General features: G+C 36.6%; 104 protein-coding genes, 1 tRNA gene, 6 pseudogenes and 1 riboswitch (2 of these 112 cut by a window edge). Of the genes and pseudogenes, 32 read left to right on the forward strand and 79 right to left on the reverse strand.

Annotation, left to right across the window (positions count from 1 at the left end):
- A protein-coding gene (locus PYW32_RS10385; protein ID WP_016174360.1) for a C1 family peptidase crosses the window boundary here: on the reverse strand, window positions 1-111 show its beginning. It extends 1,218 nt beyond the left edge of the window; only the first 111 of its 1,329 coding nucleotides appear in the window; the start codon lies at window positions 109-111; the stop codon falls past the left edge of the window.
- A gap of 62 nt (window positions 112-173) precedes the next feature.
- Window positions 174-1,184: an acyltransferase family protein gene (locus tag PYW32_RS10390; RefSeq protein WP_016174359.1), complete on the reverse strand. Its 1,011-nt coding sequence runs from the start codon at window positions 1,182-1,184 to the stop codon at window positions 174-176.
- A 165-nt stretch (window positions 1,185-1,349) separates the two neighbouring features.
- Between PYW32_RS10390 and PYW32_RS10395 the strand changes: the two genes are divergently transcribed.
- On the forward strand, window positions 1,350-1,739 hold the full coding sequence (locus PYW32_RS10395) for a GntR family transcriptional regulator (protein ID WP_016174358.1): 390 nt from the start codon (window positions 1,350-1,352) through the stop codon (window positions 1,737-1,739).
- Window positions 1,736-3,109: a PH domain-containing protein gene (locus tag PYW32_RS10400; RefSeq protein WP_016174357.1), complete on the forward strand. Its 1,374-nt coding sequence runs from the start codon at window positions 1,736-1,738 to the stop codon at window positions 3,107-3,109. Before PYW32_RS10395 ends, PYW32_RS10400 begins: the two co-directional genes overlap by 4 nt.
- A gap of 40 nt (window positions 3,110-3,149) precedes the next feature.
- Here PYW32_RS10400 and PYW32_RS10405 read toward each other — a convergent pair.
- Window positions 3,150-3,223, reverse strand: a tRNA-Asn gene (locus PYW32_RS10405).
- A 187-nt stretch (window positions 3,224-3,410) separates the two neighbouring features.
- Between PYW32_RS10405 and PYW32_RS10410 the strand changes: the two genes are divergently transcribed.
- Window positions 3,411-3,896, forward strand: coding sequence for a GNAT family N-acetyltransferase (locus tag PYW32_RS10410; protein WP_016174356.1), 486 nt, complete (start codon window positions 3,411-3,413; stop codon window positions 3,894-3,896).
- A gap of 74 nt (window positions 3,897-3,970) precedes the next feature.
- On the opposite strand, the gene PYW32_RS10415 is transcribed toward PYW32_RS10410, so the two are convergent.
- Window positions 3,971-5,329: a TrkH family potassium uptake protein gene (locus PYW32_RS10415; protein ID WP_016174355.1), complete on the reverse strand. Its 1,359-nt coding sequence runs from the start codon at window positions 5,327-5,329 to the stop codon at window positions 3,971-3,973.
- A gap of 181 nt (window positions 5,330-5,510) precedes the next feature.
- Here PYW32_RS10415 and PYW32_RS10420 point away from each other — a divergent pair, with 181 nt between their 5' ends.
- Window positions 5,511-6,656 carry a cation:proton antiporter gene (locus tag PYW32_RS10420; protein WP_016174354.1) on the forward strand — a complete coding sequence of 382 codons (1,146 nt, stop codon included), beginning with the start codon at window positions 5,511-5,513 and terminating at the stop codon, window positions 6,654-6,656.
- Between the two features lie 167 nt (window positions 6,657-6,823).
- Entirely contained in the window at window positions 6,824-7,972 is a 1,149-nt protein-coding gene (locus tag PYW32_RS10425) for a cation:proton antiporter (RefSeq protein ID WP_016174353.1), read from the forward strand.
- Between the two features lie 43 nt (window positions 7,973-8,015).
- On the opposite strand, the gene pepF is transcribed toward PYW32_RS10425, so the two are convergent.
- From pepF to licT, 14 genes and pseudogenes are all read right to left on the reverse strand, one after another.
- The gene (gene pepF, locus PYW32_RS10430; RefSeq protein WP_016174352.1) at window positions 8,016-9,833 is read right to left on the reverse strand and encodes an oligoendopeptidase F; all 1,818 of its coding nucleotides are present in this window, start codon (window positions 9,831-9,833) and stop codon (window positions 8,016-8,018) included.
- Window positions 9,834-9,895: 62 nt separating this feature from the next.
- Complete coding sequence (locus tag PYW32_RS10435; protein ID WP_016174351.1) at window positions 9,896-10,867, reverse strand: competence protein CoiA; 972 nt, start codon at window positions 10,865-10,867, stop codon at window positions 9,896-9,898.
- Between the two features lie 121 nt (window positions 10,868-10,988).
- On the reverse strand, window positions 10,989-11,702 hold the full coding sequence (locus PYW32_RS10440) for an adaptor protein MecA (RefSeq protein WP_016174350.1): 714 nt from the start codon (window positions 11,700-11,702) through the stop codon (window positions 10,989-10,991).
- 153 nt (window positions 11,703-11,855) lie between these two features.
- Window positions 11,856-12,254 (reverse strand): transcriptional regulator SpxA, encoded by a 399-nt coding sequence (gene spxA / locus PYW32_RS10445; RefSeq protein ID WP_016174349.1) that lies wholly within the window; start codon window positions 12,252-12,254, stop codon window positions 11,856-11,858.
- A gap of 611 nt (window positions 12,255-12,865) precedes the next feature.
- Window positions 12,866-14,581 carry an ABC transporter ATP-binding protein gene (locus tag PYW32_RS10450; RefSeq protein ID WP_016174348.1) on the reverse strand — a complete coding sequence of 572 codons (1,716 nt, stop codon included), beginning with the start codon at window positions 14,579-14,581 and terminating at the stop codon, window positions 12,866-12,868.
- Between the two features lie 332 nt (window positions 14,582-14,913).
- The gene (locus tag PYW32_RS10455; protein ID WP_016174347.1) at window positions 14,914-15,612 is read right to left on the reverse strand and encodes a TIGR00266 family protein; all 699 of its coding nucleotides are present in this window, start codon (window positions 15,610-15,612) and stop codon (window positions 14,914-14,916) included.
- 96 nt (window positions 15,613-15,708) lie between these two features.
- On the reverse strand, window positions 15,709-18,876 hold the full coding sequence (locus PYW32_RS10460) for a DEAD/DEAH box helicase (RefSeq protein WP_016174346.1): 3,168 nt from the start codon (window positions 18,874-18,876) through the stop codon (window positions 15,709-15,711).
- A gap of 18 nt (window positions 18,877-18,894) precedes the next feature.
- A pseudogene (locus tag PYW32_RS13420) lies at window positions 18,895-19,440 on the reverse strand (SbcC/MukB-like Walker B domain-containing protein); the annotation flags it as partial.
- A gap of 975 nt (window positions 19,441-20,415) precedes the next feature.
- Window positions 20,416-21,984: pseudogene (locus PYW32_RS13425) on the reverse strand (AAA family ATPase); the annotation flags it as partial.
- Between the two features lies 1 nt (window position 21,985).
- The gene (locus PYW32_RS10470; protein ID WP_016174344.1) at window positions 21,986-23,110 is read right to left on the reverse strand and encodes an exonuclease SbcCD subunit D; all 1,125 of its coding nucleotides are present in this window, start codon (window positions 23,108-23,110) and stop codon (window positions 21,986-21,988) included.
- 103 nt (window positions 23,111-23,213) lie between these two features.
- The gene (locus PYW32_RS10475) at window positions 23,214-23,834 is read right to left on the reverse strand and encodes a lysophospholipid acyltransferase family protein (protein ID WP_016174343.1); all 621 of its coding nucleotides are present in this window, start codon (window positions 23,832-23,834) and stop codon (window positions 23,214-23,216) included.
- A 66-nt stretch (window positions 23,835-23,900) separates the two neighbouring features.
- Window positions 23,901-24,215, reverse strand: a complete 315-nt coding sequence (locus tag PYW32_RS10480; protein ID WP_016174342.1) for a histidine phosphatase family protein — start codon at window positions 24,213-24,215, stop codon at window positions 23,901-23,903.
- A gap of 86 nt (window positions 24,216-24,301) precedes the next feature.
- Complete coding sequence (locus tag PYW32_RS10485) at window positions 24,302-26,173, reverse strand: beta-glucoside-specific PTS transporter subunit IIABC (protein WP_016174341.1); 1,872 nt, start codon at window positions 26,171-26,173, stop codon at window positions 24,302-24,304.
- A 142-nt stretch (window positions 26,174-26,315) separates the two neighbouring features.
- Window positions 26,316-27,155: pseudogene (licT, locus tag PYW32_RS10490) on the reverse strand (BglG family transcription antiterminator LicT).
- Between the two features lie 227 nt (window positions 27,156-27,382).
- On the opposite strand from licT, the gene PYW32_RS10495 reads away from it, so the two are divergent.
- Both PYW32_RS10495 and PYW32_RS10500 read left to right on the forward strand, forming a co-directional pair.
- Complete coding sequence (locus PYW32_RS10495; RefSeq protein WP_016174338.1) at window positions 27,383-28,120, forward strand: tRNA1(Val) (adenine(37)-N6)-methyltransferase; 738 nt, start codon at window positions 27,383-27,385, stop codon at window positions 28,118-28,120.
- Window positions 28,110-28,403, forward strand: coding sequence for a GIY-YIG nuclease family protein (locus tag PYW32_RS10500; protein ID WP_016174337.1), 294 nt, complete (start codon window positions 28,110-28,112; stop codon window positions 28,401-28,403). The genes PYW32_RS10495 and PYW32_RS10500 overlap by 11 nt, the downstream gene beginning before the upstream one ends.
- A gap of 121 nt (window positions 28,404-28,524) precedes the next feature.
- On the opposite strand, the gene PYW32_RS10505 is transcribed toward PYW32_RS10500, so the two are convergent.
- From PYW32_RS10505 to PYW32_RS10615, 23 genes are all read right to left on the reverse strand, one after another.
- A complete protein-coding gene (locus tag PYW32_RS10505) occupies window positions 28,525-28,884 on the reverse strand; it encodes a hypothetical protein (protein ID WP_016174336.1) in 360 nt (119 codons plus the stop codon).
- Between the two features lie 11 nt (window positions 28,885-28,895).
- Complete coding sequence (locus PYW32_RS10510; RefSeq protein ID WP_016174335.1) at window positions 28,896-29,822, reverse strand: phosphodiester glycosidase family protein; 927 nt, start codon at window positions 29,820-29,822, stop codon at window positions 28,896-28,898.
- A 13-nt stretch (window positions 29,823-29,835) separates the two neighbouring features.
- Complete coding sequence (locus PYW32_RS10515) at window positions 29,836-30,870, reverse strand: bifunctional glycosyltransferase family 2/GtrA family protein (RefSeq protein WP_016174334.1); 1,035 nt, start codon at window positions 30,868-30,870, stop codon at window positions 29,836-29,838.
- A 107-nt stretch (window positions 30,871-30,977) separates the two neighbouring features.
- Entirely contained in the window at window positions 30,978-32,171 is a 1,194-nt protein-coding gene (locus tag PYW32_RS10520) for a chloride channel protein (protein ID WP_016174333.1), read from the reverse strand.
- A 58-nt stretch (window positions 32,172-32,229) separates the two neighbouring features.
- Window positions 32,230-32,793 (reverse strand): elongation factor P, encoded by a 564-nt coding sequence (efp, locus tag PYW32_RS10525; protein WP_016174332.1) that lies wholly within the window; start codon window positions 32,791-32,793, stop codon window positions 32,230-32,232.
- Between the two features lie 125 nt (window positions 32,794-32,918).
- A complete protein-coding gene (locus PYW32_RS10530) occupies window positions 32,919-34,736 on the reverse strand; it encodes a sulfatase-like hydrolase/transferase (protein ID WP_016174331.1) in 1,818 nt (605 codons plus the stop codon).
- Window positions 34,737-34,953: 217 nt separating this feature from the next.
- Window positions 34,954-35,883, reverse strand: a complete 930-nt coding sequence (locus tag PYW32_RS10535; protein ID WP_016174330.1) for a 3-oxoacyl-ACP synthase — start codon at window positions 35,881-35,883, stop codon at window positions 34,954-34,956.
- A gap of 13 nt (window positions 35,884-35,896) precedes the next feature.
- Complete coding sequence (locus PYW32_RS10540) at window positions 35,897-37,165, reverse strand: F390 synthetase-related protein (protein ID WP_016174329.1); 1,269 nt, start codon at window positions 37,163-37,165, stop codon at window positions 35,897-35,899.
- On the reverse strand, window positions 37,162-37,962 hold the full coding sequence (locus PYW32_RS10545) for an MBL fold metallo-hydrolase (RefSeq protein ID WP_016174328.1): 801 nt from the start codon (window positions 37,960-37,962) through the stop codon (window positions 37,162-37,164). The genes PYW32_RS10540 and PYW32_RS10545 overlap by 4 nt, the downstream gene beginning before the upstream one ends.
- On the reverse strand, window positions 37,937-38,914 hold the full coding sequence (locus PYW32_RS10550) for an NAD-dependent epimerase/dehydratase family protein (protein WP_016174327.1): 978 nt from the start codon (window positions 38,912-38,914) through the stop codon (window positions 37,937-37,939). The genes PYW32_RS10545 and PYW32_RS10550 overlap by 26 nt, the downstream gene beginning before the upstream one ends.
- On the reverse strand, window positions 38,911-40,158 hold the full coding sequence (locus PYW32_RS10555; protein WP_016174326.1) for a glycosyltransferase: 1,248 nt from the start codon (window positions 40,156-40,158) through the stop codon (window positions 38,911-38,913). The genes PYW32_RS10550 and PYW32_RS10555 overlap by 4 nt, the downstream gene beginning before the upstream one ends.
- Window positions 40,139-40,759 (reverse strand): hypothetical protein, encoded by a 621-nt coding sequence (locus tag PYW32_RS10560; protein WP_016174325.1) that lies wholly within the window; start codon window positions 40,757-40,759, stop codon window positions 40,139-40,141. The genes PYW32_RS10555 and PYW32_RS10560 overlap by 20 nt, the downstream gene beginning before the upstream one ends.
- Window positions 40,752-41,891, reverse strand: a complete 1,140-nt coding sequence (locus PYW32_RS10565; RefSeq protein WP_016174324.1) for a glycosyltransferase — start codon at window positions 41,889-41,891, stop codon at window positions 40,752-40,754. Before PYW32_RS10565 ends, PYW32_RS10560 begins: the two co-directional genes overlap by 8 nt.
- Complete coding sequence (locus tag PYW32_RS10570) at window positions 41,891-42,643, reverse strand: SDR family NAD(P)-dependent oxidoreductase (protein WP_016174323.1); 753 nt, start codon at window positions 42,641-42,643, stop codon at window positions 41,891-41,893. Before PYW32_RS10570 ends, PYW32_RS10565 begins: the two co-directional genes overlap by 1 nt.
- Before the next feature lie 125 nt (window positions 42,644-42,768).
- Window positions 42,769-43,602, reverse strand: coding sequence for a MetQ/NlpA family ABC transporter substrate-binding protein (locus PYW32_RS10575; RefSeq protein WP_016174322.1), 834 nt, complete (start codon window positions 43,600-43,602; stop codon window positions 42,769-42,771).
- An 8-nt stretch (window positions 43,603-43,610) separates the two neighbouring features.
- Window positions 43,611-44,282, reverse strand: coding sequence for a metal ABC transporter permease EmtB (gene emtB / locus PYW32_RS10580; protein WP_016174321.1), 672 nt, complete (start codon window positions 44,280-44,282; stop codon window positions 43,611-43,613).
- Complete coding sequence (locus PYW32_RS10585) at window positions 44,279-45,001, reverse strand: ATP-binding cassette domain-containing protein (RefSeq protein ID WP_016174320.1); 723 nt, start codon at window positions 44,999-45,001, stop codon at window positions 44,279-44,281. Before PYW32_RS10585 ends, emtB begins: the two co-directional genes overlap by 4 nt.
- Before the next feature lie 10 nt (window positions 45,002-45,011).
- Window positions 45,012-46,028 carry a lipoate--protein ligase gene (locus tag PYW32_RS10590; protein WP_016174319.1) on the reverse strand — a complete coding sequence of 339 codons (1,017 nt, stop codon included), beginning with the start codon at window positions 46,026-46,028 and terminating at the stop codon, window positions 45,012-45,014.
- Window positions 46,029-46,171: 143 nt separating this feature from the next.
- The gene (locus tag PYW32_RS10595; RefSeq protein WP_245558511.1) at window positions 46,172-46,744 is read right to left on the reverse strand and encodes a DUF1361 domain-containing protein; all 573 of its coding nucleotides are present in this window, start codon (window positions 46,742-46,744) and stop codon (window positions 46,172-46,174) included.
- 180 nt (window positions 46,745-46,924) lie between these two features.
- Entirely contained in the window at window positions 46,925-47,764 is an 840-nt protein-coding gene (locus tag PYW32_RS10600) for a glycoside hydrolase family 25 protein (RefSeq protein ID WP_016174317.1), read from the reverse strand.
- A 51-nt stretch (window positions 47,765-47,815) separates the two neighbouring features.
- Complete coding sequence (locus PYW32_RS10605) at window positions 47,816-48,028, reverse strand: DUF2922 domain-containing protein (protein WP_016174316.1); 213 nt, start codon at window positions 48,026-48,028, stop codon at window positions 47,816-47,818.
- Window positions 48,029-48,045: 17 nt separating this feature from the next.
- On the reverse strand, window positions 48,046-48,252 hold the full coding sequence (locus PYW32_RS10610; RefSeq protein ID WP_016174315.1) for a DUF1659 domain-containing protein: 207 nt from the start codon (window positions 48,250-48,252) through the stop codon (window positions 48,046-48,048).
- 78 nt (window positions 48,253-48,330) lie between these two features.
- Entirely contained in the window at window positions 48,331-48,810 is a 480-nt protein-coding gene (locus tag PYW32_RS10615; protein WP_016174314.1) for an RNA polymerase sigma factor, read from the reverse strand.
- A gap of 180 nt (window positions 48,811-48,990) precedes the next feature.
- On the opposite strand from PYW32_RS10615, the gene PYW32_RS10620 reads away from it, so the two are divergent.
- Window positions 48,991-49,803: a hypothetical protein gene (locus PYW32_RS10620; RefSeq protein ID WP_016174313.1), complete on the forward strand. Its 813-nt coding sequence runs from the start codon at window positions 48,991-48,993 to the stop codon at window positions 49,801-49,803.
- A 112-nt stretch (window positions 49,804-49,915) separates the two neighbouring features.
- On the forward strand, window positions 49,916-51,025 hold the full coding sequence (locus PYW32_RS10625) for a GGDEF domain-containing protein (protein ID WP_016174312.1): 1,110 nt from the start codon (window positions 49,916-49,918) through the stop codon (window positions 51,023-51,025).
- Window positions 51,026-51,055: 30 nt separating this feature from the next.
- Here the strand turns inward: PYW32_RS10625 and PYW32_RS10630 are convergent, their stop codons facing one another.
- From PYW32_RS10630 to PYW32_RS10650, 5 genes are all read right to left on the reverse strand, one after another.
- Window positions 51,056-51,634: a VanZ family protein gene (locus PYW32_RS10630; RefSeq protein ID WP_016174311.1), complete on the reverse strand. Its 579-nt coding sequence runs from the start codon at window positions 51,632-51,634 to the stop codon at window positions 51,056-51,058.
- A 229-nt stretch (window positions 51,635-51,863) separates the two neighbouring features.
- Window positions 51,864-52,862, reverse strand: a complete 999-nt coding sequence (gene rfbB / locus PYW32_RS10635) for a dTDP-glucose 4,6-dehydratase (protein ID WP_016174310.1) — start codon at window positions 52,860-52,862, stop codon at window positions 51,864-51,866.
- A 14-nt stretch (window positions 52,863-52,876) separates the two neighbouring features.
- Entirely contained in the window at window positions 52,877-53,725 is an 849-nt protein-coding gene (locus PYW32_RS10640) for a MurR/RpiR family transcriptional regulator (RefSeq protein ID WP_016174309.1), read from the reverse strand.
- 215 nt (window positions 53,726-53,940) lie between these two features.
- The gene (locus tag PYW32_RS10645; RefSeq protein WP_016174308.1) at window positions 53,941-54,771 is read right to left on the reverse strand and encodes an endonuclease/exonuclease/phosphatase family protein; all 831 of its coding nucleotides are present in this window, start codon (window positions 54,769-54,771) and stop codon (window positions 53,941-53,943) included.
- A 36-nt stretch (window positions 54,772-54,807) separates the two neighbouring features.
- Complete coding sequence (locus tag PYW32_RS10650; RefSeq protein ID WP_016174307.1) at window positions 54,808-56,976, reverse strand: PTS transporter subunit IIBC; 2,169 nt, start codon at window positions 56,974-56,976, stop codon at window positions 54,808-54,810.
- A 291-nt stretch (window positions 56,977-57,267) separates the two neighbouring features.
- On the opposite strand from PYW32_RS10650, the gene PYW32_RS10655 reads away from it, so the two are divergent.
- From PYW32_RS10655 to PYW32_RS10690, 8 genes and pseudogenes are all read left to right on the forward strand, one after another.
- Entirely contained in the window at window positions 57,268-59,562 is a 2,295-nt protein-coding gene (locus tag PYW32_RS10655) for a glycoside hydrolase family 65 protein (RefSeq protein ID WP_016174306.1), read from the forward strand.
- Complete coding sequence (gene pgmB / locus PYW32_RS10660; RefSeq protein WP_016174305.1) at window positions 59,555-60,220, forward strand: beta-phosphoglucomutase; 666 nt, start codon at window positions 59,555-59,557, stop codon at window positions 60,218-60,220. The genes PYW32_RS10655 and pgmB overlap by 8 nt, the downstream gene beginning before the upstream one ends.
- On the forward strand, window positions 60,213-61,220 hold the full coding sequence (locus PYW32_RS10665; RefSeq protein ID WP_016174304.1) for an aldose epimerase family protein: 1,008 nt from the start codon (window positions 60,213-60,215) through the stop codon (window positions 61,218-61,220). Before pgmB ends, PYW32_RS10665 begins: the two co-directional genes overlap by 8 nt.
- A gap of 24 nt (window positions 61,221-61,244) precedes the next feature.
- Window positions 61,245-61,943, forward strand: a pseudogene (locus PYW32_RS10670) (LacI family DNA-binding transcriptional regulator); the annotation flags it as partial.
- Window positions 61,944-62,098: 155 nt separating this feature from the next.
- A pseudogene (locus PYW32_RS10675) lies at window positions 62,099-63,640 on the forward strand (IS1182 family transposase); the annotation flags it as partial.
- A gap of 232 nt (window positions 63,641-63,872) precedes the next feature.
- Window positions 63,873-64,277, forward strand: a complete 405-nt coding sequence (tnpA, locus tag PYW32_RS10680; protein ID WP_016252691.1) for an IS200/IS605 family transposase — start codon at window positions 63,873-63,875, stop codon at window positions 64,275-64,277.
- A gap of 16 nt (window positions 64,278-64,293) precedes the next feature.
- Window positions 64,294-65,436, forward strand: a complete 1,143-nt coding sequence (tnpB, locus tag PYW32_RS10685; RefSeq protein WP_016174271.1) for an IS200/IS605 family element RNA-guided endonuclease TnpB — start codon at window positions 64,294-64,296, stop codon at window positions 65,434-65,436.
- Between the two features lie 170 nt (window positions 65,437-65,606).
- A pseudogene (locus PYW32_RS10690) lies at window positions 65,607-65,954 on the forward strand (substrate-binding domain-containing protein); the annotation flags it as partial.
- A 258-nt stretch (window positions 65,955-66,212) separates the two neighbouring features.
- Here the strand turns inward: PYW32_RS10690 and tnpA (PYW32_RS10695) are convergent.
- Window positions 66,213-66,686, reverse strand: coding sequence for an IS200/IS605 family transposase (tnpA, locus tag PYW32_RS10695; RefSeq protein ID WP_016174131.1), 474 nt, complete (start codon window positions 66,684-66,686; stop codon window positions 66,213-66,215).
- 246 nt (window positions 66,687-66,932) lie between these two features.
- On the opposite strand from tnpA (PYW32_RS10695), the gene galE reads away from it, so the two are divergent.
- Entirely contained in the window at window positions 66,933-67,922 is a 990-nt protein-coding gene (gene galE, locus PYW32_RS10700; protein ID WP_016174301.1) for a UDP-glucose 4-epimerase GalE, read from the forward strand.
- A gap of 49 nt (window positions 67,923-67,971) precedes the next feature.
- Here galE and galU read toward each other — a convergent pair whose 3' ends face one another.
- From galU to PYW32_RS10795, 19 genes are all read right to left on the reverse strand, one after another.
- Complete coding sequence (gene galU / locus PYW32_RS10705) at window positions 67,972-68,844, reverse strand: UTP--glucose-1-phosphate uridylyltransferase GalU (RefSeq protein ID WP_016174300.1); 873 nt, start codon at window positions 68,842-68,844, stop codon at window positions 67,972-67,974.
- A gap of 20 nt (window positions 68,845-68,864) precedes the next feature.
- Window positions 68,865-70,031, reverse strand: coding sequence for a nucleotide sugar dehydrogenase (locus PYW32_RS10710; RefSeq protein WP_016174299.1), 1,167 nt, complete (start codon window positions 70,029-70,031; stop codon window positions 68,865-68,867).
- A 6-nt stretch (window positions 70,032-70,037) separates the two neighbouring features.
- Window positions 70,038-71,444 carry an oligosaccharide flippase family protein gene (locus PYW32_RS10715; RefSeq protein WP_016174298.1) on the reverse strand — a complete coding sequence of 469 codons (1,407 nt, stop codon included), beginning with the start codon at window positions 71,442-71,444 and terminating at the stop codon, window positions 70,038-70,040.
- The gene (locus PYW32_RS10720; protein ID WP_016174297.1) at window positions 71,441-72,001 is read right to left on the reverse strand and encodes a serine acetyltransferase; all 561 of its coding nucleotides are present in this window, start codon (window positions 71,999-72,001) and stop codon (window positions 71,441-71,443) included. Before PYW32_RS10720 ends, PYW32_RS10715 begins: the two co-directional genes overlap by 4 nt.
- Before the next feature lie 16 nt (window positions 72,002-72,017).
- Window positions 72,018-73,073 (reverse strand): polysaccharide pyruvyl transferase family protein, encoded by a 1,056-nt coding sequence (locus tag PYW32_RS10725; RefSeq protein WP_016174296.1) that lies wholly within the window; start codon window positions 73,071-73,073, stop codon window positions 72,018-72,020.
- Between the two features lie 8 nt (window positions 73,074-73,081).
- The gene (locus PYW32_RS10730) at window positions 73,082-74,008 is read right to left on the reverse strand and encodes a glycosyltransferase (protein WP_016174295.1); all 927 of its coding nucleotides are present in this window, start codon (window positions 74,006-74,008) and stop codon (window positions 73,082-73,084) included.
- Between the two features lie 12 nt (window positions 74,009-74,020).
- Window positions 74,021-75,169, reverse strand: a complete 1,149-nt coding sequence (locus PYW32_RS10735) for an EpsG family protein (RefSeq protein ID WP_016174294.1) — start codon at window positions 75,167-75,169, stop codon at window positions 74,021-74,023.
- A 14-nt stretch (window positions 75,170-75,183) separates the two neighbouring features.
- The gene (locus PYW32_RS10740; protein ID WP_016174293.1) at window positions 75,184-75,732 is read right to left on the reverse strand and encodes an acyltransferase; all 549 of its coding nucleotides are present in this window, start codon (window positions 75,730-75,732) and stop codon (window positions 75,184-75,186) included.
- Window positions 75,733-75,750: 18 nt separating this feature from the next.
- Window positions 75,751-76,440 (reverse strand): acyltransferase, encoded by a 690-nt coding sequence (locus PYW32_RS10745; RefSeq protein WP_016174292.1) that lies wholly within the window; start codon window positions 76,438-76,440, stop codon window positions 75,751-75,753.
- A 60-nt stretch (window positions 76,441-76,500) separates the two neighbouring features.
- Window positions 76,501-77,409 (reverse strand): glycosyltransferase family 2 protein, encoded by a 909-nt coding sequence (locus PYW32_RS10750; RefSeq protein WP_016174291.1) that lies wholly within the window; start codon window positions 77,407-77,409, stop codon window positions 76,501-76,503.
- A 33-nt stretch (window positions 77,410-77,442) separates the two neighbouring features.
- A complete protein-coding gene (locus PYW32_RS10755) occupies window positions 77,443-77,931 on the reverse strand; it encodes a glycosyltransferase (protein WP_016174290.1) in 489 nt (162 codons plus the stop codon).
- Window positions 77,932-78,381, reverse strand: a complete 450-nt coding sequence (pssD, locus tag PYW32_RS10760; protein WP_016174289.1) for a PssD/Cps14F family polysaccharide biosynthesis glycosyltransferase — start codon at window positions 78,379-78,381, stop codon at window positions 77,932-77,934.
- Between the two features lie 19 nt (window positions 78,382-78,400).
- On the reverse strand, window positions 78,401-79,054 hold the full coding sequence (locus PYW32_RS10765) for a sugar transferase (protein WP_275066198.1): 654 nt from the start codon (window positions 79,052-79,054) through the stop codon (window positions 78,401-78,403).
- 56 nt (window positions 79,055-79,110) lie between these two features.
- Window positions 79,111-79,875: a tyrosine-protein phosphatase gene (locus PYW32_RS10770; RefSeq protein ID WP_016174287.1), complete on the reverse strand. Its 765-nt coding sequence runs from the start codon at window positions 79,873-79,875 to the stop codon at window positions 79,111-79,113.
- A 21-nt stretch (window positions 79,876-79,896) separates the two neighbouring features.
- Window positions 79,897-80,595 carry a CpsD/CapB family tyrosine-protein kinase gene (locus PYW32_RS10775; RefSeq protein ID WP_016174286.1) on the reverse strand — a complete coding sequence of 233 codons (699 nt, stop codon included), beginning with the start codon at window positions 80,593-80,595 and terminating at the stop codon, window positions 79,897-79,899.
- 9 nt (window positions 80,596-80,604) lie between these two features.
- Window positions 80,605-81,390 (reverse strand): YveK family protein, encoded by a 786-nt coding sequence (locus tag PYW32_RS10780; RefSeq protein WP_016174285.1) that lies wholly within the window; start codon window positions 81,388-81,390, stop codon window positions 80,605-80,607.
- Window positions 81,391-81,411: 21 nt separating this feature from the next.
- Entirely contained in the window at window positions 81,412-82,362 is a 951-nt protein-coding gene (locus PYW32_RS10785) for an LCP family glycopolymer transferase (RefSeq protein WP_016174284.1), read from the reverse strand.
- Window positions 82,363-82,379: 17 nt separating this feature from the next.
- Window positions 82,380-83,486: a hypothetical protein gene (locus tag PYW32_RS10790; RefSeq protein ID WP_016174283.1), complete on the reverse strand. Its 1,107-nt coding sequence runs from the start codon at window positions 83,484-83,486 to the stop codon at window positions 82,380-82,382.
- A gap of 292 nt (window positions 83,487-83,778) precedes the next feature.
- The gene (locus PYW32_RS10795) at window positions 83,779-85,026 is read right to left on the reverse strand and encodes a 3D domain-containing protein (protein ID WP_016174282.1); all 1,248 of its coding nucleotides are present in this window, start codon (window positions 85,024-85,026) and stop codon (window positions 83,779-83,781) included.
- A 303-nt stretch (window positions 85,027-85,329) separates the two neighbouring features.
- On the opposite strand from PYW32_RS10795, the gene PYW32_RS10800 reads away from it, so the two are divergent.
- The 3 genes from PYW32_RS10800 (at window position 85,330) to PYW32_RS13400 (ending at window position 89,224) form a co-directional block, all read left to right on the forward strand.
- A complete protein-coding gene (locus PYW32_RS10800) occupies window positions 85,330-87,042 on the forward strand; it encodes an ABC transporter ATP-binding protein (RefSeq protein ID WP_016174281.1) in 1,713 nt (570 codons plus the stop codon).
- Window positions 87,039-88,790, forward strand: a complete 1,752-nt coding sequence (locus PYW32_RS10805; RefSeq protein WP_016174280.1) for an ABC transporter ATP-binding protein — start codon at window positions 87,039-87,041, stop codon at window positions 88,788-88,790. The genes PYW32_RS10800 and PYW32_RS10805 overlap by 4 nt, the downstream gene beginning before the upstream one ends.
- A gap of 164 nt (window positions 88,791-88,954) precedes the next feature.
- The gene (locus PYW32_RS13400) at window positions 88,955-89,224 is read left to right on the forward strand and encodes a glycosyltransferase family A protein (protein ID WP_420828464.1); all 270 of its coding nucleotides are present in this window, start codon (window positions 88,955-88,957) and stop codon (window positions 89,222-89,224) included.
- Between the two features lie 302 nt (window positions 89,225-89,526).
- Here the strand turns inward: PYW32_RS13400 and PYW32_RS10810 are convergent, their stop codons facing one another.
- The 4 genes from PYW32_RS10810 to PYW32_RS10825 all read right to left on the reverse strand — a co-directional run bounded on the left by PYW32_RS10810 (window position 89,527) and on the right by PYW32_RS10825 (window position 94,190).
- Window positions 89,527-90,933 (reverse strand): aldehyde dehydrogenase family protein, encoded by a 1,407-nt coding sequence (locus PYW32_RS10810; protein WP_016174279.1) that lies wholly within the window; start codon window positions 90,931-90,933, stop codon window positions 89,527-89,529.
- A gap of 108 nt (window positions 90,934-91,041) precedes the next feature.
- Entirely contained in the window at window positions 91,042-92,196 is a 1,155-nt protein-coding gene (locus PYW32_RS10815; RefSeq protein WP_016174278.1) for a glycoside hydrolase family 3 N-terminal domain-containing protein, read from the reverse strand.
- A gap of 21 nt (window positions 92,197-92,217) precedes the next feature.
- A complete protein-coding gene (locus PYW32_RS10820; RefSeq protein WP_016174277.1) occupies window positions 92,218-93,513 on the reverse strand; it encodes a sensor histidine kinase in 1,296 nt (431 codons plus the stop codon).
- Window positions 93,510-94,190: a response regulator transcription factor gene (locus tag PYW32_RS10825; RefSeq protein WP_016174276.1), complete on the reverse strand. Its 681-nt coding sequence runs from the start codon at window positions 94,188-94,190 to the stop codon at window positions 93,510-93,512. The genes PYW32_RS10820 and PYW32_RS10825 overlap by 4 nt, the downstream gene beginning before the upstream one ends.
- A 126-nt stretch (window positions 94,191-94,316) precedes the next feature.
- On the opposite strand from PYW32_RS10825, the gene PYW32_RS10830 reads away from it, so the two are divergent.
- From PYW32_RS10830 to PYW32_RS10855, 6 genes are all read left to right on the forward strand, one after another.
- Entirely contained in the window at window positions 94,317-95,033 is a 717-nt protein-coding gene (locus PYW32_RS10830) for a polyphosphate polymerase domain-containing protein (RefSeq protein ID WP_016174275.1), read from the forward strand.
- A complete protein-coding gene (locus tag PYW32_RS10835) occupies window positions 95,023-95,697 on the forward strand; it encodes a DUF4956 domain-containing protein (protein WP_016174274.1) in 675 nt (224 codons plus the stop codon). The genes PYW32_RS10830 and PYW32_RS10835 overlap by 11 nt, the downstream gene beginning before the upstream one ends.
- An 18-nt stretch (window positions 95,698-95,715) precedes the next feature.
- Window positions 95,716-96,153 carry a carbohydrate-binding domain-containing protein gene (locus PYW32_RS10840; protein WP_016174273.1) on the forward strand — a complete coding sequence of 146 codons (438 nt, stop codon included), beginning with the start codon at window positions 95,716-95,718 and terminating at the stop codon, window positions 96,151-96,153.
- A gap of 121 nt (window positions 96,154-96,274) precedes the next feature.
- Window positions 96,275-96,679 carry an IS200/IS605 family transposase gene (gene tnpA / locus PYW32_RS10845; protein WP_016174272.1) on the forward strand — a complete coding sequence of 135 codons (405 nt, stop codon included), beginning with the start codon at window positions 96,275-96,277 and terminating at the stop codon, window positions 96,677-96,679.
- Between the two features lie 16 nt (window positions 96,680-96,695).
- Window positions 96,696-97,838, forward strand: a complete 1,143-nt coding sequence (gene tnpB, locus PYW32_RS10850) for an IS200/IS605 family element RNA-guided endonuclease TnpB (protein WP_016174271.1) — start codon at window positions 96,696-96,698, stop codon at window positions 97,836-97,838.
- Window positions 97,839-97,979: 141 nt separating this feature from the next.
- On the forward strand, window positions 97,980-99,470 hold the full coding sequence (locus PYW32_RS10855) for a carbohydrate-binding domain-containing protein (RefSeq protein ID WP_016174270.1): 1,491 nt from the start codon (window positions 97,980-97,982) through the stop codon (window positions 99,468-99,470).
- 65 nt (window positions 99,471-99,535) lie between these two features.
- Here PYW32_RS10855 and PYW32_RS10860 read toward each other — a convergent pair whose 3' ends face one another.
- The 5 genes from PYW32_RS10860 to PYW32_RS10880 all read right to left on the reverse strand — a co-directional run bounded on the left by PYW32_RS10860 (window position 99,536) and on the right by PYW32_RS10880 (window position 103,338).
- Window positions 99,536-100,075: a folate family ECF transporter S component gene (locus PYW32_RS10860; protein ID WP_211210772.1), complete on the reverse strand. Its 540-nt coding sequence runs from the start codon at window positions 100,073-100,075 to the stop codon at window positions 99,536-99,538.
- Window positions 100,076-100,105: 30 nt separating this feature from the next.
- Window positions 100,106-100,202, reverse strand: a riboswitch (THF riboswitch).
- A 109-nt stretch (window positions 100,203-100,311) separates the two neighbouring features.
- Complete coding sequence (locus PYW32_RS10865; RefSeq protein ID WP_016174268.1) at window positions 100,312-100,881, reverse strand: hypothetical protein; 570 nt, start codon at window positions 100,879-100,881, stop codon at window positions 100,312-100,314.
- A gap of 233 nt (window positions 100,882-101,114) precedes the next feature.
- Window positions 101,115-102,011 (reverse strand): 16S rRNA (adenine(1518)-N(6)/adenine(1519)-N(6))-dimethyltransferase RsmA, encoded by an 897-nt coding sequence (gene rsmA / locus PYW32_RS10870; protein WP_016174267.1) that lies wholly within the window; start codon window positions 102,009-102,011, stop codon window positions 101,115-101,117.
- Entirely contained in the window at window positions 102,008-102,571 is a 564-nt protein-coding gene (gene rnmV, locus PYW32_RS10875; protein WP_016174266.1) for a ribonuclease M5, read from the reverse strand. The genes rsmA and rnmV overlap by 4 nt, the downstream gene beginning before the upstream one ends.
- Window positions 102,568-103,338 carry a TatD family hydrolase gene (locus PYW32_RS10880; protein ID WP_016174265.1) on the reverse strand — a complete coding sequence of 257 codons (771 nt, stop codon included), beginning with the start codon at window positions 103,336-103,338 and terminating at the stop codon, window positions 102,568-102,570. Before PYW32_RS10880 ends, rnmV begins: the two co-directional genes overlap by 4 nt.
- Before the next feature lie 157 nt (window positions 103,339-103,495).
- On the opposite strand from PYW32_RS10880, the gene PYW32_RS10885 reads away from it, so the two are divergent.
- Window positions 103,496-104,134 (forward strand): hypothetical protein, encoded by a 639-nt coding sequence (locus PYW32_RS10885; protein WP_016174264.1) that lies wholly within the window; start codon window positions 103,496-103,498, stop codon window positions 104,132-104,134.
- Between the two features lie 151 nt (window positions 104,135-104,285).
- On the forward strand, window positions 104,286-105,152 hold the full coding sequence (locus PYW32_RS10890) for a metallophosphoesterase (RefSeq protein ID WP_016174263.1): 867 nt from the start codon (window positions 104,286-104,288) through the stop codon (window positions 105,150-105,152).
- A gap of 16 nt (window positions 105,153-105,168) precedes the next feature.
- Here PYW32_RS10890 and PYW32_RS10895 read toward each other — a convergent pair whose 3' ends face one another.
- The 4 genes from PYW32_RS10895 to PYW32_RS10910 all read right to left on the reverse strand — a co-directional run bounded on the left by PYW32_RS10895 (window position 105,169) and on the right by PYW32_RS10910 (window position 109,351).
- Window positions 105,169-106,923 (reverse strand): metal ABC transporter substrate-binding lipoprotein, encoded by a 1,755-nt coding sequence (locus tag PYW32_RS10895; protein WP_016174262.1) that lies wholly within the window; start codon window positions 106,921-106,923, stop codon window positions 105,169-105,171.
- Window positions 106,916-107,647, reverse strand: a complete 732-nt coding sequence (locus tag PYW32_RS10900) for a metal ABC transporter ATP-binding protein (RefSeq protein WP_016174261.1) — start codon at window positions 107,645-107,647, stop codon at window positions 106,916-106,918. The genes PYW32_RS10895 and PYW32_RS10900 overlap by 8 nt, the downstream gene beginning before the upstream one ends.
- Window positions 107,648-107,799: 152 nt before the next feature.
- The gene (locus PYW32_RS10905) at window positions 107,800-109,125 is read right to left on the reverse strand and encodes a DUF438 domain-containing protein (protein WP_016174260.1); all 1,326 of its coding nucleotides are present in this window, start codon (window positions 109,123-109,125) and stop codon (window positions 107,800-107,802) included.
- A 1-nt stretch (window position 109,126) separates the two neighbouring features.
- On the reverse strand, window positions 109,127-109,351 hold the full coding sequence (locus tag PYW32_RS10910; protein ID WP_016174259.1) for a DUF1858 domain-containing protein: 225 nt from the start codon (window positions 109,349-109,351) through the stop codon (window positions 109,127-109,129).
- 224 nt (window positions 109,352-109,575) lie between these two features.
- Between PYW32_RS10910 and PYW32_RS10915 the strand changes: the two genes are divergently transcribed.
- The 3 genes from PYW32_RS10915 to PYW32_RS10925 form a co-directional block, all read left to right on the forward strand.
- On the forward strand, window positions 109,576-111,099 hold the full coding sequence (locus PYW32_RS10915; protein WP_016174258.1) for a flavocytochrome c: 1,524 nt from the start codon (window positions 109,576-109,578) through the stop codon (window positions 111,097-111,099).
- A gap of 304 nt (window positions 111,100-111,403) precedes the next feature.
- Entirely contained in the window at window positions 111,404-113,458 is a 2,055-nt protein-coding gene (locus PYW32_RS10920) for a methyl-accepting chemotaxis protein (protein ID WP_016174257.1), read from the forward strand.
- Between the two features lie 118 nt (window positions 113,459-113,576).
- On the forward strand, window positions 113,577-115,343 hold the 5' portion of the coding sequence (locus PYW32_RS10925) for a methyl-accepting chemotaxis protein (RefSeq protein ID WP_016174256.1). It continues 276 nt past the right edge of the window; the window shows 1,767 of its 2,043 coding nt (coding positions 1-1,767); its start codon is at window positions 113,577-113,579; its stop codon lies beyond the right edge, outside the window.

The raw sequence follows: 115,343 nt of genomic DNA on the forward strand, positions 1-115,343 counted from the left end.
AGACGCACGAATTCCATTTTTGACTACCCCACGTTGTAAGGCATTTTGTTTATTATTGTCTTTGAAGTCTGACGCAAATTTTTGCGTCAATTCTTTCGTAATTTCAGACATAGTAACATCTCCTTTACTCTACTGTTTATTCTACTCCTCTTATTTTAGAAAAACAACTGATGTCATTTGTCTGCTTTTTTACGATGCGTGCCTAATAACCATTGTTCGATTCCTGCATAAGCTTCTCCGACTGCTTTACTCGCTAGTAGATAGGTTAAAGCAATACTCACTAGGAAAATCAGGACTAAGGTCAAGCCATTTAATGGAATCACATCACCTGAGATACCACGGACACCTTTGACAATGAAACCATGTAACAGATAAGCGACCATCGTATATTTTCCACACGAGGTATAAAATTTTTCTTTTGTCGGAACACATGCAAAAAAGGCTAATATGCCGACACATCCTAAAATCAACGTCACAATTCGCACCATTGCCCCCCATTCAGGAAAGTTTAAAAAATCTTCATAGGGTTTAGAACCAAAGAAAATATACTTGTTGACGGGACCAATCCAATGAATTAATCCATAGATAGCCGCAAAGATGACCATCAACCATTGACGATTTTTCATGTTTTCAAAACGTTCGACACTTTCTTTTTGCAAGTAATACCCCATCACGAAAAATGGTAGAAAGACGACGGTTCGTTGTAAGGTCAATTCTCTACCAATAAAAGGTAAATATCCCACCAATAGACTAAGTAACACACTCACTGTAATTCCCATTTTAGGGGAGACTTTTTGGAAAAAATACAACGAAATTTGCCAAAAAAAGGAACTAACTAAAAACCATAAAGACCAATTGGGTACATGCAATTGAAACGAAAACGAATCATTGGTACCAATCAACCAATAAAATAAAGAATAGAGCCATTGAAAAATAATGTACGGCAAAATAAATTTTTGAAAACTAATGCGAATCTGTTGTCCCTTTTTGTAATCAAATGATTTCGCAAAGTATCCTGAGATAAAAATAAATGCCGGCATATGAAATGTATAAATCGTAAAATACAAATCATTGCTCCATTTTGCTTCAGCGATAAACGGTTGTAATAAATGACCGAATACCACTAAAATCATTAATAAAAATTTAGCATTGTCAAAAAAAGGATCTCTTCTTTTTATTTGCACACATGCCACCTACCTTTACAAAAAACCTTTCCTTTTCTCTAGTATACAGGATAAATGTTGCAACTTTATTGCAATTGTTCAAAAGAACATAACAATTTTTGCAAGGAAGATTCATTGCTTTTATATCATTTGTATTATATCATGTAATACAAAGAGGTGAAGAAAATGATTTTAGAAATCGATCCATTAGGCGAAGAACCCATTTACAAACAATTGCGTGATCAAATTATTTTAGGCATTGCTCAGCACCAATTGAAGGCTGGTGATTTATTGCCTTCTGTCCGCATGTTAGCCGATGAATTAGGGGTTAACCCGATGACTGTCTCTAAAGCGTATAACTTGTTAAAAGAAGAAGGGTATTTAATTACTGATCGTCGGAACGGGACAATTGTCACCCAACGTAGTGAGTTTGATACATCCGCTAAAAAAACCTATGACCATCGCTTAGCATTGTTGTTAGCAGAAGGCTTTCTCCACCAGCAATCCAAAGAAACCATTTTACAAGATGTCGAAACCTATCTCAATACTTATTCCAAAGGACGTGAAGAATCGTGAATTATCTATTTATTGGTATCTTAGTCTTAATCAATGTGATACAAGCATGTACCCTCCGTTTATCTGGGACTCCACATAAACAAGTCATTTTAGAAAATACCATGACAACAGAACACTTGCAAGCGCCGCAAGTGCAAGCGTTAGCTCAAGAATACAAAAAGCGATTGCTACAAATTGCAGCGATTTTTAGTTTATTGAGTCTTGGGTTGCTAGTTATAACATATGAATCGATTTTATTAACCTTTTTCTGGATTCTTTTATTTGGTAGTATGATTGCCATGTTTTTTTGTAAAGTGCACTATGTACGCACAATGCAAGAATTATTGGTTAAGAATGATTGGTTAATGCCGGTCAAACCAATTTTAGTGGATACACAATTGATCCTTACAAAAAATCAAAAAATGGTCTCAGCTTGGTGGTTAGTCCCACCGCTCATTATTTGGGGATTAGGAAGTATTTACAGCGTGATGTCTCATGTAGGCGAGGCATGGTTAATGATTAGTCTGAGTGGGTTGTTATGGTTATTCTCTTTGGGGAGTTGGTTTGTTGTAGGAAAATTACCTGTTCGTGCATTGACAGATAATCAAACCATTAATCAACAATACAATGACCTCACGAAACATCATTGGTCTTTAATGATGGTCTCCATTAGTTGGATACTCGTTCCTTTATTGCTTATTCCCATGATTAGTTTAACCGTCTCTTCGTTTTGGGAACTTATTTTATTCAGTTGCTTTTTCTTGTTGCTGATTAGTTGGACGATTTTCTCGTTTTGGTATTTGTATTCTTTACGAAAAAAACAAGATCAATTACTTGCTCAAGTACCCAGCTATCGTTATTTAGGGGACGATCAATACTGGCGTTTTGGTGTGTATTATAATCCCCATGATCCACGATTGTTTCTACCGGATCGAATGGGTATGAATATGGGCATCAATCTAGGACGTCCGTTAGGAAAAGTCTTGATGGGTCTTACTGGTGTCATCATTAGTGTCGCCTTCGTTGTAACCTTAGTTCCAGCGTATTTGTACGATTTTACAGCAGATCCCTTCCAATACGAACAAAACACGACACGTGTCGAATTACGAGCTCCTTTTGTGACGACATCCGATATTCCCTTAGAAACGATTGAGAAAGTCGAGTTACTCACTAAATTACCTGAAAAACGAATAAAAGTTTATGGAAGCGCGACGGATAATTACGCAACTGGCAAATTTACGGTGAATGGTAAAGCAGCTACCCTTTACGTTGACCATCATTCAAAACAAATCTTGCATATTGTCACGCCTGAAAGAGATTATTACTATACCAATAAAGAACCACAAAAAACGATGATTGCCTATCAACAATTACAAAATAAAATACAATAAAAAAAGAACAAAAGTCGAAATGACTTTTGTTCTTTTTAGACTCCGGCAGTAGGACTCGAACCTACGACATCATGATTAACAGTCATGCGCTACTACCAACTGAGCTATGCCGGAATGACTATGAATGTATAATAGCAAGTTTTTTTAAATTAATCAACCCCTCTTTTACATTTTGTTTAAAAAACTATCGATTATTAAATAACTTGTAAAATTTAAAAAAGAATTTACAATAAAATAAAGCGCTCTACCAATTATCCAGAACACGAATAAAACTAAAAAATAACAATTAAGGAGAGAATTTATGACTATTTTTGTACGAGCTTACCAATACGGTGATATTGAAGCGATGCAGCAAATTTGGAATGAGGTTGTTCACGAGGGAATAGCTTTTCCACAAAAACAACCTTTGTCATTGGACGAAGCAAAAACGTTTTTTAAGGAACAAACCTATACAGGGGTCGCTGTCGAAGGAGAAACAGTGGTCGGACTCTATATTTTACATCCTAATAATATTGGACGCTGTCAGCATATTGGCAATACTTCTTACGCGGTTTCCAACCAGCATCGCGGGAAAAAAATTGGTGAAACATTAGTGAAAGACTCCATTATTCAAGCTGCTGCGCATCATTTCCGGATTCTTCAATTTAATGCTGTCGTTGCGACAAACCATAGCGCCATTCATTTATACAAAAAACTTGGCTTTACTCAATTAGGAACCATTCCCGGTGGTTTTCGCTTACCCGACGGAACGTATGCCGATATTCATCCCTTTTATATTGAAGTTTAAAAAAGGGGACTTATGTCACAGCCCCATTTTTTTTATCGAGGACGTAACTAACTTATGTCACGGCCCCTTTTTATTTAACCAATGATTACAGATTCTTCAGGATATTTAAAGTTTGCTTCGTTTTTATTTGCTCGGAAAATGAATGAAAAGAAGACCGTCATCACGCCAACTCTTCCTAAAAACATCAACGATAAAATAATTACTTTTCCAATACTTGTTAAATCTGGCGTAAGCCCCATCGTTAATCCAACTGTTCCTAAAGCAGAAATCACTTCAAACACAATATATTCTAGACCTAATTGATCGACATTAGGAATGGTTTCAGTCACCGAAAGAATCATTGTACTAATGATAATCACTGTTAAAAAAGCAAAAAATAGCGTTAATGCTCTAGAAATTGTGTCTTCTTTTATTGTGCGTCCTCTAAATTCTGCACGACTGCGACCTTTAAAAATACTACGAATTTTAATTAATAAAACCCCAAATGTCGTTGTTTTAAATCCCCCAGCTGTAGATCCAGAAGTCCCCCCAATAAACATTAACACCATTGTTAGAACCAAACCTGCATGTGACATTGAAAAATAATCAATTGAAAAAAAGCCAGCCGTACGTGGTGTAACAGCCATAAATATTGTGTTAAAGAAACGTTGCCAACGGTTTCCCTCGGCAAGTAATCCGCTGTTTTGTTCTGTAAAAAAAAAGCCAATCACACCAAAAACCAACAATCCCGCTGTCACTAACAGCGCAATTTGGCTGTGCAAACTTAACCGTTTATTTTTTCGTATTTCTAATAAATCATGCCAAACAAAAAAACCTAATCCTCCTGAGATAATTAATAAGCTAATGATTGATAATACCCACGGGTCTTTTTGGAAACCAACCAAACTATCTCCAAACAAATCAAAACCAGCATTACAAAAACTAGAAATCGCATGAAAAACGCTATACCACAACCCTTTTCCCCAACCAAATTGAGGAACAAAGCGCACGGCTAACAACAAACTACCCACTCCTTGAATCAACAAGGCAATTTTTAATACATACAGCAATAAATGAATTTCTCCTGACATCCTTTGCGAATTAAAGGCTTCTCGTAAAAACATGCGTGTACTTAATGTAATTTTTTTCTTCATTAACACAAAAAAGAAAACTGGAATAGTCATGAAGCCTAGTCCGCCTAATTCTATTAATACCAAAATGACACTTTGTCCAAATAAACTCCAATGTTCATTTGTCATTAATGTCGTTAAACCGGTAACACACGTGGCAGAAGTTGCCGTAAATAACGCATCTAAAAAATTGGTGCTCTCACCGTTTTTTGTTGCTAGCGGTGTCATTAACAATAGAGCCCCCATCAAAATCAAGATTCCAAATCCCAACGTAATTAGTTGTGAAACGGTCAAATGGAATGGCGATTGTCGTTTTCGTCGCATTGTTTTTTTACCTTCTTTGTTTTATATTTTCAAACTTGATTATCAATATAACATACCTCGGCAAAAAATCTAGCTTTTCCTTTTCTAAAAATGACTGATTGAAAGTTTTAACTTGCTATGCGGATTTTCAGTAAAGTGCTATACTTGTACCATTACTTTAAATTTAGAAAGGTTGAAATGTATGGCTTTTATTGGCACGCTCTGTCTCATTTTAGTAACAACGACTTTAGCTTCACATTTTTCTAGAAGAATCGGTATCCCTGCTGTCATTGGGCAACTCTTAGTCGGGGTTGTCTTGGGTAGCGCAGGATTAAACCTTATACATTCTACTGAATTAGTTCATGAATTTTCCGAAATCGGTGTTATTTTGTTGATGTTTTTAGCGGGGTTAGAAAGTGATTTAGCCTTGTTGAGAAAGTATTTTAAACCAGGATTATTGGTAGCCATTTTTGGGGTCATTCTGCCCCTTATCCTAGGACTAGGAACAGGCGAAGTTTTCCAAGTTAGCTTTAAAGAATCAGTTTTCTTTGGCATCATTTTAGCGGCAACTTCGGTGAGTATCTCCGTTGAAGTGTTAAAAGAATTAAATGTAGTGAATACAAAAGAAGGTTCCACTATTTTAGGTGCTTCCGTTGTTGATGACATTTTAGCAGTTTTAGTGTTAAGTTTAAGTATCCCTTTGTTTACAGGAGGAGCAACTAGCGAGACACCTTTGTCTCTATTACTCATCGAGCAAGTCCTTTATTTCGTACTTATCTTCGCATTAGTTAAATGGATTGCCCCTTATTTGATTTATTTAGCAGAAAAATTGTTTGCGAATGCTGCAATCATTATCATGTCATTAGTCATTTGCTTAGGAATGTCTTATCTTGCTGACTTCGTTGGTTTGAGTTCAGTTATCGGGGCTTTCTTTGCAGGAATTGCTGTCAGTCAAACAAAAGTAAAAAAAGAAGTGATGCATAATGTGGAAGCGTTAGGTTATGCTATATTTATCCCTGTTTTCTTTGTTAGTATCGGTTTGGATGTCTCCTTTGCCAACTTTGGAGAACAACTATTATTTATTGTTGCTTTCACGATTGTAGCAATTGTTTCTAAACTATTTGGTGGTTTTCTGGGATCAAAAATGGCTGGGTTTGATAATAATAGTTCCTTGATGGTTGGTGCAGGTATGATTTCTCGAGGCGAAATGGCTTTAGTCATTTTACAAATCGGACATCAATCAAAGATGATTGAACCGCAGTATTACTCACCTTTAGTTATCATTATTCTGTTAAGTACCTTGCTTTCCCCATTAATTTTGAAATATTTTACTAAAAAAGTATATTGATAAAAGATAGATAGAGGATTGCCTCTATCTACTTTTTTTTATGAAAAAACACTCACTTTTTCCCTACGAAACGAAAAAAAGTTAGGAATCCCAAACTTTTTTTGTGCACACTCTTTCCTGAAATGGTACAATTATTTTGTTACTTTAAATATGAAAGGTCGGATGTTATGGAATTTATTGGTATTCTCTGCCTCATCCTTGTGTCGACGACGATCGCGTCACATTTATCGAGGCGAATTGGCATACCAGCTGTTGTTGGGCAACTATTAGTTGGGGTGCTATTAGGTAGTGCAGGACTGAATTGGGTACAGTCTAGTGAACTCGTACACGAGTTTTCAGAAATTGGCGTTATTTTGTTAATGTTTTTAGCTGGGTTAGAAAGCGATCTTGCTTTATTAAGGAAATATTTAAAGCCTAGTCTTCTTGTCGCAACATTTGGTGTGGCATTCCCCCTAGTTCTTGGTGCAATTTCAGGAACTGCATTTCAAATTGACTTTCAAGAATCTTTCTTCTTCGGAATCATTTTATCAGCAACTGCAGTAAGTATTACTGTTGAAGTATTAAAAGAAATGAATGTAATGAACACAAAAGAAGGATCTACAACTTTAGGCGCATCGGTTATGGATGATGTGTTAGTTGTATTAGTACTAAGTCTAAGTATCCCAATCTTAACAGGTACTTCATCTAATGGTGTTTCTTTACCCATCCTCTTATTAGAACAAATTGCTTATTTTGGTCTAATTTTTATGTTAGTAAAATGGATTGCTCCGTATTTAGTTGAGTTAGCCGAAAAGTTATTTGCGAATTCTGCTGTAATTATTGTCTCACTCGTTATTTGTTTAGCAATGGCTTACCTTGCTGATTTTGTCGGCTTGAGTGCTGTTATTGGTGCTTTCTTTGCTGGTGTCGCTGTTAGCCAAACAAAAGTCCAACATGAAGTGATGCACAATGTCGAAGCACTAGGTTACTCTGTCTTTGTTCCAATCTTCTTTGTTAGCATTGGATTAGATGTTTCATTCGAAAACTTCAAATCACAAATGCTCTTCATTATCGTCTTCACACTAATAGCTGTTATCTCTAAATTATTAGGTGGTTTTACTGGTTCAAAAATCGCTGGATTTAGTACCAACAGTTCATGGATGGTCGGTGCCGGAATGGTTGCTCGTGGCGAGATGGCCTTAATCGTTTTACAGATTGGTTATCAAGCAGGATTAATTGATCCTAGTTACTATTCACCGTTTGTAATCATTATTTTATTAAGTACAGTGATTGCACCATTAATCTTAGAATTCTTCACAAAAAAAGTGTACCCATAGAAAAAGAAGCTTTGAGCACACATTCGCTCAAAGCTTCTTTTGTTTAGTTCTCTAATTCTTCGACTAATGCTTCTAATTCATTCAAACGTTGTTCAAACATCTTCATCGCGTCTTCAATATAGTCTGCTTGTGTCATATCAACACCGGCTTTTTTCATGACTTCGATTGGATAATCGCTATTTCCAGCTTTTAGATAGTTTAAGTAACGCTCTAATGCAGCTGGTCCTTCTGAAAGAATTTTTCCGGCTAAAGCAGATGCAGCAGAAAATCCTGTTGAATATTGGAAAACATAATAATTGTAATAGAAATGAGGAATACGTGACCATTCTAAACGAATTTCCGGATCATCAGCTAGTGCTTCGCCATAATATTTTTTATTTAAAGCGCCATAACTTTCACTTAAAAATTCGCTTGTTAATGGTGTACCTTTTGCATCTTCAACATGCATAAAATGTTCAAATTCCGCAAATTGTGTTTGACGGAAGACTGTTCCTTTAAAACCATCTAAATAATGATTTAACACATATGCGCGAACACGTGGATCAGTTTCAGTTTCTAACAAATGTTCAGTTAAAATATTTTCATTGGTAGTTGAAGCAATTTCTGCTAAGAAAATCGAATAATCTCCATACACATAAGGTTGATTGCTACGAGTAAAGTAACTATGAACACTATGTCCCATTTCATGAACCAACGTAAATAATTGATCCAAAGTATCATGCCAATTCATTAAAATATATGGCAAGGTATCATATGCTCCTGAAGAATACGCACCACTACGTTTTCCTTTATTCTCAACCACATCAATCCAACGATTATTAAAGGCTTCTTTCACAACAGTTAGATACTCTTCACCCATTGGCTCTAGCGCTTGAATCGCTTTTTCTACCGCTTGGTCATACGTATAACTAATTGGTGCTTCACCTAATAAAGGCGTATATACATCGTACATGTGCAAATCATCGAGATTTAACAAACGTTTGCGCAGTTCCATGTAACGATGTAACAATGGTAGATTTTGATTCACTACATCCACTAATGTATCATAAACACTTTCAGGAATATGGTTACTACTTAATGCCGCTTCACGTGCAGAAGCAAATTTGCGTACTTTTGCTTTGTAATTGTGTGCTTTCACATTCGCACTTAAAGTAGAAGCAAAGGTGTTCCGGAATTGCTCGTAAACACTGTATAAACCTTTAAATGCTTCTTCACGTACACGACGGTCAGTACTTTCTAATAATTGACCATAAATACCATGTGATAATTGAATTTTTTCTCCGTCTTCGCCTTCAATGGTTGGGAAAACTAAATCGGCATTATTTAAGACTGAGAAAGTATTGCTTGGTGAGCCAAAAATTTCTCCTGCTGCAGCTAGCAATGCTTCTTGTTCCGCCGGTAACACATGTGCACGATTGTCTACCGTTTGTTTCACAAAATGACGATACCCTTCTAATTTTGGTTCTTCGTCAAAATAGCTCCAAATTGTTTCATCACTTAGTGTCAACAATTCTGGTTCTAACCAAGAGATAGCTTCACTCGTTTGTGCTAATAAACTACTTGCACGAGCATAAAGCGCTTGGTATGTTGTATTTGCCGTATCTTGATCATTTTTTAAATGACTGTAAACATACAATGTTTCTAATTTACGTGAGACATCTAAGACATATTCTAATGCTGCTAAAAAGGCAGCACCACCCTTGTTCAAGGTTCCTTTGTAAGATGATGCTTGTTTTAATTCTGCTTGTAATTCTTTAAATGCAACTTCGAAAGCTGCATCATCCACAAAAATTTTCGTTAAATCCCATGTTGACGCTTCTGCGACTTCTTCACGTGTTGGTAATTGTTTTGTTTCTGACATGCTTTCTCCTCCTCTTAAATAAGACCAGTGTATCATATTTTGTCTAATCTGCCACAAGGAAACTATTTGGAAAATACAGGTGTTATCTCTAATTGTTGACATTCGCGATAAATCAACTGTAGAACTTCCTTTTGAGAAATGCAGGGATAATGCCAATCCATTACTAATTGTTTTAATTGCTGTAACCATTCCCGAAAATTAGTGGTTTGGATATAACAATAACGCAAGAATAAAAGCCAATCTCCAAAGAAAAAATGATAGAAGCTTGCTTGATAACACCAACTAGGTAACGTTTGTAAATTTCCACCAAGTACATAGATTTTTTGCTGTAATTGATGAATTTGGGGATTATCTTGAAATAATTTCCGTTGCAGATAATAGCGATATTCTGCTGCATTCCAGCTAAAAACACAGGATTCAGCCGCAACAAATGCTCGAATTTGTTCCAGAGATTGTTCTTGAAAAGCCCATTTCTTCAAGCGATAAAAATAACCTAACCGAAAATGCCAACGTACAGCATACAATAACCAAATTTCTTTTTGCTGCGCTTTGATGCCCCAAATATGAATCCCTTTTTCTTTTGTATAATAACAAAAAGCCTTTTGCAATTTTCCCCACCGTTGACGAGGTAGTAGTTTTTCTCCTAGTAACCACCATGGTTGGTACCCATGGTGGTGGTAATTTTGTGTCCGTTCAAGATATCGCTCAAAAGATAATGGCGAGCACTGGACTTCAATAGCTAATGATTCCAGCAAAATATCTGGACGCTGTTTAAGTTGTGGTAAGTAGGCTTCCAATTGCCCCCCACTCCATTGCTGCATGAAGGCTTTACTGGCTAAATGTTCACTAGTCTCTCCTTCACTAAAACTAGTACATTCGGCATAAGCAGTATGGGCGAAATGCGGAATTTTGATACGTCCTTTCTTTAAAATCACTGCTTCTTTGCAACTAGGACAAATAAAAGATTTCGTTGCGCATTGTTGCAACTCGCTAGCAATGACACTTTTTCCATCCAACGTTTCAGCAACTAACATTTATTTCACCTCTTCGATACTAGATACGAAAAAAAGACGAGAAAAATTTTTCTCGTCTGTCTATTTTCCAATCAAAAACTGGTTGTCAGAAACAATACTGTTTCTAGCAACCAGTTTTTGATTAATTAAGGAAATACCGTTTTGTCATCCCTATTGCATCCATCTCCATGATTTTTTCACCGTGTTCGATTAAATAATCAGGTGTTACTGTACTTTTACGAGCAAATTCAGAAAGGAGTGCTGTGTGATTTTCAATCTGTTTATCTATTAATGTATCTTCTAAGAAAAATACATCCAAATAATACATACTATTCATTAAATAAAGATTGGTCACAACATCTTCCAATTCTATTTCGGTAGCTAGTTGAATCATTGCTTCAAATGATCCAATTTCAAATACCAACTCACGAGTAACAGGTGTGGATTCTTTTTCATCTTTTTCTTTTTTAGCAGGTAATTGATTTTTAAACCAATCCATCATTTCTTCTTGAGAAAATCCTTCATAGGATTCTGGATCTTCATTTTTTAACCAGTCTGTGATCTCTTCTGGTGAATAATAATCTCCATATACCTCATAAGGATCCATGTTTTCAAGAGAAGCATTTTTGCTGATAAACAATTCTAAGCCATCGCCTTTTGGTAATACTTGAAAAGTAACTGCTTCGCTTCCTTTGAATTCATCATTCACGTCTACTTCTTCTAAAATACTATAAAAGAAATTTTCGATTTCCTTGTGATTTCCCAGTAAGTCTAAAAAAGTGATTCCTCTAGCAGCTAAATCTTCGCTTTTGATCAACACACGAATTGTGTTTTCATTAATATGTTCCATTTCCATATTAGCTACACCTCACTTATCCTTCATATAAGTCCATTGTAACGGATGGGCTAGAAATGTAAAGAGAAAAACATTACAAAGTCCAAATAGACAAGCATTCTTAAACAAAAAAATAAGACAAAAATCATTTTACGATTTTTGTCTTATTACCTTTTATAATCCTGCCATTAGTTGCGCTTGTCTTAATTCTAATTGACGAACATCACGTGGTAAGAAACGACGAATTTCATCTTCGTTAAAACCAACTTGTAATCTTTTTTCATCAATCATAATTGGACGACGTAACAAACCTGGGTTTTCTTGGACAAGAGTTAATAATTCTTTAAGTGGCAATTCATCAAGATCCATATTTAGCTTTTGGAACACCTTTGAACGAGTCGAAATGATTTCTTCGGTACCATCTTCTGTCATTTGCAGAATTGATTTTAATTCTGAAATGTTCAATGGCTCAGAGAAAATATTTCGCTCAACGAAAGGAATTTCGTGCTCTTGTAACCAAGCACGAGCTTTTCGGCATGAGGTACAACTTGGGGAAGTATATAGTGTCAACAACGTGCATCACTCCTTTTTAAATTAAAAACAGAAGAATCATTTGTTTCACTTCTGTTTTCATTATAACGCACACTTTTGATAATTACTAGTGTTTTTCGCAAGTTTGCAAATAAAAAAAATTGTTATTTAATAAAAATAAACCTTGAAACTATCGGCTTTTTATCAAGCTTTTTTCCATTTTCGAAGAATTTTAGTCTTTTTTCTCATTTTTTTATTATTATGTAACAGACACTAAAAACTGTTATATATTTTGTCATTCGATTACAAAATTAAACAACAACTAGCTTTTAATTTCTCACAAAAACAACTGCTTTCTTATAAAAAATAAAATAGCTTCAAGACAACAGACACAAGGTCTTCGTCACTATTTCATCTTGTATTTGACTTATTTGTTTTTTTATTGATTTATAAAATGTTATTTGACAATCCAGCGATTTTTTGTTCAGTTGTGTTACTGTTTTTTTTTATAAAAAATAAATTCTCATTTCTAAGTTAAAAACTTTTATGAGTATTTGCTTTATTTTTTTCAGAAAATGTGAAAAAAATAAAAAAAATGAAAAAGATGCGAAGATTCGTCACTTTGAACGAATTTTCGCACCTCTGTTTTGTTATTAATTGTGAAATTGTGCTTCGTAAAGTTTACGATAATGCCCATTTTTAGCCATTAATTGCTCATGGGTTCCTTCTTCAAGAATGCCATTTTCACTCATAACAATAATTCTCGTTGCATGTTTAATTGTTGCTAAACGATGCGCGATGATTAAAGTTGTTCTTCCTTCTGCCAAAGAATTCAATGATTCTTGAATGACTTGTTCCGTCTCGGTATCCAAAGCAGAAGTTGCTTCATCTAAAATTAAAATAGGTGGATTTTTCAAGAACATACGCGCGATTGCCACGCGTTGACGTTGCCCTCCTGACAATTTAACTCCGCGTTCACCAATTAGTGTGTCTAATCCGTGGCTCATTTGTGCAACCACACCTTCTAAATGAGCCAACTTCACTGCTCGTAAAATGTCTTCTTCGGTGGCATCTAAATCACCATATGCGATATTTTCACGAATCGTTCCTGGGAATAAGAAAACATCTTGTTGCACCGTACCAATTTGATGACGTAAAGATGCTAAAGTCATGTCTTGAATATCGATGCCGTCAATAGTAATTTTACCTCCAGTTACATCATAAAAACGTGGCAATAAATTACACAATGTCGTTTTACCAGAACCACTTTGACCAACAAAAGCGACCGTTTCTCCCGCTTGAATATCTAATGAAATATTATTTAAAACTTTAGTATCATCTGCATAGGCAAAAGAAACATCTTTATAAGAAATATTTCCTGTTAAATGGCCGACTGATTTTGCACCAGGCTTATCTTTAATCAATGGTTCTTTATCCAATTCTTCCGTTAAACGTTTGAAACCAGCAATTCCTTTTGGATAGCTTTCAATCATGATATTGACTTTTTCAATTGGACGTACAAATACGTTTGCTAATAAGATAAATCCAACAAATTGTCCATTCGTCAATTCTCCTTGAATCGTATAATAAGCGCCAAAAATCAAGGCAAATAAATTAATTAAACGAATCATGAAATAATTATAGGCTGAACTAACACCCATCACTTTGTAAAACACAATTTTTGAACGACGGTATAATTCACTTAATCTGTTGAACCGTGCTGCTTCGTAATCTTCTTTCGCAAAAGATTGTGTGACACGAATCCCACTTACTGCTGCTTCGACACCTGAATTAAATTCCCCTAAATTGTCATAAATATCAGTGTTTACCTTCGTCATTTTCTTATTGAAAAAGACTAAAGCAATCGTAATTAACGGAATTAAGGCAAAAGTAGCAACTGCTAAGCCTACGTGCATCCGTAACATCAAAATAAATGATCCAACAAGTGTCATCACGGTGATGAACACATCTTCTGGACCATGGTGTGCCACTTCTGAAATTTCAAATAAATCCGTCGTTAGACGACTAATGACTTTCCCTGTTTTTTGATTGTCATAATATTCAAATGACTGCTTTTGCAAATGCCCAAATAAGTCACGGCGCATATCCGTTTCAATATTGACACCTAGCTTATGTCCATAATAAACAACAATATATTGCAAAATCGTGTTAATCACATAAAAAAGTAATAACCCTAAACACGCCAATAAGACATAACGGAAATTATTTTGAGGCATGATTTTATCAATCACCTGATTCACAGCAACTGGAAAAGCTAATTCAAGCAAACCTGCAAGAACGGCACAACAAAAATCCAATAAAAATAACGACTTGTAAGGTCGGTAATAGCTAAAAAATCGTTTTAACATGTAATTCCTCCTTTCACATAGCATTTATTATAGAGAAACCCACTCAGAAAAGCAAAAAACCAAATTTAAACAAAAACAAGTATTTGGAAACATTTCAGCATGAAATCTCTCCAAACACCCGTTTATACTAAGCATCATTGTTCAATTTTTTGCGACAAAATATTTTGACTCATCCAAAATTTTTAAGAGGCATTTTTTAAATTTTATCCAGCAATTCAAATGTCAAATAACCGCTTTCAGATAGTTCATCTGTTTTAATTTCAGTAAACCACTGTAACATAAAAAATCACTAATAATGCAGAATCTACATTTCATCCTTGCAACATCCTGAATTATTTGCCTCCTGTTGGCAAGTAAGATTGCAACGATTCTGCTAAATTGCGGACATTACGTGTTTGAACGTACACTGTTCCCCTACCATTAAATTCATTGACAATGCCTTCGCCGGAGGTAAAACCAAACATTCCAGAAGCAATGCGAATATGATAATCTAAGTCAGCTGACCATGCCAGTACATGTTCATTATCAACGGTTAGTGGTTGTTCCGGTTCAACGGTCAATTCGACAATATCACCAAAACTTGAAATTAACAAATCTCCATTTCCTGATGTCTCCATGACAAACAATCCACCAGTTCCCGCAAAAATAGCTTTCCCAACATCTTGGCGAACCATATTGTACCGTACAGAAGCATCTGAAGCGAGATAAGCACCAGTATTTAACCGATATTGTTCGAAACCGATACTTAATTTTTGAATTTTCCCGATATTACTTGGTGCAACTGCTAATTCTGCTTGATTATCCGTGGCAGTTGCTTCCGTAATAAACATCGATTCACCCGACGTAATCGAACGACCAATCGCAGACATTAAACCGCCTAATCCTGACCGATTGTTACTATTCATCCGGCCTTTAATTTCAACATTGCGTGAATAGGCCATCGCACCACGTTCAATATTAATGACATCGCCCCGATTCATTTGAATGACTGCCATTGGATAGGCCGTCCCACCTGTTAACTCAAAATTCATTTTAACTCCTCCTTTTACTTGACTACATTTATTATATCACGGAACGGATAACGGATAGAAAAAAGCACCCAGACAACACGGTCTCGGTGCTTGTTCTTATTCTTCTCCAAGGCTTAAAATTAAGCGAATATCATCTTCCGTCATTTGTTGTAATTGTGTTTCATTTCCTTGGATGACACGTTGGAACAATTCACGTTTTTCTTGTTGCAATGAATTCATGCGTTCCTCAATCGTTCCTTCAGCAATCATTCGCCACACTTCAACGACTCGTTTTTGACCAATACGATGGGCACGCCCAGCAGCTTGTTCTTCCACAGCTGGATTCCACCATAAGTCATACAAGATAACGGTATCAGCACCGGTTAAGTTGAGCCCTGTTCCACCTGCTTTAAGCGAAATCAAGAACACATCTTTTTCACCAGCATTAAACGCATCTACCATTTCAATGCGTTCTTTCGGTGGTGTACTTCCTCTTAGATAGAAGGTTTCTAACCCTAACTCGTTTAATTCTTCTTCAATAATCGATAACATACTCGTAAATTGAGAGAACAATAAGACACGTCGGTTGTTTTCTTTCGCGGCTTGAATCAAGTCTTTTACTTGCTCAAGCTTACCAGAACCACCGACATAATCTTCAATAAATAATTTCGGATCGCAACAAATTTGGCGCAAACGTGTTAAACCGGCTAGAATACTAATCCGATTTTTCTTGAAGGTAGCAGAATCCATACTAGAAATCTCTTCACGCATTTGGCGCAAATAAGCTAAATAGACAGTTTTTTGTTCTTCCGTTAACGCACTATAATAATTCGTTTCGATTTTTTCCGGTAAATCTTTGAGAACGGTTCGCTTGTCGCGACGCAAGATAAACGGTTGAATCATCCCGGCAATTTGTTCAGTAGATAATTCTCGATAACGCTGTTTACTTGGGAAAAAGCCCGGCATAATCATTTGGAATAAAGCCCATAATTCTTCCAAATTGTTCTCAATCGGCGTACCACTTAAAGCAAAACGATGGTCAACTTTTAACGAACGCAACGCTTGGGCTGTTTTGGTACTGCTATTTTTCACCATCTGCGCTTCATCCAAAATTAAATAGCCAATTTCACGTTCACGGTAAGTGTCAACGTCTTGACGTAAACTAGCATAAGATGTAATCAAAATATCAGCTTGTTCTGCCATAATATGTTCCCGTTCATCTTTGTTGCCACTAACCACAATCGCTCGTAATGTTGGCGCAAATTTTTTGATTTCTTGGTGCCAGTTATAAGTCAGACTGGCAGGGGCTACGATCAATACTTGAATCGTTTCGTGTTCTTCTTTTTCTGATAACAAATAACTAATTGTTTGTAAGGTTTTTCCTAGACCCATTTCATCGGCCAAAATACCACCAAATTGATAGTGACTCAACATTTTTAACCAACGAAAACCTGCGACTTGGTATTCTCGTAATTCTGCTTGCAGATTTTGTGGCAACTGCGCATCATAGGCTTCCGGATGCGTTAAATCCGTAACCATTTTATCAAAACCTGCACTGAAATGGGCGCGATCTGCTAACTGTTGTTGCAACTGCAACCCTTGATTCAAAGGAATTTTTGCGATACCTTTTTCTGTTTGAATATTTTCACGTAATTGCGCTAAAATACGACTCGTTTCTTGGAAATCTTCTGAATCCAACGACAAGACTTGCCCGTTTTCCATCGTATAAAATTGATCGTTGCGCAATAAACTTTGTAAGACTTCATCAATCTCATTTTGCGCAATGCCTGAAATATCAAAACTAACATCTAACCAAGAACCTGCTTCTCGTACTTCAATCGTTGGTTGGAACTTACGGCCGTCTAAATAACGTTCTCGTAATTTTTTCCCCATACGAATCTCTCCTAATTGACGTAGAAAAGACAGCTCGCGTGTAAAGAAATGATACAGCGCCTCGCCTTCAGGTAATGGTTTTTGCCAACCAGTTTGGGTCCGTTCAAAATCTAAACTTTTCGCCAATAATTCAATCCGTTGTTCTTGTTTGTAGTCACGTAGAACTTCCGCGTGATTTTCTGGGATGACTTGATGTGCTTCATCGGTGGAATAAATCACGTCGCCATATACATAATCGGCACGCATATCAATATTGCCTTGACGTTTTTTCAAATAGAAAATCACTTGCAACTTCTCATCACTAATATAGTTGTACACTTCTTCAGAAATTTGTACCTCACCAATTTTGCGTAAAAATGGCAAGACTTGTTTAAAGAGAATCGACAACTCATGCTTCGGATACGCAATCACTGGTTCTTCCAATCGTTTTAAGAGTTGTTCCATCGTCAAATAAATATCGAAGTCTTTGACACTTAATGCATAGACTGTCTCGTCCACAATTCCCCAGCCATAATATTTGTAGACTAGATCGAAATCTTTTTCGATGCGTAATTCAAAGTGCTCTTCTACTCTAGCTAATGAAAAACGTAAGGGCTGCTTTTGATTGGTAAACTGCAACCCACGGCGTTTTTCGTGCTCTGTTTGCAATAAAAATGGAAATTGTGTCATTTGTTCAATGATTTCTTGTGCGGATTCAACAGGTAATAGCAAATATTTTTTATCCAATTTGCCTTTCACTTGAATTCCTGTTTGGCCCATTAATTGTTGCGTTTGGGCCAAATGAGACAGACGGGTTAATAAAGCATTGGTTGTTTCATCAAATGCTTGATGAGCCAGTGAAAAATTATTTTGTTTGTTGGCAACATATAATTTCTCTTCATCGTACACTTGTAAAAATTTATAAATATTTTTGACCACATAACTACGGCCATGACGTTCACCGACTTTTAACGAAATCCCTAACACATCTAATTCATAACGATAAGGATTTGTCGGTAGACTATCTAATTGACATTCAATAACCAGCGGCGTAGCTTTTCTTTCCGGTTCATTGGCTAAACGATGAAAGCCATTCGAAAACATGACCGATGGTGAAAAAGCGTCCACTTTTTGAACCTCACTTTTAGGAATCATGCGCGTCTTGCCTTCTTTACGTAGATAAAGTTCCACTGCCACCGTATGCTTACAATAATGATGTTCTTCCCAATAAGGACATTGACAATAATCTTCTTCTTTGGCGCTTGTATCTAAATCGATACGATACAATTCACTCCCCAAGACTTCTGCATGCCATACTTGATTTTCTGGATCAGGAGTTACCGATAACACCCGCCCATCATTAAGATAGGTTCTTGCTTTTTCGATGATTTTTTCTGGAATACTCCATTTCATATCATTTATTCCTCCCCACTACACCACTTGACTCTTAATATGGCTTTGACCGCTACCATTTGTTTGGACAATTAATTGCTGCTGGATACGGTCTTTTAATTCTCGGACGTGACTGATAATTCCAATCATCCGTCCTTCATTTTCAATGATTTCTAAGGCTTCCATCGCCATCTCTAATGATTCTTCATCTAATGATCCAAAACCTTCATCAATAAAGAGTGCTTCGATCGCAATGCCACCTGCACGATTTTGAATGACATCAGCTAACGATAAAGCTAATGCAAGTGCGGCAATAAAACTTTCGCCACCAGATAACGTGTGCGCACGCCGACTCATCCCGGCATTATCATCATAAATATTAATTTCTAAACCGGTTGAACTGCGGTAGCTGCCTTTTTTATCTGCTAATAAAAATTGATAACGACCTCGTGTTAATTTATTGAGTCGTTGATTTGCAACCGCTAATATCTCTGCTAAGAATGATTGTAACACATATCGTTCAATACTCATTTTTTCAGGATTATCCCCATTTAACGTCTGTGATAGCTGTTGAAGTTGCATCATTTCAGTTAATTGCGCTGACGATTGTTGTGCTAAATTCTCTAGCTCCTCCAACAATTGACGATTGCTTTGAATGACTTCTGCTTGCTGAATCACTTGTTTTTGCAAATCGGTCACCTGTTCTTCTGCGAGGTCATATTGCGCTTGCAACTGAGTAATATTAGGCACTGGTTCAACAATCAATTGCGCCAAATCTTGCAGTCTTCGCTCGATGACCGTTCGTTCTTGGTTGTATGTAGTCACCTGTTCTTGCAAACTTGGTAACGAATCGATTTCTTGACTGGCGCTACGCATTTCTTCTTCAGACGCAAAGTCACTCACCTGTAACGCTTGCTGTAAGTTGGTCGCTTGTTCTTGTTCTTTCGCAATCACGGCCTGTAGTTGTTGTGTTTGTTGCTGCTGGCGTTCATTGAGACTAATGAATGTCCGATTAAGTTCCTCTCCCAGATGTTGAAACTCAGTGAGCCGTTTTTGATGCTGACTGACTTGTTGTTGTAAGTCGGTCTGTTCATTTAACAAGTCTTCATAGGTCCGATTCTCTAATTGCTTTTGTAATGTTTTTATTTCTAATGTAATAGGTTGTACGAGTCGTTCCATTTCTTGGTATTCTTGTTGAACTGTTTGATACGCTGTTAGCACTTGTTGCAAGTCTGCTTCCAGTTTTTCCTGTTCGTTTATTTTTTGCGTCAACTGATCTTTTTGCTGGGCTAGCGTTGTGGTAAATGCCTGTAAGTAGTCGGTTGGTTGCGCAATTGGTTCATCTAAAAGATTTTCCATCTCTTGACGAAGCGTCGTGCCTTGACTGACAAGTTGTGTTTGTTGTTTCAGTAAGTCATTTTGTGTTGCTTGCAAGGTTTGTTGTTGGTAACGTACCTGTTGTTGCTCGTCTTCTTTTGCGCGTAATTGTTGCGTTACTTCTTCAAAAAGACGTTCCCGCAACACAATGTCCTCTTCTGAAACTGGTAGCACGTCATGGCTATGTTCCGTCGCACCACAAACTGGACATGGTTCACCGTCGACCAATAATAACTGCAGACGAGCAATTTGTAATTTCGCATAATCGCTTTGCCGTTGTTGACATTCCTTACCTAGCGTATCAATGGTGGTTACCAATTCAGCTAAAGTCTGATGACTCATCGCTAACTCTGTTTCATTTGCCTGAATTTGTTGTTGAATTGTTGCCAATTGCGCTTGTCCTTCTTGCCATCGTTCCACTTGTGCGGTTAATTGCACATATTGTAATTCTTTGACTTGCAGGTTTTCTTTTTGACTAGCAATCGTTGTATCACGGGCAGCTTCAAATATCGCTTGTTGTGCTTGATAGTCCGTCACTTTCGCTTGCAATTGATTTAAAGTCACTTGGTAGTCTGCTTCCGTTTTTTGTAATTCTTGGACTTTTTGTGCGATAGGCACTAAATGTTCCATTTGCTGACTCTTTTTTTCTTGCTCAGCTATTTGCTCTTGCAACTGATTCATCGCTGGTTTTTCTGCTTCCCAATTTGCGAGTGCTACTTTGTTTTCATGCAGGGAAGCTGTTAACTCTTGTAATACTTCATCAATTGCCCGGTGTTCCTTACGACAATCGTCCAAATGCGTCAATACATGCAGATTCTTTTCCACCCAAGACAAACGTTTGACAGTTTGTTGTATGGTTTGCATTTCTGATTCTTGCGCACACAAAGTGGTGTACTTTTCCGTTAGTTCTGCTTGTTCTGTACATAAGGTCAATTGTTCTTTGCCTTTATATAAAGCTGTTTCTGTTTGCTTTTTCTGTTCTTTTGCTTTATCAAACATTGTCGTTAATTGGAAGTGTTGTTCCTTTAGTTGCTCAAGGTCTGCTTGCCAAGCAAGCAATGTTTCTTGAACCGACACAAACGGCTTTTCTGCGACCCATTGAAACCGTGGCAATAAAGCATCCATTTGTTGTTGTTTGTTGCTTAACGACTGATCCATATCTTTTTGTTTTTGACGGAACCATTCATTTAAGCGTTGATACAACTCAGTACCAAATAAATTGCGTAACAGTTTTTCTTTCTCACTACTCGGTGCAATTAGAAAGTTACGGAATTCTCCTTGCGGTAATAAAATGATTTGGAAAAATTGTTTCGCATCCACATTCAACAAATCTTTGATGAACTGGTCCACTTCTGTTCGCTTGGTGTATTGCTTTTGCTCTTCCATTTGGCCGTTATAAATGGTTAGACGAACTTTTGCGGTTTGTTTTTTTGTTCCTTCGCCGCGCTTTTTCTTGACTTCTTGTTCTGGAGAACGTTCAATTTCATAAAAAAATCCTTGATGTTCAAAACGAAAAGTCACTGCTGTTTCTTCTTCTGGCGTCGCAAACATCGAACGCATTTCTTTGCCAGAACGCAACTGTCCTGACGTTTCACCAAATAAGGCAAACGTCATACCATCGAAAATTGTCGTTTTTCCTGCACCCGTTTTTCCACTAATTAAAAAAAGACCTGCCTCTTGAAAATCGCCAAAATCCACTGATTCATGGATAAACGGGCCAAAATTTTTCATTGTTAATGTTCTCGGCTGCATCTTAGTCCCTCTTTTCTGTATCTAACGCAGATTGTAATCCTTCTGATAACCAAGCGAATTGCTTCTCTGTGAGTGTTTCGCCAGTAATTTCTTCAAAAAACGTCGACACGACTTGTTGCGGATTCTGTTCACGCGGTCGTTCTTGCTGTGGTTGTGATGCTTCTCGTCCATTCAACCGCTCCACACTTAAAATATAGGGGTATACTTCACGTAATTGATTCATCATATTGGGAATCACTGCACGATCCGTTAACACAATTTGCCAAAACGTTTCGCGATTTAACGTTTGATAAAATGTTGGTTGGCGTAATTTCTCAAAGGATGCCTCTAGTTTTTCCATCTCACGTAAAGGTGTCAATGGATGAAAAACAGGTTGCATCTGCTCTGTATCAATAATCCAAACACCTTTTTCATCATTGATTTCGGATAATGAAAATTTTAACGGCGACCCGCTATAACGTGCTTTGCCTTTTTTCAACGCATTTTTCGAATGCAAATGTCCTAAAGCGACATAATCAAACACGTCTAATAAATCTGCTGGTACACTGTTTAATCCTCCGACTTCTATCGGCGTTTCAGAATCAGTTCGTAGGCCACCTGCAATGAAAAAGTGTGTCACTAAGACTTGTTTTTTCGTCTCATCAAATAACGAAACCATCTCCGCAATCACCCGTTTCATGGCAGCTTGAATTGTTGTTAAGGTCTCATCTTCAAAATACAACCGTGCCGCGATGGGTTCAAAATAAGGTAAAAGGAAAAACTGCGTGTCCGCCATTTCAATCGGAACAAACGCTTCTTTTAACTGTGTGTGTAAATGAAAATTTGTTTGTTTAAACCACGGTGTGCCTGTCGCTAAACGTCCACTAGAATCATGGTTACCGGAAATAGCGAGAATCGGCAAGGCCTTTTCCAAATTGATTTCAATTAATTTTTGATTGAGCATTTCCACCGCTTCGACACTTGGCACAGAGCGATCGTACAAATCGCCGGCAATCACGATAGCATCAACCGCTTCTGTTTGTGCCAGATGAATGATTTTTTCAATGCTATCTTTTTGATCTGCTAATAAATCATAGCCATGGAGTTTTTTGCCAATATGCCAATCGGCTGTATGTAAAAATCGCACATCCTTCACCTCTTAAAAATGTTCTTCTCATTATTATAACACTTTCTGTCCTTTGTCTCTAAAGAAAAAAGGCATCTTAGCAAAAGCTAAGATACCTCATGAATTATTTTTCGGGATTATAATGAAACTCTGGATTCACTTCTTGATCTAATTGGTCAAATGCCCCTTGAATACGGCGTTCCACTTCAGCTAAACCTTCGTCATTCATCTTTTTAATGTCACTTAAATCAATCGGTTCACCAAAGCGAACAGTGACACGTTTGCGTTTAAACAAATCTTTTAGCGTCAATGGTCCTTGATACACAGAAGGAACCACACGGACTTTGGCCATTTTCGCAATCACCGCCATCCCACCTTTTAAAGCAGTGGAATGTCTCGTGCCACTTGGAAACATGATTAAGCTTAAATCCGTATCTTTTAAAATTTTGACCGGTGTTTTTATGGCACTTGGTCCTGGTTTATCACGTTTTACTGGAAAAGCATTGGCTTTCACCAAAATGAAACGTAAAATTGGATTTTTAAATAATTCTTCTTTTGCCATAAAAGCAAATTTTTTCGGACGTGCTGCAACCGCTAGATACAACGGGTCCCACCATGTTCGGTGTGGTGCAACTAAAATATAATTCTCATCTTTGGGTAGTAACTCTCTTTGCTCATAGCGAGCATTCCCATTTACGACAAATAAAATGACGCGTACAATGCCACGCATAAATGTAAAAAACATACGCTCGTTCCTTTCATACTCGATAAATGTAGTATGCAGAAAAAAAGCGTCGTTGACAAGTTTTTTCTACTCTTTGATGTAAGAAGTGTCATTTACTGATGCCACCGTATATTTTCTATCCTTATATACAACTTTTGAAATACTAGCATTTTCAATCATCGTTGGATTAGATGTAGAATCTAATGCATACAATAATTTTATAATGCTATTTCCATGAAAGACCACAAGAATATCTGTGTCCCCATTCTTTTGTGCCTCTTTAATAATCTCATCGGCACCCGCCACTAGACGATCAACGACTTCTTTGCTACTTTCAGCCGGCCATCCCATTAACCCCAAACCAACAACACCTAAAACAAAACCAAACAACCATTTTTTCATCCTATACTCCCCCTTTGAAGTAAGCGTTTTACATTATGTTTAAAAAAATAATTTCAGACAATTGTTGCCTGAAATTATTTTATTGTTTAATTGGGAACGATTGTTAAGAAATCTTCACCTGGTAACACATCTGTTTGTTCCATATCTAACACATCTAAATATTCGTTCGTATTCGTTACAACAACTGGTGTAATCACTGGTAAACCAGCCGCTTTGATTTTTTCAATATCAAATGAAACCAATAAATCACCTTTTTTAACCGTATCGCCTTGTTTAATGGCAGCTTCAAATCCTTCGCCATCCAGACTAACTGTATCCATACCAATATGCATTAAAATTTCTGCACCGTCTGTTGTTGTTAAACCGACCGCATGACCTGTCGGGAATAATGTTGTAATCGTTCCATCTGCTGGCGCAAATAATTTACCTACACTTGGTTCAACTGCTACACCTTTACCTAATGCACCTGAAGCAAATACTTGATCTGGAACTTCAGCTAATGGAACAACTTTTCCTTCTAAAGGACTAACTAATACCATACGTTCTTTCGTTTTGGTTGCAATTGGTGCTTCTGGTTTCACAATAGCCGTTTCTTCTACTGGATCATCAAAACGAAGGATATATGTTAGGATAAATGCTAAAATGAACGCTCCACCCATACCAATAGCAGCAGCAATCATACCTGACATATCTTTGGTATCTTGTGGAATAAATCCTGGCAAACTCAAGACACTTACTAAACCAAAAGTATAATTTGCAACATTGCTAAAGCCAATAAATGCCCCACCAATCGCACCTGAAATACATGCTGCGATAAATGGTTTTTTCAATGGTAACGTCACCCCATACACAGTTGGTTCAGTAATACCGAAAATAGCAGTAATTGTAGAAGAAATCGCCAATCCTTTTAGTTTCACACTCTTTGTAAGGAAGAAAACAGCTAATGCTGCACCACCTTGGGCTAAAACAGCAGGTAACAACATTGGTACCATTGTATCGTAACCAACTTGACCTAAGTTTAACATGATGATTGGTACAAAGCCCCAATGCATCCCGAACATTACAAATATTTGCCATAAACCACCCATCACAGCACCAGCAACAATTGGACTAAAGTTATAAATCCCATTATAAGCAGAACCTAACCAGTCACCGATAATCGTACCTAATGGACCAACGACAACAAATGTCAAAGGCGCCATAATTAGGAAAACTAATAACGGTACTGCAATAATTTGCAAGAAACTAGGAACAATTTTCTTGAAGAAACGTTCCACATGACTTTGAATATACACTGCCAAGATAATTGGAATAACTGATGATGTATAACCACTTAAACCTAAAATAACTGGAATGCCAAAGAATGAAATACTTTCACCAGCACCTGCCAAAGCTGTAATAGACGGATGAACCAACGCCATTGCTAATGACACCGCTAAAAACGGACTAGTTTTAAATTTATTGGCTGCCGTGAATGCTAGCAACACTGGTAAGTACGTAAACAAACCGTCTGCAATTGAGAATAAGATAACGTAAACACCAGATTCAGGGGCAATCCAATTTAATGTAACTGCTAATGTCAAGAATCCTTTTAAGACCCCTGCACCTGCCATTGCACCTAAGAATGGTGTAAAGATAGAAGAAATAATATCGACAAATTGATTAAAAATGTTTCCTTTTTTCTCATTAGATGCAGCGTCACCGCCACCAAAATTAGCCATCGCAGTTAATTCTTGATACACATCGCTCACGTGACTCCCAATAACCACTTGATACTGTCCACCACTTTGAACAACTTGAATGACATCATTGTCTTGTTGCAAGCGCGCAGTATCCGCTTTTCCTTCATCGTTTAATACAAAACGTAGACGTGTCGCACAATGAACAACACTTTTTACATTTTCTTTACCGCCCACGGCATCTAGGACGCGTGCAGCAATTTCACTATTTTTACTCATTTTTTTCGCTCCTTTTTATTTTTTTATGCAAAAAAAACCTAGACTGAAAAAAGAGTACGAAAAAAGTAGCGACTTCTTTCCTGCTCTATTTTCAATCTAGGTTTTGCCTGTTTGTCAGTAACAATCCTATGATGATTGAATGTCATTTTTTATCTAAAACAACTCGTTCAATATGAATCGTCAGATAAATCATTTCTGATTGACCCAATGGTTTCCCATAAGTCTTGATTAAATACTCATTGATGCGTTGAACCGTTTGAAAAGATTTTGGGTATTTCGATTGCACTAAGGCAAACAAAAATTCATCTTGTTCATCTGACAACTCATCTGTTAGATACCGTTGGGCAAAATATTGTAAATGCGTCACAATCCGTTGATAATTCAACGTTTGTGTATCCAATGTTTTACCAAAATAACGACTAATAATCTATAAAATATCGCGGACAATTTCGGTCATTTGCATGGTTGTCTGCATGTTGTCATTTCCTTGACTACTATTGACAATATGAAAAGCAATAAAGCCCGCTTCAGTCTCGGGTAATGTGACACCTAAATCTTTTTCGATGAATAGTAATGCTCGTTGCGCAGCCGCAAATTCTTTTGGATAAAATTTTTGCGTTTCCAGTAAAAGAGGATTCGGCATTTCAATGCCTTCTTTGGCGCGCACTAGTGCATAATGGATATGGTCTGTTAAAGTAATGTAGATATTAGTAGAAAGCTCTACATTTAAGTCCTCTTCAATCATGTCAACGATTTTCTTGACCGTATCGATTTCGTCACTCGGAATATCAGAGAACAATTGTTGCATTTGTCGTCCAGTGAAAGAATTTTTTAACACAAATTCTTTTTGAACAAATGCTGGGTCAAGTTCATCGCCCACTTTTTTCTTAAAAGCTAATCCGCGACCCATTAAAATAATTTCTTCTCCAGCATCATTGCTAGAAAGAACAACATTATTATTCAAAATTTTATTAATAATCATGGCGACCTCTCTTTATGCAACAAAAAAAACCTAGAATCCCCCTAATAACTAACGTTTGGTTCGTTCTGGTTTTGCCTGCTGTGCAGTAACAATCCGTATCACAAAAATGATATTACCATAAGATTCAGAGAATTACAAATACAAATGCAACCCTTTTCAATATATTTTTTTATTCCATAAAGTAGCGTATAATAAATTCATCTATTCTTTTTAAAGGAGTCACACACATGTATTTAAACGAAGGCGAACGAATTGATCAATTGTACGCAGACGATATTCAAATTATTCAAAGTACCAATGTCTTTTCTTTTTCACTAGATGCGGTCATGTTAGCGAATTTCCCTGCCATTCCTAAACGAGGAAAAATAGTCGATTTATGTGCCGGCAATGGTGCTGTCGGGTTATTTGTCAGTCGCAAAACCAAGGCACCTATTTACCAAGTCGAATTACAAGAAAAATTAGCCGATATGGCAAAACGTAGCATTCAATTAAATCATTTGGATGAGCAAATGACTGTCTACACTATGGATTTAAAAGATTCATTGACAAAAATTAAAGGCGATTCCGTTGATTTGTTGTTATGTAATCCACCGTATTTTAAAACCAGCGAAACTGGCATTAAAAACCCAAATCCTCATTTGGCGATTGCTCGTCATGAAATTCATACCAATTTGGATGAAGTGATTCATACTTCCAGTAAATTATTGAAGACAAATGGACGAATCGCGATGGTTCATCGCCCCGATCGTTTCTTAGATATTATCGAGAGCATGCGTCGGCATCGTATTGCGCCCAAACGAATTCAATTTGTGTATCCCAAAGCTGGCAAAGAAGCCAATATTCTCTTAATTGAAGGGATTAAAGACGGCAAATTAGATGGATTTAAAGTCTCGCCTCCCCTCATCACGTATGACCAAGAGGGCAATTATAATCCTGAAACAAGGAAGATGTTGTATGGCGAATAATCATTATTTTTACGTATTAGAATGCAAAGACCACACATTTTACGGGGGATACACCACTGATTTAACCCGGCGTTTAGCAGAACACAACACTGGTACGGGTGCCAAATACACTCGCTTAGCCAGCCGTCGCCCCCTGCAAATGATTCATGCCGAAGTCTTTGAAACACGTAGTGCAGCAACCAAAGCTGAAGCTGCCTTCAAAAAACTTTCCCGCAAACAAAAAGAAAAGTATCTGCAAACCAATCAGCTGCACTCGGTCTTATCAAGCAACCATCCGAACTAGAGAGAGAATCTCGTTCGGATGGTTATTTTTATAAAAATCTAGCGCTTAATTTTAGCTTTCACGGTTCTTTTGGGTAACAACATCCAAAACAAACCGCTGATAAATAAAGTGACAAATAACATTAGACATTCCCTCTTTCTGATTTTTTAGTGAACACTGATAGAAATCCAACAAGGATACATAAAAAGCTAACAATGAAATAAAACAACAAATAAGGTGAATCACTTCCAGCAATAGCCAAAATGCCTTGTAAAATCAGCCCATTAATGAGGATAATAATGCCCGCATGGTATAAAAAAGGCAACTTCACATATTTTACTGTTGCGACAATCCACCAAATAATCAAGCCTACAATCGGCACCAACCAGACATAACGTAGTTCAGGGGAACTGACGCCATGACTAAATTGATGATAGATTACTTGAAAAATAAACAAGAAAACACTACTTACAACATATCGAATCACTGTTTTTGGTATCATTTACTTTCCTCCTATTCATACCCAAAATAGACAATGTCACTAACTGAACGTTCCGAACTGCCTTGTCCACCCACTGGCGTATTTATCACGTTGCCATTGAAATATAACGTACTTGAACCGCCACCATCTAAGTTATATGCCGTCTTTGCTCCTGCTTGTTGTAAAACTTCGGCCAATTGATACAAACTCAAGCCTACACTTTCATCGGTTCGTCCATCAGAAACGACCATCACATAATGATTTTCAGCAACTTGACCAATAGCAGTTCGTGGATTACTGCTCATCGATTGTCCGACTTCTGCTGAAGTATCTACGACAATCTCACCATTTTCAACTAACGTAGGGCCAAAAGATAAGACTTGTTGTACGCCACTATCTAATAATTCTTGGGCAGAAACATCATATTCATCAACAATCGAGAAATCGCCATTTTCATCAATGACTAAATCTTCTTGACCTTCTTCACCTGATTGTCGGTACAAATTCCCATTACGAATCACATAACCACTACTTCTAAATCCATAAAAATCACCATTAATGGCTAAAATCGCTTGATTGTCTTTTGCAATGGTGGATGTCGCTTCTTTAATATTGCGACCATAAGTATTTTGTGCCAAGGCTGTCTTTAAATAACTTGCATCAGAAACCTGAATATCTACCACATAAACTGTCGTATCATTCACCACTTGCTCATCAATGGCAATCTGGATATTTTCATCTGTATAACTAGTAGCTGTAATTACTGGTTCTGAGCTAGTGGTTTCGGTTGTATTGCTTGATTCAACCGTTGTTGTGTCGCTAGCCACTTGATTCGTCGCAATCACAGCTTCTGCCTGTGGCAACACAAAGGCCTTTAATAATACATAACTATCAGCACTGAGTAATAGAGAAATAAAAACACTCAACCATACTATTTTTTTCTTGATCCATCGACGCATCTTCTCTCCTCCTTTAATTGGCAAAAACCATTCGACGTTGAATGATAAAACTAGCTACAAATAAACAACTATCAACGATTATTTTGCTAATCAAAACCGATGGTAACAGACGCGCAAACCAAGATACACCTAACCAACTAAGCAATAGTTGCGCTATAAATAAGACGCCATATTTCCAAAAAGAGTGGCGTATGCTTGTTTGCGAGTGAAAGACCATTGTTCGATTCATTTGATAGTTATACAAACCCGATAAGACTCGCGCCAAGGTCGTCGCAAATAACAATGCACCGGAAGATTCACCTAAGACTAAACTCAATAGAAAGAAAAGTGTTACATCAATCAACGAAGACGACAGTGACGCAACTAAGAAGGTCAGCAGTGGTCGATACACCAAATATGAATCTCGAATCAGTTGGAAATGGGAACCTTGATTCTTTTCTTCATATACGGTCGTAATCGGCAATGTTGAAAAATGGTACCCTTTAGTAGGTAATACCAACAATTGATTCATCTCGTACTCAAAGCGATCCCCAGAAATTTCGAGTAGTTCGGGGACATCGTGACAAGCAAATTTACGTAGTCCAGTTTGTGTATCTGACAACCAAAGACCTGTTGATACATAATAAATCAGCGTGGTCAGTCGATTGCCTAGCCAACTACGTAACGGTGTTTGTTGAAAATAAAATTGACGGACACCTAACAATAGTTCACCGGAAATGGGTAGATAGGTCGCAATCATTTGTTGAATATCTGGTAATGTATGCTGTCCATCGCTATCGGCGGTCACAAGCCAACTAGCTTCTGGATAATGCGCCACAATATAACGCATCCCTTGTTTGAGAGCATAGCCTTTGCCTTTATTTTCTGCATAAGATAAAACGGTGATACCGTATGTTTCCATTTCTTCAAAAAGGCTGCGTGAATGTTCGCCGCTACCATCATCCACAACGACGATTGGAACAGTGATAGCATTTGTCAAAACTTTAAGAAAGGCGAGTGTTTCTTCATTCGGTTGATAACTTGGAATTAATAATACCGTTTCGTTCATCAGTAACTCCTCCATTCAAGGTTGTGATACCTTTGATTATACGGAGTTACCTTAAACTCACCTTAAAATAAAAAGGCCTTTTGAAATAAATTCAAAAGACCTTCATTTTAACCTATTTTTTGATTCCCATAAATGCTTCGATTGCCATTACAGATAAAAGCAATCCCACAAACAATTAAGAAATAAGGCAAATAATTAAAACCAAATACTTCGCCCCCAATTAACATGGGTGCCAGCAAGGTATTTGTTGCGCTGCCAAAAACACTTGCATAACCTAAGGCAGCTGCTAAGACAACCGGTATCCCCAAAACAGGAGCTAAAATAACTCCCAACGATGCCCCAATTGCAAAAAGTGGGGTCACTTCGCCTCCTTGAAAACCAGCACTCACCGTAATGACCGTGAATAGTAATTTCAAGGCCCAATCATACATTTCAATCGTTCCTCCATTAAAACTAAAACTGATTAAGTTTGTACCCAAACCTGAATAACGTCCTTGGAAGAAAAGCATCAATAAAATACTTAAGGCGACACCCACGATACCAATACGGCGAACGGCATTAGGGATATATGTTGCTAGAGCATTTTTTGCCCATTTTAAACTGCCTGAAAATGCCCAACCAGCCAAACCAAATGCCATTCCTAGCACTACCAATTTTAAGGCAAACCAGACATCAAAGGTGACGGGAATATCCAATGCTACAGAAAATTTTTCTAAACCTAAAGAAGCCGACGTATTACTTGCGACAAAAGCAGCAATTAAGGTTGGCAATAACGCATCGTAACGTAATTTCCCAATTACTAAAACTTCCATCGCAAAAAAACTAGCCGCAACAGGCGTTTGAAATAGCCCCGCAAACCCTGCCGCCATGCCGATGACAATAAATTGACTAGCATCGACCCCTTTGACGATTTTTCCAACCCAATGTGAGACCGTAGCACCGACTTGAACGGCGACACCTTCTCGTCCTGCACTTCCACCAAACAAATGCGTCAACCAGGTACCGAGAATGACAAATGGCGTTAAGCGCTTAGGAATCATAGCTTCTTCATTATGTCCCACGCGAAAAATCAACCCCATGCCTTGCGAACTATTTTTCCCATAATTCAAAAAGAGATAAACAAATAACATACCTACCGGCGCTAAAAAGGGAATCAAATACAAAAAATGCGCCTCACGAAATTCTGTTAGAGCAATCAATACTCTGCCAAACAACGTATCTACAGCACCAACAATTAAACCAATAAAAATACTTAATACACTAATAATTGCTACTTCTTGTTTTTTGCCAGTAATTTCCATCGTTTTCCTCCTCAAAAAGAAAACGTTAAGCAGCTTCTGCTACTTAACGTTTGTTTGATTATTTACCAGCACGTTTGACGTAAGTACCTTCTGCTGTATTGATTTCTAATAATTCGCCTGCTTCGATGAAATCTGGTACGTTGACAACTAAGCCAGTTTCCATTGTTGCTGGTTTACCAGAACCTGTAACAGTTGCACCTTTAATTGATGGTTGTGTTTCTTCCACACGTAAAACAACTGTTGTTGGTAATTGAATACCGATTACTTCTGAACCAAAGAATTGAATTTTTACTTCCATGTTTTCTAGGATATATTTCATTTCTTCTTCCACAGTATCAACTGGTAGTTCATATTGGTCATATGTTTCTAAATCCATGAAAAATGCTGTGTCGTCCATTGTGTATAAATATTGTACACCTTTTGTATCGATATGCGCTTTTTCAAATTTTTCATCTGGACGGAAAGTCGTATCGTATGTTGCACCAGTACGTACATCTCTTAGCTTCATACGCATAACAGTGTTTCCTTTACCAGGTTTGTGATGACTTGCATCTAAAACTTTAATTAATTTACCGTCTTGTACAAAAGTATTACCAGCTCTTAAATCGCTTGCTGAAATCATGTTTTAACGTCTCCTTTGTTCTTAAAATCGTCCTTTTCCATTTTAGCAGAAGCCTATCAAATAAGCTAGTATTGTTGACTAAATAACAAAAAAAACTCTTCTTGTTTCTCACAAGAAGAGTCGTGCTATTCTGATTCAGTTGTGGGGTTATTCATAATTAATTTTTCATCATAGAATTTCGAACGTTTCATCAATTCCGACTCAAACGTATCATACCCTAATTTTTCAATAATCGTTGGTTCTTTAGAAAAAAGATTGGTTCCTAAGCCCAAACGATTCCCAGAAATTTTCACGCCCAGTGCCGATAAAGTAGTTGGAAACATGTCCATCGCACTGAATTGACGATTTTGATTATTCACCGTTTTTTTGTTGGTATTTAAGAATAAATTAAAGACACTTCGCTGATATTCTGGATCTAACTCATCAAAGAAATCACTATCCATCGTTAGATGATCGCCACATAGAATGACAGTCGTATTTTCGTAAAATGGTTGTTCTTTCATCCATGATAAAAACGCCATTAGTTGACGATCTGACTCATGAATCACATTGCTGTATTGATCGCCGAACAAATCGGGGGTTTCTTCAGTTGCATAGCCATCTTCAAAATGCGTGTCTGCGGTCAACATCGTAAAGTTAAACGGTTCGTCTTTGGCAGATAATTCATTCAATGTATCTTTCGCAAAATCAAACAACTTATTGTCTTCATAGCCCCACCAAACGTAATAATCTTCTGGAATCAAGCCTTGTTCAATCGCCCAGTGGTAGTCACGAATTTCATAATTTCCATGCTGTTGGAAATATTTATCACGACCAGCGAATTCCGCTTTTGAACCAATTAATAGGGTTTGGTTATAGCCTTCTTTATCTAAAATTTCCCCTAACGAATACGCACCTGGGAAATACTCTGCACTATTGGCTCCTGAACCATCCGACAAACCAAAACTCGCAGATGGACGCAAAGGTACGCCAGAAGTTTGTGCAACCATCGAACTTGCCGTTTGATTAGCACCCGGAACTTGTAACATCCCACCACCAACTTGGCTCGTATTTGAAAAATGAATGCCTTCTGTTTGTGATAATTTCGATAGATTTGGTAATAAATTCTGTTTTTGACTCCCACCTAATTCGGTCGACATATAGCTACTTTCCATGGATTCTAAGAAAATATACACCAAATTACGTTTCTCTTTCGGGAATTTCAATTCCACATTCTTTGGATCAACATAATTGTTTTCGTAAATTTCGGTATTCTCAAAATAATACGCTTTGATATCTGCATACCCAATTTCTTTGGCACTCATTGAAATCCCAAAAACTAAGCCAAATAGACCTAACATCCATACCAAACGGGTCGATAACACCCGACGACGAATGGACTTACGACCCAATTGAACACTACAAGTCATAAAGAGATACATCAAAGAAATTAAAGGCGTGCTCCATAACACAGCTTCCAATAATGGTTGTAAAATAAAGGCTTGAATCTGACCTGGGTCACTACCTTTTAACGGTTGCGTCATCGCAAAAACAATTTGGTCAAAACGCATATTGCCAATACCATTCATCGCCCAGCAACTACTCGAATATGCCAATGCTCCACTAAAAATTAAAACGGCTGACAATAAAAAAGCCACCCAATTTCGACGCGTTAACGCATACACTTTGGTAATCCGTCTAGACTGAACTAGCTGAAAAAAATACCCCATCACAGCCATGATGCAAAGTGTACTTACTCCGACAATCAGGGCACTTGCTGGTAACCCTGTCAAAGGGAGAAAGACATTGCCCCAATCCCAAGAAATACTCGCTTGATTATAGAAGAAAAAAATTGATGACAGATAAATAAATGCTATATAGAGACCGCTTAAACGACGTGCTTTTTTTGTTGAAGGAGCATATTTTACGACAAATCCGAATAAAATAATCAATCCAATCAGCATGTGACATCCTCCTTTGATTATTCTGTTATCTTTCATTATAACATAGGCATTGAGATAGTTTCTCCTACGTAATCAAATCTTAACCTTATCGAAACGAATTTTAGCACGTTCTTGTTCTTTCGTCTAACAAGAATGTGAAAATATAACATTCTTAATCAATTATTAAGACACAAAAAACATTGCGAGGTCATCAATCACGCAACGTTTTTTTACACAACTATATTTTCAAAGCCAACATATTGGTTGTCAATCCGGCAGCTGTGCCTAACAATACAACGGTATCGCCTGACTGCACGCGCCCTTCATCGAAGGCTTTACATAACGCAAACGGGATAGATACAGAAACCATATTTCCATAATCATCGACTAAATCCATATATTGATTTAGCTGGATGCCCAATTTCTTCATTAATAAAGGCATCGCTCGACTGGCTTGATGCGGAATCACTTGATCAATGTCTGCGAGCGTTAAGGCACTACTTGCTAAAAATTCTTGAAACATGGCGGGTAACTTTTTAATCGTCAATGACAAAATTTTAGGCCCTTGCATATCAAACATATATTCTTCTTTTGTTGATTCGTGATAAAATTTCGGATGAAAATTCGTTAAACCACCACGAATCTCAGTCGCATGCGCACCTTCTGACCATGTTCGTTGCAAGCTATAAATCACGCCTTTTTCTTCCTTAGTACGACTGATGACCATCGCTGCCGCCCCATCACTAAATAATTCATAACTTTCTTTTTGTTGAGGATTCAAGCCTAATGAACCAGTTTCACTAGCGACAATCAAAACCGTTTGATAACGACCGGCCTCGATTAAATAGGAAACCATATCCAATGCAGTCACAAAACTTGTACATGTCGTATTAATATCCATCGCTGGAATATCTAACCCCTGTGCCAATTGCTCATGAATCAATGCAGCCGTACAAGGAATTGGTTGAATACCCACCGCACTTGCGGCAACGATACAGTCTACGTCATTGATTGTACAGTTTGCTTTTTGTAAAGCTTGTTCACTGGCTGCTACTGCTAAACGTAACTGTGTCTCTTCACCAGAAACACGATAACGCGTTTGTCCTTCAAATTGGACCGTTTGTTTTGGTAAGCTGGTGCCATACCCTTTAATTTCTACATGATTCATCTCTTCACCTCATTTAAAAATTACGTGCCACTCGCTTTAATTTGATGCGTGGGTTCCATTCATAGACACTAAAGGTCAGTTGCGGGCAAGTAAATTTTAAGTCTTCTGCTAAATTTTGAAACTCTTCTTGGATTTGTTGCTTTTGTTGTTCGGTTAATTGATCAACAGCAATCTCCACTAACCTCGGACTGTGTTGCGTCACTTGATACGTACGAATATCTGGAACAAATAACAAACAACGACGGATAAAATCAGGAAAGACTGACACAGTCGTCTCATTTTTCCCTTCAAACAAAAATATATCGTCAGCACGTCCTTCAATTTTTTCAATGCGTTGAAAAACGGAACCACACGGACAAGGTTCATTGGCAGCAACTAAAATATCATTTAAGCGATAGCGAATAATCGGCTGTGACGTTCGTTTAAAATCCGTCACAATCGGATAGAATCGACGCTCATCAATGAATTCTTTTTCAATGTACACAATATCTTCATTCAAATGCAAGTTGCCATGGGAACAGGTGCAACCTAAAAAACCTTCTGTACATTGATAGATTTGATGAATCATTGGCAAGTCAAACATAGCTGCTAAATAGTCACGATCCGTTTCTTCCAACACTTCGGCTACCGAAATCACTTGTTGCACGTGGAGAGCTAAATTTTTTTCTTCGATTTGTTGGGCTAAGGCCACCAACATTGATGCTGGTGCAATTAGAATCGTTGGTTGATACTTATTCAGACGAGCGACATGTTCCGCCAATGGATGATAGGTATCAAAATAGGCCAATTCAATCACTGGAGAATTAATACTTTGATAGAGTTGATTATCTGCTCGTAGAAAGAATGCCAACTTATGGCCCAAAAGGTTGCCTTTAGGAAGCATTTTACCTAATACCGTCCCTGCCCATAGTGCTTGTTCGGCTTCTGTTGTGATAAAAATTCCCCGATGTCCAGAAGTCCCTGAAGATAACCCAATCGAAAGACCTTGATAATCTTGATTAAATTCACGTGTTTTCTCGCTAGCTAACGCAAAAGCAAGCGCCTCTTCTTTTTTGATTCCTTGGGTATTTAATTCATCAAAATGTGTCATCATAAATTGTTTATCCATAAAGGGAAAAGATTCATCCTTAGGCAATTGCCGATAATACGGCGAGTGCGTTCGCATATACGCATATTGCTTTTCGAGCGCTTTTTGTTGATAACGTGCGAGTGCTTGCCGAGAAGAAAAACGACGAAACCAACGCGCTTGGATAAACGGAAGAACCATTTTCAATTTATTCATGCCAACACTTCCTTGATACACTCTTCACTGTCATGACTGACCACAACCGCAATTCCGTCCGCTTGTATTTGCTGCAAAACGGCACAACTTTGACGATACGCGTGCATATTATCTTGAATCAAACGAGGTATCGGCTTTAAATCGTTGGTTTTTGCTAATAAATCCATTCCCCAACAAATATCCGCTGCTAAAAACAAGTTCTTTTCAGGTAAAAACACACAACCTTGACCTAACGCATGTCCATCAAAAGCTGACAGTAACAAACTATTATCTGCAAATAAATCAGCAACGGGCTGATACGGAAATGCGCTTCGTTGCTGATTAGGTTCAATCGCAATCGTACGCTCTTCAAAATCAGTTGGTAAGAATTCTTTGAAAATCAACACTTTCAAACTCGCTTGCTTTAACTGCTGAAAGGCTGATTTAGTCATAATAAAGGTCGCGTTAGGGAAATAGTTCAGCCGTCCAATATGGTCAGGATGCAAATGCGAAACAATCAACCAACGAATGTCTTCTGGTTGAATTCCGCGCTGACGTAATTGGTGGTCAATCAGTTGATCAGTTGTCACTTGAATCGGATTGATTTGACGATACAAGCGATATTTCCAACGATTTTGATATAACGCTGTCGAATAACCCGTATCATAAAGAATATATCCTTGCGTGCGATGCTTGATTAAAAAAACACCTGCTGGAAAAGTTCGCGTTTCTTTTGGTGCTCCTTTAAACATCCAATGCAAGTGATTCGTACAAGAACCACAAGCAAAATAACTAATTTCTTCGATAATGGGCTGCATATTTTCGAATCCCCTCACTAATTGTCATTTTTGGTCGATACCCTAATTCACGTTGTGCGCGTTCAATCGAAAGTGTCTGACTATAACGCAACAAGAAAATCGTATACTTCGTAAACAAGGGTTCTTTCGTAATTCCCAACCATTGATATATTTTTTCAAAACTAGCAGACAAACCAAGCATCAGTGGAAAATTGAGTGCTACATATTTTTGTTCTAACTTTAACTCGGCTAATAATTCATCCAAAATAGCTTTAAATGCTCGTGGTTCACCATTGGTAATATTATACACTTGACCCGTTGCCAACGGGTTTTCTAAACTTAAACGAATAGCCAACGCCACGTTTTCGACACACGTCACATCGACCAATTGTTGTCCGTCATTAAACAACGGCATGCCAATTTTGCGATGCACACGTAACAAACGCGGAATAATGCTCGTATCTCCTACACCAAACAAGCCTCGTGGACGTAAAACGACACTCGGTACGCTGCGATACTGTTTGATTTTGGCTTCTGCCAATAATTTACTTTTAATATAGAAATTCAAATTATTGGTGTGAGGTGCATCCTCTTCACGTAAATCCAATTGGTCTTTTTCAGCAGCATAAATGCTTGGAGAAGAAATAAAGACAACTTTTTGGATTTGATGTTGCTCACAAGCTTTTAGGACATGCTCGGTACCAACCACGTTTGTCTCATAAAAATCTTGCCACTTACCCCAAACTGTCGATAAGGCACCCGCGTGAACTACCGCATCCACGCCTCGAAGCGCCTGCTCAATCTCATCAAACTGAACAAAATCTCCTTTTATAAAAGTCACGTGTGGCCCTTCCAAACCTTGTCCAATGGTTTCATTGCGACCAAAAGCAATGACCTCATAGCGATGATTGACCAGCTCTTCAATCACATATTTTCCTAAAAAACCGGTTGCTCCGGTTACTAATACTTTCATTTATCTTCACCTTCTTTTAGGCGCTGAATTTCCTTGATTAAACATTGACTCGGTTGATACGTCGACCATTGTTGGCTCAGTTTCGCTAATGCAGACCATTCACGGGTCACCAAGTGCTGAAATTTAGCTTCGATTTCTTGAAAATTTTGACGGTTAGCAACTTCCGCTACGCCTGCTAATTCTGCTCGCACAGCATAATCAAACTGATCGTAGTCATGCGGTAAAATTAATGCAGGTCGTTGATACTTAATGCAATTATACAAAATCCCTGCTCCTCCATGATGAATGACATATTGCACTTGTGGTAAGACTTGTTCATAAGGTAAGTAACTATATGCCGAGACGTTTTCTCGTAATCTTTGGATTTCCTCTTGTTGATCATCGCCGTATGAAATCAGAAAATGAAACTGCGGATATTTTTGCGCCAACTGACAAACAACATTGGTTAGCGTTTCTTTGCCCCACAATAAATGGGTACCATTAGTCACTAACACATACGCTTTTTTGTCTAAAGAAATGTCGCTTGTTTCCAACGAAGAACAACAAGGTCCCGCCCATTGAAACTGCGCTGGAAAGTCATCACGAAACTCTAACTCCTTCATGCCCAAACCTAAAATAGCATACGGGGAATAAATCGTTTCTTCTTTCTGACGGTACAAGTGAAAATCATACGGACGCAGTTGTTTTCGCAAGAGCCAAACAACCGAACGCTTAAAGGAACGCACCATTTTACGACCAAACCAATCACGGATTTTACCAAGTGTGCTTTTAGGTGGATACCACCCACCTAAATAACTTGGCGTCGTCTGTTGACTTTCAATGGCAAACGGGGTAGGAATCGTCGTAATCCAAGGAATCCCTAATTGATTACAGACAATTCCAGCAGGGACTGCAACAAAATCGGCCACAACAATATCTGTTTGATGCGCTTGAAAATCTTCCTTCAAAAAATCAATCACTTCTGGAATAAGCGTCAAATTTTGTTTTAATTGTTGATACATCCCATACGCATTCACTTGATTTTCAGTATTGGCAATCCGTTCCATCTTATCAGGGTCATCAGGAAAGAATGGGATAACGGTAAAGCCCAATTTTTCGGCCAGCGCGACTTTATTCACTCCTGTAAACACACGCACTTCATACCGATTATCTTGCAAAAGTGGTAAGGCAATTTCTAACAACGGATACAAATGACCACTAAAGGGCACAGCGACTAAATCTACTTTAATTTTTGATAATGTCATCAAGCACCTCCTTTACTGCGGGTGACACCAAATAATCGTGATGCCCACAGGCAACGATATGCGTGGGCGTATGGCAATCAAGGATGCGCGAATAATAATCTTTCTGCCCTTTAATAATCCAATGATTGGGTGCAGGAACCATTTCTTTGGTAGCAACGGGACCAAGCGCAATAAGTTTCAAGGTAGGATTATTCGGCATTTGGCTCATTATTTGAGTGAACATATTTAGCCCTGAACTTTGCGTGACTAATACGATATTCTCTAAGGCAAACAAAGGACGTAAATGCCGACACAGTTCTTTTTGAAACGCCGTATTCCACAAAGTGTGTCGATAATACGCGATATTACTGACACTCGCTTGCAAAAGCGATGGAAATTGAGTTTGTTGGTGATCAAACTGACGATTGTAAGGAAAATTAGATGGAATAATGTGATAACCCGCCGGTTGGACAACCTGCAAAAATTGTTGTTGTTCCTGACTTAGTGAGGCATGGGCATAGTGACTGCTACCGCTTAATAAAACCACTGATTGAGGCATCACTAATGACTCTAAGACATCTAATTGTTGCAAAGTTGTCAAATAACGTTTGAAATCAAACATAACGAATTTTCCCATCAGTCACTTTGATTTTTTTATTGCGCCATTGGATAATTGGTGGCGTAACCAGCGTATAGAGAAATAAAAATGGCAACCAACTATCGTTCAACACTTCGTAACCAATAGCTGAAATCCGTTCATTGACACCAAAGAATTGATTGCGATACCCACGCAAGAGCAACGCTTTTACCCCAAATAATCCCACTGTTCCTAAAAGATACTGCCAACCTAGAAAACAGCTGACAAACAGTAATAATCCCGGTAAAAAAGCAGGCAAGACGACGAGGAAAAATAGTGCTAGCGATGGAAAAGTCTTCATATAGATTGAAGCAAACAGCAACCAACGCTTCATTAACAAAACATATTTTTGTGGTTGGACGACAGTATTGCGTACATTACAGGGTATTTGACTTTGAATAATTTGCACCTTATGTTTCGTTAAAAAGGCCGCGACCGCTAAATCGTCACATAATTCGTATTGAATAGTTTCAAATACTGCTAAACGCTGAAACAATTCTGTTCGACTAATATAAAACATGCCATTGATTGTGCGATTCGCATGAACATACGCCATCGGAAAATACGTCAGCAAGGAATTACTGTTGACAAAGGCCGCTACGAGTTTCGACCACATACCAGTTTGCCCGAAATTATAGGGAATGCCGGTCACGATAAAGTCTTCGGTCAATGCTTCATATTGTTTCATTTCATTCAAACGAGCCCGATTAAACACAGAATCATCATCTAAGACAATAAAATATGGTGTCGTGATTTGTGTCATCACTTGTTTTAATTTATAGACTTTCGGGTTGACTTCTTGAGGAACGTCATCTAATAAAACGACTTTGACACGTGCTGCATATGTCGCTTCTTTGAGAATGGTTTGTGTCACTGTTTGAGCAACGGAATCACTTTTATCGACTAACCATAGAAACAACATCTCTGTCGTTTGTTCTAAGTTCCCACGTAAATCTTCTTCTAAACGCGGATCACCAGACAAAATCGGTTGTAGTACAGTGTATTGACGTTCATTGATGTCTCCAGTAATTTTTTTGGTCGTATAACGTGTCGCAAACCACCAACGTAAACCAAAAAAGAAGAAAAAACACAGACTTAAACCTAAAAATAGTTCCATTACACTCGCCCCTTTTTGATATAGTTCCCGACAATTTTTAGCCGTACATTTCTTGGCAACCAGAATAAGAGTTGGGTTAGCCACCAGTTACGGTAACCAATAATTTGATAATTCTTTTTTGAAGACAATCTTTTTTCAATTGTTTGTGCGACTTTTTCAGCAGTCATTTGAAAGCTACTTTCTTGAATCGTCGCCCGCATTTTTTCTTGAAAAAATGCCGTCTTGGTCGGACCCGGGCAAATTGTAACCACGCGAATATCTGGATACGCGCGGAGCTCTTCGGTTAAACCTAAAGAATAATGCCACAACGCTGCCTTACTTGCCCCGTAATTCGTTAAATAAGGATGCGGATAAAGCGACGCCGTTGAGCAAACATTGACAATCGTTCCTTGTCCACTTTTGACAAACTGTTGCGCATAGCCCTTCGCAAGAATCATTGGCGCTAAAAAATTCGTGGCGATTTCTGCTAATTCATCACTCAAATCTAACTCTTGAAAATCCCCCACTTCACCGACACCAGCACAGTTAATCAAACAATTGATTTTATAACACAACGGAATTTTCTTCACCGCCTCTAAATCTGTTAAGTCTAACAAAATGAGTTGGGTGGAACACGAAATATTCTTTGCAAGCTGCTGCAATTTCTCATGATTACGCCCCACGAGTAATAGCTTTACGTCATGAGAAGCAAGCTGTTCTACTACTGCTCGCCCAATCCCTGAAGAGGCACCGGTAATCAAAATGGTTTGCACATCCTCGCCTCCTTTTCGATAACTTCTATTATAATTATCGCAAAAAAAGAGAACGCATTCAAATATAGCGAATAAAAAAACAAAAAAACAGCTCCTCACCAAGGTAAGGAACTGCATTACTTTCATTAAAATGCTGGTACTAATGTATCGCTATGATCGTTTTCTAAGAATGAACGTACTTTATCGCTAGTCATCGCTTTTTTCAACGCTTGAATTTTTTCTGAATCTTTGTTGTCTTCACGTGCAACTAATTGAATCGAGAAACGTTGATCAATTGTTTGTTCTAAGAACAACGCATCCGCTGGTTTCAAACCAATTTTAGCAATGTAGGTTGGGTAGTTATATACCAATGAAACATTTGGTTCGCTGTATGCTTCTGCTAAGTTTAATAAATCTACTTGTAACCATTCAAAGTTTTTCGGATTTTCTACTACATCTTTGACTGTGCCGTTCACACCAACACCATCTTTTAATTTAATTAGTCCTTGTTCTTCTAAAATCGCTAACGCACGACCTTCATTTGATACATCGTTTGGAATAGCAACTTTGGTACCTGCAGGAATTTCTTCCACTGTTTTGTAATCTTTTGAATAAAAACCAACTTTAGCATCGTAAATTGGTTGAATAGCTACTAAATCAGTGCCTTTTTCACTGTTGTATTTTTCCATAAATGGTTTGTGTTGCGCAAAACTAGCATCGGCTTCCTTGCTGCTCACCATATCGTTGTAGGCAACGTTATCGTTCACTTGCACAAGTTCAACTTCCCAACCGTCTTCTTTTGCCACTTCTGCTGCTACTTTCACCACATCTGTCATTGGAGGAGCTTGAGAAGCTACCTTAATCACTTTGTCTGTTTTATCCGCACTGCTACTGCTTTTTGTTTCCCCGTTTGATGATCCACAAGCAGCTAACGTAAGAACCGCTACTAATGATAAAGCTCCGATGTAAATTTTTTTCATTTCTTCTCCTACTTTCTTTTATCTAATTTGCGAGCAATAAAATTACCCGTCATTTGAATAATAAATACAAAGACAACCATCACGACGATTGCAAAGTACATAATTCCGGTTTGATAACTTTGGTACCCATAACGAATCGCAAAATCACCGACACCACCACCGCCAACAATCCCCATCACAGTTGAATAAGAAACCATGCTGACTGCTGCCGTTGTATACGCAAGAACAATCCCACTTCTTGCTTCGACTAATAAAAAGTGCCAAATGTATTGCCATTTTGACGTGCCAAGCGAATCCGCCAACAAACGAATTTCTTCAGGCACATCCAATAACACTTGCTCAACTAAGCGAGCAAAAATCGCCACCGCAACGATACTAAGTGGTAACGATGCTGGAACTGGACCAAACGCCCGCCCAATAATAAATCGAGTCACTGGAATCAACGTAATAACAAATAATAAAAAAGGAAACGAACGCACGAGTGTAATTAAAAAGTTCAAGGCCCAATAACTCACGGGCTGACTTCCTTTGATATTCGGATTAGATAAGAACAAAGCCACACCTAAAGGTAAGCCAAACAATAAACAAGCGGTCATCGAAATGCCCATCATGGTTCCTGTTTGTTTCAATGAAAGAATAAATTCTGGAAAATAATATTGAATGTTTTCCATTAAGGTCATTCCGCTAACCTCCTTTTGACTTTTTCCAAATAAGGAGTGTCGCTTTTACTTAAATAGGTTGGTTGATTGTCCACCACACCTAACAAGCGGCTATCTTCCATCACTAACACGCGTTCACATAATTTTTTGACTGTATCCAATTCATGACTGACAAAGAAAATCGTTACCGGAAATTCTTCATGAATTCGTTGCAACAAACGAATCACATCGTCAGTGTTTTCTTCATCTAATGAACTTGTTGCTTCATCGCACAACAAGACGTCTGGATTACGGGTTAAGGCACGTGCTAAAGCAACCCGCTGTTTCTCTCCTCCAGAAAGTTGCGCTGGATAACTGTCTTGTTTGTGATTCATGCCGACAAAACTTAGCAGTTCCATCACATTTGCTTCGTCTTTTTTACCCATCAGTTTCAATGGCAATGCCACATTTTCTTTAACGGTGAGATTATTCAGTAAATTGTACTGCTGAAAAACCATACCAATTTTTTGTTTTTGTTGTTGAATCGCTTTTTTGGATAGTTTATTGATTTCTTTGTTTGCTAAAAATAATTGCCCCTTACTAGGCGTTTCCAATAAATTCAATAAACGGAGTAAAGTGGATTTCCCCGATCCACTTTTGCCAACAATCCCGACAATTTCCCCTTTTTCAACGGAAAACGAGATATCTTGCAAGGCTGTTGTCTCCTGATATACCTTAGATACATGTTCTAATCTATACATGCACAGCCTCCTAACCCACTAACAGTTGTAATAAATCATCGTTGGTAAAGTTTAAAATATATTCAGCTACCTCAACGGATGCCAATGTCTTGGCTAACTCTTCATATTTAAACACGGTTCCTAATAAAAGTTGTTCCAAGTCAGTCGTGTCTTTCGTTCCGAAATAATCACCAAAAAATTGGATAGCAGAAATGCGTCCTTTTTCAGTTGATAAATGAATGTCGACAATCCCGACGCCCGGAATTCTTGTGCGTCGATTAAATTCAAACTTTGGTGCTTCCCCATAAATCCACTCATCATTAGCATAACGTTCCTCAAACAATTGTTGAATCGCAACTTTATCGTCATCGCTTAACACCAATTGTTGTGCTTGAATCGCTGCTACAGACGATACATCATAAATATGACACAGCAAGGCATCACGAAATTCAGCAGTCGTCAGTTGTTGGTATTGTTCGTCTAAGAAAGGTTTGACATTGGTCACACTCTTACGCACAGATTTGGTTGCTTTAGAGGCAATCTTTTCCTTTGAAACAGTCAAAATTTTATCTAATACAGACAAATCCACATCATACATTAACGTGCCGTGCGAATACGTTCGTCCATGACGAGTGTACATCGCATTGCCGGAGAACTTCATACTATCAATATACAAATCGTTCCGACCACCCACTGTCGCATGTGTCGCTCCCATCGCTTGAAGCGCATGCAAAATTGGCGTCGTTACGCCACGATAATCACCAAAAGTCGTATCATCTTTTTTGGTCACAAAACTAAAACTCATATTTCCTAAATCGTCGTACACGGCACCACCACCAGAAATACGACGTGTTAACGTAATGTCATGTTCACGTAAATAATTAAAATCAATCTCTTCGTACGCATTTTGATTTCGCCCGATTATAACACAAGGTTTTTGTATATATAACAGAAGGAGTGGTTCTGTTACATCTGCTGTATTCATTAAGTGTTCTTCAGTTGCCAAATTCCAACGAATATCGTCACTCTCCATGATGTAATAACGCATAAGCAAGACACCTTTACTTTCTCATGATTTTATTTCACACTCTATAATCCCTTGTAAATTAAAAATAAGCAAGAATTATGCTCATAATTTTCTGTATCTATTTTATAAAAATACTGTATCAATCAACAAAAAAACGAAGCGGTTTATTTCGCTTCGTTTTTTCGTTCTTGCTGTCTGCCATTCGTTATCCACAACACGCCAATAATGCCAACATGTAATAAGAAAAACAAACAAATAAATTCAAATTTTTTCATCGTCCAATGAGCAAAAATCACTTCTAACACATACATCGGATTAGTAAAGAAATGTACCGAATGCAAGCGTGGCGCAAATCTCCCAGCATACATTGCCATGGAAGACAACCAACAAATGATTGGCACCACTGCCCCAATTACCCATTGCGAGACGTGTAACTTTGCTTTTGCTACGGCCATTAATGCAAAAAATTCCATAAATCCCCAATAAATATAGGCAAAAATCACCAGAAATAAAATGAGGATTAACCCCCAACCACGAATGGTTTCTAAACTCATTCCTGTTAGATTATTGTATAAGCCCAACAAATCCGCATGGACAATGTCAGTCACAAGATAAGGAATATTTGGGAAAAATAATAACCAGATAAAACCAAAAGCAAGTTGAACATACCCATTTTTGGCCCGTTGGACTTGAAACGCACATTCAATCGGCACGTAGGCCAAGAAAGTATTTAACACTAAAAAATCAAAGTGGGTTTCCCACGTGATGATGAGCGTGCCTAAAGTAATCAGACGGATTAACCAAGCATAAATAAGTCATCCCTCCTTTATTTTCCTTCTATTTTAATATAGTTTTTCCCAAATCAAAAAGCAGATTCGCTGTTTTTAAAGAAATTTTAGGGAAATGTCCGGTATTTGCTAAATATATTTCCCATACGGAATCATCTCACCTAATGCCAAATAGCCAAAATGACCATCTTTTCTCTTTTGTTGCCCCCAAACATAGCCTTCTGCGATCTGAATACTTTCAACTTGCACACGCTCACCTTTTTTCAATAAAGCAATCGCAACTGCTTTCTCACTAGCTGCTTGACGTAAATAAACCGCCGTTGATAATTCAAATTGGTTGCTGCTCTTACTCTGTGCTGTTTTACCAAAGAAAAAAGCCCATTCGCCTTTTGCTAAACGATTTAAATCCAAATGACCATTGTATCCTAGCAATTTTCCGGAAGACGTGTATTGGTGAATATGATAAGCCGTTGTTGCGGTCGGATTTGCGCCAGTATATTGCCCGTTGTTTTGGCCATATGTCGGCACCCATAATCCATCAAATTTCGTCACATCCAAATTGAAACGACCATACAAATGATTCGCGACATAAACACCCACTTTTTTCGCACCTAATTGTTTTAACTTTGCGCGATAACGTTCACAACCGCCACGCATATCTGACATCGATTGTTCCTCTACATCCAACCACCAAAAGACCGGTTGAAAGGCTTTCGCTCGCGTATAAAAGTCCAACGCCTCTTGTTCCATATCATGATAACTTGTGCCACGAACCCAAGCATAAACAGCCGTTGGTACCCCACGCTTTTGAAATTCACGTATATGTGTTTGATAGTAGTTATCGACATAATTAGAACCATATTGCACACGAACAATCACGCCATTTATTTGTTTTGCTAATTGATCATAATTGATTTGGTTTGGCACTTGCCATTCACTAATGTCTAAAATCACTGGTTTTGGTATCATTATACCCCTCCTTTACAAAAAGCGAGGAACTTCCGCTCCTCGCTTACTTTTTTAGAACAATACTGTTTCGATTGTTTCGACATATTTGGCACTTGCTACTTCTTGATACAATGCCACCCCATCTTTTTCAAATAAATCAAGGGCTGTAAATTGTTGCATCGTACCTTTCACTTGTTCCTCTGTTAAATTTTCTGCTGCGACAGTTGGAATCAATTTGTGGCTATTTCCTTCACCATTCTTAAATGTTAAATGTAATTTTTTCATCTGTGGTTCCTCCTCAATTATTTATTGTACTCGTAGGCAACTGTTTCAATCACTGTGTCTAAGGTCACCGTTTCTGGGGCAAGACTGGCAACTACATCCCCTAAAGCTAAAATTTGTGCTTCTGTTGGTTCGGCAACGACATTGGCAAAATGTTGCTTGATTGCTTGGTCCTCTCCTTCTTTAGTGAATTGAACAGTTAATGTTGTTTGACTGTGTGTTTTCATAAAAACATCCTCCTTGAATTTGTTGTGTAGTAAGTCGTACGCCTTACACTTCTATAAACGGAAATCCAAGAAAAGATGTCATACTTTTTTGGAGAAAAATTGAAATTTATCACGAAAGTATTTGCGATAGCGACTACGTTTTTGACGAGTGATGTCATGATTCGTTAATAGTGCTACGACTTTTTGTTGGTCTTTGGGTTTGAGTTGACGGTAAAAAGTTTCGAATTCGGCTAACTCTGCAATCGTTTCATAATCCGTTTCATCGACTTGGATCTCTAAAAGAAACTCATCTTGCACCTGTGTTACTGCTTTTTGTTCTTTTCGCTTTTCATCGATGACATACCATAACAGATAGCGAAACAAGTAACTAATGTTGTTTTCTACTTCAAACTGCTCTCTTGTTGCGTATTTCTTCGCTCGTAAAAAGAAGAGAATCCGCAACTCTTGTAGATAATCTTCAAAATCATTTTGTCCTGGAAAAATACTGCATCGGCGCAATACTTTATAAAATAAACGTTGGTAATCATCGACTAATTGTTCTAATTCATGTTGGTTCATCCTTGTTCTTTCCTTTGTTGTTTGAATTCCTCGAGGTAGTTCGAGTATAAAAGAACAAATTAAAAAACGTTAATTCTCTTATTTGTATTTTTTTACAAATAATGCTTAACAAACCGCCGTTTTATTGTATAATACTTTCAATAAATCCTGTTCAAAAAATAATTATGAGGAGTTGATTAAATGGCGCATTCGAAACGTGTTGATACGAAACAGAAAAAGAAAATTCCGATTTTTTCCAGTGAATATCGACCAAAACTAGAGAATTTGCCAGCATTTTCAACTGTTTCTGACCAAACGCCCATTGATATTTATCAATTAATTGAACATATTTCTTTGAGTCCGAAAGCAGATTATTTTGAAGAAATTTATGCGATTATTCCCGTTCATCGGCCATTATGGGGAGCATCTTGTGTCATATACAGAGAAAATGTACTTTTAGTAGACGACCATCCGTTTCATATTGTCTGTAAATTGTTACAACATCTTGAACATGTGGACTATCCGATTTATCGCCAAGTATTAGGACATATGATGAATAAAAAGGAACGACTTACACCAGTCGCTAGCCAAAACTATAGTTTGTTTCCTACCGCAAAAGTAGACGATAGTGACACGATGTGGTTAAATCCTGGACGTATTCATTCTTTAATTACGCAAAATCGACAAACCATTGTGTGTTTTGAAAATTTATTTGCTTTAGCAACACCGAAAAAAATTGATAGTTTAAAAAAAGGGATGAAAAAAGCCTTTTTTGCACACGCGATTATCAAACGTGAACATGATTGCCGCGGTACCCGTAGCACCACCAGTTTATTAGAATTTTTGAATGTCACGTCCTCTGTTGAAACACGAGAAATTTTAAAAAATATCGAATTTCAACATATCCCAGGCTATCAGCACGACTTTTTCCGAAACTACCCTAAGTTTCAAGATGCTCATAGCCAAAATAAAGCCAAACGAGAACTTCATCGCCGGTATTCCATCGAACTTTGACGTCGTGCTATTTCTTCCATTGACATTTTTTCAAAAGTATTGCTAAATTGAGATATACAACCGTTTTTGTCAATGATTAAACGTTTGAATCTAATAAGGAGTGGTGCGCTCTATGGAGAAATACACACTCATTTTGTTTATTATGCCGATTATTCTTTTAAGTGTCGTTATTGCGTTAGCTTTTATCACGCAGCGATTGACGAGTATCGTGAAAACACCGATACCACGAGCAATTACTGTATTTATTCTATACATGGTTTACGCATATAGCACCTTACAATTTTCGTATAGTTTACTCGGTTTTTATAGTTATACTTTTGTCATTGAAACAGCGATGGCGTATTATTTTTTCCCAAAATATGGGCATTGGGTGTTTTTAGCCACACCAAGCTTAACGGCGCTTTATTATTATGCGACAAACTACTCCTTGGGTTATGAAGAAATCCAAATTGCCATTTTAGGTGCATGTTTGTTTGTTTTCGCCTTGGTTATCAAACGCTTTTCTCAACTAGAAACGGTTGTGAAAGTTTGTTTCAGCTTTACCTTTAAATGGTTAATCATTGCGATTTTTCCAAGTATTTTCAGTGATACCTATTCAACCGTATTAGATAGCACCTTGATTTATTTCGGTAGTTTATTGATTGCCCTCATTCTTTGGGGATTTTACCGGATTCATCTCACCGAACAAGCGGAAATAAAAAAAGTCATTCAACAAGGACAAACAGATGCCCTCACAGGTGTTTATAATTTTCAAAAATTAGGGACGGATTTACAGAACTACGAAACCAGTAAACAAGCCTACGCGCTGGCGATGATTGATCTAGATTATTTTAAACAATTAAACGATACGTTTGGCCATCATGCAGGCAACGATATACTAAAAGAATTTGCTGCACTCTTAACGACTAGTTTAGAGACCTATATTGGCATCGAAAACTTTAGCATCTACCGCTTTGGTGGTGAAGAGTTTTGCGTCTTGTTCTTTGATTGTTCGACAGAGCAAGCGAGTAAGCATTTGACTTTTTTCAAAAATGTCTATGAAACCAGACACCGCTTATTGCGAGAAGCCAATTATGCAGTGACATTTTCCGTTGGGATTGAATCGAACGAAAATCATCAGTATAACGGGATGGAAACCATGCAATATGCAGATGAAGCCCTTTATGAAGCCAAGCATGCTGGTAGAAATCAAATTCATATGTATCAAAAAAAACATCAATGATTCGTCTTACTGCGAGTCATTGATGTTTTTTTATACCACTGTAAATTTTCTCAAACCTAAACAAATACTATAACCAAGTAAACAACCAATAAAGTTGAGTAAAATATCACTCAACGCAAATGTTCCAATATAAAAGACATACTGAATCGTCTCAATTCCCAAAATCGTCAGCAACGCGATGACACCAAACTCCCACCACTTCGCTTTTAAGCCATACAAACCACCTAAAGGAACAAAATACAAGACATTTAAAATCGCTTCTAAAATCGTCTTCTTATCCTTCACAAGAAAATCAAATAAATCCCAACTAAACGTATGGTACTGCGGGGCTTTCGTAAATAGCACCACAAATAATAAAAACAAATAGACACTGTACACCAAATACAAATAAATAGCTGAAAAACGTTTAAATAATAATTGCAGATAAAACAACCAGCAACTTAATATCAAAAACAACGTCAACGTTTCTTTCGTATACGAAAAACGATCCATCACATGCACAAAACGTTCATACTGCAAAAGCGTAGGATAGGCAATATATTGAATGACCCCCACTCCTACGAGGCATGAGACCAATAATGCCAAAATACTTTTTATCCATCGTGTCATCCACAGCCCTCCTTGAAAGTAGTTGGTAATTATTGTAGCAGAGAAGCGAGCATTTTCCATTGAAAAAGCGGTATTTTAGTAAAAACTTGAAAGATTATTTCACCCAAACGAACATTTTTTCAATAAATATTAAAAAATAGCTGCATTTGGATTAATTAAATGATTAGTTTTTATGAAGAAAAGACGATGATTTACTAAAAAAGTGAGAGACCAAATAGTTAGTAGCCTCTCACTTTTTTCTATTCATATATTCTCTTTCCACAGCCTCTTTTTCTCTCAACCACCATTGTTGATTCTCTCGATACCACATAATCGTTTCAAAAAGCCCTTTTCGAAAATCAGTAAATTTTGGTTGCCAACCTAACTCTTGTTCGAGTTTTGTCGCATCAATCGCATAACGTAAATCATGTCCCAAACGATCAGTCACATATTCATACGCATCATTTGGTTGATTCATTAATTCTAAAATCAAATCTATTACGGCTTTATTATCTTTTTCTCCATTCGCGCCAATCAAATAGGTCTCCCCTATTTTGCCTTGAGTCAGAATGAGCCAAACAGCACTAGAATGATCGTCAACATGAATCCAATCACGAACATTTTTTCCATTACCGTAAAGTTTTGGCTTCGTTCCACATAAGATATTGGTAATTTGTCGCGGGATAAATTTTTCAATATGTTGATAAGGGCCATAATTATTTGAACAATTCGAAATCGTTGCATGTAAACCAAAGGAACGTACCCAAGCTTTCACTAATAAATCTGATCCTGCTTTAGTGGCTGCATATGGACTAGATGGATTATATGGAGATTCTGGCGTAAATTTTTTGGGATCATCCAGTGCTAACTCACCGTATACTTCATCAGTAGAAACATGATGATAACGAGTGTTGAATTTACGGCAAGCTTCAATTAATGTATATGTGCCAATAATATTGGTTTGGACGAATAGAGAAGGATTATCTAAAGATTGGTCATTATGAGACTCTGCCGCAAAATGAATCACTGCGTCGTTAACTGGAACCAACTTTTCTACGAGAGACACATCACAAATATCACCAATGACTAATTCTACATTTTGCGTTAAATTTGCTAAATTTTCTCGATTCCCTGCGTACGTCAGTTTATCCAAAACAGTTATATAAATATCAGGCTCTATCGTAGTCACATAGCGTACAAAATTTGATCCAATAAAACCTGCACCACCTGTTACTAACAAACGTTTCATTCGCATTTTCCCCCTTACTTATACCGCTCCAACACCTCAATCGCTTGTTTGGTCGTTTCCAACTGACGAATCGTCAAATCATAATGTCTGGACGCATATGCCGCAAATAAAACATCCACGGTGTACAATTGTACCAACAATGAATTCGTCGCCGAACTACGCAACGGTACTTCTCCTCCGTCAGCAATATGAAGGACAATATTCGATAATTTCGCTAAGGTCGATTTTTTTTGACTAGTCATACTTACTACAGCAATTCCCTGTTGTTTAGCTAAATGGGCTAAACTACATACTTCACGCTTCTCTCCTGAATTTGAAACTAAAAAAAGAAACGCTGGCTTTTGATTCGTGACCATCGCTGTTGCTAATAAATGCGCATCTTGTCGAAAAATCACTTGGCGTCCAATTCGTAAAAATTTCTGGCAAAAATCATCTGCAACTGCTCCTGATGCGCCAATTCCGTAAGTATAGGTCAAATCCGTATGCTCTAACAATTGAACGACTTCATCAATCGCTTGATTTTCCAATAACTCACAATTTTTTTCAATGCCATCAATCACGCGCAATTTGATTTTGTGTTTAATCGTCTCAACGTTTTCATCTGGAGTAATATCTGAATATAATTCTTTGTTGATTTGAGGTAAGGTTGCCGAAAGTTTTAATTTTAAATCAGGAAATCCATCTAGGCCCAATGAATAACATAAACGTACAACTGTCGAAGGACTCGCGCCTGCCGCTTCAGATAACGCTTTGGCACTCATATGAATCACTTCTGACGAGTGTCCCAAAATCCACTCAGCAAGTTTTTTCTCTGTTTTAGATAACGTCTCTAATTGATTTTGAATCGTAAATAAAATGTTCATCTCGTATTCCTCCTACGCCCATCATACAATAAAAAAGAAAGAGCATACAGTCCGTATGCTCTACCTATCCATATATTTCAAAATATCACAGACCGAATGAATACACTTCGTCGCCTGAGGATCATCATTGTTTAGCGCTAATACATCTAAATTTGCGCCAACCGCGGCAGCAATGCCAATCGATGAATCTTTTACTACTAAGCATTCTTCAGTCTTTAAAATTTAGTAATTTCTATTTCAACACCAAAATGATCACTAACAACTGGCCCATTTTTACCATCAAATACGACTTGGTATGCGTCAACAATACTAGTTGCCGGAACAAAAATATAATCAATTCTTAGTTTCCGAGTATTTTCTTTCCAACCATCAATGGCTTGCTCTACCGTTGCTTCACCGCTCTTTACTTTTGCTATAGAATAGCTATCTCTTAGAGCAAGTGGACTTTTTTCAACGAGTGAGTAGCCTGCTTCTTGCGCTGGATTATTAAAATCACCAAGTAAGAAAAGGGGGTTAGTTTCTGTTAATAATCGTTTTTCTAACTGATGCCATTCGAAAGCAAAGCCAGAATTTTCATCCTGCCACCAAGAAAAGTGAGTACTTACGACACAAATTTCTTTTCCTTGGAATAACGTATTGCCAATCAGTAGTTTTCTCGTTCGATAATCTTGATAATTACTTGTTTCAGACACAACAATTGCTTCACTTGTCAAAGGATTTTTTGAAAGCAGAGCATTTCCTTCTTCATAAATATCATAGCCAATATGACTCATGTCCCAGCTCCAATAATAGGTCCGCCCTTTCATTGCCAACTTTTTGACTAAACAATAAGCAAAGTTATCTTCATGAATACTTTTTTGCCCACTTACTGGGCAAAAACCAATAAGCTCACTTTGAGAAACAATAACTGAATCCACTAATTGATTCACTTCTTGTAATGCAATCACCTCATAATCAGCTTCGATAATTTTCTCAACTAATTGTTGTAACTTTTGTTCAGCCTCTTTTTCTAGCCAGCTATGTGTATTTAGTGTGAGCAAATTCATTTGTCTGACTCCTTTTTTATTCCACAGATTTTCCCTTTAAATATGAATAGTTCCAACCACTTCGTTCGCTTGAACATTTCCAAAACGTGGGATTTCTAACGTTTCAATTTTATCACTGTTAGTGAAAACTACCATAATTGTTTTTTCTTTACCCATTTTTTCGACAACAGCTAGATCCATCGATGCAAGTTTTGTTCCTGCAGTAACTGTTTGTCCTTCTTTAACAAAAACTTCAAAAGCTGTTTCCGTTAATTCAACTGTATCAATCCCCATATGAATTAAGATTTCAATGCCGTCTGTTGTCTGCAAGCCCATTGCGTGTTTGCTTGGGAATATACTAATGACTTTCGCATCAACTGGTGCTACAACAGTTTCTTGTGCTGGAATAATAGCTAATCCTTCACCCATCATTTTTTGAGAAAATACAGGATCATCAACATCTTCTAGCGCAATCAGTTCTCCTGTTGCTACCGCATGAATCGCTTGCTCTTTGCCTAAAAAAGTCGTTTGTTCTTCTGTTGAACTTACTAGATTATTTTTTGGTAAAGGAATAGTTGCACCAGATTGTAACAAATCTTCAATATCAGATTTCAAAACATCTGCTTTTGGTCCATAAACGGCTTGCACTCCATTGTCTTTTACAATCAATCCCATTGCTCCAGCACGTTTCCAAGCATCTTCTGCTCCGACCTTTTCGCGATTATTGACAGTCACACGTAAACGAGTCATACATGCGTCTACTTCACTAATATTTTCTTTACCACCTAACAAATGAATGATTTGAATAACTTGTTCGCTTGCTACACCTTCACTTGTAGTTGCCGTTTCCGTTGCTTCCCCGCCGTCATTGTCATAATTTCCATTACGTCCAGGTGTCGCAAAATTGAATTTTTTGATTAAAAAGTTTGCTAAGAAATAAGTTCCTACACCAAACACTACGACACACAGAACAAAGTTAAGTAGATCGCCACCTAATCCTGCCTTGATCGCTAATGGTGTCCGTGTCAATAACTCAATATTCCCAAAAGAATGTACTCGTAATGGCAAGATATCTGCCATTGCAAAAGCTGCCCCTTGGATAAAAGAATACACAATATATAAAGGCATTGCTGCAAACATAAACATGAACTCAAGTGGCTCTGTCACACCTGTCAAGAAAACTGCCAATGCTGCTGAGAAATACATTGATTTATATTTTGAGCGTTTGTCAGCATCCACATTACGATACATTGCCAAAGCCAAGCCCATTAAAATACCAGACGAACCAATCATTTGTCCGACTTTAAAACGTGCAGGTGTCCAATTTTCTAATACAAAAGCATATTGTGATGTGTCACCAGCACCTTTAAGGTTGATTAAGTCCGTTGCCCAAGCAAGCCATAATGGATCTTGACCAAATACTTGAGTTCCAGCTTGTGCACCAGATAAAATTTCATACGTTCCGCCCAATTGTGTGTAATTGATTGGGATCGTTAACATATGATGCAAACCAAAAGGTAAAAGTAATCTTTCAAGTGTTCCGTATAAGAATGGTGCTAAAATTGGCGCACTATCTTGTGATTGAGCAATCCATAGACCAAAGTTATTAATCCCTGCTTGGATATTTGGCCACACAATAGCAAGAATCAAAGCAACAATTGTAGACCATAAAATTACAACAAATGGGACAAAACGTTTCCCATTGAAAAATGATAATGCATCAGGTAATTTTCGATAATTGTAATATTTATTGTAAGCCATCGCACCAACAAATCCGGCGATAATCCCAACAAAAACCCCCATATTTAAAGCAGGCGATTCTAAAACACTAGTGAAGAAACCTTTAACCATGATTTTTGTACCAAATAAGGTATGAGTAAATGCCTCTTCATTCGCCAACATATCAGTAGTAACACCAAAAATTGCTCCAGTGATTCGATTGATTAATACAAATGAAATCCCTGCAGCAAATGCACCGCCTGCACGATCTTTTGCCCAACTACCTCCAATAGCTAATGCAAATAAAAGATGTAGATTTCCAATAATTGCCCAACCAATACTCTCAACTACACCACCTGTTGTAACTAGTGGTGCAAAATCTGGATTGATTAGTGGTAGTGACTTCCCAATACTAATCATTAACCCTGCAGCTGGCATCACTGCAACAACAACCATCAATGCTTTTCCGAATTTTTGCCAAAACTCAAAACTAAACAATTTCTTCATGTTCCCTCTCCTTTACGCAATCGGTTTCGCTACATTGCCATTATAGCTTGGGATTTATTTTTTGTAAATACTTTATTTTTAATCAGTGCCAAAAAAATTTTTCCTACTTCTATTAGTCTATTTCCCTGCTAATCACATTATTTTTTCAAAATAACCGTAAACGCTCAGTATTCCGTGCTTTTCTCTTACTCCGTTTAAAATAAAAAGATTTCTTGAATTATTTTTATTGACTAAAGCAATCGATTGCGTTTATTATGGACGTATCAATATGAATTATCTAGGAGGCAAATCATGAAACAAATCAAACGTCTTTTTCAAATCGACCCATGGAAAATCAAAACGAATCAACTAAACAAAGATGAACTACGTCTACAAGAGTCCCTTACTAGTATCGGAAATGGTTACATGGGTATGCGTGGCAACTTTGAAGAAAGCTATTCTGGCGACCATCACCAAGGAACATATCTTGCAGGGGTTTGGTATCCGGACAAAACGCGAGTTGGTTGGTGGAAAAACGGCTACCCAGAATATTTCGGTAAAGTAATCAACGCCGTGAATTTTATCGCAATGGATCTACTGATTGATGACCAACCAATCGACTTAGCAACACACCAGCCAGAAGATTTTTATCTAGAATTAGATATGAAGAACGGGCTACTATCACGTCAATTTACGATCACTACTGACACAAATAAAGTACGCTTTTCTTTCGAACGTTTTCTAAGTATATCTAAAAAAGAAGCTGCGTTTATTCACTTGACTGTTGAAATGCTTGAAGGCACAGGTACAATCAAGCTTCGTTCAAAATTAGACGGAGATGTTCAAAATGAAGACAGTAATTATGAAGAACATTTTTGGTTGCCAATTGCAGTCGGTTCAAAAGAAACGATTGGCTATTTAACTACCGAAACAATCCCTAATAACTTTGGAATTGAAACTTTCACTGTAACTTCTGCCATGCGTCATTTAATTGATGGTGAGCTAGCTTTACCAACATATGAAGAAACTGAATTGACTTTATCAGCAACATTCACCAAAACATTACAGGCTGGCGAATCGTTCACTATTGATAAAGAAGTCATTGTTTTAACCAGTCGCGATGTCGAAAAAGAAAAACAAGTTCAACGAGCAATCGAGATGCTTACTCAGCTTGATCAAACCTATGCACAAGAAAAATCAGATCAAACAGCAGCATGGGCAAAACGTTGGGAACTGGCTGACGTTGTCATCAAAGGCGATGATGAAGCACAGCAAGGAATCCGTTTCAATCTTTTCCAACTATTTTCAACTTATTATGGAGAAGATCAACGATTGAACATTGGACCAAAAGGATTTACTGGTGAAAAATATGGTGGTGCAACTTATTGGGACACTGAAGCTTACGCTGTACCACTTTATTTAGCTTTAGCTAAACCAGAAGTAACAAAAAACCTTTTGAAATATCGTCACAACCAATTGCCACAAGCTATTCACAACGCGCAACAGCAAGGATTAAAAGGCGCACTTTATCCAATGGTTACCTTCACAGGTATCGAATGCCACAATGAGTGGGAAATCACTTTCGAAGAAATCCATCGAAATGGCGCGATTGCTTATGCTATTTATAACTATACAAATTATACTGGCGATCAAGAATACTTGAAAAAAGAGGGCTTAGAAGTCTTAGCTGAAATCGCACGTTTTTGGGCAGATCGCGTTCACTTCTCAAAACGACAAAATAAATACATGATTCATGGAGTTACTGGACCAAACGAATATGAAAACAATATCAATAACAACTGGTACACGAACACGATTGCTGCTTGGGTCTTACGTTACACAGCTGAAAAGTATTCTGAGTTCAAAAAAGAAGCGACTGCAACGATTTCTGACGAAGAGTTAGCGAAATGGACAGAAATTGCCACAAACATGTACTTCCCGACAGATCAAGAATTAGGAATTTTTGTACAACATGATACTTTCTTAGACAAGGATCTACAACCAGTAACAGCTCTTTCTCCAAATGACTTACCTTTGAATCAACATTGGTCTTGGGATAAAATTTTACGTTCTTGCTTCATCAAGCAAGCAGATGTTTTACAAGGAATCTATTTCTTCAATGATCAATTCACAACTGAAGAGAAACGTCGTAATTTTGATTTTTATGAGCCAATGACCGTTCATGAGTCATCTCTTTCTCCAAGCATCCATGCCATTTTGGCTGCAGAATTGGGGATGGAAGATAAAGCAGTTGAAATGTACCAACGTACTGCACGTTTAGATCTGGATAATTATAATAATGATACCGAAGACGGGCTTCACATTACTTCAATGACCGGCAGTTGGTTAGCGATCGTTCAAGGTTTTGCGCAAATGAAAACAGACCACGAAACATTAAGTTTTGCACCATTTTTGCCTAAAACTTGGGAAGCCTATTCTTTCCATATCAATTATCGGAATCGTTTGATCTCTGTTGTTGTTGATAACAATCAAGTCACTTTCACTTTACTAGAAGGTGAACCGTTAACTTTCGTTGTCTATAACAAAACCTATGAATTAGCAAATACACTATCTCTATCACTTAGAAAGGAAGATGAAAATGTTTAAGGGCGTTTTATTTGACCTAGACGGCGTTATTACTGATACAGCTGAGTATCACTATCAAGCTTGGAAAAAACTTGGTGAAGAAATCGGTATTTCAATTGATCGCTCATTCAACGAGCAGTTAAAGGGTGTTAGCCGTGAAGACTCTTTATCTTTAATGCTACGTTATGGAAATAAAGAGAACGATTTTACAGCTGAAGAATTGGCTGAGCTGGCTCAAAGAAAAAACGATTATTACTTGGAAATGATTCAAGCAATTACGCCCAAAGACGTTTATCCGGGAATTTTAGAACTACTAGCAGACTTGAAAACAGCGAAGATTAAAATCGCTCTTGCTTCAGCAAGTAAAAACGGGCCTTTCTTACTTCAAAAAATGAACTTAACTTCTTATTTCGACGCAATCGCAGATCCTGAGAAGATTGCTCATGGTAAGCCAGCACCAGATATTTTTTTGTTGGCTGCTAAAGAAGTAGGCTTAACAACAAAAGAATGTCTTGGTATTGAAGATGCGCGAGCTGGAATCCAAGCAATTGTGGCGAGTGGCGCTCAACCCGTGGGCGTTGGTCAAAAGAAAGACCTGGGTGAAAATATTCCAATCGTTTCTGACACAACCGAATTAACACTAGCTTACCTTAAAGAAGTGTGGCGAGAACATGAATAAACCGAACATCCGCGTTACACCAATTACTCACAATTTAAAAAAAATCACTTTAAAGAACGACTTTTTAACAGTCGTTCTTCTCAATTATGGTGCTCGTCTTCATCAAATATTTGCACCTGACAAAGAAGGAAACGTTGAAAACATCTTGTTAAGTTATGATAACTACGAAGATGTTTTAGCTGATAAAAGTTTTTTTGGTGCAACTGTCGGTCCTGTCGCGGGGAGAATCCGCGACGGCAAATGGAAAAATCACCAACTTGAAAAAAACAATGGCACACATCACATTCACGGCGGAACAAATGGCTGGTCTTTTCAATATTGGGACATCGAAATTTTTGAAGAACCTGATGCAATCGGCGTGGTCTTTTATTTAAAAGATACTTTTTCTGGTTACCCAGGCCCAATAAAAGCTACCGTAACGTATCGTTTACAGAATAATCAGCTTGAAATGACCACGAAAACAACCAGTAACGTGACCACCATTACTAATCCAACCAACCATGCTTATTTCAATCTTTCAGGTAATGGACAAAGAGATATTTTAACGCATTCTTTGACGCTAAACACCTTAGGAATGTTGGAGTTGGATTCTGACAAATTACCCACAGGAAATTTACTCGAAGAAAGCGACTTATGTATAAACTTCAAGAAAAAAAATTTGCTAAAACAAATTCTCGATGCTTACCCAGTTGGTTTGGATGATGTTTTTTTATTACGTTATCCTAAAGTAACTAAACCTTCACTTCTTCTAGAAGAAAAGCAATCAGGTAGACAGATGGCTGTAGCAACTTCTAACAAAAGTGTAGTATTATTTTCTACGACTGGTTTTCATGCTGATTTTAAATTGAATGGTCAGAAAATGCATTCAAACTACGGATTAGCTATTGAACCACAGGAAGTACCCGACATCGTTCACTTTCCAGAATGGGGATCTATTACACTACATCCTGGTCAAGAACGCGTTACCCAAACAATTTATCAATTTATGACTACCTCATAGTTACAAGAAAGGCGTGGCAAAATAATGGCTATCACTGTAAAAGATGTCGCAAAAAAAGCAGGCGTTGCTACTTCAACCGTTTCGCGTGTAATCAACGATCACCCAAGCATCTCGGACACAACCAAGAAAAAAGTCCGTAAAGTGATGGATGACCTTTTCTATGTTCCAAACATGACTGCCAGAAATCTCGGAAAGCGGATATCCAATGCCGTTGGTGTTATTTTGCCCCCACTGGATTCTAAAGAAAGACTTGGCAATCCGTTCTATCTTGAAATTATGGAAGCAATTAATGACGAAGCTAGGCTTTATGACATGACAACAGCGATTGCAGCAGCTAAAAGTTTTGAGCTTTTGCTCGAGAACGTCAAACGCATGCACCTCCAAAAGCAAGTTGATGGCTTCATTCTCGTTTATTCAGATAGCGCTGATCCAGTGATTGAGTATTTATACGAGAACCAGATTCCGTTTACCTTGATTGGACAACCTTATCAACATGAAAATAATATTGTTTATGTCGATAACGACAATCAACTACTTGGAAAACAAGCAACCGAATTTTTAATCCAAAATGGGCATAAAAATATCTTATTTGTCACAAATACTACGCATGAAAGTTTATACTTTGAGCGGTATTTTGGTTACCAAAAAGCGCTGACGCTTAATCAATTCCCCACTTTCCCTAGCGTCGTCTTGGAAAAGCCAGAAGACTATCTGACTTTTAACTAAATTAGGCATTCGGGGCTGTGACATAAGTCCCTAACAAAAAAGTGCATGAAATGACGAAAAACCGTTCATTTCACGCGCTTTTTTAGTTAAAATAAAAGAAGCACAGGATGGACCCTGTGCTTCAAACATTTAATCCTGAAAGGACTAAAAATATGCATACCTATTATAACATGGATCAACTCACTTTGGACTTATCAACTTCATTTTCTCCCAAAGAAAATCATGTCGCTGTTTTCATCAACGAATTAGTTGAATCTCTTCAAATCAATGAGCCGTATCTTTTTGGACGCCCCAGAGAATATGACCTAGGTGCGATGATGAAGCTGGTTCTGTTTGCCTATACGAGAGAAACCTTCACCAGTCGCAAGATTGAGCGCTTGGCTGAAGAAAATTTATATGCCCGTTGGTTGACCCAAGAACGTGTCCCTTCTTATCGAACGATTGCCCGTTTCTGCGTGTCCAATGATGTGCAGGAACTGACGAATAAAGGATTAACACATCTGACCGAGTATCTTCGCGCGCGCAATCTGATTGATGATGCGTTGTTTATCGATGGCACGAAAATTCTAGCCGATGCCAATAAATATAGCTTTGTCTGGAAGAAAAACACGATCCGTTTTGATCAGATGAATCGTGAAAAACTCCTTTTATTGATGACGGAATTAAAAGAAGCTTATGCAGTAAAAGAGATTCCCGAAGGGACTTCCCTTACACTAGACATGGTAGATGAGCTGTTGACACGAATGGAACTGAGATTGGAAGAAATTGAAAAAGAAGTCCAGTCAACGAAACGAATTTCACCTAATCCCGCAAAAAAACAGCGCAGAACGCTAAAAAGTCAAGTACGCAAATTAACTGAAAAACGAGAGAAGCTGATTGAACACCAAAATCAGTTTTCTATTTATGGTGCCAGAAATAGTTACTCAAAGACCGATCATGACGCTACTTTCATGCGCGTGAAAGAAGATCATATGATGAATGGTCAATTAAAGCCAGCCTACAATTTACAAATCGCTACTTGTAATCAATTTGTTTTAGGATATGATGTTTTTCAAAACCCAACTGACACTAGAACCTTACAACCATTACTTGAAAAAATGAATGTGACTAACCAATCACATCGATATATTGTCGCAGACGCAGGGTATGGCTCTGAAAGTAATTATCGATATCTAGAAGATGAACTCCCTCAACATACCGCGCTTATTCCCTACGGGACTTTTTTAAAAGAGAAAAGTAAAAAGTGGAAAACCGATGAGCAAAAAATAATGAACTGGACTTACAGTGAACAGGAAGATTACTATATCGATCCTAAAGGTGTGCGATTTAATTTTCATGTCTATCGCAAAAGAACCGATAAAGATGGATTTATTCGAGATTTTAAAGAATATCAAGCAGAAAAAATCGATTTAAATCAAGAAGTGATTCCCGCAGCTTTAACACCGAAGGGGTATATTAGAAAAATTACTGTAAACCCTGCTTGGGAATATCATAAAGCCAAACAAAATGAGCTTCTTTCTACCCCTGAAACCGGAAAGGTTTATAGTCGCAGGAAGATCGATGTAGAAACAGTCTTCGGATTTATGAAGGCTTGTTTAGGTTTCACTCGATTCACAGTGCGAGGGTTAGATAATGTAAGAAAGCAATCAGGGTTACTGATTACGGCAATCAATATGATGAAACTGGCAAAAATAAGTAATTAAACCAACCAATTATACTAAAAAAACAAAATGCACGCGAAAATATTTTTATTTTCGCGTGCATTTTGTTTTTATCGAGGACGTAACTAACTTATGTCACAGCCCCGAATGCCGTTCGGTATGAGGGTTGTCTTTGGCAACTCGAAAACCGACATATATGGCGGTTTGCCTTTTTATTTCGTCTCATGTTATAATCAGTCTATACAAGAAATGAGCTGATATAACAATGGAATTAGATACAAATAACCATTCAGTGTTTCTTCTTTATTACCACCTTGTTTTAGTTACGAAATATCGTAAACAAGTGATTGATGATGAAATATCTGATTATGCTAAAGGTACTTTTGAAAGAATTTCAAAATCGTATCATATTACTTTAGTTGAGTGGAATCATGATAAAGACCATATTCACATTATGTTCAAAGCGCAACCAAAAACGGAATTGACAAAATTCATTAACGCCTATAAAAGTGCCAGTTCACGTTTGATAAAACGAGACTTTCCAAGGGTCAAACAGTTTCTTTGGAAAGAAATGTTCTGGTCTAAAAGTTTTTGTCTTTTGACAACCAGCGGTGCACCCATCGACGTCATAAAGAAATATATTCAGAATCAAGGGAACAATCATAAATAGAAAGCAGGTGAGCCTTATGAAACGACTGAAAGCATACAAATTTAGATTATATCCAACAGAAGAACAAGAGATTTACTTTGCTAAGTCTTTCGGTTGCGTCCGCAAGGTGTACAACCTAATGCTTGACGATCGGATGAAAACTTATGAAGAGACTAAGAATGATCCCTCTAAAAAAATGAGTTTTCCAACACCTGCGAAATATAAAAAGGATTTTCCGTTTTTGAAAGAAGTGGATAGTCTTGCTCTAGCCAATGCTCAACTCAATTTAGATAAAGCCTACAAGAATTTCTTTCGTGATAAAACCGTTGGATTTCCTCAATTCAAAAGCAAGAAAAATCCTGTTCAAAGTTATACAACCAACAATCAAAACGGAACAATCGCTTTGATAGATAATAAATTGATCAAAATTCCTAAGTTGAAATCTTTAGTTCGAATCAAGCTACACCGTCAACCACAAGGCCTTATCAAATCTGCTACAATATCTCGTCATGCAAGCGGTAAATACTATGTTTCTATTCTTTGTGAAGAAGAAATTATAGAACATCCTAAAACCAATTCTGCGATTGGTATTGACTTGGGTATTACGGACTTTGCCATCCTTTCTGACGGTCAAAAAATTGATAATAATAAATTCACGTCTAAAATGGCAAAGAAGCTCAAACGTGAACAACGTAAGTTGTCAAGGCGCGCCTTGTTAGCTAAAAAGAAGGGAATCAATCTTTTTGAAGCGAAGAATTACCAAAAGCAAAAACGAAAAGTAGCACGTTTGCACGAGAAAGTAATGAATCAACGTACTGATTTTCTGAATAAGTTGAGTACAGAAATTATCAAAAATCACGATATTATCTGTATTGAAGACTTAAACATAAAAGGTATGTTGCGTAATCATAAATTAGCAAAAAGTATTTCTGATGTATCGTGGTCTAAATTTGTGACGAAACTACAATACAAAGCTGACTGGTATGGACGTGAAATTATCAAAATTGATAAATGGTTTCCGTCTAGTCAAATCTGTTCAGAATGCGGACATACAGACGGCAAGAAATCGCTCGACATTCGAGAATGGACTTGTCCTATTTGTCATACGCAACATGACCGAGACATCAACGCTAGTATCAATATTTTGACCGAAGGTCTACGAATACAAGCGTTGGCTTAGGAAGCCTCAAGAACCGTAGGGACTACGGGGATAGCTTGGTAAATAAGAGACACCGCTGTGAGCAAAGAAATACGCTTGCAAGTATGCTCTTTTCCCAAGAAGCTCCCACTTCAAGCGTTAAGAACCGGCAGGTTTAGATAAGTGGTGAGTAGTTCACTGATACGTTAGCGAAAACAAACGCGACTGCCTTGGTTGTCATTGATGATATTTTTGCACTGCGTACCATGCAGCTTGCAGAAATGTATGGCTACTCTATTCCTGATGATTTGTCAGTAGTGAGCTTTAATAATTCGATTTTTTCAACATTAATGCACCCTTACCTAACAAGTATTGATATCGATATTTCAGAATTAGGTAGAATGGCTATGCAGAAGCTAAGAGAGATCATCTATGATGAATTAAGCAGTGGCGTTCGCATGGTAATCCCTCATAAATTAATTAAAAGTATACAGGATTGGAGATATTCTTTGGCGAAAGTGTTCAATCTTATTCATCGAAAACTGTTCAATTTAGTTTAGCACTGACAACGTCCCTTTCTTTAATACGCTTACATTATAAACCAAAAGAAATTTTATTTCAAATTATTTTGTTTTTTTAAATATAAAAGAAATTTAATTTCAAAAAAACAGCATTAATGATAGAAATCAAAACCTCCAGTGTGAACTGGAGGTTTGTTCTTCGGCTGAAAGCCTCTTTTACCGGCCATAGCCTAAAAGGCTTCCTGAACGGTTTCCCACTTGCACCACTTTTACTCACTGATCCTTAAAGAATCTCTTTCACTTCTTCTTGTTTTTTTGTCCTGTAAACGGATCATACTCTTCAAACAATGTTAGCTGATCTGCTACATAATCTTCTTGTACTTGATTCCGAATGTATTCTTCGATCTGCTTCTTATTTCTTCCTACTGTATCCACGTAATACCCTCTACACCAAAATTTTCGGTTCCCATACCGATACTTCAAATTCGCATGTCTGTCAAAAATCATTAAGCTACTCTTGCCTTTTAAATAGCCTACAAAACCTGATACACTATATTTTGGTGGGATACTTACGAGTAAGTGGATATGATCTTTGCACGCATTTGCTTCGATGATCTCCACTCCTTTTCTTTCACATAATGTTCGGATGATCTCACCTATACTTTTCTTATACTTTCCATAAATCACTTGTCGTCTATATTTTGGTGCAAAAACAATGTGGTACTTACATTTCCATGTCGTGTGTGATAAACTTTCATTAGCCTTTTTCATAATAGGCACCTCCTAAATTGATGGATGTGGTGGTCGGGAAACCAATTTCATCTTATCATTTTTGGGAGGCTTTTTTAATACCTCGCTGGAAGCTCTTTGGAACCCCCGGCTTAGCCAGGGGTTTTCAATACACATAAAAAGCCATGCCCTACTATTACAAGTAGAACATGGTCTTCATTCTCTTATTGTCTTATATAAACTAAACATATACAATAATCGTATAGAAAACGAAAGCGAGGACAACAAATGTCTATTTTAGTATTAGGTGGAGCTGGTTATATCGGTTCACACGCTGTGAATCAATTAATTCAACGTGGTGAGGATGTTGTAGTGATTGACAATTTATTGACTGGGCACCGTGCTGCAGTACATCAAGATGCACGTTTTTATGAAGGGGATATTCGTGACAAAGCATTTGTAACCGAAGTATTTGAAAAAGAAACGATTGATGGTGTGATCCATTTTGCGGCGAGTTCGTTAGTTGGAGAATCGGTTGAGAAACCATTAAAATACTTCAATAATAATGTCTATGGCATGCAAATTTTGTTAGAAGTGATGCAAGAACACGAGGTGAAACACATTGTCTTTTCTTCAACAGCTGCTACGTATGGTGAGCCAGAAGTGTCCCCGATTTCAGAAACGACCCCAACGAATCCAAAAAACCCGTATGGTGAAAGTAAGTTGATGATGGAAAAAATGATGAAATGGTGTGACAACGCATATGGTATGAAGTTTGTAGCTTTACGTTATTTCAATGTTGCTGGGGCAAAAGCAGATGCTTCGATTGGCGAAGATCATACACCAGAAACACATTTAGTTCCAATTATTTTACAAGTGGCGTTAGGGCAACGCAACGCATTATCCATCTTTGGTGATGACTACAATACACCAGACGGCACATGTATTCGTGATTATGTCCACGTGGAAGATTTAATTGCAGCGCATTTATTAGCCTTAGATTATTTAAAAGCAGGGAATGAAAGCAATGTCTTTAATTTAGGTAGCAACAATGGCTACTCCGTGAAAGAAATGTTAGAAGCGGCTCGAGAAGTCACGCAAAAAGACATCCCAGCGGTCATCGCCCCACGTCGTGCAGGGGATCCAAGTACATTGGTTGCGTCTAGTGCCAAAGCAAAAGAAGTATTGGGTTGGGAACCACAGTATACAGATGTGAAAAAAATCATTGAAACTGCTTGGAATTGGCATGTGAGTCATCCAAATGGGTATGAAGAGTAAAATAATAAACCACTCGGATAATCATTAAGATTTATCCGAGTGGTTTATATTATAGTTTTGAAGCTAATTCCTTTAAATAAGCTTTTAACCCATCTTTGATTTCAGGATGTTTTAAACCATATTCAATATTTGCTTCTAGCATTCCTAATTTGTTACCAACATCATAACGTTTACCAGTAAATTCTCTAGCAAATACGCGCTGTGTTTTATTCAACGTATCAATCGCATCTGTTAATTGAATTTCTCCACCTAAACCAGGTTCTTGCGTTTCTAAAATATCAAAAATTTCTGGTTTTAATAGATAGCGTCCAATAATAGCCAAATCACTAGGCGCATCTTCAGGTTTTGGTTTTTCAACAAATGCTTTTACATCATACAATCCTTTAGAAACTTCAGAAGTTGGATCAATAACTCCATATTTTGAAGTATCTTCATGAGGAATAGGCATTACAGCAAGTGTAGAGGCTTTAGTGTTATCATAATCATTCATCAATTGCTTTGTTAAAGGAACCTCATCAACCATAATATCGTCACCTAACATAACAACAAATGGTTCATTACCCACAAATGACTTTGCCTGTAATACCGCATGACCTAATCCTAATGGGCGTTTTTGACGAATAAAATGTAGACGAATCCCTGTTGTCTCTTCTACTAATGCAAGTAATTCTTTTTTACCTGATTTTTCTAAATTATGTTCCAATTCAAAATTTGAATCAAAGTGATCTTCAATTGGGCGTTTTGCTTTACCAGTTACAACTAAAATATCTTCAATTCCAGAAGCAATTGCTTCTTCTACGATAAATTGAATTGTTGGTTTGTCAATAATAGGTAACATTTCTTTTGCGATAGCTTTTGTTGCTGGTAAAAATCTTGTTCCTAATCCTGCTGCTGGGATTATTGCTTTACGTACTTGTGTCATTATATTAACTCCTTAAAATATTAGTCTGTACCAAAAATATCTCTAGTGTATACTTTATCTTCTACATCTTTAAGAACTGATTCAAGTCGATTAGACACGATAACATCAGATATTTGTTTAAAGTTATCAAAGTCTTTGATAACTTTAGAATTATAAAAAGTATCTTCATCTAAAGTAGGTTCATAAACAACTACTTCAATTCCTTTAGCTTTAATTCTCTTCATAACACCTTGTATAGAAGAATATCTAAAATTATCTGAATTAGCTTTCATTGTTAGTCGGTAAATACCTACTATTTTAGGGTTTTTAGAAATAATTTGCTCTGCAATAAAATCTTTTCTCGTTGTATTTGCATCAACAATCGCACCTATAATATTACTTGGCACCTCTTCATAATTAGCACGCAATTGTTTAGTATCTTTAGGTAAACAATACCCACCATAACCAAAGGAAGGGTTATTATAATGAGAACCAATACGAGGATCTAGTCCAACACCCTCAATAATTTGTCTAGAATTAAGATTTCGCATTTCTGCATAAGTATCTAACTCATTAAAGTAGGCAACTCTCAATGCAAGATAAGTATTTGAAAATAATTTGATAGCTTCAGCTTCAGTTGGATTTGTTAATAATATTTTTATATCATTTGCTTTTGCATTTTCTTTAAACATATCGGCAATTTCTTGGCCACGAGTAGAATCTTCTCCCACTACAATTCGTGATGGATATAAATTATCATATAGCGCTTTGCCTTCTCTTAAGAATTCTGGTGAGAATATAATATTTTTAGTTCCAAATTTTTCTTGCATTTCTAGTGTAAATCCTACTGGAACAGTAGATTTAATAATGAACACTGTATCATTACGAATAACTAATGCTTGTTCTATTACAGATTCAACTGTAGATGTATTAAAATAATTTTTATTTTCATCATAATCAGTTGGAGTAGCAATAATTAAATAATCTGCAAATTTTACAGCCTCTTCAAATTTATTCGTAAACTCAATATTTAAATCTTTTCGTTCCAAAAATTCATGAATTTCTTTATCCTCTAAAGGTGAAATTTTATTCTTTAACATATTAATTTTTTCTTCTACAATATCATAAGCCATTACTTGCTCATGTTGACTTAATAATAAAGCATTTGCTAAACCAACATATCCTAGTCCAATGACGCCTAACTTCATAAACTATCATTTCCTTTCATTTTTTCTTAAAATACCTACTGCTTGCAATACCATTTCTCTATTCAAAATAATTAATGTACATAATAATATTAAATTAATCACTGAGGCAACTAATGAATTAAAAGTAAAAATGACTATAGAAGCTACAACAAAAACTAGATTATTATAAATAAAATTTGTTTTAGAAATGATAATAAAATTCTCAGTTTTATTATAAGCTCTTAAATACCACATTACAAAAAAACCTAAGAATGTGCCTATTCCTGCTCCCATAATACCTATAGTTGGCAATAAGACCAAGTTAGCTATACCTGATATAATGCTCCCTATTACAGTAGAACTGAACATTTTTTTTGTATCCATAGCAGCTAGATTAGCAGTACCAAAAAAGCTAGAAAAACTTTGATATATAGCTCCCAGTAGTAAAGCTGGTATTAATATCCAACTTTGTTTAAAATCACTTTGAACGATTAGACCAATACCTTCTTTTACAATAACTAGAATTGCTACACTTATAATAAATAGAAATTGATAATATATTTTAAAAGTTTTGCTATAAAACTCTTGTCGACTATCAGAATCATACTCTTCAAATGCTGATAGTTGCCATGCTTGTTGAAATACCGACGTAAACAAAGATAAAATAGAAGGTAATTTAGATGCAACAGCAAATAGTCCATTACCACTAGCTCCAACAAATAATAAAATTAGAAATCTAGTTAGTCCATTAATTAACCACCACATTATGCCATTAGGAATCAAAGGTATAGAATATTTAAGCATACTAACAAGAAGTTTTATATCCAAATATTTAAAGTTGATGAGACTTATTATTTTTAAGACTATTGAAAAATATAGAATAGAAAATACATTTGCTAAAATAATTGAAAGTAAGTAACCTACAATACCCAAATTTAAGTAACCTAGTAGATAAATATTTAAGCTAGCAATGATAATGGTCATTATAATACCATTTAAAGCATATTCTTTTACTTTTCCGTACCCACGAGATATTTGACCCAATGAAACTTGAAATTGCTGGACAACGATTAGTAAGATAAAATAACCTAATAAATTAGAATTAATAATTGTCATAGTCAGTACCAAATAAATAATTAGCATTACTAAAGTGCTGAGAAAATTAATACATAACGTTACAGTAACAACTTGTTTTAATTCCAAATTTTCAATATTTTTCTTCATTATAAATCGTATTGTTGCTTCGCCAATCCCAAGAGAAACAACAACAAATAATAAATTTGCTGAAGTAGTTAACAAATCTACTAAACCATACTCTTCTGTAGTCAATGCAAATGTATATAGCGGAACCATAACCAAATTAATAATTTTACTACCAAAGTTACCTATAGCAAAAATCAAAGAATTATTTATTAGTTTTTTATATCTATTCATACTTTCACCGGATTATTTATATATCCTTCTGTAGCATTTTTTTTAGATTTAATAATCGCTGGATTCCCTAATACAATAGAATCACTAGGTACATCCTTTGTTACAAAGGAATTAGCAGCAATTAACACATTATCACCTATTGTTACATTACCAACTATGACAGCGTTTGATCCAATCCATACATTATTTCCGATTGTAGGATATTCAGAAAATCCAGTATATTTATTAACAGTCTTACCTATTGTTACTCCTGGAGAAAGTGTTATATTATTACCTAATACAGCATTTGGGTTTACTACTACTATTCCAGTATGAAACATATATATTCCTAAGCCTAATTTTGTTTGAGGTAGAATATCTACTAGGGATTCTTTTTTTAAATGTTTCATTTTAAAAGATAATAACTTTTTCTTTACTTTAGAATTAGTTGCTTGCCATTTTCTAATTAAAATAAAATGTCTCACCTGAGGAGCAATAGTGCATGGCAACATTTTATGCTTTAAACTCAACTTATCTATTCCATACATTCTATAATAGTCTGAATATATATTATTCATTCCATTAACTCCTTTCTTACTTAATAGCATTTTTTAATGGGGAAAACTCTGAAATTAAGCTATGTTCATTCGGTTTTAAACTAACCAATTTAGCTACTGTATGCAAAAGCTCATTTTCTGTAATCGTGGCAACAAAATGAATATAATTGCAATCCTTTAACCAAGAATTATAAGTATCTCTAACTTTATGATTGTTATTATCTATAGCTATACATGGTGTTTTTGTTAAATACGCAAATATCATCCCATGTAAACGATCAGTAATAACTATTTCATGTTGTGCAACTTCTTGTAATTTATCATATACAATTTCTTCTCTATCTTCTAGCTCAATATATGTGCCATAACCTAAATGAGTGTCACTTACATTAACTTTTTTAAAATTCTTTTTCAAACATTCTATTAAAATATTATTTTGTTCAAACATTGCAGACTCGAAATCATCTCGTAACAAAGTAATAATTCCATCCCTTTTAAAATTATATTCCAATTTATCCATAGAAAAAACAATATCTGGGACCAATATAGAATTATTTTCAGGAAAATAATTTTTAAATCTAGCATAGGATTCTGTTTCTCGAGCACAAAAAACTATCTTATGTTTTTGTTTTTCGTATACTAATTTACTATCTTCTATTTTATTTTTTCCTTGTTCATCATTAGAAAAATAAATAGTTTGTGGTAATTGTATAAATTTAGTATGCTTTAAATTATGAATCGCTTCTGCTCTTAATTGATCATGATTTTTATATAATGTTCCAAAATTACCTCCACCATGGAATAACAAAATATCTTGAGATGTTAAAAGATTTTGAATATACGAAATCATTCTATGCGAAACTCCTGCTGGTACTTCAATAAGATCATATTCTGAAAAAAACTTTTTAAAAAAATGATTTTGTGCAATTGCAATTGCATGGTCTCCAATGTTTCCATGTTCTGGAATATCAATAATAATTAGCTTCTTGTTTTTGGAATTTTCTATATTTTTTTTGATAATAGTTTCTTTTTTTCTATCTAATACAGAATTTCGATAAAAAAAATCTATTCTAGATTTTATTTTTTGTATCATTTCTATCCCTACTTTTTTATTATTTTTTTTATTTTTTTTCTTAATTGATAATTGGTCGCCTGACCGATAATTTTTAAATATGGTAAATTAAGTTCTTTAGATAGTTTATAAACATCCACTACTGTAGAGTTTCCTTTTGTAATCATTCCCAGTACACATCTTTCCATCCTCTCGTTAATAAATTGCACGTACTGTTCCGAAAATCTAGTATTTTCAAGTAATTTAAGCTCCCTAACAACTTTTTCATATCCAAGAGAATGCAAGTATTCATTAGATGTGGATGTCATAATAGAATTAGGACGATATCTTCTTTTAAAAAATGACTCAGAAATATAACCAATATTACTGGCCTTAGCTAAAACAATAGGTGTAAATAATTCGTCTTCATGTAAAATTCCAGGCTCAAATCTTAAATTATTGCTTAAAATAAGGCTAGCTTTATAAAAATATAACCATACAGGAGCATTAAACTTATTATTTTTTTTGCAAAAGTCTTCAATGCTATAAATTGCATGATTATTGAGATCTGTATGGAAGTATGCTTCTTTGTTTATATTTAATGTTTCACCAAACACTGAAGCATCCATTAAAACTAAATCAACTTTTGTTTTTTCACTGAATAAAACTAATTTTTCAATTGCAGTTAATTCTAATAAATCATCTGAATCAAAAAAATAAATATACTTTCCATTACAATAATTTATTCCGGTATTTCTTGCTTCTGACAAGCCTCTATTCTCTTGATGTATTATACGAATTGAAGAGTACTGACTATCATACTTAGCACAAATATCTGAACTATCATCAGTACTTCCATCATTTACAATTATGATTTCTAGATTGTCATACGTTTGATTAATTAAACAATTTAATGCATCTTCTAAATAATCTTCTACATTATAAACAGGTACAACTATTGAAACTAACGGATTCATATTTTTTCCTTTCTAATTAACATTAAATATATAATCTTTTAAATTTATTTTATTAAAAATAGTTCTATAAGGTACTGTATCCATCGATTGAAACTTGACATAAACTATATAGAAAAAAATCAACATAACTAGTAAACTTGCAAATTTTATTAAAGTTGAATATTTCCTTATAAAAGGAAGCATTAATATATTTGGAAATACTATAATTTCAAATATGAAAATTGAATAAAATATTCTATAAGCAGTAGGAATTATAGGAAATAGACATGTAACTAAAAATAAAAGTGTAGAAATCATACCAAAGAAATTCCATTCTTTTTCCTCTTCTTTGGATAAAGGATATATTTTTTTTCTAGAATCAAATATCCAATACACTAAAAAGAAAAATATTCCTAAGATGAAAAAATATTTCCCATCTGAACCTTGCCCGTATCTATTAGTATAAAAATAACGACTATATAATCCTAAAGTTTCTGCAATCGTTAATAGTAAAGGACGGAAAAACTGTTGTAATATTGCAACAATACTGATTAGAAACAATGCAACATTAGGATTAAACCTTTTTCCATATACAAAGTAAACAGGTAAAAATAAAATTGCTGATTTATGAAAATAAAATCCTATAATAATACATATTATAAAAGGAATAATTTTTCTTTTTTTTATAAAATTTAATGAAAGTAAAACGACACTCAAAGCAATTGCTTGTCTCATCATACTTAAACTCAAATTAAAATAACCCGACAACAATAATATAATAATTGACCACATATAATTCTTAGACACCTTATATATGCTTATAAAAATAGGGATTAATATCAATAGATGTGTTAAAATGAAAATGCCTTGGTACATCTCATCACCTATTGGAAAATTAATCCCTAATTTAATAACTAATCTATATAGGGGTTCAACTCTAAAATTTATCCCACTTAATACCTCTGGAATATGTAAATTGGAATACGTCCAATAATCAGTTCCAACTTCATATCTAATTCCTGCAAATACTTCTAATATTAAAAAAATCAATAAAAGGATTATTATATTTCTAAAATTAAAATTTTTTTCTATAGAATATTTTGTATCTATTCTCACAGGATTCTGTTTAATAAATACAGTTAACAGAATACAGCAGCTAAATAAAAGGATATAAATAATCATACGATTAACCTCTCTCATTTCCTTACTAACATATCTTTTTGGGATAAAAGTATATTTTTTATTTCTGATTTTGCCAAACTATCTGTATAAATAATCTTATCAATATATTTATCAAATAACTTCTCTGGAGAGCCTATGATCTTTGCAGGATTTCCTCCAATTATTACATTTCCCTCAGGAAAGCTCTTAGTAACTACAGATCCAGCCGCAACAATAGTTGTATCACCAAGTTTTATTCCAGGAAGAACTACAACGCTATTACCAATAAAACAATTATTTCCAATAACAATATCACCATAAATATTGGCTCTTTTCCCAATCATTTGTGTTAAAGAATTATCATGAGATATAAAAGTCACATTAGTAGAAATAGTCACATTATCTTTTATTTCTAATAAATATGGCTCTGCAATTGAAATTTTAGTGAATGATCTTACATTCCGTCCGATTTTTATTCCTATTTTTCTATAATAATAATTATCAAATTTTATGGTCCAGTTAATATTTTTTAATATATTTTTCGTTATACTTCTTCCTATTAACCAAAATAATTTTATAAACATTTATTTACCTTCCTATTTTTAAATTACCCATTCTACATCTTCTCTAATTATTTTCCCTGGAACTCCTGCAATAATAGTATTAGGTTTGAAATTTTTTGAGTTAGTAATAAGCGAACCATACCCTACAACAACATCATTTGGTAGTAGTGTTCCTTTTAAAATTGTGGATTTTGCTCCTATCCATACATGATTCCCTAAAGAAACTTTTAAATTTTCAGATAAATCTTCACCTTTATATCTAATTATATGCCCATCATAATCTCTAATTTCGCAGTCCCATCCAATTAAAACGTTATTTCCTATCTCAATTTCATTTGTACATGAAATTGAAAAATTTTTATTAGCGCGAAAATTTTCTCCTATAATCACTTTTCCATCAATTATTAGTTTTGCGCCTTTAGAAATAACAATATTTCTATTTAAATTTAATCTACCGTCTTTCTTTAAAATAATTTTTGTTCTACCTAATGAATTAATATTAGGTGATCCGCCAAATCCAATTTTTATTCCAAACGTATTCATAGAAAAAATGTTTATTTGATGTTTATTAGCTTTTATTTTAGTTGTGAAATGTATTAATAAAGGAATCTTTAATCCTTTCATTATTCCACAAAATTTAATTGAATAATATACACTTTTTGGCATGCTAAAAAGAATAGAAATCACTAACACCAATATTTCTTGAAAAGAACGTTTTGTCGTACCCATATTTCCTCCCTGTATTTCATACATTTACTGAATTAAATTCTATAGTAATTTATTTGATTATTATTTTCTTTTTTTATAAAAGTTATAAATATACTGTAATAAAAATCTATAATAACCTATCTTCAATCTATTTCTATATGGTATATATTTTCCAAATTTTTTTATCTCCATAATTCTTTCTTTGATTGTTAGATTAGAATCTTTAGAAACACCATTTCTCACCACTGAAATTAGAAAATCTGAATAGCTAGTGTCTGATATAATATTTTTATATTTATTTATCCAATTATATGAAAACTTCCAGTTAGGATTTTGAGCTACACTTGTAGAACTTATTTTATGATATATAGTCAATGGCTGTTTAATATGAACTACAGGAATAGATTTTTGATAAATTCTCATTATCCAATCCCAATCTTGATGTTTTGGAAGTGTTGGATCAAAAGGGTATTTTAAAAATACATGTTTAGGAGCCATTAATGTTGAAGTCTGTATCCAACCATTCCATCTTCCATTTTTCAATTTAAATAAGTAATCCCCAATATTTTCTCCTAATTTATATTCTTCTCGTGGTAATATATATTTATGATCAGAATTTTTTACATATGTAAATAAAGAAGTGAATGACACAACTTCTTTTTCTTCATACTCCTCTAACTCTTTTATTTGTATATTCAATTTATCATCTAACCATTCATCATCATCATCTAGTAATGCTACCCAGTATTTTGTAGCATTTTGAATACCTATATTTCTAGAAGAAGCACCTCCAACGTTAGGGACATTACTAATAGATTTTATATTAGGATAATGACTTAATATTTCTAATATTTCAGGATTTCCACCATCTACTACTACTATAATTTCCATATCTGAATAATTTTGTTGCAAGCAACTTTTAATAGCTTTTTTTAATTCATTTGGTCTGTTAACAGTAGTAATTATTACACTAACTCCATTAGTATTCAATATTTTCAATTCCTCCATATTAACGATAAAAAATCAATTTATAAACATATTCTTAATTATCAATTCCAAAGAATTATTAAATTTCAAATTATTTGAAATAAAATTATTATTTTTATCAGTAAAATTCATTATTTCCTCTTGTAAATTACCAATGTTCTCTACTAAAATTATATTATAACCATGATTTACAATTTTTTTTGCAAAGTCTAATTGATGATTATTTACATGTTCTTCAAATTCCAAAAATCTTGGAACGACTATAGGTGTTTTCTTTTTTTGTAATACATTTATAAAACTAGCAGGTCCACCATGTGTAATTACTATTTTAGCATTTTCTATATATTCTTCCATCTCATCATATGAAAGAAATTTACTCCATTCACAATATTGAGGCGTATAATCCGAATATCCTACTTGTATATACACTTCATCTTTAATAATATTATTTCCTTTTAATTTATCTACAACTTCTATTAATCTATTAAATTGTTGCTCATGAGTTCCAACAGTTACAAAAATCATCTAAAAAATCCCTTCTAAATTTATAGCTTTAGGATATATTTTTTTCATTTCTTCCCACTGCACAATAAATTGATCTGTAATTGGATAAACAAGTTTCCCCGTCACTGTTGGAGTATCAATTCTATCAAAAACTTCTATATATATTGTTTTAGCTCCAAATAGTTTACCCAGATAAAAGAATGGTACGGCTACTGCAGCTCCTGAAGAAATAATTACATCTGGTTTTTCTTTTTTCAAAATTTTAAATGCTAACCATGTATTTTTTATCAAGTTTTTTACATTACGATTGGTGGGATAGTAGCATGGGTACATCTTCTCGTTTTTTAAAATACTTTGAGCATCTGCCTTATCAAAAGTTACCCAAAATCTCGACTTGTTTTCCCAAAAGGGTTTCAAAAGATACAAATGTGTCAAATGTCCTCCACTTGATCCAACTAAACACACTTTCATTATTATCCATCTACCTTTCTTAATATGCTCCATTAGGTTTAATCATTATGCCAATTGTTTTAAAAATGATTTTAATGTCATTATATAAACTTAAATGTTTTATATAATAGATATCTAGTTCTACCATTTCATCAAAACCTACTTCATTCCGTCCACTCACTTGCCATAATCCTGTACAACCTGGTTTCACTAATAAACGTTGCTTATCATACGTCGTATATTCGGCTACTTCTCTTAATAACGGAGGTCTAGGCCCCACTAAACTCATATCACCTTTTAAAACATTCCAAAGCTGCGGTAATTCATCAATACTTGTTTTACGAATAAATTTTCCTATTTTAGTTACTCGAGGATCATCTTTCATTTTAAACATGGCACCTTCTACTTCATTATGCTTTAATAGTTCTGCCAATTTTGCTTCTGCATCTACACACATTGAACGAAATTTATACATTTTAAATTGATTCTCATTTTTACCCACACGAGTTTGCGAGAAAAAAATTGGTCCTTTAGGTTCTTCTCTTTTCATTAAAATAGCGACAATAAGAAATAACGGTGATAATAGCATTAATCCTACTGAACTTCCTATAATATCTACTAAGCGTTTAATAAAACGATAAAAATATTTTTTCTCAACAACATCTGGATTAATAATACTATCCGTTCTTTTAATTGGTACTTCATCTACTTTACTGGATGATTGAATATTTCCCCCCACTGCTATTCCTCCTAAAACAAACCAAATTTTTTCTTTTTCACTTCTTGATATAATGGGTATGTTACTGGTTCCCCATTTAACAAATCTTTAGTAACTTGTTTCATTTGTATGACTTTTTCTTTCCCAAATTCTTTTTCAATAATTTGATAGGCTTCTTCCATATAAAAAGTTCTTTTCTTAACGCCATGTGCATCCGAAGCAACCATCTGCACCAAATTATGCTTTACCATCTCTATTGCCGTTTTTCGAATTGATTTACCAAACGTCCCCACGATACTTGGTGCGGTCAATTGAGCTAAGCATCCTATTTCTAAAAAGGGAATCAACAAATTAGGATCTTCTCTGAATTTTGCATTTCTTTCAGGATGAACAATCACTGGTATTTTCCCCAGTGCACGCATTTCAAAGAAAATTTGTTCTGTATACGCTGGTATATCCATCGTAGGAAATTCAATCAGTATATATGTATCATCCAAATCTGTGAAGAGGATTTTATTCCGATTGATTTCCTCAATCAAATCCCCTGTGATTCGGACTTCTTGGCCTTCTAGTAAGGTCAAGTTTAAATTGCGTTTATCTAACTCTGTTTGTAATACAGAGACTGAATGAATGACTGAATCTTTAGGATTCTCATATCGTCCATTATTATGATGGGGCGTACATAGAATATGTGTAATTCCTTGACTAATGGCTTTTTCAGCCATGGCAATACTTGCCTCTATATTTTCTGCCCCATCATCGATTCCTGGTAAAATATGACAATGTAAATCAATCATTTCATTCGACTCCTTTAGTTATTAACTAGAATAATAATAATATCCTTGATCTTTGCTTTGTTCAGCACCATTATAAACAACACCTAAAACGCGAGCATTTACTAATTGCAATAATTCTCGAGCTTTTGTGACAGATTCCTTTTTCGTTACGTTTTCACGAACAACTAATAATGTCCCATCAACTTTCGATGCCATAATTTGCGCATCGGTTACCGCTACAATCGGTGGCATATCAAAAATAATAATATCATACAAGTTTCTTGCCTCTTTAATGACTTGATCCATTCGCATTGAGCCTAGTAGCTCTGAAGGGTTAGGTGGTTTTGGACCACTCGTTAATACCGATAAGTTTTCAACACTAGTTTTTTGTGCAGCGTTATCAATTCTTGTACTAGTACTCAAAACTGTACTCAATCCTACTTCATTTGTTAATTGAAAGGTTTTAAAGACTGTCGGTTTCCGCATATCGGCATCTACTAATAAAACTCGTTGTCCTGATTTTGCAAAAACAACTGCTAAATTAGCTGCAGTTGTTGATTTACCTTCACTCGGACCAGATGAAGTCACCACTAAAGTTTGTAACTTACGATCAATTGAAGATGCAAATTGAATGTTGGTACGAATGGTTCGATACTGCTCTGATACTGGTGATGACGGATCTACCAACGTAATTAAACTCACAGGATTCGTTCTATTTTCTTTTCTTTCTTTTCTTGCCATGATGTCCTCCTACACTCGTGAACGGCTACGTCTCGTAGCAGATTCATCATTTTCAATTTTTTTAGCAACCTTTTCAGGCATTTTTTGAGTTGTTGCATTGATTTCTTTTTGTGTCATTTGTGGGACAGTCCCTAAAATAGTTAATTCTAAGTTATCCGTCACAAAACGACTGTCTTTAACGGTACGATCTAATAATTGTAATAAGAAGGCAAAGCCTATACCAACTAATAATCCTAATACCAATCCAATTGCTAAGTTCAATTTATTGTTTGGTGAAACCGGAGTTGAACTAGCTGTTGCTTTTGAAACAATCGTAATTCTATCGACATTTGTTAAAACATCTTTGACTGTTTCTTGGAAAACCTCTGCGGCTGTATTTGCAATATGCTCAGCATCTGTTGCTTTGGGATTGGTTGCTGAAATTGAAAACATTTGCGAATTTTGTGATTGCGTAACTTCAAGTGTTTCTTTAATTTGACTAGGTGTTAAAGAGATAGCATAATCTTTTTCTAATCGTTCTTGAACTTGTAACGCTAACGTATCACCTTCTTTAATAATATCCTTGTACGTATTTAGCATTTGTAAATTATAATTGACATCATTTAAATTTCCATTAGGATTATCATTTTGGGGTAAAGTTACAATTAATTGTGCTCGTGAACTATATTGAGGTGTAATTACAAAAAAAGTAATCGCCCCTGCTAGTCCTACACCAATAAACATACTAACAATTATCAATGCAATATGTTTCTTCAAAACTTCAAAAATTTCTTTTAAACTAATCGTTTCTTCCATCTTTTCTCCACTTTCTATTGATTACTTGGTATTTAATTGTTTCTTCAGTTTGTTTTGAACAGATTGTAATTCTTCATCACTCACACGCTGATAGGATACACCATCTTGCATAAAACCATCACCTTGCATTTGCAGTTGGTCAATTGTGGTAAATGCACTACGATAATCCAAAGCAATTTTTTGCATATCATTAAAGTTCATATCGGTTTTCATATTCCCTTCCATTGCATCTAGAATATTACGATATTGAGTAACACCATCTAAGGTTAGAACTTTTTTAACAACTGCTTCGACAACTGCTCTTTGACGTAGTTGGCGTCCGTAATCGCCACGAGGATCTTCATAACGCATCCGTAAGTAAGTTAAAACACGTTCTCCTTCTAAATGAATTGGTCCAAAGGCATAATGTTCTCCACGACTTTCAAACTCTAAGTCATTATTGACATCGACACCACCCAAAGCATCAACTAACTCTTTAATTCCCATCATATTAATTGAAACATAATGGTCAATTGGAATATCTAGATACTTTTCAACAGTATCCATGGACATTGCAGCTCCACCAAACGCGTAAGCATGGTTGATTTTATCTTGAGTACCATAACCGACAATATCAACATAGGTATCTCGTGGTACACTGACTAATGTCGTTTTATTATCATTGGGATTGACAGTAGCAACCATTAACGTATCGGAACGACCTTGTTCTGTTCGGCCTAAATCGCCAGTATCAATTCCTAAAAGTAACACACTAAATGGTTCCTTTTTATTTAAATCTACTGGTTGTTGACGTTTTTTTGTTTCAGTATTTTTTCGTTCAACGGCTTCATAAGTTTGTTTAATTGAGCCAGATAAGTCAAAATATAATTTTGCTCCAACTCCCGCTGCGATTACAACCAACGCAGCGACAATTGCAAATATTGTTAAAAAGACTTTTTTTCCTCGTGAACTTCGACGACTTCTACGTGACATCTTCATTCCTCCATTATTTACTGAGCCACTGAATCGGTTGTTGGTTGCTCTGAATTTGGTGTTTCAGTGCCCGTTTCAGTTGGTGCTTCAGTTTCGACAGGTGTTGATTCTGTAGTAGGTGTTTCGACTGGTTCAGAACTTGGTGTTGTGTCTGGTGTCTCCACGACGCTTTCACTAGAACTGCCACCATTGTCTACAGGAGGTACATAGCCCCCTTGATTGCCAGTATCAACTGGTGTTTCTGGAAGCCATTGTTCTTCTGAAGACTCAGGAATTGGTTCTTCATATACTGGTTCAGAATGAGTGGATTCTTCCACGACTGGTTCTTCATAGGTTTCAGTCGATACTTCTTCATAGGTTGTTGACTCTTGGACAGCAACCACTAAGTGTGATACTTCTTCAGCTAAAGCAGCAAACTTCTCTTTCAATTTCTCATTACGGATATCTTCAATTTTAGCTAACACATCCATATAATCTTCATACGTCACAATGGCACCGTCTTTTAATAGTTCATCAAAACGTTTTTGTAAGTCATCGGCTGTTTTCACTTGATCAGAAGCACTCTTTAAGTAGTCTTTTACAACTTTACGCCATTTATCATCCGGGAATAAAGAGAGTTTTTCACTAACTTCATCGACTTGCGCTTTTTTCAATTTCTCTTGCATAATCATTTCATCTTTAAATGTAAACCAATCAGAAACTTCTTTGGTAAACAATTTATTCGTTTGATCTTGAATACGTAATTTGTCAGAAACATCGGTCAAATTTTTAGCGATTTCTGATTTTTGTTTTTCTAATTCTTTAATACCATCAGGTAATGAACCTTCTTTAATCTTAAAATCTTCTGCGGTCACGCGAACAGATTCTAAATCGCTTTTAACTTTTGTTACATCAGTTGCTTTGAGCCCTTTTTTCAAAAACTCTTTATTTTTGCTATCATAAAAATCATTGACTTTCTTTTGTAACTCATTTAATTTTGACTTTTCATTTGTGACAGCTGTTTCTGCATAAGAAACGCGCTGTTCATATTGGCGATCGTTGTTCTTCTGATAACCAATATAACAAATTCCCACAGCAGCGGCTGCGACCGCTACCACACCAATTCCTTTCAACAATTTGTTCATTCGTTGACCAACACTCCTTGTAGTAATTTATGATTCAAATTTTCAATTATACTTCGTTTTGTAATAGGCATATATGCCAATTCTACTCCAATTGCCATCTAAATGGAAGAATATTTTTTTCATTTCATTTTCATTAAAAGCTTAAAAAAACAAGAGCATTCCTCTTTTATCCTTGTTTCATCAAGGTTATATCCGTTTTAAAAGACACCTCCTTTTTTCAGAAAAGGTAGTATTTTTACAACAATACAATCATCCTTTAGAGCAAGAATGATTGTATCGCTAAGGTTCTTTATTATTGAAGAATGGTGACTTTGACGTTATGACGTCGGCCCCATTGTCTGCATTCTTCCACTGTTTTGAAGTGTACATCGATGATATTGCCTTTAATAGCACCACCTGTGTCTGCGGCAATGGCGACACCATATCCTTCCACTTCTACTAACGTGCCGAGTGGAATGACACTTGTATCAACAGCAATCGCTTGTGGATTCTGTCTTAAATCTAATCCCGAAGCTGTATAGAAACTCGCACCTGCTTCAGCATACGAATACGCAGTAGATTCCATATAGAGGACCCGACCTGTGGATTGTTTTTCCTCGGGTTGTGTTACGGCTTCTTGCTTTGGTGTTTCTGGTTGTGAGGTTTCTACTTTTTCTACTTTCGGTTCGGATTGTACGGTAGATTGTTCTCCTTCAGCTGATTCTTCGCGTACAACTTTACTACTTGAGGCTTGCGTACTTGTTTCAGATTGAGCTGAGATTGCTGGGCTTTCTTCTGATTCTTTTACTTGTGTTTCCTGTGCTTGAGCTGCTTGTTTTTCTTGTTGTGCTCTTTCTTCGGCTTGACGTGCCTGTTCTTGGTCACGTTTTTCAGTTGCTTTACGCTCAGCTTCGGCCTTTAGACGTTCGTTTTCAACAAACTTACTCTGCGCAACTGATTGTAACGCGTCTTGGTTATCTGTAAGTTGCACTTGTAAGTTGCTAATTTTCGTGTCCAATTCATTGGCTTCGTTCACTAGCGCGTGTTCGCTTGTTTCAAGTTCTTCTTGGGTAGTCATTGCTTTTTCTTCAAGTTCTTGTAGTTTGGCAATTTCTTCATCTAATTCTGCAAGGGCCTCTTTTTCAGCTGTTTGCAATACAGAAATAGCATATACGCCATTGATGAATTCTTGAATACTTGATGCTTGAAGCAACATCATTAATTTATTTTCTGATGCGCGATTCAATTGTAATGTTCGTAGACGATCGGCCACAAGTTGTTTTCTTTGTGCAATTTTTTCTTCAGTTGCTTTCATTTCCTCTTGTGTTTCTACCAATGTCTTCTCATTTTTGGCAATTTTATCTTTGAGATCTTCTACTTCTTGATATGTCTGATTGACATCTTGTAATGCTAACTGTACATCGGCACTAATTGTTTCACTTTGTTGTAGCAGTGCTTCTTCTTTTTTATCCAACGATTCTAGTGACTCAGCACTTACTGTCATCGGCGCTGTAACAGTCATTCCCAACAAACAAGTTGCTAAAAATTTCTTCGCTTTCACGAACTCAACACCTTCCCTATTATTCTTCAACTTTGTCCATTATACAAAAGTAGCCTTCCATGTTTGTTGCAATTCATTTACAGATTATTACAATTCACTGAGAATGCGGATATTTTTGATACATTGGCTTATTTATCAGTGTTAAACAAATGAGAATCATTGATTTGTCAGTGTTTATAATCGTAACACTTCTGTAACATAATGTGATTTAACTGGAATGATTGGCCCTCAGCCCCCCGAAACTTTCTTTCATTGTTTCTTTACGTTACAATGTTGCTATCACATTATTTTAAGGAGGAAATTATGTTTCGTTTATTACGTTATGCGAAAAATTATCGGAAACAGATTTTTCTCGGTCCTTTTTTCAAATTTTTAGAAGCAATTTTTGAACTTGTTCTACCATTATTAATGGCGGTGTTAGTTGATGAAGGGATCCAGAAAAATAACTGGTCCAAGGTTCTGGAAATGACGATTTGGATGGTCGTCATGTCAATTGTTGGTTTATTATGTGCAGTCATCTGTCAATACTATGCGTCCTATGCCTCGCAAGGTTTTGGTACGGAATTACGGAATCAATTGATGAAAAAGATTAATCAATTGTCTCATCAAGAATTGAACCGCTTTGGTACCGATACATTAATCACTCGTACCACCAATGACATCAATCAATTACAAGTTGCTTTAGCAATGTTGATTCGTTTAGTGGTACGCGCGCCTTTCTTGAGTATCGGTGCTGTCGTGATGGCCTTTTATATTGATTGGCAAATCGGCTTGATTTTCTTATGTGTTCTCCCCTTATTTTGTTTGGTTTTATTTTTTATCATTAGCAAATCAGTGCCGTTGTATAAAAGTGTGCAACGCCAATTAGACCACGTCAATGAATTGGTTAGTCAAAATTTAAGCGGTGTCCGCGTGATTCGCGCATTTGCACGTCGTCAAACAGAAATCAAACGTTTTGATGACTCCACCGATGAGTTGTCAAAAGTGTATCTGCGTGTTACAAATCTTTCTGCATTATTAACACCCGCAACCACATTGATTTTAAATTTTGGTGTCTTGGCCATTTTTTATATCGGCGGATTTAAAGTAACAGTTGGTCACTTGCAACAAGGTCAAATCTTAGCATTGGTGAATTATATGAACCAAATGCTGTTAGCCTTGATTGTTGTGTCAAATCTAGTGGTCATCTTTACCCGTGCTGCAGCATCAGCCAGTCGGGTAAATGAAGTATTAGAAGTTGATTCATCGATTCAATCAAACACAGGAACGGATGCGTATGAAAATACGGGCAGCGTGACTTTTGAACAGGTCGATTTTCGTTTTGCGCCAGAATTTGGCTTGGCATTAGAAGACATTACTTTCTCCATTCCTAAAAATGCGACAATTGGGATTACAGGTCCCACTGGTAGTGGCAAATCGGCCTTAACTCAATTGATTCCTCGTTTTTATGATGTGGCAGATGGTTCCGTCCAAGTTGCTGGTAAAGATGTGCGCGAATGGGATGTTCACGCATTACGCCAAACCATTGCGATGGTCCCACAAACCGCTGTTTTATTTACTGGTACGATTCGAGACAATTTACGTTGGGGAAAAAATGATGCCACTGATGAAGATTGTTGGGAAGCGTTAGAATTGGCACAATCACGTGATTTTGTCGAAGCTTTACCTGATGGTTTAGATACCCAAATTTTTGAGGGTGGAAAAAATTTCTCAGGTGGACAAAAGCAACGTCTGACCATTGCACGTGCCTTAATTGCTAAACCTGCCATTTTGATTTTGGATGATTCATTAAGTGCCTTGGATTATCAAACGGATTTAAAATTGCGACAAGCCTTAAAAACACTGGAAGGTACCGTAATTATCATTTCACAACGCATTCGTTCCATTCAAGATGCACAACAAATTTTTGTCATGGATGCAGGGAAATTAGTGGCTAAAGGAACTCATGAACAGTTGCTACAGACATCGCAAGAATACCAAGAAATTGTCGAATCACAAGAGGAGGGAATCGAATGAAAACAAAATCTTTTGATTGGAATAGTCTAAAACGATTCTTCCCTTACTTATTACGCTATAGAAAAGAAAATATGACTGCCATGTTACTTGGGATCATTGCTGGTCTCACTTCGGTTTATATGACCTTTTTAATTGGACAAGCGGTCGATCAGTTACTTGGAAAAGATGCGGTTGATTTTAACCAGTTATATAAAATTTTAGGTCTATTTGCCGGTATTGTTGGCGTAACCACAGTTAGTCAATGGTTTATTCAACGCTTAGGAAATCGAGTGGCTTATTTAGCAGCCGCCGATTTACGAAAAGACGCCTATCAAAAATTGAACCAACTTCCCTTGCGTTATTACGATCAGACTTCTCACGGCAATATCGTTAGCCGATTTACGAATGATATGGATAATGTTTCGGTCGCTGTATCAGCGATTTTCAATCAATTATTTTCAGGTGTTTCTGTTGTATTACTCGCTTTATTTATGATGGTTCGTATGAGTGTGGTTTTAACAATTGTCGTTTTATTATCCACACCCATTATTTTCCTAGTAAGCTGGGCTGTAGCTCGTGCATCACAAAATGATTTTCGTCAGCAACAAGAAATTGTCGGACAAGTTTCTGGCTTTATTACAGAAATGGTGGGCAATCAAAAAATTGTCAAAGCCTTCCAACAAGAAGAAAATAATCAACAACGTTTTGAAACAATTAACCAAGAATTATATGTGCGTGGACAAAAAGCACAATTTTCTTCTTCCTTAACCAATCCGTTGTCACGTTTTGTCGATCACTTGGCTTATGTAGCCGTTGGTTTTACCGGTGCCTATTTAATTTTTTCAGGGAGCGAATTGGTTACGATTGGGATTGTTTCGAGTTTTACCATTTACTCCTCACAGTTTTCTAAACCGTTTATTGAAATTTCTGGGATTACGACGCAAATTCAAACAGCTTTAGCTGGGTTAACACGAACATTTGATTTAGTGGATCAAACGCCTGAATCTTCGGATGAAACGGGCAAAGAGTTAACAGCTATTCAAGGTGAGGTTCGTTTTGAAGAAGTTGATTTTGCTTATGATTCTAAGCGACCATTGATTGAGAACTTCACTTTTACTGCTGAACCGGGTGAATCAATTGCCATTGTAGGAAAAACAGGTGCTGGAAAATCGACATTGGTTAATTTATTAATGCGTTTTTACGATGTGGATAGTGGTAAAATCACCATTGACGGTGTGGATATTCGTGAATTAAAACGCGACAATTTACGCCAACAATTTGGTATGGTGTTACAAGATACCTGGTTATTTGATGCTTCTTTACGAGAAAATTTAACTTACGGGAATGCGCAAGCAACCGATGAAGAAATCTATACGGCATTGAAAAAAGCCTACATGTGTGATTACGTCATGCGTTTACCTCAAAAATTAGATACACCAATCGGACAACAAGGAATTAAAATTTCTGATGGGCAGCGACAATTATTAACAATTGCTCGTACAATGATTAGTAATCCAGCTATGTTAATTTTAGATGAGGCTACCAGTTCTGTGGATACCTTAACAGAAAAAAATATTCAATCTGCCTTTCTCGAAATGATGCAAGGACGCACAAGCTTCGTCATTGCTCATCGCCTTTCAACCATTCAATCAGCTGATAAAATTTTAGTGATGGATGCAGGGCATATTATTGAACAAGGAACCCACGAAGAGTTACTTGCGCAAAAAGGCGCATATTATCAATTGCATCATGCACAGTTTGAACAGTAAAAAGCAGCGAGAAAACGCAACGTTTTCTCGCTATTTTTTATGGATATGCTATCCTTTAGAAAAGTATACAAAACAGAGGATTTTTATATGGCACTCACCGAATTAGCAGTATTCTCTCAGTATAAGTTCAAAAAAGAAACACCTAACATTTTACTTTCAATATCATCGCGGTTGATGATCATTCACAAGATCATAGTTTTGATACTTTAGCAGATTATGAAAAATTTTTTCCAAATTTTCTCATTGCGCGCCGAAAGCAAAATTCTGGTGGTGCGTCTGTACCACGTAATAACGGTATTAAATTAGCTACTGGAAAATGGCTATTATTTCTCGATTCGGATGATTACTTAACCGAACACGCTTTAAGTGATGCGATGGCAATTGCTGAATATGGTGACAAGATATGGTTTGTATGCCTTATGCGCGTGATTTAAGTAGTACCCGTGCTATCAGTAAATCCGCCTTTTCTTACCTAACAACCGTAACTAATCTAGCCTTCTCGCAGACTAAACTCTATAATTCTTTAAATGCTGTAGGAAAACTCTTTAAGCGTGAATGAATTGATGAATATCAACTTGATTTTTCTGATTTCATCAAAGTTCGTGAAGACAATTGGTTTATGATGAAAATGTATAGTGTGTCTCCTAAAATTACCATTTTAGGTAATCAAAAAACATACTATAAATTTAAGAAAAATTTTACATAATAAAAGCAGTCCGCAGACTGCTTTTATGCTTTATAAGAAAATCGCTTTTGTTTCAAGATAATCTTCTAGTCCATATAAGCCATTTTCACGACCTAATCCGGATTGTTTATAGCCTCCAAATGGCGCTTTCGCTGTGCGCTTGCCACCATTGACAATCACATTTCCTGTGCGTAATTGGCGTGCTACTTTCTCAGCTTCTTCCGTTGGGCCAACGACAGCACCTGATAAACCATAAACCGAGTCATTCGCAAGTTCAATCGCTTCTTCGACTGTATCATACGTCACTACGGTTAACACTGGACCAAAAATTTCTTCTTGGGCAATCGTCATGTCATTGGTAACATTCACAAAAACAGTTGGTTCGACAAAGTATCCTTTGCCTTCAATTACCTGACCACCTACTAAGATTTCTGCGCCTTCTTCTTGCCCTTTTTGAATATATTCTAATACGGTTTTCCGTTGACTCTCTGATACCATTGGACCCACTCGAGTTGCTTCTTCCGCTGGATCTCCGACTTGGATAGTTGCATAATATTCTTTTAAAAGTTGTTTTGTTTGTTCTAATTCATCGCTAGGAACCAACAAACGTGAAAGCGCCGAACAGGTTTGTCCCTGATTATCTAAAACGGTACTGGCAGCAGCTTCGACAGCAGCCGATAAATCGCCACCTTTTAGATAGACCATTGCTGATTTACCGCCTAATTCCAAAACTAATTTTTTGACGGTCGTTGCGGCATGATGATAGAGGTTTTTTCCGACTTCTGTTGAGCCAGTAAAGGAAATGACTTCGACATCAGGATGTGAAACTAAATAATCTCCTGCATCGCCACCACTCCCCGTAATTAAATTAAAGACACCCTTAGGTAACCCAGCTTCTTCCATAATTTCAGCATATAAAATGGCTGTGAGTGGTGTATTACTAGCTGGTTTAACAACAACCGTGTTACCCGCTAATAACGCCGGCGTAATTTTTCGTTGAATTTGATTGAAGGGATAGTTCCAAGGGGTCACACAAGCAACCACACCATATCCTTCTTTCATAATTTTGGCGTTATCCACGGTTTCTTCAAATGAATAGGTTGCAAATTCAGCAAGTGTGGCTTCCATTTCACGAATCGATAACGGAACTTGCGCGTTTTTTGTAAATTGCTTACTCGCTCCTAATTCCTGAATAATCGTTTCTTGAATAGCTGTTTGGCGACGTTTGATAATGGCCAACACTTTTTCTAAATATTCTGCACGTTCTTTGGGTGCTGTAGTGTTCCATTTTGGAAAAGCTTTTTTCGCAGCTGCAACTGCGTTATCCACATCTTTATGCGTTGCTTGAATCACTTGGGCTATTACTTCTTCGGTTGCAGGATTGACTACATCTGAAAATACTTGAGAATCGGCTGTTTGCCAGTTACCATCATAAAATAGTTGCTCATATTTCTTCATCTTGTCTTCCTCCTTTAATAATGAAGTGCTTATAATTACGGTAACATGTGTATAAGCAGTCGTCAAAAAATACCCCTTTTCCAGAACTATCTGAAAAAGAGGTATCGTTTAAATTAATCCTAACTGTTGTTTCCATGTTAACACGCGACGAACCGATTCATTTAATTGTTCTTCACTGTAGTCCCCATTTTGAACTGCTTGAATCACATACGGAATTTGTTGTTGGTAACTAGAAGACATCACTAAGTCATTGCCTGCTTGTAACGCCTTTAAGCCCGCTTCTTCTTGTGAAATAAAATTAGCTAGACCCGCCATATCCATGTCGTCTGTCATAACCACACCATCAAAATTTAATTGATTGCGTAATACTTCATGAACCTTGGTTGAAATGGACGCTGGCGCATCAGAATCAATGCTGGCAATAATATTGTGTGACACTAAAATACTATCTGCTCCTGCTTTGATACCTGCTTCAAATGGTAAATAATCTGCTTCGACTTCTGCTAACGGACGGTCATCAGTCACAATCTCAACATGTGAATCACGATTATTTCCATACCCTGGGAAATGTTTTAGCGTTGACCCACTTTTAGCTTCTTTTAATGTTGTCACAACTTTTTCAACAAATTCACTGGTACCTTGTGCATCTAAACCAATTGTTCGGTCATAAATAAAGGCATTCGGATCTGTCGCTACATCCGCAATTGGAAACAATCCCGTATTGATTCCTAAATCTGATAAAAGAGCTGCTTTTTGCTTGGTATCTGCTACGATTCCCTCCCAGCCACTCGCAGCATAAATCGCTTGTGGCGAAGCAAAAGGTTGCGCAGCTAAATTAGGATTCTGACTGACACGCGTCACTGTGCCACCTTCTTCATCAGAACCTATTAATAACGGAATCTCACTTGCTTCTTGATAACTGGCAATTTTTTGACGTAAACTTTCTTGGGTTTCACCGTCAGTATCACGACTGAATAAGACATAACCGCCTAGATGATAGGCTTGGACATCTTCTATTTGATTGATTTCAGGTACACGGACGAAAAAGAGTTGTCCAACCTTTTCTTCTAATGACATCTTATCCATTAATTCGTCAAGTGGATCAGCCTCTTTACTTGTCGTACTCGTTGTTGTTTGTGTCGTTTGATTCGTCTCTTTTTTATCCGTTGATTTGGTTTCTTGCTTCGTGAAAAAGAAATAGGTACCAATAATCACCGCAATCAACACTATAACTTCCACTGTAATGACAATTTTTTTCCCCATACATGCTCCTTTCTTACCGATTTAATTCAATGGCAATTGAATACAAAAATCAGCGCCGTGAGGACTAACATCCTTCACAGTAATTGTTCCTTGATGTTCTTCCACAATTTGTTTGGCAATGGCTAAACCTAACCCATATCCTCCTGTTTCTTTCGAACGAGATTTGTCTTCACGGTAAAACCGGTCAAACAAATGTTGTTGGGCTTCCTTAGAAATACTTGGTCCTGTGTTTTGGACATGGACTTCCCACGATTTATTTTTTCTACTCGCACTCACTTGAATGCGATCGCCTTGCTTTGTATACTTTAACGCATTATCCAACAAAATGACAATAACTTGATAGATTTTCTTGCGATCCATCACAACTGACGGAGAATCACTTACAGCCAATGTAAACATTTTTTCTTCCAGTTCAGCCATTTCTTGAAATGGTAACACAAGCTCTGTTAAAAAAGCAGTTGTTTCAACGGTTTCTTTTTCCAACGTTAATTGGTTCGCATCGCTTCTAGCAATGGTTAATAAATCCGCCGTCAATCCTGTTAACCGCCGCGTTTCATTGAGTGCTTGTGCAATGCTTTCGGATTCATCTAAAATCGTGTGATCTGGTTTACGAAAAAGACTTTCTAAACGATTATGAATAATCGTCAACGGTGTTCGTAATTCATGTGATGCATTCTCTACAAATTCTTGTTGTTTTTGCCACGCTTTTAAGATTGGTTTCATGGAAATCGCGGATAACCAGTAACTAATCCCCATCGACAATAACCAAAAAACAATCATACAACCCACAACAATGATTCTAAAATTTTGCAATGAATGTTGAATCTGGTTGACGTTTGATAAAATTTGGACATAGGCGATTTCATTATCACTGTATGCTTTTGTTAATGAATGAAAGATTAACTCATCTTCCTCATCTTGAATCGTGACTGTTTTGATTTCTTCTAAATCATTTGTTTGTAACCGTAAATTCTCCATTTGTGAAAAACGTCCACCAATGGCTTCTTTATTTAAGATTTCACCATCTTTTGACCATAAGATAATCTGCGTGTTAAATCGATTACTAGAAGGGCTCTTTGGTGGTTCTTTATGAAAGTTATTTTCTGGAAACGAATCATCGCGGTATCGCGCGATTTCTTGTTGAATAAATTCTGGGTTATGGTTCATTTCAGTAATTGCTTGATCCGTCTCGCGATACGCTGTTTGACTCAACAATTGTAAAATAATCATGCCCAAAAAGACAAAAATCACCGCAAAGGCACTCACATTCATGAAGAAAAAATTTCTACGTTGCTTGCGAGAGAGCGTTTTGTTCATCCTTCCTCTCCTTTCAACATGTATCCGACATTTCGCAATGTCCGAAAATCTTTTTCAAGGCCTGTTGGACGTAAATGTTTACGCAAATGGCTCATATACACTTCCACAACCGTCACTGTCGTTTCAGAATCAAATCCCCAAATGCGATCAAAAATTTGTTCTTTCGTTAAAATCATGCCTTGATTTTGTAGAAAATAAACCAATAAATCAAACTCACGTCCTTGAATTGGTAAAATTTCTCCTTCATAAACAACTTCTTTACTTGTGAGTTGGCACGTAATCGTTCGGTAGGTCAACGTATGTTCATCAAATAATCCTAACGAACGTTTTAAAAGTGCTTTGATCCGCATGACTAATTCTTCGCGATAAAATGGTTTTGTTAAATAATCATCGGCCCCTTTTTGGAATCCTTCTATTTTATCTTCTAATCCATCTTTGGCTGTCAAAATTAATACAGGCGTTTGATTGCCTTGTTTCCGCAATTTTGCTAACACTTGGTAGCCATTCATTTCTGGCAACATTAAATCTAGAACAATCAAATCATAGACACCAGATTCTGCTTCATATAAGCCCTCATTACCAGTATAAACTTGCGTCACTTCTCCTAACTCCATCACAATTTCTTTAATGGTATCGGAAAGAATGACATCATCTTCAATCAACAAAAATTTAATCATTTTCTTCACCTTCTTTAGAAGTATCATACCATTTTTAACTTAATCAAACCTTAAATTATCGCTTAAGCTAAGTTTAAGGTTCGACTTTTATGATAGCACCAGAAAGCAAACGAAGGAGGAACAACAATGAAGCTCAAAAAAGTCTTTCAACGAAAAGAAACCAAATACTTATTTACCCAACAGCAGTTCGACGCATTTTTTAACGAACTACAACACTATATGACGGTTGATCAATATGGGTTACATACCATCCGTTCCTTATATTACGACACGGATAATAATCATTTCATTCGTCATTCGATGGATAAACCACAATACAAAGAAAAATTTCGGATTCGTAGTTACGGTACACCGACCAATGACAGTCTCGTATTTTTAGAAATCAAAAAGAAAGTCAAAGGAATTGTCTATAAACGCCGCTTGCCACTCACCTACCTCGACTATCAACGGTGGGAACAAACTGGCGTGTTACCAAGCGAACTACAACACACACAAATTGCGCAAGAAATTAATTGGTTGTTTTTAAAGCATACCGATTTAGCACCAAAAGTGTTAATTTCTTATGATCGATTGTCACTCTTTTTAGAAGACGATGATGATTTTCGTGTCACCTTTGACCAAAACATCCGCTATCAAGCCAATCAGGTCGCATTAGCTGCTAGTCGAGGTGAACTGGTTGCCCCCGAATTAGATGTATTAATGGAAGTCAAAGCAATGGGCGCTTATCCATTATGGTTTGTCGAATTATTGACCAAGCATCACGTTCAAAAAGGGAGTTTTTCAAAATACGCTCAAACCTATCAACGTTACTTATTCAAGGAGGAATTATTCTATGTTGTCTAGTCTATTTACAGAAGGTTCAGGAGATATCCATATTCAGCAATTACTCATTTGCATTAGCAGTGCCATTATTTTAGGGTTGTTAGTCGCAGTTATTCATATGTACCGCAATGTCTACACCAAAAATTTCGTTATCACGTTAGCTGTTTTACCCGTCTTGGTGCAATCCGTGATTATGCTGGTCAATGGGAATTTAGGTACTGGAATGGCTGTGCTCGGTGCATTTAGTTTGATTCGCTTCCGTTCGGTTGCTGGAGGTGCTCGTGAAATTACCAGTATCTTCTGGTCGATGGGTATCGGTTTAGCAACCGGAATGGGGTATGTTTCTTACATCGCTGTTTTCTCAATAGTTGTTGCTGTGTTTTTACTTCTCATTTATCGCACAAATTTTGGAAATCAAAAAACAGCCGAGCGCGAATTAAAAATTACGATTCCAGAGGATTTGGATTACCCAGATTTGTTCACCGATATTTTTGATGAATTTGCTTATACGAATCGTTTGGAATCCGTACGTACAACAACGATGGGCAGTCTCTATGAACTACGTTATGTCTTGTTACTTAAAGATCAACAACAAGAAAAAACGTTGATTGACGCCATTCGTGTTCGCAATGGGAATTTGCCAATTGTTTTAGGAAAAGTCGCCACAAATCGCGACGAATTATAGAAAAGGGAGTGGAAATTTATGAAGAAAGTTATTTATCTCTCATTATTAAGTGCCTTATTATTAGGCGCTTGTGCTCACAATGATCAAACAACTGAAAGTACCGAGGTGGCGATTGCCAACGAAGCTGTTCAATTAACCAACACCACTAGTTCTGAAGTCCAAGGAAGTTATGAAGAAGAAGATTTAGTGACAGATGCTACCGATAGCCAAACCATTCAATTATCGGATAAAACCGAAGAAATCGATGGTGTAACTGTGGATAATCAAACCATTACCATCACCAAAGCGGGTACGTATACTTTGACCGGCGAACTGACAAATGGTCAAGTCATTGTCAATGTTGGCAAAGAAGAAAAAGTCCACCTCATTCTAGATGGCGTGACCATTACGAATGAGTCTGGACCCGCTATTTTAACTAAATTAGGCAGAAGTCGCCCATCCTCTATAGGTGGGTGATGAATGCCGTTCGGTATGAGGGTTGCCTTTGGCAACTCGAAAACCGACATATATGGCGGTTTGCCTTTTTATTTCGTCTCATGTTATAATCAGTCTATACAAGAAATGAGCTGATATAACAATGGAATTAGATACAAATAACCATTCAGTGTTTCTTCTTTATTACCACCTTGTTTTAGTTACGAAATATCGTAAACAAGTGATTGATGATGAAATATCTGATTATGCTAAAGGTACTTTTGAAAGAATTTCAAAATCGTATCATATTACTTTAGTTGAGTGGAATCATGATAAAGACCATATTCACATTATGTTCAAAGCGCAACCAAAAACGGAATTGACAAAATTCATTAACGCCTATAAAAGTGCCAGTTCACGTTTGATAAAACGAGACTTTCCAAGGGTCAAACAGTTTCTTTGGAAAGAAATGTTCTGGTCTAAAAGTTTTTGTCTTTTGACAACCGGAGGTGCACCCATCGACGTCATAAAGAAATATATTCAGAATCAAGGGAACAATCATAAATAGAAAGCAGGTGAGCCTTATGAAACGACTGAAAGCATACAAATTTAGATTATATCCAACAGAAGAACAAGAGATTTACTTTGCTAAGTCTTTCGGTTGCGTCCGCAAGGTGTACAACCTAATGCTTGACGATCGGATGAAAACTTATGAAGAGACTAAGAATGATCCCTCTAAAAAAATGAGTTTTCCAACACCTGCGAAATATAAAAAGGATTTTCCGTTTTTGAAAGAAGTGGATAGTCTTGCTCTAGCCAATGCTCAACTCAATTTAGATAAAGCCTACAAGAATTTCTTTCGTGATAAAACCGTTGGATTTCCTCAATTCAAAAGCAAGAAAAATCCTGTTCAAAGTTATACAACCAACAATCAAAACGGAACAATCGCTTTGATAGATAATAAATTGATCAAAATTCCTAAGTTGAAATCTTTAGTTCGAATCAAGCTACACCGTCAACCACAAGGCCTTATCAAATCTGCTACAATATCTCGTCATGCAAGCGGTAAATACTATGTTTCTATCCTTTGTGAAGAAGAAATTATAGAACATCCTAAAACCAATTCTGCGATTGGTATTGACTTGGGTATTACGGACTTTGCCATCCTTTCTGACGGTCAAAAAATTGATAATAATAAATTCACGTCTAAAATGGCAAAGAAGCTCAAACGTGAACAACGTAAGTTGTCAAGGCGCGCCTTGTTAGCTAAAAAGAAGGGAATCAATCTTTTTGAAGCGAAGAATTACCAAAAGCAAAAACGAAAAGTAGCACGTTTGCACGAGAAAGTAATGAATCAACGTACTGATTTTCTGAATAAGTTGAGTACAGAAATTATCAAAAATCACGATATTATCTGTATTGAAGACTTAAACATAAAAGGTATGTTGCGTAATCATAAATTAGCAAAAAGTATTTCTGATGTATCGTGGTCTAAATTTGTGACGAAACTACAATACAAAGCTGACTGGTATGGACGTGAAATTATCAAAATTGATAAATGGTTTCCGTCTAGTCAAATCTGTTCAGAATGCGGACATACAGACGGCAAGAAATCGCTCGACATTCGAGAATGGACTTGTCCTATTTGTCATACGCAACATGACCGAGACATCAACGCTAGTATCAATATTTTGACCGAAGGTCTACGAATACAAGCGTTGGCTTAGGAAGCCTCAAGAACCGTAGGGACTACGGGGATAGCTTGGTAAATAAGAGACACCGCTGTGAGCAAAGAAATACGCTTGCAGGTATGCTCTTTTCCCAAGAAGCTCCCACTTCAAGCGTTAAGAACCGGCAGGTTTAGATAAGTGGTGAGTAGTTCACTTGAACAAGCTGAAAAAGTCATTACTACTCTTGCAAGCAACACCACAAACACCTTAACTGACGGAACCGATTATCAGTTAGAGGCGGATGCTACCGAACCCGATGCTACATTTTTCAGTAAAGAAGACCTCGTCATTAACGGCGATGGTGAATTAGTCATCAATGGCAATTACAATAATGGGATTCGCAGTAAAGACGATTTGATTTTAATCTCTGGTAATTACACCATTAATGCCAAAAATAATGCCTTAAAAGGAAAAGATTCCGTCCAAATTAAAGATGGGCTATATACCTTAACCACCCAAGAAGGTGATGGCATTCAAGCAAATAATACGGAAGATGAAACAAAAGGTTTTGTAACAATTGATGGTGGTAGTTTCTTACTTACCTCTGGGCGTGACGGGATTCAAGCAGAAACCAATGTCACTATCCAACAAGCCGATATTACGATTCAAACCGGTGAAACGACTCTCTCAGAAGACGAAAGTTATAAAGGAATAAAAGCTGGTAAAGCTGTAACTATTCAAAGTGGGACGATCACGATTGATAGCGCTGATGATAGTCTTCACAGTAATGGTGATATTACGATTGCTGATGGTAAGTTAACACTAACTTCCCAAGATGACGGAATTCATGCCGATAATAACCTCACAATTGATGGCGGAAATATTACGATTAAAGGTTCCTACGAAGGCTTAGAAGCCAGTGTGATTACTTTAAATGCTGGTGATATCACTGTCGTTGCTAGTGATGATGGTGTCAACGCAGGTGGTGGTAGTAACACGACAACGGAAACAGGTACATTTGGTGCAGATTCATTTGGTGGCCCTGGCGGAGGTGGTCCTGGTGGTGGCGACCAAGCCGATGAAAGCAAACAAATCATTATCAACGGTGGAACTTTAGCCATTGATGCACAAGGTGATGGGTTAGATAGCAACGGCAATGTTCAAATGACTGGTGGAACCGTCACTGTAAACGGACCGACTGACAATGGCAATGGCGCACTCGATTATAATGGAACATTCAATTTGACTGGTGGAACGTTAGTAAGTGCAGGAAGTAACGGGATGGCGATGAATGTTTCGGACTCATCTACGCAACCTTCATTTGGTATCTATTTTGATAGTACCCAAAAAGCTGACACAGTAATTAGTTTACTCGATAGTTCCGGAAACGTAGTTGTTACGTATCAACCAAGCAAAGATTTCCAACATCTCACACTTTCTTCTGCTGATTTAAAAGTTGGAGAAACCTATACGTTAATTAGCGGATCCGAAGCAAATGGTTCAGAAAAAAATGGCTTATATGATGAAGGAATCGTTAACGGCGTTGAACTAGGTACCCTTACTCTTTCAGATACAATTACAAATGTGACTGAAACCGGGGAAGAAGCAACCACTGGCATGATGGGTGGCGGCCCTGGCGGTATGATGGGTAATCCTGGCGAAATGCCAACTGGAGAAAGACCTCAATAATAAAAAAGGCGGACATCGATTGGATGTCCGCCTTTAGTGGATGTTTGTTTCTATTTTTTATGCAATTACGCAGTAAATTTCAAGTTTTTTGTTAAGCGTTTCATTGGTAAAACACGTCCCACAAAATAAATCATCGCGGATTGAACAGGTAACATAATCACCGATTTAATTAAACGTGGTGCCCAAATGACCCAGCTTGTCAATGGTTGGTTGTACATAATAGCTAACCAAAGTGGGGTTAAAATCAAACCAATAACCACCGTATTTGTTAATGTACATAAAATAGCATTTTTCCAAGTAACTTCTTTATTGTAGAAAAAATACCCATAGATTGCCCCACCGATGAAGGCATTCAACGTAAAGCCAATGAAAAAGGTTGATTTAGCAAATAATGCCATCCCAATTAAATCGGCAATCACGGCACCTATGCCTGTCCAAAAAGGACCAAATAACATGCCCATCACCATTTCTGGAATAAAGGTGAAGGTAATTTTCAGGTACTGTGATTCAAAACCTATAATACGCGACAAGACCACCATTAAAGCGATCAAAAGTCCCATGGTAGTAATCATGTGTGCGTTGACTTTTCTTTTCATTTCTAGCATCTCCTTAACGAGCTGCTACACAAATAACTATGCAGCGAATGCGAAAACAAAACCGCGGATAAACTCCTTCGTCCAAGAGGCAACATCCCATCCTCTCAGCACTTAACGCTTTATTTTCTACTCTGTTTTATTTGTAGATTACTCTACGCCTTGAATATAGCACAGGAATCAAGTTTGAACAATGAAACACGCTTATTTTCTTGTTATTTTTCGTAATTATTCTGAAAACTATTTTTTTAGACTTTTGTTTCTTTCGCTTTTAAGAAAACTGGTACATCAAAAGCTTTACTTAATGATTTCATCACGAAAAAGGCAATGTTGTAATCGACCATACTATGAATGAATCCACCTAATCCAATAAAACCAAATAAGAAAACAAATAAATTCCCATCATAGGTTGCTCCCGCATTGTTACCTACTAAGAAGAAAATTGCGACAACCAGTAATTCGACACTTGCATGAATGAGCCCAATAATAAAATTATAACTTTGAAATTTTTTATTACTTAAAATAATTTCTGGATGTTTTTGTAAATAAGTTGCCCCTATCACCGCAAACACCACATGCGATAACGCACGTAAAGCTATGATAAATGGTGCTGTCATCATAAAACCAAAGGCTGTTCCTAAAGCTACCGCAATAGCAATATTTGGTGAAAAAAACATCGCCACAAACAACGGCACATGACTTGCTAACGTAAACGATGCTGGGCCAATCACGATTTTCGGCATAATCATCGGAATAATAACTCCCATCGCAATTAATAACGCTGCTATCGTTAATTTTCTAACAGAATTAATTTTCATTTTTTCTCCTCCAATGTGTCAAGACACTTAAATCTGAACTCATTCTAACGATAAAAAGAACAGGTGTCAAGACACATATTAAAAAAATAAGCCAGAGAACGCTTACCTGACTCATTTTTTATTTATTATTTTTAATTGTCAAATTAAGTTAGACAATTAAAAAATTAAAAAAAGGGACAATAAAAAAACGAAAACAACAATCTTTCCTTTTTCGTTGTTTTCGTTTCGCTCAATTATTTATTAAGTGAAGGCTTGTTAGCTTCCATCTCATTACTTAGTGCAGCAAATTCTGCTAAAGTTAATGTTTCGCCTCGGCGAGAAGGATCAATTCCAGCGACTGTTAAGCTGTCTTGTAGCCATTTTTTCGTTTCTTCGTCTTTTCCATAATTATTTTGCAAATTGTTCCAAAGCGTTTTACGACGCAATTGGAAGGCTGCTTTTGTTAATTTGAAAAACTCCTTTTCATTTGTTACCTCTACCGCTGGTGTCACACGACGCGTTAATTTCAAAATAGCCGAATCTACATTAGGCTGAGGGACAAAAACTGTTTTAGGAACAATGAAGGCTAATTTTGCTTCCATATAGTATTGAACAGCGATCGATAAAGAGCCATATGCTTTGGTTCCTGGTTTTGCTGAGATACGATCAGCAACTTCTTTTTGCATCATAACAACCATTTCAGCGACTGGTAAATCTGACTCCAAAAAGTGCATCATAATCGGCGTTGTAATATAGTACGGTAAGTTGGCTACTACTTTAATCGGCAATTCATCTTCAAAGACTTCATGGGTAACACGTAGTAGATCCGCTGCTAAGACATCCTGATGCACTACTTGGACATTGGGATACTCTTGTAACGTATCTGCTAAGACGGGAATTAGTCGATCATCAATTTCAAAGGCTAAGACTTGGCGTGCATTTTTGGCTAAATGTTCCGTTAATGCACCAATTCCAGGCCCTACTTCTATGACATTCGTTTGATCCGTAATTTCAGCGGTTTCAACAATTTTTCGTAAAATATTTGGTTCGGTTAAAAAGTTTTGTCCAAGGCTTTTCTTAAATGTAAACCCATGTTTGGCAAGAATCTCTTTTGTTCTTGATGGGACAGCAATTTCTCTTTTTTCGTTCACAAGGTTTCCTCCACTTTTTTCATTGCTTCTGCTAGTTCTTCTTCAGTAATCCGAAACATCGTTAAACGTTTCGCCAACTGTTTGCCATTGGTATAACCAATGCGTAATTCATCCCCTAATTTTTCACGACGTTCTTTGGCTTTCGCCCCTGCAATTAAGCCATAATCTAATAAAAGCTGACGAGAAATTCCTTCTTCTTGACTATTTGCAGGTGTGACAACTTTTCGTAAAGCCTCTAAAATTGCTTCATTACTGGCGTGCTCTACACCTAAACTTGAACCTTTTCGCTTTCCTTGCGCTTGGTTTCGTGGTAAAAAAGCATGTTTGGCATCAGGAACAACTTCCATAATTGTCTTACGAATTTTTTCGCCTGAAAAATCAGGATCTGTAAAAATAATAACGCCACGTGTTTCTTGCGCACGGGCAATTTGTTCTAAAATAGCCTCATTAATCGCTGAACCGATTGTTTCAATCGTGTCTGCGTTCACTACTTCTTGAATACGGCGTGTGTCGTCTTTGCCTTCAACGACAATAATTTCTTCAATCGCTAATTTATTCATTTTTCAATCCGAAACAAACGATGCGCGTTGATAGTCGTTTGTCGTGCTACTTCCTCAAAAGTTACTTCACGTAATTCTGCAATTTTTTCAACAACATAGCGTGTATATCCAGGTTCATTCCGTTTTCCACGATAAGGAACAGGCGCTAAATAAGGTGCATCCGTTTCAACTAACAGACGGTCAAAAGGAACAATTTTTGCGGCGGCTTGGACTTCCAAAGCTTTCTTAAAGGTAACAACGCCACTAAAAGAAATATGCATCCCTAAATCAAGGAATTTTTTCGCCCATTCATCATCGCCACTAAAACTATGCATAATCCCACCAATATCGCGAATATCTGCCTCTTTTAAAATTCGATACGTATCTTCAATCGCATCCCGAGTATGAATACTAATCGGTAGCTGATGTTCTTTCGCAATCGCAATTTGACGACGAAAGACTTTTTCTTGTACGTCTTTTGGATCTTCCATCCAATAGTAATCTAACCCAATTTCACCTAATGCAACGACTTTTCGCTGCGATAAACGTGCTTGTAAAAATTCTTCTGCTTCTTTGGTGTAACTGCCGGCTTCAGTGGGATGCCAACCGATAATACTATAAATATCTGGATATGTTTGACTGAGTTGGAGTGATTTTTCAATCGTTGGATAATCAAAACCAACCACTGCCATTTCAGTCACGCCCAGTTCATTTGCACGTGCAATTGTTTCAGGAATATCTTCATTAAATTGCGCGGCATTTAAATGTGTATGTGAATCAAAAATCATCTATCTTCCTCCTAATTCTCTCGTATACAATAGCACATTTTTGCCAAATCTGAAACGAGTATCTCTTAAGACCTAGAGAAACATCCGTCTAAAGGTCGATACGTTTTGTTCCATTCTTTCCTATAATATAGTAGAAAAAGGAAAAGGAGGGATTTTGATGGAACGTTTACGTTCGCAATATCGTTATTATTCAAGACAAAAAGATAAAAGTTTGTCCTTTCAAAAAGATTTTCCGCAATTGGCACAACAAATCCGTCAAAAACAACGTATTTCTGATAAAAATCAAGTCAATACCTTGACCCATTGGCTGTTATTAGTCGGTTTCGGGGTATTAACGCTCGCTAGTTTCCCTCAACAACTGCTTATTCTTCTAACTTTGGTTGGAGTCACAGCACTTGTTAAAGGTCCAGGGATGTTACTTTTTGGTCTATTGTATTCATTTTTAGTCAGTTTATTCCCGCCATTAGGGATTTTTCTATCGGCATTGTTCTTTTTACTTAGTTTGTATCAATTAACACGGAACTGGCGTTTTGGATTAGCTGCATCATTCTTTTATTTATACCCTATGATGATTGTTGCCTTTCGTCAATTTGCCTATTTCGATCACACTGGCTGGTTAGTGGCATTTAGTGCTTTTGGTCTCATCGCATTACACTTCTTATTCCGCAGTGTTTATGTGAGTCAGCCATCTAGTAAGGCATTGGCATGGTCGTTAATCAGTTTACCTTATGACTGCCTAGTCTTTTTACTTCCTTCGAGAAAAGGCAAAAAATCACGTGTCAAGCGGAGAAAATAATGTTATTTTACATCTGTCTGTCGATGCTATTTTAGGATTCGGCAGACTTTTTTATGCAAAAATTTTCTCTTTTGTTCGATTGCTTTTTTGTGTATAATCTACTATTCTATATACATACGTTTCATTAAAAATGGCAAAGGAGACCCAGTATATGTACATACTTTATGGGATACTTACTGCAATTGCTCTTCTTCTTTTTTATATGGTCTTCGTTGAGCCTCGCCGATTGAAGAAAAAGCATTACTTTATCCGCAAAAACAAAATGCAAGTCCTTGATATTTCCAACGCTTATGATTTATATGAAGAAAATACCAATATGATCATCGCCCATATCAGTGACACTCACTTCTCACGTTTGTATAAACCGTATCGCTTAAATAGCGTGATTCGCTCAGTTATGCAAACTTCTCCCGATTTAATCATTTTTACAGGAGATTTAATTGATAACTACAAAAAATGGCCCAGCCGTGACACGAAACGTTTAATTGAAAAGTTAAAAAAAATGTCTGCACCAATGGGGAAAATCGCTATTTTAGGCAATCACGATTATTCTGGTGATGGGCAATACTTTGTTAGTGAAGTGTTGAAAGAATCTGGATTTACGTTGTTGAAAAATGAAGAAATTTTTGGCGCGAACAAACATATTTCTATTAATATTGCTGGTGTTGACGACAGTTTAAAGGGTTCACCAAAATTTGATTTTGAATCCACACTGGCACAATGGCATCTTTTATTAATTCATGAACCCGATAGTGTCCAACAAATTGAGAACTTACAAAATTACGATTTAATTTTAGCCGGTCATAGTCATGGTGGCCAAATCCGATTACCTTTTGTTCGTTACAAACATCCTGGGGCAACGGTATATAAACGTGGATTATATCTATTCGCCAATAAGACATTGTTATCTATTAATAACGGTTTAGGAATGAGTATAGTCCCTATGCGCTTAGGTGTACCACCTGAAATCATCTATTATCATCTTGCAAAAGACGAAAAAATCGCATCGAAAGATTAATTTCGATGCGATTTTTTTATTTTGCTAAACCTTCATAAATTTTATCCAAATTCCATTTCATCATCGCATAATAACTATCCCCTTCATTGCCTGGTTCTGCAACAGAATCGGTAAAGATTTCTGAATAAATTGGAATGCCTGAATCTTTGGCAACACTTTGCATTGGTTTTGGATTGACACTACTTTCAATGAAAAGCGATTGGACATTGGATGCTTTCAAACGGTCTACTAATAAACGGATTTGATCAGGAGTTCCTTCTTCTTCCGTATTAATTTCCCAAATGTACGCAGAAGGAACATTGTAGGCTTTCGAGAAGTATTTAAAACAGCCTTCGCTTGTCACAATTAATTTGCGGTCTTCCGGAATCGACGCAAATTTGGCTTTTGCTTCTTCATCTAGCTTTGTTAATAGTTCCAAATATTTCGTTAGATTCTCTTGATAGATGCTCGCGTTTTCAGGATCTTTTTCACTCAAATGTTTGGCAATATTTTGAGCGTAAATCATCCCATTTTCTAAGTTTAACCACGCATGGGGATCTTCTTTCCCTGCGGCTTCATCTTCAAGGTACAAGACTTCTACGCCATCACTAACAGCAAAATAGTCTTCATTAACAGTTTTCTTTGCATTATTCATCAATTTGGTAAACCATGCATTGCCGCCAGTTTCTAAGTTCAACCCATTATAGAATAGGACATCGGCATCTGTTGATTTTTGGACATCTTCTGGCAAGGGCTCATATTCATGTGGGTCTTTTCCGACGGGAACAATACTGTGTAAGTTAATATGGTCACCCGCAATTTGTTCAGTAATATCTTTCAAAATAGAATTGGTTACCACAACATTCAATTTGTCCTCAGTTTCTTCCGTAGCATGTAAACTACTGTATAAAGCAATCCCACCACCTAATAGAGCAACTACACCAGCAGCGAAAAGCCAGTTTTTCTTCCCATTTTTTGCTCGTTGTTTTGGTGACAATAAAAATCCTAGCACAAACAACGTAGCTGCTGTTAACACAATACTTGAACCAGCCGCAATATTAAAGCTATAGCCAATAAACAAACCAATCACGGATGAAAGTCCACCTAAAAAGCTAGATAATAACAACATGTGACTCAAGCGTTTGGTAAATAAATAGGCCGTTGCAGCAGGTGTCACCAACATTGCAACTACTAAGATTGTACCGACACTTTGCATTGCAGTCACCGAAACTAAGGTTAATAACATCATCAACAAGTAGTGGTATACTTCCACTTTCATTCCAAATGCTTTGGCCATCATTGGATCAAATGAAGTAATTAGCAATGGACGGAAAAATAGCGCAATCAGTAATAAGACCAGTAAAGTTATTCCTAAAGTAATCCACTTATCAATATCTTGTACAGCTAAGACATTCCCAAATAAAATATGGAATAAATCGGTTGAACTGTTCGCCACACCGATTAAAATAACCCCCAGTGCTAAAAAGGAACTAAAAGTAATCCCAATCGCTGTATCGCTTTTGATAACACTATTTTGCGAAATGTACGTAATCAATACCGACGCCAATAGGCCAAAAATAATCGCTCCGATAAAGAAATTAACACCAAAAATATACGATAAAGCAACACCCGGTAGTACCGCATGAGAAATGGCATCGCCCATCAATGACATCCCGCGTAAGATAATAAAACAACCAATCGCTCCCGCAACAACACCAATCGCAACTGATGTAATTAAAGCATTTTGTAAAAAGTGATAATTTACTAACCCATCAATAAAATTACTAATCATTTAAACGACCTCCTTTGATAAAAATGGAATCGCCAAACGCCGCAATTAAGTTTTTCTCCGTAAACGTTTCTTTGATTGGACCATGCGCAATTAGTTGCTTGTTTAAAATGACCAATTCATCAAAATAATCTTCAACTTTGCTTAAATCATGATGCACAATAAAAATTGTTTTGCCTTGTGCTTTAAAGTTTTGTAGTAAATCCATGATAATTCCTTCACTCGTGGCATCAATTCCGACAAATGGTTCATCAAGAAAAATGTAAGAGGCATCTTGTACTAATGTACGCGCAATTAACACACGTTGGAACTGTCCTCCTGATAATTCACCGATTTGGCGCTCTTTGAATTCACTCATTTTGACTAAGTCCAATGCTGCATCGACTTTTTGCCAATCTGTTTTGGAAAAACGTTGGAAAATCGTTTTTTGTGGATACAAACCTAATGACACACACTCACGAACAGTAATTGGAAATGTGTAATCAATTGCTGTTTTTTGTTCGACATAGGCAATTTTCTTCTGGACCGATTTTAAGGGTTGTCCCTCAATTGTCGTCTCTCCGGTATTTGAAATTAAATGTAATGCCGCTTTGATAAACGTTGATTTACCTGCACCGTTTGGACCAATAATCCCTACGATTGCTGGTTTTTCAACAGTAAATGATACATGATCAACTGCTTGATGAACGCCATCATAGCTGGCAGAAATTTGTTGAAACTTCAGCATATTGCTTCCTCCTTTATTGGTTATATCTGCTAACCCTATTTATATTTTTAGGCTAACCTAAAAATCTGTTAAACGAATTATATAACTAACAAATCAAAAATGCAATAAAAAAATGAAGAAATCAGTTTTGTCGACTAATTTCTCCATTTGGATTAATTTGTAAAACCTTCTAACAAGCGATTTTGTCCAGCTAATGTTTGAATGTCAGTAATGTCTTGCGTCACTTCTAAACAACCTAAATACGTTCTTTTTTCATCTTTCAAAGCAAAATAACGAATATAAATTTTCTTGGGACCTAAATCAATCCAAAAATCTGCCTGTTCTCTAGCTCCTGAGCGGAAATCATCTAGAATTTGCTGTACCATATGCATACTTTTTGGTGGATGACAATTGACTACTTGACGACCAATGACTGATTTTGTACGAGGAAAAATGCGCTCCTTACCTTCTGAATAAAAACGAACACGGTCATTTGCATCAACATACGTTAAATCAACTGGCAATGCTTGAAACAAGGCAATCAGTTGATTAAGCTGTAACACTCCTGTAGGTAAAACCACCGTATCTGCAGTATTCGTTTGTTCCCAATCGTAGGTTTCTTCCATAGCAATTGATTCACTCTTTAATCCAACAGCAATAGCATCAGTTGTTTCTTTGGCTTGTTGAATCGCAGCTAAGCGTAAAGGTTCACGTTCAACTTCTTTTGCCAATGCTTCTGTACTAGCTGTAAAAGGCAAAGGGTCTGGGATATAGGAAAAGCCAATCTCAAAACTATCAGCAGCAATGTTTTCCCAATCTTTTAAGTGAAAAACATCTAAAGTCATCGGCACCATAATTTCTTCTTCTTTAAAAATCATTTCTTCAATTTCATTTTTTACAGTCTCCCATTTTTCAACCAGTGGATTATAGGCGACTTTCTCATTTTTGGCATAGGTAACTAGCTCTTTTATCATCGCACGAATATCATCGTCAACACCCCACATTACTTGTGGTGGTGCCGTAATGCCATATTTTTCCATATAAGCAAAAATGAGGGTTTCTTTACGAGTATAATGTTTGTCAATTTGTAACAAATCCATTAATGCGCTAATGAGACGCTCTTTTACTGACCAATCACCTTTTGAAATTTTTACTAATAAACTATCTATCTCATCCGTCAACAGAGATTGTAATACTTGATTTTCTAATTTCAAGGTATGTACTGGATGACCCGGTTGAGCGTAAGCTGCACTTGAGTGGTGAATATCGTTAATTGATCCTTTAAAAACAGCAGCATGAATATTACACAGTTTTTGAATTTCGGCAGGATTTAAGCCACTTTGAATTAACGCTTTTTCAGCAGCTGTGATTTCTGTGACATCTACACCATCAAACTCTTCATTGAATAAACGTTTGGCCTCTTCAAAAGAACCACCTTCATGTAACAAGGATAAAATTTCAACAATTCTTTTTTGACGTTCTTCTCGTGTTCGTTCCATTTTATTCTCCTTTCACTGTAAAACCATTTGCTTTAAACGTTGCTACAATTTCTTCTAACGGAATTTTTTTCATCCTAGCTCCTTTAGGAATCGTCATGTAACGTCCTGCTGTTTGCAACATACCTGGTTGGGCAATTTCTTTAAATCCTATTTCAAACATTATTTCCTTCACTTGAGGATATAATGTCACTATTTCATAGACACTTTTTGTTAAATCAATCTCCATTTGTGTCCCTCCTTACAATAAGAATGATTCTCATTTAAAAGTATTATACCTTTTATTGATATATTTTTCACTAACTTTTTATAATGAAAAAGCTAAAAAACAAATGATTTAATGATTAAAAAGGATAATATACAAAAAATAAATATTTATTGCACAAGTTATTGCTTTTTTAGTTTGTGATATATTATACTATATTTGCAAACAAATTTTAGGAGGATATTTTAATGAAAAAGATTGTAAGTAGTTTATTAATTGTTTCTGCTTTCTTGCTAACTGCTTGTGGTAGTGGTAACACAAATTCTAGTAGTGCAAGTAGTGCAACAAACTCATCTACTGAAAAAACGAGCGCTTCATCAGATGCAAATTCGGGCGCATCTGAACAAGAGTACACGGACCCGTCACAATTAAAAGATAGCTATGACGTTATCATTGTTGGTGCGGGTGGTGCAGGAATGGCAGCCGCGATACAAGCCAAAGAAGCCGGAGCAAATCCTGTTATTTTTGAAAAAATGCCGATTGCAGGTGGGAATACCTTAAAATCTTCTGGCGGAATGAATGCATCTGAAACTAAATTCCAAAAAGAACAAGGGATTGAAGATAGCAACGATACTTTTTTTGAAGATACATTAAAAGGTGGACAAGAAACCAATGATCGTGACCTACTTCGTTATTTCGTTGACCATTCAGCTGATGCCATTGATTGGTTAGATAATATGGGCATTACGTTGAATAATATTAGCTACAGTGGTGGTGCAAGTGTAAAACGTATCCATCGTCCAGCTGATGGTTCTGCTGTGGGTGGTTACTTAGTCGATGGATTAATTCGTAACGTTCATGAACGTGAAATTCCGTTATTCGTCAATGCTGATGTTACAAAAATTAATGAAACCGACGATAAAATTTCAGGTGTAACTGTTTCAATTAACGGTGAAGAAAAAGAAATCAATGCCAAAGCAGTTGTTGTAACAACAGGTGGTTTTGGTTCAAATGAAGAAATGATTACGAAATACCGTCCAGACTTAAAAGGTTATGTTAGTACGACTTCTGAAGGAAGCACTGGCGATGGCATTAAAATGATTGAAGCTTTAGGTGGACAAACAGTCGCTATGGACCAAATCCAAGTCCATCCAACTGTTGTTCAAAAAGATGGGATGTTAATTAGTGAAACCGTTCGTGGTGAAGGAGCGATTTTGGTAAATCAGCAAGGGAAACGATTCTTTAACGAACTAGAAACACGCGACAAAGTTTCAGCTGCTGAAACTGAATTGCCTGAACATTATGCATATCTAATTTTCGATGATGCTTTAGCAAAAAGAGCAAAACAAGTAGACTTTTACAAAGAGCAAGGTGTTGTAGAAGAAGGTGCCACAATTGAAGAACTAGCGAAGAAAATTGATGTACCTGAAGAAACACTGAAAGCAACATTAGACACTTGGAATAAAGCAGTTGCTGATAAAAAAGACGAAGAATTTGGTCGTGAAACAGCTATGGATTACGATTTAACTGAGGGACCTTTCTATGCTATTCAAATTGCACCAGGAATTCACCATACAATGGGTGGCGTAAAAATTAATACCGAAACACAAGTGATTAACAAAGAAGACAAAACGATCCCTGGTTTATATGCAGCTGGTGAAGTAACAGGTGGTTTGCATGGAAATAACCGAATTGGTGGGAATGCCGTAGCTGATATTATTATCTTTGGCCGCCAAGCAGGAAACCAATCGGCTGGTTTTGTTAAACAGTAACCTTTAAAAAAGGTTGTGAGATAAGTCTTTGTAAGAAAAAAAATATCCGAACAATAGCGAGATTGATCCTGCAATCCAGCGGGTCTTTTTCGCAAATTCACTAGCATTAGTGTCTCTCATGTTTTATTGGTCGGATATTTTCGCCTTACTTTTACGCATCTCACAGCTCTTTTTTTGCGTAAAAAACAACTATCTACATAATTAAAATGAACATTTTCTATTAACTCCTAACAGAAAAGAACCGATTGACTAACACGTGGTACTGCTTTTTTACCACAATTATTCATCGAAATGGGGAGAAAAAGTGAAAAAGCAAAAAAGTATTAGTACGATTATTCTATCCGTCTTGATTTTGCTAGGTTTATTACCGATTGTTGTTATGCTAGCAAGTTCGTTTAGTATAACGATGAACCTATTAAAAGAGCGGAATTTGGTCAGCGAAGAAAGTGGTACGCAAGCTGTTATTACAGAAAAAGAAAATCTTTTAAATAATGCCAAGTCACGTTTGGATGCGATTGCTGAAGAAAACGTCTTTCAAACAGACTTTAATTTTTCAGAGATTCGTCAAACTTTACGAACCGCAATTGCTGGGGAAACCAATATTCTAACCATTACCTTTGGCACATTGGATAATCGTTTTACGGCTACCAACGATTTACCAGATGATTACAAACCAAGTGATCGCCCATGGTTTAAAGATGGTGTGGAAGGAAATGGAACGGCAATTTGGTCGGTTCCTTATCAAGATATTTTAACGGGGCATTTCGTTAACACAGTCTCTAAATTAGTGCGCAATAGTCAAGGTGACTGGGGTGTCATTAGTATGGACGTCTCTTATGAAAGTGTGACGAAAGTGTTAAATGATTTAAAAATCGGGCAAACAGGAACAGTTTCGTTAGTATCGAAAGATGGCATTATTATCGCTGATGTTGATACCGAACGTGTCGGTCTTGATATTTCCGAAACATCTATGTATCAACAAATGAAACAAGCTACCTCTCAAACAGGAAATCTGACAAAAAATCTGCCTAGTGATGTGGAAGGAGTTTATTTCAACAAAGGTATCGAAGCAGACAGTCACAGTTGGGCGTTTGCAACAATTCATCATAGTGAATATGCAAAAGAAAGTCGGGCACTTCTCCTGACGTCTTTAGCAGTTGCCCTCGTGATGTTGTTAGTAACTACTGCTTTTGCTTTTTTAGTAAAAAATATCATCAAAGAAATTATTCTAGGTCTTGTGGACTTATTCGATAAAATGAAAGATGGAAAATACCATCAAATTCCTAAGAAGAAAAAGCAACGTGCGCCTTTCTATAAAGTTTCTGAGAATGCACGGCATTATCTATATGCCAATGAAGAAGGCAATGAAATCCATCGTATGGCAGCTAGTTACAACAATATGATTGATGGAATGGAACAAATCATTCAACATTCACAACATCAAAGCGACCAAATTGCCGAAATGGCCGATTCGCTTTTAGAATTAGCGCAACAGACCACATCAGCCACAGGTGAAGTGACAGAAACAATTACCGGAGTTGCCGAAGTCACAGGGACGCAAGCACAAGAAACTGAACGCAGCGTTGTCCAAATGCAGCAACTTTCCGATGTCATTCAAGAATTAACCGCCAATGTCGTGGTTTTAAATGAGCAATCAGAAGATTCTAATACAAGTAACCAACAAAGTATGGACGTTATGAACAATGTCAATAACAGTTGGCAAAATGAAATGGCGCAAATGAGTACCCTAGTAGATGGAATGAATGGAATGAATCAAAACATTCAAGCAATTAATCAAATCATTCACGTTATCAATGATATTTCGTATCAAACAAATTTATTAGCTTTAAATGCGTCCATCGAAGCGGCCCGCGCTGGTGAATCAGGCAAAGGTTTTGCGGTCGTCGCATCTGAAATTCGCCAGTTAGCCGAACAAAGCAAACAGTCAACAAAAGAAATTGAGGGCATTATCGCAACAATTCAACGCCAATCAACCGATATGGTTGAGCAAACTTCACGCTCGCTAACCGGTGGTGAAAAGCAAACCCGTTTAATCGGAGAAGCAATTACTTCTGCCCAAGAAGTCTTTACACGTAGCACAGCAATTTTCGAGAGCATCCAAGAAATCGAACACTCGACAACTCGGATTGCAACTATTCAAAACAGCGTACTCGAAAACTTAGAAAGTATTTCTGCTTCAACCGAAGAAAATGCTGCTGGTACCCAAGAAGTTTCCGCTAATGCAGAAGAAGTCTTAGCAACCATGGAAGAATTTGTGAGTCACGTAGGAGATTTACAAGGGATTTCTGAAGAATTAAAACAAATGGTTAATCGTTTAGCTGTGATTAAAGCCAACTAGTCTTTGTGCATCGGAACAAAAAAATATTTCGGTGCATTTTTGCTATTAAATGTTATTTAAAATAACCGATTAAACTAGATGTGCATCGCACAGTTTCTATAAAGAAATGAGGAAAGATATGAAAAAACAAAAAAGTATTGGCACAATCATCTTAAGTGTTTTGGTGTTGCTTGCCTTAATTCCTGTATTGGCCATGTTGTTTAGCTCGTTTGCTTTAACAACAGATATCATGGAAAAACGTAACGACATTACCAAAGAAAGTGCGACTAAAGCAGTGATGACTGAAAAAGAAACGCTGATTTCAAATGCTGAATCGCGGTTTAACACTTTTGCTGAAACGGATCTTTTCAAACGTGAGTTTAAACTAGAAGACATTCGTTCCGCTATTGATTTTGCAGTAAATGGCGATTTACAGATTAAATCCATCATTTTTGCTACATCGGATAATCGCTTTGTTTCCAATGTAGAAATTCCAGCTGATTTCCAAGCAACTGAACGTCCTTGGTTTAAAGAAGCTGTAGCCAATAATGGCAAAGCCAGTTGGTCAACACCATACCAAGATGTTATAACCAAAGAATACGTCAATGCCTTCTCTCAAGTAATCACCAATGAGAAAGGCGATTGGGGTGTCTTGAGTTTGGAAGTCTCTTATGAAAGTGTCAATCGCTTGTTACAAGATTTACGAATTGGACGTACCGGACAAGTTTCGTTAATTACCAGTGAAGGGGTCATTATCGCTGACCTTGAACCTGAACGTGTTGGTGTCGATATTTCGGATAATGACGTCTTTACCAAAATGCAAGAATCAACGACCCCGACTGGTAATATCGAATACCATGACGGTGATGTCTCAAGTATTTATTTTGATAAAGGATCTAATCCAGAATCAAAAACTTGGGCATTTGCAACGTTACGTTCAACCGAATATGATGTTGAAAAAGGCTCTTTATTAAAATCTTCCGCAATTGTTGCCGTCATTATTTTGATTATTGTGTTACTCTTCTCTTATTTGGTACGTAACATCATTAAAAATATTATTTTAGTCTTTGTTCAATTCTTTGATGAAATGAAAACGGGCGTCTATCGTCCAATTCCTAAGAAGAAAAAGACGACATTCACATTGAATATTGCAGAAGGTGCGAAAAATTATGTCTATCCTGATCCTAACGGCAATGAAATTCATCGCATGGCAGATAGTTATAATGAAATGATTAACAGTACTGGTCGTTTGTTAACAAGTACGAAAAAACAAAGCGATGTTGTTGCAACAATGGCGGATTCGTTATTAGAACTATCACAACAAACCAGTTCTGCAACAAGTGAAGTAACCGAAACAATTACTGGGATTGCCGAAGTTACAGGGACACAAGCACAAGAAACCGAACGCAGTGTGACGCAAATGCATCAACTTTCTGATGTTGTCCAAGAGTTAACAACCAATGTGACCAATATGAACGAGCAATCACACGAATCAACACAAATCAATCAGCAAAGTATGGATGTAATGGGAGCAGTCAATGCCAGTTGGCAACAAGAACTGGCACAAATGGGACAATTAGTTGGTGGAATGAATAGCATGAATCAAAGCATTCAAGCAATTAATCAAATCATCAATGTCATCAATGATATTTCGTATCAAACAAACTTATTAGCGTTAAATGCCTCTATCGAAGCGGCACGTGCTGGTGAATCAGGTAAAGGATTCGCAGTCGTTGCATCGGAAATTCGTCAATTGGCTGAACAAAGTAAAAATTCAACGAAAGAAATCGAAGCCATTATTTCAACGATTCAAACACAATCGTCTGAAATGGTTGAACAAGCATCTCGTTCATTAGATGGTGGTGAAAATCAAACACGCTTGATTGAACAAGCCATCGTCTCAGCA

Origin of the sequence: Enterococcus saccharolyticus subsp. saccharolyticus, assembly GCF_029023825.1 — a bacterium.
Taxonomy (GTDB): domain Bacteria; phylum Bacillota; class Bacilli; order Lactobacillales; family Enterococcaceae; genus Enterococcus_F; species Enterococcus_F saccharolyticus.

Bases quoted from the DNA above. Each gene is read 5' to 3' on its own strand.
- PYW32_RS10655 (WP_016174306.1), top strand. From the start codon at position 57,268: ATGAAACAAATCAAACGTCTTTTTCAAATCGACCCATGGAAAATCAAA.
- PYW32_RS10650 (WP_016174307.1), bottom strand. From the start codon at position 56,976: ATGAAGAAATTGTTTAGTTTTGAGTTTTGGCAAAAATTCGGAAAAGCA.
- PYW32_RS10745 (WP_016174292.1), bottom strand. From the start codon at position 76,440: ATGGGTACGACAAAACGTTCTTTTCAAGAAATATTGGTGTTAGTGATT.
- PYW32_RS10550 (WP_016174327.1), bottom strand. From the start codon at position 38,914: ATGAAAGTATTAGTAACCGGAGCAACCGGTTTTTTAGGAAAATATGTG.
- pssD (WP_016174289.1), bottom strand. From the start codon at position 78,381: ATGAAAGTGTGTTTAGTTGGATCAAGTGGAGGACATTTGACACATTTG.
- PYW32_RS10450 (WP_016174348.1), bottom strand. From the start codon at position 14,581: ATGTTAAAACGATTTTTTAGCTATTACCGACCTTACAAGTCGTTATTT.
- PYW32_RS10575 (WP_016174322.1), bottom strand. From the start codon at position 43,602: ATGAAAAAAATTTACATCGGAGCTTTATCATTAGTAGCGGTTCTTACG.
- PYW32_RS10415 (WP_016174355.1), bottom strand. From the start codon at position 5,329: ATGCGACGAAAACGACAATCGCCATTCCATTTGACCGTTTCACAACTA.
- PYW32_RS10505 (WP_016174336.1), bottom strand. From the start codon at position 28,884: ATGATACCAAAAACAGTGATTCGATATGTTGTAAGTAGTGTTTTCTTG.
- PYW32_RS10515 (WP_016174334.1), bottom strand. From the start codon at position 30,870: ATGAACGAAACGGTATTATTAATTCCAAGTTATCAACCGAATGAAGAA.
- PYW32_RS10620 (WP_016174313.1), top strand. From the start codon at position 48,991: ATGGCGCATTCGAAACGTGTTGATACGAAACAGAAAAAGAAAATTCCG.
- PYW32_RS10615 (WP_016174314.1), bottom strand. From the start codon at position 48,810: ATGAACCAACATGAATTAGAACAATTAGTCGATGATTACCAACGTTTA.
- PYW32_RS10785 (WP_016174284.1), bottom strand. From the start codon at position 82,362: ATGTCACGTAGAAGTCGTCGAAGTTCACGAGGAAAAAAAGTCTTTTTA.
- PYW32_RS10485 (WP_016174341.1), bottom strand. From the start codon at position 26,173: ATGAGTAAAAATAGTGAAATTGCTGCACGCGTCCTAGATGCCGTGGGC.
- PYW32_RS10565 (WP_016174324.1), bottom strand. From the start codon at position 41,891: ATGGAACTATTTTTAGGTTTAAGTCTGTGTTTTTTCTTCTTTTTTGGT.
- PYW32_RS10805 (WP_016174280.1), top strand. From the start codon at position 87,039: ATGAAAACAAAATCTTTTGATTGGAATAGTCTAAAACGATTCTTCCCT.
- PYW32_RS10610 (WP_016174315.1), bottom strand. From the start codon at position 48,252: ATGAAAACACACAGTCAAACAACATTAACTGTTCAATTCACTAAAGAA.
- tnpA (WP_016174131.1), bottom strand. From the start codon at position 66,686: ATGAAAAAGGCTAATGAAAGTTTATCACACACGACATGGAAATGTAAG.
- PYW32_RS10740 (WP_016174293.1), bottom strand. From the start codon at position 75,732: ATGTTTATAAAATTATTTTGGTTAATAGGAAGAAGTATAACGAAAAAT.
- PYW32_RS10880 (WP_016174265.1), bottom strand. From the start codon at position 103,338: ATGATTTTTGATTCACATACACATTTAAATGCCGCGCAATTTAATGAA.
- PYW32_RS10435 (WP_016174351.1), bottom strand. From the start codon at position 10,867: ATGTTAGTTGCTGAAACGTTGGATGGAAAAAGTGTCATTGCTAGCGAG.
- galE (WP_016174301.1), top strand. From the start codon at position 66,933: ATGTCTATTTTAGTATTAGGTGGAGCTGGTTATATCGGTTCACACGCT.
- tnpA (WP_016174272.1), top strand. From the start codon at position 96,275: ATGGAATTAGATACAAATAACCATTCAGTGTTTCTTCTTTATTACCAC.
- PYW32_RS10720 (WP_016174297.1), bottom strand. From the start codon at position 72,001: ATGAATAATATATATTCAGACTATTATAGAATGTATGGAATAGATAAG.
- PYW32_RS10545 (WP_016174328.1), bottom strand. From the start codon at position 37,962: ATGCAGCCCATTATCGAAGAAATTAGTTATTTTGCTTGTGGTTCTTGT.
- PYW32_RS10555 (WP_016174326.1), bottom strand. From the start codon at position 40,158: ATGACATTATCAAAAATTAAAGTAGATTTAGTCGCTGTGCCCTTTAGT.
- PYW32_RS10585 (WP_016174320.1), bottom strand. From the start codon at position 45,001: ATGTATAGATTAGAACATGTATCTAAGGTATATCAGGAGACAACAGCC.
- PYW32_RS10815 (WP_016174278.1), bottom strand. From the start codon at position 92,196: ATGGGGAAAAAAATTGTCATTACAGTGGAAGTTATAGTGTTGATTGCG.
- PYW32_RS10900 (WP_016174261.1), bottom strand. From the start codon at position 107,647: ATGCTGAAGTTTCAACAAATTTCTGCCAGCTATGATGGCGTTCATCAA.
- PYW32_RS10645 (WP_016174308.1), bottom strand. From the start codon at position 54,771: ATGAATTTGCTCACACTAAATACACATAGCTGGCTAGAAAAAGAGGCT.
- PYW32_RS10860 (WP_211210772.1), bottom strand. From the start codon at position 100,075: ATGCTAGAAATGAAAAGAAAAGTCAACGCACACATGATTACTACCATG.
- PYW32_RS10455 (WP_016174347.1), bottom strand. From the start codon at position 15,612: ATGAATTTTGAGTTAACAGGTGGGACGGCCTATCCAATGGCAGTCATT.
- PYW32_RS10715 (WP_016174298.1), bottom strand. From the start codon at position 71,444: ATGAATAGATATAAAAAACTAATAAATAATTCTTTGATTTTTGCTATA.
- PYW32_RS10820 (WP_016174277.1), bottom strand. From the start codon at position 93,513: ATGAACAAAACGCTCTCTCGCAAGCAACGTAGAAATTTTTTCTTCATG.
- PYW32_RS10560 (WP_016174325.1), bottom strand. From the start codon at position 40,759: ATGTTTGATTTCAAACGTTATTTGACAACTTTGCAACAATTAGATGTC.
- PYW32_RS10640 (WP_016174309.1), bottom strand. From the start codon at position 53,725: ATGAACATTTTATTTACGATTCAAAATCAATTAGAGACGTTATCTAAA.
- PYW32_RS10395 (WP_016174358.1), top strand. From the start codon at position 1,350: ATGATTTTAGAAATCGATCCATTAGGCGAAGAACCCATTTACAAACAA.
- rnmV (WP_016174266.1), bottom strand. From the start codon at position 102,571: ATGAATAAATTAGCGATTGAAGAAATTATTGTCGTTGAAGGCAAAGAC.
- PYW32_RS10835 (WP_016174274.1), top strand. From the start codon at position 95,023: ATGTTGTCTAGTCTATTTACAGAAGGTTCAGGAGATATCCATATTCAG.
- PYW32_RS10735 (WP_016174294.1), bottom strand. From the start codon at position 75,169: ATGATTATTTATATCCTTTTATTTAGCTGCTGTATTCTGTTAACTGTA.
- PYW32_RS10410 (WP_016174356.1), top strand. From the start codon at position 3,411: ATGACTATTTTTGTACGAGCTTACCAATACGGTGATATTGAAGCGATG.
- PYW32_RS10475 (WP_016174343.1), bottom strand. From the start codon at position 23,834: ATGTTTTTTACATTTATGCGTGGCATTGTACGCGTCATTTTATTTGTC.
- PYW32_RS10825 (WP_016174276.1), bottom strand. From the start codon at position 94,190: ATGATTAAATTTTTGTTGATTGAAGATGATGTCATTCTTTCCGATACC.
- PYW32_RS10590 (WP_016174319.1), bottom strand. From the start codon at position 46,028: ATGCGTTATTACATCATGGAGAGTGACGATATTCGTTGGAATTTGGCA.
- PYW32_RS10665 (WP_016174304.1), top strand. From the start codon at position 60,213: ATGAATAAACCGAACATCCGCGTTACACCAATTACTCACAATTTAAAA.
- PYW32_RS10510 (WP_016174335.1), bottom strand. From the start codon at position 29,822: ATGCGTCGATGGATCAAGAAAAAAATAGTATGGTTGAGTGTTTTTATT.
- PYW32_RS10770 (WP_016174287.1), bottom strand. From the start codon at position 79,875: ATGATTGATTTACATTGTCATATTTTACCAGGAATCGATGATGGGGCA.
- PYW32_RS10460 (WP_016174346.1), bottom strand. From the start codon at position 18,876: ATGAAATGGAGTATTCCAGAAAAAATCATCGAAAAAGCAAGAACCTAT.
- PYW32_RS10625 (WP_016174312.1), top strand. From the start codon at position 49,916: ATGGAGAAATACACACTCATTTTGTTTATTATGCCGATTATTCTTTTA.
- PYW32_RS10885 (WP_016174264.1), top strand. From the start codon at position 103,496: ATGGAACGTTTACGTTCGCAATATCGTTATTATTCAAGACAAAAAGAT.
- PYW32_RS10810 (WP_016174279.1), bottom strand. From the start codon at position 90,933: ATGAAGAAATATGAGCAACTATTTTATGATGGTAACTGGCAAACAGCC.
- PYW32_RS10425 (WP_016174353.1), top strand. From the start codon at position 6,824: ATGGAATTTATTGGTATTCTCTGCCTCATCCTTGTGTCGACGACGATC.
- efp (WP_016174332.1), bottom strand. From the start codon at position 32,793: ATGATTTCAGCAAGCGATTTAAGAGCTGGTAATACTTTTGTACAAGAC.
- PYW32_RS10530 (WP_016174331.1), bottom strand. From the start codon at position 34,736: ATGCTGATTGGATTGATTATTTTATTCGGATTTGTCGTAAAATATGCT.
- PYW32_RS10790 (WP_016174283.1), bottom strand. From the start codon at position 83,486: ATGAACAAATTGTTGAAAGGAATTGGTGTGGTAGCGGTCGCAGCCGCT.
- tnpA (WP_016252691.1), top strand. From the start codon at position 63,873: ATGGAATTAGATACAAATAACCATTCAGTGTTTCTTCTTTATTACCAC.
- PYW32_RS10440 (WP_016174350.1), bottom strand. From the start codon at position 11,702: ATGGAAATGGAACATATTAATGAAAACACAATTCGTGTGTTGATCAAA.
- PYW32_RS10730 (WP_016174295.1), bottom strand. From the start codon at position 74,008: ATGAATCCGTTAGTTTCAATAGTTGTACCTGTTTATAATGTAGAAGAT.
- PYW32_RS10890 (WP_016174263.1), top strand. From the start codon at position 104,286: ATGTACATACTTTATGGGATACTTACTGCAATTGCTCTTCTTCTTTTT.
- galU (WP_016174300.1), bottom strand. From the start codon at position 68,844: ATGACACAAGTACGTAAAGCAATAATCCCAGCAGCAGGATTAGGAACA.
- PYW32_RS10755 (WP_016174290.1), bottom strand. From the start codon at position 77,931: ATGATTTTTGTAACTGTTGGAACTCATGAGCAACAATTTAATAGATTA.
- PYW32_RS10540 (WP_016174329.1), bottom strand. From the start codon at position 37,165: ATGAATAAATTGAAAATGGTTCTTCCGTTTATCCAAGCGCGTTGGTTT.
- PYW32_RS10600 (WP_016174317.1), bottom strand. From the start codon at position 47,764: ATGATACCAAAACCAGTGATTTTAGACATTAGTGAATGGCAAGTGCCA.
- PYW32_RS10800 (WP_016174281.1), top strand. From the start codon at position 85,330: ATGTTTCGTTTATTACGTTATGCGAAAAATTATCGGAAACAGATTTTT.
- pepF (WP_016174352.1), bottom strand. From the start codon at position 9,833: ATGTCAGAAACAAAACAATTACCAACACGTGAAGAAGTCGCAGAAGCG.
- emtB (WP_016174321.1), bottom strand. From the start codon at position 44,282: ATGACCTTAATGGAAAACATTCAATATTATTTTCCAGAATTTATTCTT.
- tnpB (WP_016174271.1), top strand. From the start codon at position 64,294: ATGAAACGACTGAAAGCATACAAATTTAGATTATATCCAACAGAAGAA.
- pgmB (WP_016174305.1), top strand. From the start codon at position 59,555: ATGTTTAAGGGCGTTTTATTTGACCTAGACGGCGTTATTACTGATACA.
- PYW32_RS10830 (WP_016174275.1), top strand. From the start codon at position 94,317: ATGAAGCTCAAAAAAGTCTTTCAACGAAAAGAAACCAAATACTTATTT.
- rfbB (WP_016174310.1), bottom strand. From the start codon at position 52,862: ATGAAACGTTTGTTAGTAACAGGTGGTGCAGGTTTTATTGGATCAAAT.
- PYW32_RS10865 (WP_016174268.1), bottom strand. From the start codon at position 100,881: ATGAAAATTAATTCTGTTAGAAAATTAACGATAGCAGCGTTATTAATT.
- PYW32_RS10895 (WP_016174262.1), bottom strand. From the start codon at position 106,923: ATGATTAGTAATTTTATTGATGGGTTAGTAAATTATCACTTTTTACAA.
- PYW32_RS10630 (WP_016174311.1), bottom strand. From the start codon at position 51,634: ATGACACGATGGATAAAAAGTATTTTGGCATTATTGGTCTCATGCCTC.
- PYW32_RS10780 (WP_016174285.1), bottom strand. From the start codon at position 81,390: ATGGAAGAAACGATTAGTTTAAAAGAAATTTTTGAAGTTTTGAAGAAA.
- PYW32_RS10905 (WP_016174260.1), bottom strand. From the start codon at position 109,125: ATGGAACGAACACGAGAAGAACGTCAAAAAAGAATTGTTGAAATTTTA.
- PYW32_RS10520 (WP_016174333.1), bottom strand. From the start codon at position 32,171: ATGGAAATTACTGGCAAAAAACAAGAAGTAGCAATTATTAGTGTATTA.
- PYW32_RS10495 (WP_016174338.1), top strand. From the start codon at position 27,383: ATGTATTTAAACGAAGGCGAACGAATTGATCAATTGTACGCAGACGAT.
- tnpB (WP_016174271.1), top strand. From the start codon at position 96,696: ATGAAACGACTGAAAGCATACAAATTTAGATTATATCCAACAGAAGAA.
- PYW32_RS10535 (WP_016174330.1), bottom strand. From the start codon at position 35,883: ATGAATCATGTAGAAATTAAAGGGTATGGCACCAGCTTACCAAAACAA.
- PYW32_RS10605 (WP_016174316.1), bottom strand. From the start codon at position 48,028: ATGAAAAAATTACATTTAACATTTAAGAATGGTGAAGGAAATAGCCAC.
- PYW32_RS10915 (WP_016174258.1), top strand. From the start codon at position 109,576: ATGAAAAAGATTGTAAGTAGTTTATTAATTGTTTCTGCTTTCTTGCTA.
- PYW32_RS10420 (WP_016174354.1), top strand. From the start codon at position 5,511: ATGGCTTTTATTGGCACGCTCTGTCTCATTTTAGTAACAACGACTTTA.
- PYW32_RS10480 (WP_016174342.1), bottom strand. From the start codon at position 24,215: ATGAAAAAATGGTTGTTTGGTTTTGTTTTAGGTGTTGTTGGTTTGGGG.
- PYW32_RS10775 (WP_016174286.1), bottom strand. From the start codon at position 80,595: ATGGCAAGAAAAGAAAGAAAAGAAAATAGAACGAATCCTGTGAGTTTA.
- PYW32_RS10725 (WP_016174296.1), bottom strand. From the start codon at position 73,073: ATGATACAAAAAATAAAATCTAGAATAGATTTTTTTTATCGAAATTCT.
- PYW32_RS10840 (WP_016174273.1), top strand. From the start codon at position 95,716: ATGAAGAAAGTTATTTATCTCTCATTATTAAGTGCCTTATTATTAGGC.
- PYW32_RS10710 (WP_016174299.1), bottom strand. From the start codon at position 70,031: ATGAAGTTAGGCGTCATTGGACTAGGATATGTTGGTTTAGCAAATGCT.
- PYW32_RS10500 (WP_016174337.1), top strand. From the start codon at position 28,110: ATGGCGAATAATCATTATTTTTACGTATTAGAATGCAAAGACCACACA.
- PYW32_RS10910 (WP_016174259.1), bottom strand. From the start codon at position 109,351: ATGGAGATTGATTTAACAAAAAGTGTCTATGAAATAGTGACATTATAT.